Origin of the sequence: Amycolatopsis sp. WAC 04169 (assembly GCF_003947535.1) — a bacterium.
Classification (GTDB): domain Bacteria; phylum Actinomycetota; class Actinomycetes; order Mycobacteriales; family Pseudonocardiaceae; genus Amycolatopsis; species Amycolatopsis keratiniphila.
The window spans coordinates 447,908-559,381 of sequence record NZ_QHJI01000008.1 but is presented as its reverse complement, the minus strand read 5'-3'; the positions used below and the strand labels follow the sequence as shown (position 1 = coordinate 559,381).

Here is a 111,474-nt window from a genome sequence, read left to right as displayed (position 1 = left end):
TCGGCCGCCTTGCGCGAGGTGGTCAGGATGAGCACGCTCTCCGGGTTCGCGCCCTCCGCGATGCGCCGCGACGCCGCCGACGCCAGCAAGGCCGTCTTGCCCGTGCCGGGGCCGCCGAGGACCCTGCGGAACCCGTCCGGGGCGGCCAGCAGGCGGCGGGCGCCGGAATCCCACTGGAAGGACGGCGTGCCGGTGACCGGCGTGCGGACCAGCCGCGCGTCGGTTCCTGCCGCTGTTCGCCGCCCGTTCACGCCCACGATGGAACCACGCCCCGCCGACACAACCTCGCAGCGGCACGGCAAAGTGGTCCCATGGATGACGAACTGCACGAGCGGGTGCGCGAGGTCATCGCGAGCGTGCCCGCCGGCTCGGTCGCGACTTATGGGGATATAGCGTCGGTTTCGGGCGCGCCGTCGCCGCGGCTGGTCGGCCGGATCCTCGGCGAGGACGGCCAGGACCTGCCTTGGCACCGCATTCTGCGGGCCGACGGGACACCGGCTCCGCACCTGGTCGACGAACAACTGCAACGGCTACGGGCTGAGGGCGTCATGTCCGACGGACAGCGCGTCGACCTGCGGAAATACCGGTGGCAACGTGATCCCGCCGACGACGCTGGTTCTGGCGGCCTCTTTTAGGTTAGCCTCGCCTAATGAGTTACATCGAGGCGAAGGTGACCGGCGTCAGGCGGCTCACCCCGCATATGAGCAGGGTGACCTTCTCGGGGGCGTCGCTGGTGGACCAGGCGCCCGACCAGTACCTGAAGGTGTTCTTCCCGCAGCCCGGCCAGGCGGAACCCGTGCTGCCCGCGCCGCTGACCGGCGACGAAGTGCTTTCCTGGTACCGGACCTACCTCGCGATGCCCGACGACGTCCGCCCGCCGATGCGCACGTACACCGTGCGCGCGCTGCGGCCGTCCGTGCAGGAGGTCGACATCGACTTCGTGCTGCACGGCGACGAAGGCCCCGCCTCCGCGTGGGCTTCGCGCGCCTCCGAGGGTGACAGGGTCGCTTTCCTCGGGCCGCACGGGCTCTACGACGTGCCTTCGGAGACGAACTGGCAGCTGCTGATCGGCGACGAGACCGCGATCCCGGCGATCGGCGCGATCGTCGAGGCGCTGCCCGCCGGAACGCGAGCGCTGGTCTACATCGAGATCAGTGATCGCGAAGACCGGCAGGTCTTCGAAACCCAGGGAACCGTGGAGCTGCACTGGGTGGTGCGGGGTTCCGGCGACGTCGGCTCGGCGGTTCTGGAGGCCGTGCGGAAGGCGGAGTTGCCGGGTGGGACGGCCTACGCGTGGATCTCCGGCGAGGCGAACATGGTGAAGCTGGTGCGGCGGCACCTCGTGCGGGAGCGCGGGATCGACAAGCGGGCGATCTGCTTCACGGGGTACTGGCGGCAGGGGGTCAGCGAAGAGGCTGCTGGGCGTGAGGCGATGCGGCAGGCGGAGGCTGGAGAGGCTCCTGCCGAGGAGGACTGAGCGCTTCTCGCGTTGTGTCATGAAAGGGTCGTTCAGGACGTTTTGTGTCCTGAACGACCCTTTCATGACATGGGCATGCCCTGAAGGCCACCTTTGGGACGTTGAACGTCGTGAAGGGCCCCTTTGAGACATCAGCACCCGCGCCAGCAGGGTGCTGACCTGCAAAAAGGGAGCAAGGGACCTTTGCTACCACTTACGTAGCCATGCTAACCAAGCGATAGCAAAGGTCCCTTGCTCCCTCCGCGGAAGTCCGTGAAAGCCTCCTTACCTACCCTCAAGGTAGTGAAGGAGGCCTTCACGGATCTCTGATTCCATCGAGGGCCACCCGACGGGCCGCAAGACCTCAGTGCGGCACCCAAAGCGTCACCCGAGTCCCCCGCCCCGGCTGCGAATCGATCGTCCCCCGCCCGCCGACCTCCGCCAGCCTCGCCATGATCGACTGGCTGATCCCGAAGCCCGGCGGCCGGTCCAGCATGCTGAAACCGGTCCCCTGATCCCGCGCGATGACCGCGACGCCGCCTTCGCACTCCTCGACGCGAAGCACGACCTGTTTCGTCCCGGCGTGCTTCACGGTGTTTCGGAGCGCTTCGCGGACGGCGTCACGGATGGCGGTCCGGCGCGCGTGCGAGAGGCGGTAGTCCTCTTCGGTCTCGGCGGCGACCAGCTGGGTGCGGAGGCCGTCGCGCGCCATTTCGGTGGCGACCTCGGCGAGGTCCGCCGCGAGGCCCCGGGCCGAGGGCGCATCGGGGCCGGTCAGTTCGCGCCGGAGTTCGGCCGCTTGCGCCCGCGCCGTCGCGCGCATCTCCGCGAGCCGTTCCGCGGCCGCGGAATCGTCGTCCGGCGCTTCGAGCCCCATCGCTTCCAGCGTCTGCAACACGGAATCGTGCATCACCCGCTGGGTCCGCAGACGTTCGGCGCGCTGCCCCCGGCGCATCCCGATGCCCAGCGCGAACCGGGTCCCGACACCGAGCAGGATCAGGATCCCGGCCGTGGTCACCATCGCCACGACGAGCGCGACCATGCACCCCACCGACCGGCTCATCGCGAGCGGATGGTCGAGCGGCAGCCCGCCGACCCACGTCAGGAAGGCCCGGAACGGCACGGCCGCGATCAGCAGCAGACAAGCGGCGGGCAAGCCGAACGACAGCGTCCACAACGCCACCGTCCCGACCATCCACGTCCACGCGACATCGATGGCGAACGGCTGGATCTCAGTGGGCGCCGCGGCGGCCACGATCGTCGTGAGCACCACGCCCACGGCGAGATCCGCGTACATCAACCGCCCGGATGTCTTCGCCCGGATCCCGCGGCCGCGCACCACCCACCACACCGCGAAGACGTTGAGCAGCATCCCGATGATCGTCGTGCTCAGCACCGGCACGATCCCCGCCGAGCCGTTCGCGACCAGGAAACCGATGTACACCTTCGGAAACGCGGCCACGCGGTAGAAGATCGGGCCGAGCGCGGAATAGCGGATCGCGCGCGTCAGCAGCGTGTCCGCGGAGTCCTCGCGATAGCGCCAGTCCGGCACCGAATCCGGGTCGGGTGCTTCGTCGGCCGGGCTGGCCGACAGGACCGAAGAGCCCTTTCGCAACATCGCGCGCACGAACGTGACCGATTGAGACTCGGACATCCGCCGCCCTCCCCGCGTCCGATGTGTCGAGCCTGGCAAAGCGGACTTCCCGCGTCAAGACGGCCGAATGCGCAGTTCCGCGACGAGAAGTTTGACCAGCGCGCCGAGCCGCTGACGTTCGGGCTGCACGGTCGGCACCCCGGCGGCTTCCAACGGCGCCGCGGTCACCGGCCCGACGCACGCGCACAGCACCGGACCTCGCAGTGCGGCAAGGAGTTCTTCGCGACGCGGGCCCGCCAGGGTGAGCAGGTTCGCCGCCGCCGGCGCGGAAGTGAAGGCCAGAGCGTGCACACGTCCGGCGATCACGCTTTCGACGAGTTCGTGCACAGGTGCGACGTCCGCGGGCGAAAGCCAGCGATAGGGCTGCGCCTGGACGACGTCCGCGCCCGCGTCCCGCAGCGACGCGGTGAGTTCGGGGAGCAGGGTGCCGTGCAACTGGACCGCGACCCGTTCGCCGTGAACCCCGGCGTCACGCAATCCTTCGAACAGTTCGGCGTTGCTCTCCTCGGGCGCGGAAAACTCCTCCCGGAGGCCGAACCCACGCACCGCGCCCACCGCCTTCGGCCCGCGCGCGAAGACCCGCGACGCCGCCAGCCGTTCCAACAACGGCTCGCGCAGTCCCCAGCCTTCGGCCGCCGAAAGCCAGCCGCGGAATCCGGCGCCGGTGGTGACGGCGGTGAACCCGACCGGCCCGGCCAGCACGGCGTCCGTCGCCGCGCGCAGTTCGGTGTCGTCGGGCAGCGGGACGATCCGGATGGTGGGCGCGTGCAGCACCGTCGCGCCCTGCCGGGTCAGCGCGCCGATGAAGTCGTCGGCCCGCCGCTCCGCGGTGATCCCGATCGTGATGCCGTCCAGGTCAGCCATAAACCGCGCCCATCTTCCTGATCTCCTCCGCCAGCCGCTCGCGCAGCTCCGGCGGTTCGAGCACTTCGAGGTTCCCGCCGAACCGCAGTAGTTCGCCGACGGCCGATTCTCCCGGTTCCACGGGCAGTTCCATCGTCAGCCAGCCGTTTTCGTCGGGCACCGCGGGTGTTTCCCGCAACGCCCGGGAACCGACGGCCCCGAGGTAGAACGGCAGCAGTATGCGGGCGAACTCGTTCAGCCGCACCACCGCCGTCCGTGAGTACATCCGCTTTTCGAACTGCTCCGACCATTCGTGCCAGTAGTGCGCCAGGTCGAAGTCCGACGGCCGCTCGAAGGTCTCGCCCAGATCTTCGAGCTCTTCGATGCGGGAGATCCGGTACGTCCGGTCGGTCCCGTCGCACCGCGCCGCGAGATACCAGTTGCCCGCCTTGAGGATCAGGCCCAGCGGGTCGAGCACGCGATCGACCTTCCGCTGCCCCCAGCGTTCGTACCGGACCTTGATCCGCCGCCCGTGCCAGACGGCGTCGGCCAATTCGGACAGTCGCGGCAGGCTTCGATCCCGCGATGCCAGCCGGGGACGTCCAGGTGGAACCGCTCGGAGATCTTGCCCGCCCCGGCACGCAGCTCCGACGGCATGGCCGCGTGCAGTTTGAGCTGCGCGGCGGCGAGGACCGCGCCGAGCCCGAGTTCGGTGGCCGCGCCGGGCAGCCCCGCCAGCGAAAGCGATTGCGCCTCCTCCTCGGTCAGCCCGGTCAGCCGCGTGCGATAGCCGTCGACCAGCTGATAGCCGCCCGTGCGCCCGCGATCGGCGTACACCGGCACGCCGGCCGCGGACAGCGCCTCGACGTCGCGGTACACCGTCCGGACCGACACCTCCAGCTCGGTCGCCAGCTCCTCGGCCGTCATCCGGCCGCGGTTCTGCAGCAGGAGGAGGACCGACAGGAGTCTGCTCGCGCGCATGAATCCAGTATCCCCGAAAACCTGACACATCCTGACAGGTATGGCTGACAGGGTGAACCCATGAACACGTTCGCCATGAAGAACTGGGAAGAATCCGTCGTCAGCGGCACGGAGGGCGCGCCGCGAGTCGCCTACGCGCACGCAACGCTCACCTACAGCGGGCAGATCGAAGGCGAGTCGGTCCTCGACTACCTGCTGTACTACGCGGGCGAAGGCTACGACGGCGGCGACACGACCTCTCCCGGCCTCGAACGGATCGAAGGCAGCGTGGACGGACGTAAGGGAAGCTTCGTGATCAAGCACGACACCGGGTTCGACGCGCAGGGCATCTCGTCGGCGTTCGAGATCGTCAAGGGCTCCGGAACGGGTGAACTCGCCGGGATCACCGGCAGCGGCACCACGACGGGCGCCCTCGGCGAGCCGACGATGTCGTACACGCTCGAATACGCGCTTTAGGGAGAAAAAGTGCTCGACGTCGATCGCAAACAGGTGCTGGCATACCGGATCGCCGCGCACGGTCTGCACCGCGAGGAGACGGATCCGGCCGCGGCGGCCGTATTCGACCTCGGGCTGCAGGATTCCGTGCGGGACACCGCCCTGCTGGGCCTCGCCGCCCGGATCGACGGAGATATCACGCCCGGCGTCTGGGACGACGACCGTTTCGTGCTCGCGTGGACGCATCGCGGCGCGCCGCACTTCCACCGCCGCGCGGAACTGGACGCGATCCGGGCCGCCCTCGTGCCTCTCGACGAGAAGGACGCGATGGCCCGGATCCTCTGGCAGCGCAAGCAGGTCGACGACGCGGGCATGTCCGCGACGGACGCGTTGTTCACCGCGGCGAAGGCGATCCGCGAGGTCGTCACCGGCGTCCAGACCAAGGGCGCGGTGAGCGGCGCGGTCACGAAACTGATCCCCGAGGGCCTCTCGTACGCCTGCCGCGGCTGCGGTGTCGTGCACGTCTACGAGCAGTTGATGCGGGTCGCGTCGATCCACGCCGGGGTCCGGCTGGAGCCGGGCGCGACCCCGGCGACGTTGGCACCACTGGAAAAGCGAGGCAGGCTCAAGACGTCGCCCGACGCCAAGGCGGCCACCCGCGTCGTCGAGGGTTACCTGCGGATCAACGGTCCCGCCGCTCCCGGGGACGCCGCCGCCTACGTCGGGACCACCCGCACCGGAGTCGACGCGATGTGGCCGGACGGCCTGGCCGAGATCCGCGTCGACGGCAAGAAGGCATTCCTGCCGGAAGACCGGCTGGCACTGCTGGAGAACCCGCCGGAGCCGGACGTGGTGCGCCTGCTGCCGCCGCTCGACCCGTTCGTCCAGGCGCGCGACCGCGCCGTGCTGGTACCGGACAAAGCCCGGCAGAAGGAGGTCTGGAAGATCCTCGGCAGCCCCGGCGCGCTGCTGGCCGACGGCGAGATCTCCGGTGTGTGGCGGGCCAAGGCGAGCGGGAAGAAGCGGCTCGACTTCACCGTCACCGCGTTCGACGCCCTCCGCCCGGCCGTCCGGAAGGCGGCCGAAGAGGAGGCGGCCCGCGTCGCCGCCGCCAGGGAGTTCCCCGGCTTCCGCGTCGCCTGGGCTTGAAGGCGGTCCGATCGGTCCCGTTCCGGGTGCCCAAGAGGTAGGCCATCGCGCAACCGCTTGCCGCGGGAGGACACGGCGGCGACCGTCGAGGACATGAGCACACAGACGGAACCCCGGACGACGGCGAGCGGCTGGGCGGCCACCGGCGACCTGCCCTGGGCACGCCAATGGGACGGCATGAACGAAGGTCCGGTCCTGCTGCCGGACGGCCGTGTCCTCGCCGCGGGCGGTGGCAACAACCGCGGTGCGGTGACATACGCCGACGCCGCGCTCTATGACCCGGGCAGTGGCCAGTGGACGGTCACCGGCTCGCTCGCGACCAGCCGCCGCCTGCATTCGCTGACCGTCCTGCCGGACGGCAAGGTGCTGGCGGCGGGCGGTTTCCACGGTCATCCGTCCACTTCGCCCAACATCCTCACCTCCGCGGAGGTCTTCGACCCGGCGACCGGGACCTGGAGCCCGACCGGCTCGATGCACACCGCCCGCTGCAACCATCACGCGATCGCGCTGGCCGACGGCCGGGTGCTCGTGATGGGCGGCGGGAGCGAACGGCCGCCGATCGACTCTCTGGTGATCGCGGCGGCGGAGATCTACGACCCGGCGACGGGCACCTGGACCGAGACCGCGCCGATGATCCACGCCAGGGCGGCGTTCCCCGCGGTGCTGCTGCCGGACGGCAAGGTGCTCGTCGCGGCGGGCCTCGTCGAAACCGGCGGCGACCTCGTCGGCCTGACCTTCTGCGAGATCTACGATCCGGTCGCGGGAACGTGGAGCCCCACCACGCCGATCGGCACCCCGGTCCCGCTCGAAACGGGACGGCCGCGCGTCGGCGCGCAGATGGTCATGCTCGCCGACGGGACCGTGCTGCTCACCGGCGGTCACACCGGCGGGCCGCAGAACTGGAACTACCCGCCATTCAGCCTCGGCGAATCCGAACGCTACGACCCGGCCACCGGGAAATGGACCGACGCGGCGGCGATGAGGATCCCGCGCGACGAATTCCGCCTGATCCGCTTGGACTCCGGCAAGGTGCTGGCCATCGGCGGCCTCGAATACGGCGGGTACGACGCCGGCTACCAGAACTCCGAGATCTTCGACCCCGCGACCGGGCAATGGGGTCCCCTGCTCGGACTCACCATCGGCAGGGCGAAGTTCGGCGCGGTCAAACTCGCCGACGGCCGCGTCCTCATCGCGGGCGGCGCCGTCGTGCTGGCCAACGCCGGTCCGGACGGCAACCACGTCCTCATCACCAAAACCGACCTCTTCACCCCGTGACCCACCCCCCGCATTTCGTCCTCTGAATGCGGTCTTCGCATTCAGAGGACGAAATGCGGGGGTCAGGGGTCGACGGCCAGCCGGTAGCCGCGTTTCACCACCGTCTGGACCAGTTTCGGCGTGCCCAAAGAGCTCCGCAGGCGGCCGATGGCGGTCTCGACGGCGTGTTCCTCGCCGCCGTCGGGGAGCGCGGAGACCAGTTCCCGCCGCGAGAACACCCGCCCCGGCGATTCCGCCAGCACCCGCAGCATGGCCATCGGCGCGGGCGCGATGTCGCACCACTGCCCGTCGACCAGCGCCGCCTGGCCCCGCAGTTCGATACTCCGCCCGCCCGCGGTCAGCCGCGGAGACCGGGCTTCGAGCGCGTCGGACACCGTCCGCGCCAGCGCCCCGATCCGCGACCGGGTGGGCTGCACCGTCGGGATCCCGAGCGCGGCCAGCGGCGCCGCGGTGATCGGCCCGACGCAGGCCGCCACGACCCGCTTCTCCAGTGCTCCCACCACTCCCGGCAGCCGCCCGGTCCGCTTCGCCACCGCCAGCAGGGACGCCACCGCGGGCGCGCTGGTGAACGGCAATGCGTCCACCGAACCGTCGAGGACACCGTCCAGCAGCCGGTCCAGCGGGCCGGGATCGGACGGCCCGACCCACCGGTACACCGGCACCTCGATCACTTCGGCACCCGCCGCCCGCAGACTGTCCACAAAGTACGGAAGCGGCTCGCCGTGCAGCTGCACCGCGATCCGCTGACCGTCCACACCGGAATCGAGCAGATGTCTCAGTACTTCTGCGTTGCTCTCCGAAGCGGGCGAGTAATCCTCCGAAAGCCCGGCCGCCCGGATCGCGCCCTTGGCCTTCGGGCCGCGTGCGAGCAGCGAAGCCTTCCCCAGTCTGGCCAGCAGCTCCTCCCCCAGGCCCCAGCCTTCGGCCGCCTCGACCCAGCCGCGGAAGCCGATCCCGGTCGTCGCGACGACGGCGTCGACCCGCTCTTCCAGCAGGCGCGTGGTGGCCGACCGCAGTTCGGTGTCGTCGGCGAGCGGCACGATCCGGATCGCCGGGCCGTAGCGCACGGTCGCACCTTTACGCACGAACAGCGCGCCGAGCTCCTCAGCCCGTCGCGCCGCCGTGATCCCGATGACGAATCCCGCCAGGGGAAGGACTTCTGTCACGGCGAGAATTCCACCTCCACCACACCACCGGTGACCCGGACCCGATACGCGGCGACCGAGACCCCTTCCGCGTCGAGACAGGATCCCGTCCGCAGATCGAAGCGTTCCTTGTACACCGGCGAGGCCACCACGGGAACGCCGCCCGCGTCGCCGACGATGCCTCGCGAAAGCACCGCCGCACCGCTGATCGGGTCCAGATTGGACAGCGCGTACCACCGGTCGCCGGGGAGGCGGAAGATGGCCACCTGCGTCCCACCGTCGAGCAGGGCCGCGACACCGGACCATTCGGCGACGGCGCCCGCCGCGCAGACGGCGGTCCAGGTGCGTTCGATCGACGTCGTCACTGTTTCACCTCCGGGATGCCCAGCAGCACGGGCACCTTCTGGTCGCGTTCGGTGCGGAACGAGATCGTCGGGTCCGGGGTGCCCGGCGCGTTGACGAACGAGCTGAACTTCGCCAGCTTCTCCGGGTCCTCCAGCACACCACGCCACTCGTCGGCGTAGTCGCCGACGTGTTTGGCCATCGCCGCGTCGAGGTCCTCGCAGATGCCGAGCTTGTCGTCGACGATCACCGCGCGCAGGTGGTCGAGCCCGCCGTCCATCTCCTCGACCCACGGCGCGGTGCGCTGCAGGCGGTCGGCCGTGCGGACGTAGAACATCAGGAACCGGTCGATCGTGCGGATCAGCGTCTCGGTGTCCACTTCGGACACCAGCAGATCGGCGTGCCGAGGGGTCGCGCCGCCGTTCCCGCCGACGTAGAGGTTCCAGCCCTTGTCGGTGGCGATGATGCCGAAGTCCTTGCTCCGCGCCTCCGCGCATTCCCGCGCACAGCCCGAAACGGCGGACTTCAGCTTGTGCGGCGAGCGCAGGCCGCGATAACGCAGCTCCAGCTCGATCGCGAGCCCGACGCTGTCCTGCACGCCGTAGCGGCACCACGTCGAACCGACGCACGACTTCACAGTGCGCAACGACTTCCCGTACGCGTGGCCTGACTCGAACCCGGCGTCGACGAGCCGCCGCCAGATCAGCGGCAGCTGGTCGACGGTGGCGCCGAAGAGGTCGATCCGCTGCCCGCCGGTGATCTTGGTGTACAGCCCGAAGTCCATCGCGACCTGCGCGATCACCATGAGCTTCTCCGGCGTGACCTCGCCGCCGGGAATCCGCGGCACCACCGAGTAGGTGCCGTTGCGCTGCAGGTTCGCGAGGAACTTGTCGTTGGTGTCCTGCAGGGTCGCCTGCTCGCCGGCGAGGATGTGCCCGTTGCCCAGCGTGGCCAGGATGGACGCGATCGCCGGTTTGCAGATCGCGCAGCCGGTGCCGGTGCCGTAGCGGTCGATCATCTCGCTGAACGTGGTGATCCGGGTGGCCTGCAGGATCTGGAACAGCTCCGCGCGCGACTGCGTGAAGTGCTCGCACAGCGCCTTCGACTGCTCGACACCGCATGCCGTCAGCAGCTTGCCCAGCAGCGGGACACAGGAGCCGCAGGCGGTTCCGGCCCGGGTGCAGCCCTTGATCTTGGCGACCGAATCGCAGCCCTCTTCGGTGATCGCGTGCGTGATCGCGCCCTTGGAGACCGCGTTGCACGAACAGATCTGCGCCGCGTCCGGCAGCGCGTCGACACCGACCGCCGCTCCGCCACCGGCCGGGGCGAGGATCGCGCCCGGTTCGGCGGGCAGCGGCCTGCCGACCATCGCGCGCAGCGTGTTGAACTCGCTCGCGTCGCCGACCAGGACACCGCCGAGCAACGTCTTCGAGTCGTCCGAGACGACGAGCTTCTTGTAGGTCCCGGCGACGGCGTCGTTGAACGCGACCTCCAGCGCGCCCTCGGTCGCCGCGTGCGCGTCACCGAAGCTGGCGACGTCGACGCCCATGAGCTTGAGCTTCGTCGACATGTCCGGCTCGGGGAACGTGCCCTCGCCGCCGGTCAGCCGCGCCGCGACGATCTCCGCCATCGCGTAGCCGGGCGCCACGATGCCGTACACCTTGCCGTCCACGGCCGCGCATTCCCCGATCGCGTACACCGCGGGGTCGGACGTGCGGCAGGTGTCGTCGACCAGGATCCCGCCCCGCGCACCGACTTCCAGGCCGGACGAGCGGGCCAGATCGTCGCGCGGCCGGATACCGGCGGAGAAGACGACCAGATCGACGTCGAGTTCCGTGCCGTTGCCCAGCCGCGCGAGGTAGCGTTCGCCGTCCGGCTCGATGGCGTCGGTCGACGTTCCCGTGTGGACGGTCACGTCGAGGTCGGTGATCAGCCGCCGGAGCAGCCCGCCGCCGCCCTCGTCGACCTGCAGCGGCATCAGGCGCGGCGCCATCTCGACCACGTGCGGCGAGAGACCCATGTCCCGCAAGGCCTTCGCCGCTTCCAGCCCGAGGAGCCCGCCACCGATGACGACCGCCGAACGACGTCCCCGGCCGGGCCGCTGCGCGGCTTCCCGGATGGCGTCGAGATCCTCGATCGTCCGGTAGACGAAGCAGCCGGGAAGGTCGTGACCCGGCACCGGCGGGACGAACGGCCGCGAACCGGTCGCCAGCACGAGCGAGTCGTACGGCTGCTCGTAGCCGGCCTCGGTGACGACGACCTTGCGCTCGCGGTCCACCGTGGCGACGGCGTCACCGAGCCGCAGCTCGACCAGCGGATCGCCCGCGTAGTCCGCACCTTCCAAGGCGAGGGAAGCGGGATCCCAAGTGTCCACATAGGACGTCAGGGCGACCCGGTCGTACGCGGGACGCGCCTCCTCGGCGAGCACCACGACCTGCCACTGGCCTGCCTTGTCCTCCGCGCGCACGGCTTCCACGAGCCGGTGCGCGACCATGCCATGTCCGACGACGACGAGTTTCCGCATCAGACCTCCGCTCCGGCGAGCGCCAGACCCCGGGTGCTCGCCACCTCCGACTGCTGTTTGCGCAGATACACCGCCCACGTGACGGCGAAGCACAGGCCGTAGAAGACCAGGAAGGCGACGAACGCCGGCACCCCGCTCTTCGTGTCCGCGAACGACTGGCGGAAGGCCAGGTTGATGAACAGCCCGCCGAGCGCGCCGATCGCCCCGGCCAGCCCGATCAACGCGCCGGACAGCTTGCGCGCCTTGAGCATCTCCAGCGTCTCGTCCGCGCCCTCGCTGATCGCGACCTTCGCCTTGGCGCGGAAGATCGCCGGGATCATCTTGTACGTCGAGCCGTTGCCGATCCCGGTGAGCACGAACAGCACGATGAACGCGACGGTGAACAGCGCCAGCGAATTCGACGTCGAGGCCAGGATCAGCACCACGGTCGCCGCGGCCATGCCGACGAACGTCACGAAGGTGATCTTGCCGCCGCCGATCCGGTCGGCCAGCCAGCCGCCCGTCGGCCGCGAGAACGAGCCGAGCAGCGGGCCGAGGAACGTCACCGCCGCCGCCTGCAGCGGCGTCCGGCCGAACTGGTTCTGCAGCACCAGGCCGAAGGCGAAGCTGTAGCCGATGAACGAACCGAACGTGCCGACGTAGAGGAACGACATCACCCAGGTGTGCGGGTCCTTGACGACCTCGCGCATCGCCTTGGTGTCACCCTTCATCGAGGAGAGGTTGTCCATGTAGAAGTACGCGCAGACCGCCGCGACGACGATCAGCGGGATGTAGATCGCGAGCACCACCCGCGGCGCCGTGGCGCCGACGGTGCCGATGACCAGCAGGCCGATCAGCTGGATCGCCGCCACGCCGAGGTTCCCGCCGCCCGCGTTGAGCCCGAGCGCCCAGCCCTTGTGCTTCTCGGGGTAGAACGCGTTGATGTTGGTCATCGACGACGCGAAGTTCCCGCCGCCGACCCCGCCGAGCGCGGCGATCAGCAGGAACGTGCCGAGCGAGGTGCCCGGCTCCATCGCGATCGCCGCCAGGATCGTGGGCGCCAGCAACAACAACGCACTGACGATCGTCCAGTTCCGGCCGCCGAACTTCGCCACCGCGAAGGTGTAGAGCGGCCGCATCAGCGCGCCGATCAGCGTCGGGGTGGAGACCAGCAGGAACTTGTCGGCGGCCGAGAAGCCGTACTGCGGGCCCATGAACAGGACCATGACCGACCACAGTGTCCAGACGGAGAAGCCGATGTGCTCGGCGAGGATGGAGAACCAGAGGTTCCGCCGGGCGATCTTCTTCCCGGTCTCCTCCCAGAACTGCTCGTTCTCGGGATCCCAGTGCTCGATCCAGCGCTTTCCACGAGCTGCCATGAGGTCCTCCTTGGTGGATGCGTTCGGGTTCACTGGGCGGCCAGCCATTTCGCGACCCCGCCGACGGCGTCCTTGCAGCCGCCGCAGCCGGTCGTCGCGCGGGTCGCCCCGGCGAGGGCGGCGACGTCGGTGGCGCCGCCGCGCCACGCTTCGACGAGCCGTCCCTTGGTCACCGCGTTGCAGCGGCAGATGACCGCCGACGCGGGCAGATCGGCCGGGCTCGACGCCGACGGCGCGCCCGGCGGCAGCGAGCGTCCTAAAAGGACCGCCAGCCGGTCTTCCGGCACCGGGGTGCCCCGGTCGTAGAGCTGGGTGATCGTCGCGGCCGCGTCGGGCAGGCCGAGCAGGATGGCGCCGGCCACCCGGTTCTCGCGCACGACGAGCTTTCCGTAACGGCAGCCCGCCGGGTCGCTGAAGGTGAGCACTTCGGCGGTCGGGTCGTCCGCGCCGGTCATCGTCTCGCCGAGCGCGGTGAGGTCGATGCCGCGCGCCTTGAGCCGGGTCACCGCCTGGGTGCCGCGGTAGCGCGACGCGGACTTGGTACCGGTGACCAGATCCGCGAGGACGGCGGCCTGTTCCCACGCGGGCTGCACGAGCCCGCCGAACGCGCCGGGATGCTTGGCGCAGTCGCCGATCGCGTGGATCCGGCCGTCGCTGGTGCGCAGCAGATCGTCGACGACGATGCCGCCCTCGACGGTCAGCCCCGCGTCCACGGCCAGTTTCGTCTCGGGCCGGACGCCGGTGGAGACGACGATCAGATCGGCGGGCACGTGCGTGCCGTCGTCGAGTTTGAGCCCGTCGCCGCTGACGTAGCGCGCGGCGCCGACACCGAGCCGGAAGGCGACGCCGAGTTCTTCGAGCTTCCTGGTCAGCACCCGGGCCGATTCCGCGTCCAGCTGACGTTCCATGATGTGCGGCATCGGATGCACGACGGTGACGAGATTCCCGCGTCCGGCGAGGCCTCGCGCGGCTTCCAGCCCGAGCAGCCCGCCGCCGAGGACGGCGACCGGCGCGCCCAGTTTGGCGGCGTCGAGAATGCGCGCGCAGTCGTCGAGGGTGCGGAACGCGACGACGTCCGGACCGGGTTCGAGCCCTTCGACCGGCGGCATCCACGGGTTGGCGCCGGTGGCGAGCACGAGCGCGTCGTAGTCCACAGTGGACCCGTCGTCGAGGTGGACCCGTCGCGCGTCGCGGTCGATCGACGTCGCGGAGACCCCCCGGCGCAGATCCGCGCGGGTGCGGGACGGCCACTCGTCGTCGTGCAGCCGGACGGCCTCGGGCCGCATGGTGCCGGCGACCACCGACGAGAGCAGCACCCGGTTGTACGCGGTGTGTTCCTCCGCGCCGACGACCGTGAGCCGCACGCGCTCGCCCTCGGGATCGCGGCGCTGGATCTCGTCCGCGAGCCGCGCGCCCGCCATCCCGTATCCGGCGATGACCACCGACCGGGGGCTCACGCGACGGCCCAGGCCGGGGTGAGCGCGACCGCGCACACCTTGAACTCGGGCATCCGGCTCGTCGGGTCGAGCGCCGGGTTGGTCAGCAGGTTCGCCCGGCCCTCACCGGGGAAATGGAACGGCAGGAACACCAGATCGGGGCGCAGCGACGCCACACAGCGGACACGTGCGACGGTCTCCCCGCGGCGGGAACGCACGAGCGCGAGGTCGCCCTCGGCCAGCCCCGCGCGGGCAGCGGTGTCGGGATGAACTTCCACGAAGGCCTCCGCCACGACGTCGTTGAGTTCCTTGACCAGCCGGGTCTGCGCGCCGGACTGGTAGTGCTGCAGGACCCGCCCGGTGGTGGCCTGCAAGGGGAATTCGGCGTCCGGCGGCTCGGCCGGGCCGACGTGGTCCACCGGGACGAACCGCGCGCGGCCGTCCGGGTGCGCGAAGGAGTCGAGGAACATCCGCGGCGTGCCGGGATGCGACTCCGCCGGGACCGGCCAGTAAAGGGCTTCGCCGTCACGGAGCCGGTCGTAAGTGATGCCCGAGTAGTCGGCGACGCCGCCTTTGGACGCGCGGCGGAGCTCGGTGAAGACGGTTTCGGCGTCCGTCGGGAAACGTCCTTCGGGCTGACCGAAGCGTCGGGCCAGTTCGGAAAGCACGTAGAGATCGGTCTTCGCGCCGGACGGCGGATCGATCGCCTTGCGCCGCAGGAGGATCCGGCCTTCGAGGTTGGTCATCGTGCCGTCCTCCTCGGCCCACTGGGTGACCGGCAGGACGACGTCGGCCATCGCCGCCGTCTCCGAGAGGACGAGATCCGAGACCACCAGGAAGTCCAAAGAGGACACTTTGTCCTGGATGTTCCCGGCGCGGGGCGCGGAAACGACGAGGTTGCTGCCGAACACCATCAACGCGCTCGGCCCGTCTTCGGTACCGAGCGCTTCCAGCAGCTCGACGGCCGACCGGCCCGGCCCCGGCAGCGATTCCGGCGGCACGCCCCACACCCCGGCGACGTACTCGCGCGCGGCCGGGTCGTCGATCTTGCGGTAGCCGGGCAGCTGATCGGCCTTCTGCCCGTGCTCACGTCCGCCTTGGCCGTTGCCCTGACCGGTCAGGCAGCCGAAGCCGGAACCCTCGCGCCCCGGCAGGCCGAGGGCGAGCGCGAGGTTGATCCAGGCGTTGACCATCGCGGTGCCGTTGGCGTGCTGCTCGGTACCGCGCGCGGTGAGGACGTAGGCGTTGCGGGCCGCGGCGAGCTTGGCGGCGACGCGGCGCTGGTCCGCGGCGGAGACGCCGGTGATCTGCTCGACGCGTTCCGGCCACCAGGCCGCGACCGACCGCCACAGCTCTTCGAAGCCGTTCGTCCTCGAGACCACATAGGACTTGTCGAGCAGGCCGTCGGCCACGACGGCGTGCAGGATGCCTTGCGCGAGCGCGAGGTCGGTACCCGGCGCGGGTTGCAGGTGCAGTCCGGCCAGTTCGGCGGTCGGCGTGCGGCGCGGGTCGACGACGATCAGGTCCGCGCCCCGCAGATGCTGGGTGAACGGCGGCATCGTCTCGGCCGGGTTCGCGCCGATCAGCAAGACCGCGTCGGCGTCGGCGAGATCCGTGACCGGAAACGGCATCCCGCGGTCGGCGCCGAACGCCTTGATCCCGGCGGCGGCCGCCGAAGACATGCAGAACCGGCCGTTGTAGTCGATCTGCGAGGTGCCCAGCGCGATCCGCGCGAACTTCCCCAGCAGATAGGCCTTCTCGTTGGTCAGCCCGCCGCCGCCGAAGACGGCGACCGAGTCAGCCCCCTTGGCCGCGCGGATCTCGGTGAGGCGCTTCGCGACGAGGTCGAGGGCCTGGTCCCAAGTCGCGGGCCGGAGTTCTCCGCCGACCCTGATCAGCGGCGTGGTCAGACGGGACGGCGAGGTGAGCAGTTCCCCCGACGTCCAGCCCTTCTGGCACAGGCCGCCGGCGTTGACCGGGAAGTCGCGCGGGGCGACCCGGGCGCCGTCGAGGCTCATCCCGCACTGCAGGGCGCAGTACGGGCAGTGCGTGTCCACCGCGGTCACGGTGGGGGCGGCGAGCGGCACGGGGCACCTCCTCCAGGCGTCGATAGCGCTTGAAGGTAGGTAGGCCGTGTTACCTGAAAACTCCTGAATGTTTCAGGCGTTTGACATTGCCCGCCGCCGATCGACGTCACACCGTGAGGTCGGGAGGGCGCCCCTCGGAACTATTCACTCGATGTATAGACCGTGCGTATACACACTGTGTATAGTCGCCCGCATGTCCATCGGGAACACCCTGCTCGGCCTGCTCGAAGCCGGTCCGAAGCACGGCTACGACCTCAAACAGCTCTACGACAAGCAGTTCCGCCAAGACCGCCCACTGCACTACGGGCAGGTCTACTCGACACTGAACCGGCTTCTGAAGAACGGTCTCGTCGAGGAGAACGGCGTCGAAGCGGGCGGCGGTCCGGACCGGAAGCGGTACGCGATCACCGACGCCGGCGTCACCAACGTCGAAGAATGGCTGAAGAGCCCGGAAAACCCCTCCGTCTACCTGCAGAACACGCTGTACACCAAGGTCGTGCTCGCGCTCCTGTCCGGCCGCGGCGCCCAGGATCTGCTCGACGCGCAGCGGAGCTCCCACCTGCGCGCCATGCGCGAGCTCACCGCCCGCAAAACCGACGGCGACCTCGCCGACCAGCTGATCTGCGATCACGCGCTGTTCCATCTGGAGGCGGATCTGCGGTGGCTGGAGCTCACCGCCGCCCGCCTCGACGACCTCGCGCGCCAGCTGACGCGCTGATCTGGGGACCACACAGTGGAAACACCGTTGTTACACGGGCTGGGCCTGCACAAGGCCTTCGGCCCGAACCAGGCGCTGGCCGGGGCCGGGTTGACGCTCGAACCCGGCGAGATCGTCGCGGTCATGGGCCCGTCGGGGTCCGGGAAGTCGACCCTGCTGCACTGCCTGTCCGGGATCATCCGGCCCGATGAAGGCCGGGTGCGCTTCCGCGGGCGTGACCTCGCGAGCATGTCCGACGCCGAACGCAGTGCCCTGCGGCGCACCGAATTCGGCTTCGTCTTCCAGTTCGGGCAGCTCGTGCCGGAGCTGACCTGCCTGGAGAACGTCGCGCTGCCGCTGCGGCTGAGCGGGATGAGGCGCCGCCCCGCCGAGCGGATCGCGCGCGGCTGGCTCGACCGGCTGACGGTCGGCGACGTCGGCGACAGCACACCCGGCCAGGTTTCCGGCGGGCAGAGCCAGCGCGTCGCGATGGCCAGGGCACTGGTCACCGAACCGTCGGTGATCTTCGCCGACGAACCGACCGGCGCGCTGGACACGCTCAGCGGAGAACTGGTCATGCGCCTGCTGTCCGAGGCGGCGAAACAGACCGACGCCGCCGTCGTCCTGGTCACCCACGAACCGCGGGTGGCCGCCTACTCCGACCGGGAGGTCATCGTGCGAGACGGCCGGACACGCGAACCGGCGGTGACCCGATGACCGGGCGCGAAGACCTGATGCTCGGGTTCCGGCTGGCCGTCGGGGGCGGCCGGGGCTCGATCGTCAGGCTCGCCCTGAGCACGGCCGGCATCGGCCTCGCGGTGGCGATCCTGCTTCTCGGCGCCTCCGCGGGCACCATCAAGGAGAACCGCGACCAGCGCACGTTCGCCGCTTCCGTGCGGAGCGAACCGGTCCCGGGCGTCGCGCCATTGGACTACAGCGCGACGACGACCGACTTCCGCGGTCAGGCGATCTCGCTCGTCCACTTACGGCCGACGGGCCCGAATCCGCCGATCCCGCCGGGAGTGGACCGACTGCCCGCGCCGGGCGAGGTCTTCCTTTCGCCGAAGCTGGCAGAGCTCGTCGCGTCCGACACCAGCGGCCTGCTGCGGCCTCGTCTGCCAGGCAAGCCGGCGGGGCTCATCGCCGAAGAGACCACGCTCAATCCGAACGATCTGGTCGCCTACGTCGGCACGGACGCGATGCGGGACGCACGCACGATCTACGGCTTCGGCGCCGAGCCCGGTTACCACGACCTGATCGAAAACGGGATCCTGGCCCTCCTGCTGCTCGGGCTCTTCGTCCTGCTCACGCCGGTGTTCATCTTCGTCGGGACGGTCTCCCGGCTCGGCGGTGCCGCTCGGGACCGGCGGCTCGCCGCGTTACGGCTGGCGGGCTCGTCCCTCGCGCAACTACGCCGGATCACCGCGGCGGAATCCCTCACGGGCGCCGCGGCAGGCCTGGTCTTCGGTAGCGCGCTGTTCCTGCTCTTCCGCGGCGCGGCGGCGGGCTTCCAGGTGTTCCGGTTCGGGGTGTATCCCCATGACCTGACGCCGTCGTGGCCGCTGGTGGTGCTGATCGTGCTCGCGGTCCCGGCATTGACCGTGGCGACGGCTTGGGCGTCCCAGCGGCATCTGGTCGTCGAACCGCTCGGTGTCGTCCGCGAGACCGCACCGCCGAAGCGCCGGTTGTGGTGGCGGCTGCTGCCGGTCGTCCTCGGCATCCTGTTGATCGCGCCGGATTTCGGTGTCGCGAGCGAACTCGGCCGCTGGGCGCTGATCGGCGGCGCCGCATTGCTGATGGTCGGGATTCCCGCACTGCTGCCGTGGCTGCTGGAACGTGCCGTTTCCCGGATCAAGGGCGGGCCGCCGTCGTTCCAGCTGGCGATCCGCCGTCTGCAGAGCGACAGCGGGACCCCGTCACGGGTGGTCGCGGGTCTGTGCGTGGTTCTCGCCGGGGCGATCGCGCTGCAGAGCCTCCTGGCGGGACAGGCCGCGATGGAGGCCGATCGTCAAGACAGCACGGGAGGCCGGATCACCGTCTACGCGGACGGTCCGGTGGCCGATCGGGTGATCGCCGCGGTCCGCGCTGTTCCCGGCGCGGCCGATTTCCAGGCGTTGCGCTCGCTGTTCGTCGACGGAAAGCGCCAGGACGGCGCGCTCGTGCTGTTCGCCGTCGCCGACTGCGCCACGATCGAGGTGACGACCACCGCGACCGGTTGCCGCGACGGCGACGTGTTCGCCGACCCCGCCTTCCTCCACAGAGGACAGTCGACGAAGGTCACGGGCAACGACAAACGGGAGCAGCCCTGGACCGTTCCGGTCACACCGCGACCGTTCGAGATGAAGCCGTCGAGCGTCGCCGACTCCCTGGGACCGCAAGTGCTCGCGACGCCCGCCGCGGTGGCGGGTGTCGACCTGGCGGCGGCCTCGGTCACGGCGAGCCTGCGCGGGACGACCGGGAATCCGGATTTCGTCGAGCTGGTGCGGAACTCGGTGGCGCCGTACAGCGGACAGGTCACCGTGGCGGCTTACAACGGGGAGCGGGCCTCCACCGAGGCCCGGATGTTCGACGACGCGCGGGACATCCTGCTCGGCGGCGCGCTGTTCGTCCTGCTGCTGGCCGGGGTCAGCCTGCTGGTGCTCGCCCAGGAGCAGGTCCGGGAACGGCGGCGGGCCCTCGGCGCGCTGTCCGCCACCGGTGTCCCGGTGCGGGTGATCGTCCGGTCCCTGCTGTGGCAGAACGGGATTCCGCTGCTGCTGGGCATCGTGCTCGCGACGGCGACCGGGATCGCCGTCGCCGCGCTGGGCAAGCGGCTGTTCTGGGACGGGCCGTACGTCGACTGGCCCGCGGTCGCGCTGCTGGCCGCGGCGGCCGTCGTGACGGTGCTGCTGGTGACGGCGTCGACGGTGCCGTCCGTGCGCTCGGCGGCGAAGACGGAGAACCTGCGCACCGAGTGACTACAGCACCGCGCTCACGTCCCGGGCGGCGGCACGAAGTCCGTCGTGCGCCGCCCGGGTCGACCGCGGGTCGAGGGCGTTGGCCGCCAGGCGGAAGAGGACGGCCCGCAGGAGAAGCTGCGGCCATTCGGGCAGATGTGCCCAGCGTTCGAGGAGATCGATGGTGGCGCCGCCCCAGGCCAGCGCGTCGACCGCGACGATCGCGGCGCCCCACTCACCGGGCCGGTAGTACGGCACGAAATCGACGATGCCGGGGGCCTCGTCACCGTCGAACAGCACGCCGGCGAGCAGCTCCCCGTGGACGACCTGGTCCGGCAGTTTGACCGGTCTTCGGGATCCCGCCAGTACCTCGAACCAGCGGCCGCCCTTGTTCTCGTCGAGCGGCATGTCCGCCTCGCCCCAGGCGAGTTTGTCGGCCAGCGCCTCGAGATCGGTGCGCCGTCCCAGGAAATCCGGCCGGGGCAGACCGGCCGTCGCGCGATGCAGCTTGACCGCCGCATGCACGACCTCGTCGTAGCGGTGTTCGGCCGTGCCGGACACGAACCGGTTCGCCGACCAGCCACCGACCACCCAACGGCCGTCACTGGACCGGACCGGCTTCGCGACCCGCAGCCCCGGCTCGTCGACGGCTTCCAGCGCCCGTGCCGTCCACAGCGTCCGCGACTTGTCCACGACCGGCTTGAGCACGAGATCGTTGTAACGCCAGGAATCGGTGCCCGGCATCGGTTCCGCGTCACCGGTACGTCCGCCGAACGCCGAACAGACGTGTTCCGGAGGGCTTTCAAGGGTGGCACGCACGGCTCGGGACGTTACCCCGTCTTCCGTGCCACGAACGAGAAGACGCGCTGGTCTTGAGTAGCGATACTCATGACACGATCGCTTCTGACCTGCCATTCTTCGACCGTGATCCCCCGAACGGCGCAGCGGCGCCTCACCGACGGGCAACTCACCGCCCTCGCGCTCGGTTCACTGTGGCTGCTCGGAACGCTGGGCGCGGTCACCGTGGGCCTGTTGCTCCCGCTGGCCGCGTTCCTGCACGTCCCGTGGATCGCGTTGCCGGTCCCGCTCGTGTCGATCGGGGTGGTCTACCTCGTCGGTTTCTTGGCGCCAGAGGCTTTTCCGGCCGTCGCGAAGCCTTGGCGCCGGCTGGCGTGGGCTTTCGTCGCCGGGACTTCCGGCGTCTTCGGTGCGATCTTCGTGCTGGAGGTGGCGGAGGCGTTCGATCCGTGGTTCGCGGTGCCGTTCCTCGGAGTGCCGGTGCTGCTCGTCGCGGGCGTGTTCGCGCGGGGAGTCGGCGTCCAGGTGGGCGCGGGTGTCCTCCTGATGGTGCTCGTGGCGGGCGGGATCGCCGTCCCCGCGTCGCTGCCTTTGGACACCCCCGCGCGACGCCTCGCCGCGACCGGCGTCCCCCGCGACCGCACCCTCGCCGCGGCCCTCGGCCCGCACCGGCTCCCGACCAAGACGACCGAAGACTCCGGGTCGCTGATCGTCGAGTACACGCCCCAGCTGTGGATCTCGCCCGTCTGGACCTTCGCGACCGACGTCGTCGAGAGCTGCGAGACAGCGGTGAAGACCTCTTGGCGCCTCGGAAACACGACTTGCACCCAAGTCGGGGACGGCGAATTCGTGCGGCGCGACGCCGAGCGGATCGAGTTCGTGCAACGGCGTGGCGCGCTGTCGGTGCACGTCGCGGGCAACCACAACTGGAAACCCGAGGAACTGCGGGAACTGGCCGGGAAGACCCACCCGCTGACCGACGCCGAGATCATCGCCGCCGTGCCGAAGTCGCGCGGTGGGAACCGGACCGATGTCGTGGCGGGGTTCACGACGTTCGTGCGGGCGATCTTCACCGGCCGCTCGCTCGGCTACTGACGCGCGAGGGAGCAAGGGACCTTTGCTACCACTTCGGGCACCAAGGCTCCGCGCGTGCAATGAAAGTGTCTTTCCTTGCAAAATTTGCAAGGAAAGACACTTTCATTGCAGCGGCCGCCGGAGGCGCCCACCCGCGCGTGAAGGCCCCCTTCCCTCGACTCAGCCGAGGGAAGGGGGCCTTCACGCGCAAAACGTCAGTAAGTCGGCAGGCTCTGGTCGATCTGCCGCGCCCAGGCCAGCACGCCGCCACCGAGGTGGGTCGCGTCCTTGAAGCCGGCCTTGTGCAGCGCCGCCAGCGCCTCCGCCGACCGCGCACCCGACTTGCAGTGCAGCACGATCGGCTTGTCCTGCGGCAGTTCCGAAAGCGCCTCGCCCGAAAGGATCTTGTCCTTCGGGATGAGCGTCGCGCCCTTGATGTTCACGATCTCGTACTCGTGCGGCTCGCGGACGTCGATGAGGGCGAAGTTGTCGCCGTTGTCGAACTTGGCCTTGAGCTCCGCCGGAGTGATCGTGCTTCCCGAAGCGGCCGAAGCGGCTTCGTCCGACACGACGCCACAGAACGCTTCGTAGTCGATGAGCTCGGTGATCTTCGGGGTCTCCGGATCCTTGCGGATCTTGACCTCGCGGTACTTCATCTCGAGCGCGTCGTAGCTGACGAGCCTGCCCAGCAGCGGCTCACCGATGCCGGTGATCAGCTTGATCGCCTCGTTGACCATGATCGAGCCGATCGACGCGCACAGCACGCCCAGCACACCACCCTCGGCGCACGACGGCACCATGCCGGGCGGCGGCGGCTCGGGGTAGAGGTCGCGGTAGTTGAGGCCCTTGCCGTTCGGCGCGTCCTCCCAGAACACGCTCGCCTGTCCCTCGAACCGGTAGATCGAGCCCCACACGTAGGGCTTGCCGGTGAGCACGGCGGCGTCGTTGACCAGGTACCGCGTCGCGAAGTTGTCGGTGCCGTCGAGGATCAGGTCGTACTGCTCGAACAGTTCGAGCGCGTTCGACGATTCGAGCCGGTCGGTGTGCAGGTGCACCTTCACGAACGGATTGATCTCGGCGATCGTCTCCTGCGCCGACGCGGCCTTGAGCTTGCCGATGTCGGACTGTCCGTGGATGACCTGACGGTGCAGATTCGATTCGTCGACCTCGTCGAAGTCGACGATGCCGAGCGTGCCGACCCCGGCCGCGGCGAGGTACAGCAGCGCCGGGCTGCCGAGGCCACCGGCGCCGATGACCAGCACCTTGGCGTTCTTCAGCCGCTTCTGCCCGGTCACCCCGACGTCCGGGATGATCAGGTGACGGCTGTACCGGGCCACCTCTTCCTTGGTGAGCTCGGCGGCCGGCTCGACGAGCGGCGGCAGCGTGCCTGACATCGGGTCCTCCATCTCGCGTGGATCGCGGGTCGCATCCCAGTATCTACAACACCGACAGGCGGAAACGACTTCCCCTGTTTCATATCCTGGGATGTTCCAGCAGGTGAGACGGCTTGGACTAGGGTGTCTGGTTCGGCCAGGAGCCCGGCTTGCACACCTTGCCGTCCGCGGGCACCTTGCCGCGGTCGCCGCCGGGGAGATTGTTCAGCTGCGCCACGAAGTCGTTCGAGACGCCGAAGGTCTGCTGCATCATGACGGGCGCGACCGCGCCGTTCTCCGGGCAGCCCACGTGCTTTCCGCCCAAGGCGTGCCCGACCTCGTGATTGATGGCGTACTGGCGGTACCCCGTCATGTCGCTCTCGAAGGCCATCGCCCCCCGCACCCAGCGGGCGAGGTTGATCACCACGCGCTTGTCGAAACTCGAGCGGTAGCAAGACGTCTCATAGGTGATCTGGAACATGCAGACGTCCGCGCGATGCGTGGTGTTCGGTGTGGTGAGACTCACCCGGAAGCTCGGATTCGGGAAGCTCGCGTCGACGCGCTGGAGCGCCTTCTTGCCGTCCCACGTCCAGCTCTTGGGATTGGACAGGGTGCCCTCCACCATCGCGGCGAAGCTGTCGTCACCGCCGTAGCTGGCCTGATCGATGCCGTCCTCGACCTCGATGGTGTACGTGAACAGCTGGCCCGTGCCCACCTTTTCGCCCTTGCCCGGCACCACGTGATAGGTGCCCTTGCCGGACTCGGTGAAGGGGCCGCCCTTGGGCAGGTCCGCGGTCGGGATCTTGAGGTCGACCGGTTTGGCGGGGTTCTCCGGGAGGACATCGCCGCCACCGTCGACCCCCGCGCCCGGTTCGCCGCCGTTGCCGGCGGATCCATCGGCCGTGGCCTGGGTCTGGCCGTCGGAGGCGATCGGCTCGGCCGGGCCGGTGGCGGTGTTGAACACGACCAGCGCGGTGATCACCACGAGGATCGGCAGCGCGTACACGCGCCAGCCGTAGGTCTTGGCGAACTGACCGATGCCGCCCTTGCGTTTGGCGGCCTTGGCCTTGGCGGCGCCGGTCTCGTGCGGCTTCCAGGACGCGCTGAGCGGCTGGGCGCTGGTCCGGCGGCCGCCGGGACGGTAACGGTCCTCGTCGAGCCGCTGCGACGGCGGCGGCGTCGGCCGGTACTGGCCGGTGCGCGGGGCGTCGGCGGTCCGGGGCTGGGCGCGCGGCGGACGACGGGTGGAGGCGGAGTACTGAGACCGCCGACCTTCGCCCTGCGCGCCTTGCTTTACCCGATCCACGCGCACCAGGGTGCCATAACCGAACTGTGATGTTGTGAGCGACCGGCGCTTCACCCGGCGTGTCCCGGCCACCCGAATGGGCTACCAGGTGCCCGATTCGACCGATTCCCACATCCCCAAAACGGCCTTCGCTACGACATTCGGGCGTTCCATCTGCGCCACGTGGCCGGTTCGGGGCAGAACGAGCAACCGCGCGTGCGGAAGTAGCCGGGCGGTGCGCTCGGCGCGCCGGACGGAGATCACCCGGTCGTGCTGCCCCCACACGACGAGCGTGGGCGCGTCGACGGCCGGCGCGACCGCCCACAGCGACGCCGGGCCGCGCGCGGACCACGTGCGGAAGATGCCGAACGTGCTGCGGGCCAGCGCGGGGGCGGCCCAGGCGAATCCGGCGCGGGCGCTGTGTTCCTCTTCGAGCTCGTCCAGCCTGCTCTGCGCGAACCGGCTCGGGTCGGCGAAGCACAGCTTGATGACCTGCATGGCGCGTTCACGCGGGCCGAGCGCGGCGAGCCGCCGGCGCACCCCCGGGCCGATCAGCGGCAGGTACGCGAACGCCATCCGCGGGTCGGACAGCCGCTTCATGCTGGGGCGGAGATCCGGCATCGCGGGCGAGATCAGCGTCAGCGTCTTCACCAGTTCCGGGCGGCGGGCCGCGACGAGCAGCGCGACGGCCCCGCCCATCGAGTTGCCGAACAGGTGCACGGGCCCCGCGTCGAGGCTCTCGATGTGGCTCGCCACGACCTCGGCGTGCGCGTCGAGGCTGAAGTCGAAGCCGTCGGGCGGCTCCGAGTAGCCGAAACCCGGCAAATCGACCGACGTGCCCGCGGCCTGGGGCGCCAGGAGGGCGGCGAGGTCGGTCCAGTTCGTGGACGAACCGCCGAGGCCGTGGACGTAGACGGCCGCCTCGGGACCGCCCGGTGTCCGGCGGATGTGCAATTTCACCCCGCCGACACCTATTGTTTCCCCGGGCCAAGGGGGCGGCGCCGGGTCCAGCGAGGGCAATGACCTGCGCGACAACGGCACATGGGTCAGCGGAGGGCGGCCCCTGGCGGCACGGGAAACTGGAGAAGACACAGCATCAAGGATGCCTGACCCTTGGCGGTCCGGCTGTACCGGCGAGTAATCTCGAGCTCACTTCACGCGGCGGTGACCCCGCCCCGCGGAGCCCGCGGCTACTGGAGGAACGATGACAGAAATGGCGCGACTGCAGGCCCGAGGTGTCCGCCTGCCCAGAACGGAACGCCGCGCCCAGCTGCTGGCCGCCGCGCAGCGGGTGTTCGCCGCGAACGGATACCACGCCGCCGCGATGGACGAGATCGCCGAAGAGGCCGGCGTCAGCAAGCCGGTCCTCTACCAGCACTTCCCCGGCAAGCTCGACCTCTACATCGCGCTGCTGGAGAGCCACGTCGACGAACTGGTGCGGCGGGTCAAGGACGCGCTCGACTCCACGTCGGACAACAAGCAACGCGTGCCGGCCACCGTCGGCGCGTTCTTCGACTTCGTGAACAACGACGCCGGTGCCTTCCGCATGGTCTTCGAGTCCGACCTGCGCGGCGAGCCTGCCGTCCAGGAGGCGGTGGACCGGGCGACGTCGGCCAGCGTCGACGCGATCACCGAGACCATCACCGCCGACGCGGGCCTCGACGAGGACAAGGCCCGGCTGCTCGCCGTCGGCCTCGTGGGCCTCTCGCAGGTCAGCGCGCGGTTCTGGCTGGCGCACCACAAGTCGATGAGCCGCGAAGAGGCCGTGGCGCTCACCGCCAACCTCGCCTGGCGAGGCATCGGCGGTGGCTTCCCCCTCCAGCACTGACCCCCGCGTTTCGTCCTCTGAATGCGGTCCTTGCGCGGGCGACTACCGCATTCAGAGGACGAATTGCGTCAGGTCACTGCGGCAGGAGCTTCTTCAGGCGGTCCGCGGCGGCCTGGGCGTCGGCGACCACCTTCGCGGTGTCGATACCGACAACGCGTCCTTCGCGCTTGAGGGCGCGGCCGTCGACGAACACCCACGAGACATTCGCGGGCTGGGTGTTGAAGACCAGCTGATTCACCCAGTCCACCTTCGGCGCGAAGTTGACCGCCTGCGCGTCGACCACCTGGAGATCCGCCCGCTTGCCCGGCGTCAGCGACCCGATCTCCTTGTCCATCCCGAGCGCCTCCGCGCCGCCGAGGGTCGCCATGCGCAGGACGTCCGCCGTGGTCGGGTAGACCGCCGGATCCGTCGTGGTCGCCCGCTGGAGACCGACGGCCGCGCGCATCACGTTGAACATGTCGCTCGTGTCGTTGGTGCCGCCGTCGAGGCCGAGGCCGACCTTCATGTTCCGCTTCTTCATCTCCGGCAGCCGGATGACACCCGACGCGAGCCGCATATTCGAAAGCGGGTTGTGCGCCACACCGACCCCGGCCGCCGCGAGCTCGTCGAGATCGGCGTCGGTGGTCTGGATGACGTGGTTCGTCACCAGCCCGGGGTGCAGCGCGTTCGCGCGCCGGAGCGCGTCCATCTGCCCCGCTGTCAGATCGGCCTTCGATTCGAGCAGGTGCACGTTCAACGAGACGCCGAGTTCGCGCGCGAGCTTCTCCGAGGCTTCGACGCTCGGGAAGTTCCCCGTGGACGGATGCGTGCCGATCTGCAGGCGCGCCAACGGGTTCGGATCGATGACCTCGCGCTTCACGCGGCGGATCTCGTTCTGCAGCGCGGGATCGGTGGTGCCGTTGTAGGAGTAGAGGAACCGCAGCTTCGACTCGCCGAGCGCGCGGAGACCGCCCTTGGCGAAGTCGGTGTTGAACGCGTGCGACCAGTCGGTGACCGTGGTGATCCCGGTCGAGACGACGTCGGCCGCCGCGAGTTTCGTGCCCGCGTACGCGTCCGCGTCGGTCACCGGGGCGCGATACAGCGGGATGACGCATTTGCCGAGCCAGCCGATGAGTTCCTTGTCGGCCGCGCAGCCGCGGATGAGCGACTGCCACAGGTGGTTGTGCAGGTCGACGAAGCCGGGCAGCACGATCTTGCCGCGGCCGTCGACGACTCGCGCGGTGCCCGCGTCGAGGTCCTTGCCGACCTGCTTGATCTTGGCGCCTTCCAGCACGACGTCGGCGTCGGCGAGGGCGCCGAGCGGCCCTTCGCCGAGGCCGGGATCCATGGTGAGCACCATCGAAGCGTCGCGGATGACGACCCGGCCGGTGCCGGTGAATTCCGCGTCACTCCCGGCTTCGGTGGTCCCGCCGCCCAGGTCGGTGAGCAGGACCGCGCCGAGGACGACGGCGATGGTGAGGCTGAAAACGGACAGGATCGATCTGTTTCGTTTCATTCTTCCAACTCCCCAGTCGAAAAGATCACGTTAGCTCACCTGACGCGAACACCCCGGAGAATTACCGCGATGGGATGTTCGAGCCGTTCCAGGTCCTCACGCGGATCTTCCGCGTAGACGACGGCGTCGGCGGGCGCGCCCGGAACCAGCCCGGGCAACCCCAGGTATTCGCGCGCGGCCCACGAGCCCGCGGCGAGGGCGTCGTGGGGTCGCAGCCCCGCCTCCGCGAGGGCGCGGATTTCGGCGCCCACCCGGCCATGCGGCCGGGAGTCGGTCCCGGCGAGGATCTTCACCCCCGCCTCCGCCGCCGCCACGACCAGCGCGGGATGTGCCTCCGCCCCGCCCGCGAACCAGCGTTTTTGAGGATTGTCCTCACGGTTCCGCACCCTCCCCAGCGCCGCCTGGAACACCGAGAGCGTCGGCGTGAGCGCGGTTCCGCGGGCCGCCATGTCCGGCAGGTGAGCGGGATCGAGCCACATCCCGTGTTCGACGGAGTCGACCCCCGCGGCCACCGCCGCTTCGCCTCCGGCGGCGTGTTGCGAGTGCACCGCGACCCGGCCGCCGACCGCGTGCACCGCCTCGACGACCGCGGTCATGACGTCGGACGGCACGGCGTCGTCCCCCACCCGCCAGTCGGCGATGATCTTGGCCCAACCGGTGCGTTTCGCTTGTGCCGCGGCCAATCCCGGGAGCTCCGCGTGCGAGGCGCGGCGGCCCCAGCCGTCGAAGAACTGGCCGTGCTGGGCGATCCACGGCCCGGCGTGCACCGCGCGGGGCAGTCCGGGTTCGGCGCCGAACCACTCGGGCGGCTCACCGGGCAGCCCCGGCGAGCGGATCATCGTGACCCCGGCGTCGACGTGCCGGTGCAGATCGGCGCGCAGGATCTCTTCGTCCATCGGGTCGCCGGGCTCCTCGGCCCCGGGATGGGTGTGGGCGTCGACGAGGCCCGGCAAGAGCCAGCCTTCGGCGACCAGTTCCGCGCCCGGGACCGGGTCTGTGGTCCATCGGTCGCCGTCGGCGTAGAGATCGACGTACTCGCCGTCGGGAAGCGCACGCCCCCGGATTCTGATGATCACACCCGCCCCCTCGTGTCGAGCAATCCAGCGGCATCGCGACGAGCCCGGTTTCGGCTATTAATCGAGTGACCGCGTTGCCGATCCGCGAGGAGTCACCATGCCGCATATCGCGCTCGACGAGAACCTTCCCGGCATCACCGGCTTGTTCGCCTACCGGCCGGAGACGGCGGCGCCGCTCGGGCAGCTCGCCGAGGTCCTGCTTCGCGGCCCGAGCAGCCTCAGCGTGGGCGAACGCGAACTGATCGGCGCGGTCGTCTCGCGCGGCAACGACTGCACGTTCTGCTCACGCAGCCATGCCGCCGTCGCCGCCGAAGCGCTCGAAGGCGGCATGCCGGTCGTGGAGGCGGCGTGGAAGGACGTCGACGGCGCCCCCGTGTCGGCGAAGGTGAGGGCGCTCCTGCACGTCGCGCTCGCCGTGGGCGAAAGCGGGAAGTCGGTGGGCGAGGACCTGATCGAGACCGCCCGCGCGGAGGGCGCGACGGACGTCGAAATCCACGACACGGTCCTGATCGCGGCCGCGTTCTGCATGTTCAACCGCTACGTCGACGGGCTGGCCACGCTCGCCGTCGACGACCAGGACGCCTATCGGGAGGCGGGCGTCCGTCTGCTGGCGAACGGCTACACGTCCCTCTGAAAGTAGGGGACCTTTGCTACCACCCGCGCCGACCGCACGTCGCGAAAACCACTTGGCCCCTGTCTGGGCGTTTATTCGCTGTCGTGCGTGTGCTGAAGGCTCCCTTCACTGCGTCCGATGCGGCGAAAGGAGCCTTCGGCCCCGGCGACACGCGTGTCGTCCACCCAGTCACGCGTGTCGTCCACCTGATCACACGCGCCGTCCTCTCAGACACGCACAACCACCTCGCCGAGACCCTGACCTGCGGAAAGAGAGCAAGGGACCTTTGCTACCACCTGTCTTAATGTCGAGATAAGTGGTAGCAAAGGTCCCTTGCTCCCTTTTCAGACCCTCGCGGCGCGGCGGACGAGTGCCGCGATGCGGTCCGAAACCTCCTGAGCCCGCTCCTGCGGAAGCATGTGCCCCGCCCCCGGATAGCGCACGAATTCGGCTTCCGGCAGCTCGTCGGCGATGACCTTGGCGTGCGGCGGCGGACAGAGCCGATCCCGCTCCCCCGCCAGCACGATCACCGGCTTGCCCTGCAGCGCGGCCAGCGTGACCCGGCAGTCGTGCCGCGAGATCGCGTCCTGGAATCCCGCGACGCTCGCCGGATGCGCGCACAGCAACTGCTCGGCGACCGAGTCCACGTCGGCCCGCTGAGGCCGCCGCCCGAAGACGAGCAGCCGCGCACCGGGCCGCACCACCGACAGCGGCAGCGGCAAGGCGTCCCGGCGGTTCTTCGCGAGCAGCTTCGCGAGCCTCCGTTCGAACCTCGCCGCGCCGCTGCCCGCGATCCCCGGCAGGCCGAGGGTGATCCGGTCCATCTCACCGGACGATGTGGCGACGAACGCGACCCCTGCGACGCGCCGGGCCACGAGATCGGGGTGCCTGCGCGAAAGTTCCATGATCGTCATGCCGCCCATGGAGTGCCCGGCGAGCACGATCGGCCCGTTCGGGACGCGGTCTTCGATCAGCTCGGCGAGGTCGTCGGCGAGGGTCGCGATCGTGGCCGTGCCCGGTTTCGCCGGCGCGGAACCACCGTGGCCGCGCAGGTCGTAGCGCAGGGTCCGGACGGAGTCGCCGAGCCGCGACACCACGCCGTCCCAGGTCCGGTGGTCCTGGGTCCAGCCGTGCACGAGCACCAGCGTGAGCTCGGAGTCGGCGGGCCCGCTCGTCTCGACGTGCAGGGCGGTGCCGTCACCGGTCACGAACCGATGTTGCCGCGACGGGTCCCACGAGACGGCGTCGCGCTGCTTGACGCTCTTCATCGCTTCCCCGGCAGCAGGAAGGACTTGCGCCAGAAGTACATGCCCGGTTTGCCGACCAGCCCGGACTCCTGCAGGAACGGCATGATCTTCTCGCCTGCCCACTGGATGCTTTCGCGCCAGTTCGGGTTGTTCAGCGCGGCCTCGACGCCGTCACGCGGACGGATGCCGACGGCCTTGTAGACGTTCGGGTTGATGAAGGCCCGCGTCACGAAGTACGAGATCAGGGCGATGATGAACTGCTGATAGAGGATTTCCTTCTTCGACAGTTTCGCCATCCCGCGAGTCACCTCTTCGCGGGCGAAGGTGACATGTCGGGCTTCTTCGAGCACGTGGATCCGGTTGACCATGCGCACCAGCGGCTGGATGTCCGGGTCGTTCATCTGCTCGCGCTGAAGCCGGTCGAGGACCTCTTCGGCGACGAGGATCGCGCCGTAGCGCGCGGGGCCGTAGCTGATGGTCGGCATCAGTTTCGCCAGCCGCCGCAACCACGGCACCGGCCCGTAGGACGGGCAGCCGATCCGCGAAGCCATCCGCGCGAACATCGTCGAGTGACGGCATTCGTCCGCGATTTCGGTCAACGCGTACTGGGCGTGCGAACTGGTCGGGTCTTCGTCGTAGACCTCCTTGAGCAGCATCTGCATCAGGAGGATTTCGAACCACAGCCCGGTCGTGGCGACGCTGGCGACCTCGTGCTTGCCGAGTTCGATGCGCTGCTCTTCGGACAGCGAGTCCCACAGTTTCGTGCCGTAGAGCGAAGAACGGTGCGCCGGGATGTACCGCTTCCCGTCGACGAGCGGGGCGGTCCAGTCGATGTCGACGTCGGGATCGTAGAACTTGTTCGCGGAGGACTTGAGCAGCCGCTCGGCCGTCTTCTCCCGGTCTGTTTCCTTCAGCGCCCGCGTCATTGCCGACACACCCCTATCTGTAACTCGTGGTAACAGTTACCTCTGGTAGCATGACTGGGGTGATCGAACGTGTCAAGCGCAACAGCAAGCAGTCGAGCAAGCACCCCACGGCGGGTGAGGCCGACACGGGCGACGCCCGCCGCGACCGCTGGCGCAAGCACCGGATCGCGCGCCGCGCGGAGTTCGTCGAAGCCGCCCTGCGCGCGCTCGATACGCACGGCCCCGACCTCGGCATGGAAGACGTCGCCGCCGAAGCGGGTGTCACGAAACCCGTGCTGTACCGGCACTTCGACGACAAGGCGGATCTGTACGTCGCGCTCGGGCAGCGCGGCACGGAGATCCTCTTCCAGCGGCTGATCCCGGCGATCAACTCCGAGCTCGCCCCGGTCCCCCGGATCCGGATGGCGCTCGACTCCTTCTTCAGCGTCATCGAGGAGCACCCGAACCTGTACCGCCTGCTCGCGCGCGGCGGCCTCCAGGAGAAGGTGGTCGTCAAGTCCGACGTCGTCGCCGAGGACAAGGAACTGATCGCCACCGCGCTGACCGCGCTGCTCGGCGACTACATGCGGATGTTCAACATGGACTCCGGCGCCGCCGAACCGTGGGCGCACGGCATCGTCGGGATGGTGCAGAGCACCGGCGAATGGTGGCTGGACCGACGCTCGATGGGCCGCGACAGCGTCGTCGAGTACCTGACGCAGATCATCTGGGCCGCGATCGACGGCCTCTCCCGGCAGCAGGGCATCGTCATCGACCCGAACCTGCCGCTCGAAGAGAACAAGGTCGTCCAGATGCGGAAGGAATCGGAGGCGCAATGAGCGAGCACGACGAAGACGGTTACGCCGGCGAAGCGGTCCTCGTGATCGACGGGACCGAGATCGCCACCACGGTGGACCTGCGGGGCTACTTCCAGCCCATCGACGGGTACTACCGCTGGTACGGCCGCGTCGCCACCAACGAGCAGGTGTCGGCGGCCGCCGGCGGTAAGAAGACCGCCGTCGAGATCCGCGCGGGCGAGTACAGCGCGAAGGGCGAGCTCTCCGACCCGGACCCGTGGGACCGCTACCGCATCATGGGCACCAGCACGCCGCCCTTCCATGTGCCGACCAGCCTGGAAGAACTGAACGAACTCAACGCCTGACCTCTTAGCGCGTGAAGGCCCCCTTCCCTCGGCTCAGTCGAGGGAAGGGGGCCTTCACGCGCTATCGGGAAATTCAGCCCCGCCGTTGAGCGGGCACCCGAGCACTGGGCAGCAGGTACTTCGGCCAGCTCGACAGCTTGTTCATCGCCCATTCCAGCGGCCCGCGCCCGACGAACTTCCGCCACAGCACCGCCGCGGTCAGCGCCACCACCGAGAACTCGACGAAGTGCAGCACGCTGAAGATCGAGTCGCCGTCGGTCTCGTCCCACAGCAGCGCGATCGCCACGAAATGCAGCACGTACGCGCTCAGCACCCGCCCGCCCAGATCCGAAAGCGGCCGCAGCACGCGCTCGAACTTCGGCATCAGCAGCTGACAGCCGCCGATCACCGCTGCCGCGATCCCGATCGAGATCAGCAGGTCGAACGGTGTGTACGAGGTACCCGTCGGCAGCAGTTCCCAGGCCCAGCTGGTGGTCGGCGGTGTGCCGTGGATCCAGGTCTGGTGCAGCCGCAGGAATTCCGGCGACGTCATCCCCATCTGCGCGGCGGCCGGTTCGAGCGACCGGTAGATCGCCTGCATACCGCCGAGCGGCCCGGTCGCGAGCCAGGAAACGAAATACCCGCCCACCGCGAGCGCCGAGCCGCCGAAGAACAGCCGTCGGCACACGCTGCGCGAGGTCAGGTCCATCCGCCCGATCGCCATTCCGGCGAACACGTACGCCATCAGCGTCAACGCGGGGAACGTGCCGGTCAGCACGAGGACGGTCGCGGCCTTCAGCAGCCCGGTCGACGTGACGTCGTCCGCGGTCAGGTCCGGCGCGAAGAAGAGCAGGTCACGGGGCAGCAGTTGCGCCCTGATCAGATGGGAGAGCAGCGGGCCCGCCACGGCGACGGTGATCGCCGCGATCGCGAGCGTCTTCGCGCCCGCGCGCAGCCACGGGATCGCGAAGAGGAAACAGGCCCCGTAGTAGGCCAGGATCACCATGTAGCCGGTCTCGAGGCTGGTCAGCCACAGCCCCAGCGCCACCAGGAGCGGGGCGCGGGTCGCCAGTTTCAGCGCGACACGGGTCCGGTCGCGGCCCTCTTTGGGACGGCGGCCGCCGGACATCAGCGCGATCGAGACCCCGGCCAGCACCGCGAACAGCGCGGCGGAATGGCCTTCGAACGGTTTGAACAGCACCCCGAAGCCGCCTTTGGCCGGATCGGGGCCGACATGCACTGCGTACATGCCGAGGACGGCCAGGCCGCGGGCGACATCGATGCCGGTCAGCCGCCCTACGGCCCGTTTGCCTTGGTCGGGAACAGTGCGCACGCCGTCGACCAGCGCGCGGTCCATCACAGTGACGCCGTCCACCTCATTTCTCGGCTAGCCCCCTGCCGTCCCCGCCTTAGCGTGACGATCAAATCTGAGAGCTGGCTGAGACGCGGCGGTGACGCCACTGTGACATCCGACTACAACCCGATCGGGTTAGTCACCAACGGCGAAGCCGACCTTGCGAACATCCGACGGCGCGATCTCGACGTAGGCGATCCGGTCGGTGGGCACGATGTACTTGCGGCCCTTTTCGTCGTCGAGGCGGAAGATCCCGTCGCCGGCCCTCAAGGCGTTCGCGACCAGTTCCTCGACCTCGTCGGGTGACTGGCTGCTGGACACCACGAGCTCCCGCGGCGTGTCCTTGATGCCGATCTTGACCTCCACGTGGGACCTCCGCTTGAAAGTTCGAAATTCACTGGTGCGCCAAGGCTAGCCGAAGTGACCTCAGCCGAGCCCCAGCACCTGCATGCGCTTGGTGTGCCCCTGCTGCAACCGGCGGAACAGCGCCGCGATTCCCGACAGGTCGCCCGAGCCTTCGACGATCAGCTCGGCGAGCCCGTCCCGCTCGGCGACGACGTACTGGGCCTGCGTCAACGCCTCGCCCAGCAGGCGGCGGCCCCACAGCGCGAGCTTGTCGCGCGCCTTCGGGTCGGCCTCGATACCGGCCGCGACTTCGCGCTCTGCGAACGCGGAATGCCCCGTGTCGGCGAGCACGGTGAGCACGAGGTCCTTGGTCTCGGGGTCGAGCCAGCTGGCCATCTCGCGGTAGAGGTCCGCAGCGAGCCCGTCGCCGACGTAGGCCTTCACCAGGGACTCGAGCCAGGAGCGCGGCGCCGTGGAGGCGTGCCAGGCGTCGATGTGCCCGACGAAGGGCCGCATCGCGTCCTCGATCGCGACGCCGTGCCCCTTCAGATGCTTGGCGAGCAGGTCGTAGTGCCCGATCTCGGCCGCCGCCATCGACGCCAGCGCGGCCCGGCCGGACAGCGTCGGCGCGGTGCGCGCGTCCTCGGCCATGCGATCGAATGCGGACAATTCCCCATAGGCGAGTACGCCGAGCAAATCGACTACGCCTTCACTGATCTGCTTTGCCTCGGTCACGGCGGAAAGGGTATCGCCGAACACACCCGCCCGGACCGGAAGAGACCGATCCCACGCCGCCGACACGCCGGGGGACTATCGAAAAACCGCAGACCAGGTACACTGGCGGCCGGATACGACGGATCTTCCGTCCCGGATCGGGACGCCGCTGCGGCTGAAGGACAGCCGATGTGGCCCCGGTCAGCACAAGAATGATGTGCGTGCACGCCATCCTGCGGCATTCCCACGAAGGGCCGCTCCAGCGCCAGTAGCGCGGAGCCCGAGCGAAATTTCGTGGTCGAGTGTCGATCTGGTGACCAGGGCAGTGCGCGCTGGTCACGAGAGAGGCGAGCACCCTGACCACGAACGAAACCACAACCGAAGAGAACACCACCACCGGCGTCCCGGCCGCCGTCGCGCTGGAGCACAGCGAGACCGGTCCGGCCGCGCTGGACACGTCGCACCCGCTACAGGCGGGCGCCCCGGTGGAGCCCGAATCGCCCACCTTCGCCTCCTTCGGCGTCAAGCCGGAGATCGTGAAGGCCCTCGGCGAGGCCGGTATCGAGCGCACCTTCGCCATCCAGGCGCTGACGCTGCCGCTGGCCATGGCCGGCGACGACCTGATCGGCCAGGCCCGCACCGGGATGGGCAAGACGCTGGGCTTCGGCGTCCCGCTGCTGCACCGCGTCGAGGTCCCCGGCGACGGCACCCCGCAGGTGCTGGTCGTCGTGCCGACCCGTGAGCTGTGCATCCAGGTCGCGAACGACCTCAAGGGCGCGGGCAAGCACCTCGGCATCCGCACGCTGGCCATCTACGGCGGCCGCCCGTACGAGCCGCAGATCGAGGCGCTCCGCAAGGGCGTCGACGTCGTCATCGGCACGCCCGGCCGCCTGCTGGACCTGGCCGAGCAGCAGCACCTGGTGCTCGGCAAGATCCGCGGCCTGGTGCTGGACGAGGCCGACGAAATGCTCGACCTGGGCTTCCTGCCCGACATCGAGCGCATCCTGCGGATGGTCCCGGACGCCCGGCAGACGATGCTGTTCTCGGCGACCATGCCGGGTCCGATCATCACGCTGGCCCGCACGTTCCTGAACCAGCCGACGCATATCCGCGCCGAGGAGAACGACGCCGGCGCCATCCACGAGCGCACCACCCAGTTCGTCTACCGGGCGCACTCGATGGACAAGCCCGAGCTGATCGCCCGCGCGCTGCAGGCCGAGGGCCGCGGCCTGACGATGATCTTCACCCGCACCAAGCGCACCGCGCAGAAGGTCGCCGACGATCTGGTCGAGCGCGGCTTCGCGGCCGCCGCCGTGCACGGTGACCTGGGCCAGGGCGCCCGCGAGCAGGCGCTGCGCGCGTTCCGTTCCGGCAAGGTCGACGTGCTGGTCGCCACCGATGTCGCCGCCCGCGGGATCGACATCGACGACGTCACGCACGTGATCAACTACCAGACGCCGGAGGACGAGAAGACCTACGTCCACCGCATCGGCCGCACCGGCCGCGCGGGCCGCACCGGTGTCGCGATCACCCTCGTCGACTGGGACGAGGAGCCGCGCTGGAAGATGATCTCCGACATCCTCGGGCTCGACAAGCCCGAGCCGGTCGAGACGTACTCGTCGTCGAAGCACCTGTTCAGCGACCTCGGCATCCCGGAGGGCACCACCGGGCGCCTGCCGCTGTCGAAGCGGACCCGCGCCGGTCTTTCGGCCGAGGCCGAAGAAGACCTGGGCGGCAAGCGCCGTGGCCGTGGCCGCGGGGCGAGCGAAGAAGAGGCTCCCCGCAAGCGCAACCGCGCGCCGCGCAAGCGGACCCGCGGCGGCGCGAACGCGGCCGCCAAGATCGAAGCGGCGGACGCCGCCGCGGCGGCTTCGGCGGAGGGCACCGAGGGCGCGGCCGCCGAGACCGCTTCGGAGGGCCGCACGCGGACCCGCCGCCGCAGCCGCGGTGGCGCGAAGCCGAGTCCCGAGGTCAGTGGCCCCGCGGTCGAGAAGGAGGCAGGCGACAGCGCCGAGCGTCCGGCTCGCCGACGCCGCCGTCGCCGTCCGTCGGCGACTTCTGATACACCTGCGTCGGCAGACTGAGCTTTCTTACTGCGGACATGGGGAGCTAGGGGCACGTGAGCGAACGCTGGGACGCCGCGCCGGACGACGAACCGGCGCGGCCCGTGCCCGCCGATCCCGAGCAGTCGAACGGCAGCACGCCGGAGACGGCCGAAAACGCGATCGGCACCGAGGACGTGCTGGACGCCGAACCCGCTCAGCCGGTGGCCACCGAGCCGCCGCTGGGCGGGAAACGCGCCCGGCCCTCGCCGTGGAACCGCAAACGGGATCGCGTGATCGCCGCCGCGATCGTGGTGGTCGTCGCGGTCACCGGTGTCGTCATCGGCGTGACCAGCGACAACTCGGCCACGGTCGCACAGGTCGCCACCACCCTGCCGCCCGGGCTCCCGCCCGCGCCGGCGCAGGTCCCCGGTTCGCTGAGCGAACTGTGGCAGGCGCCGAGCGCGTCGACCCCCGTCCCGATCGGCGAGGCCAACAGCGTCGTCACCGGCGACAAGGGCGAAGTTCTCGGCCGGGACCCGTACACCGGCGAAGTCCGCTGGCGCTACTCGCGCGATCTCGAACTGTGCACCGTCGCGCTCGCCGGGATCAAGGTGGACGCGGTGTACCGCAAGGACACCGGCTGCAGTGAGGTCACCCAGCTCGACGCGGGCACCGGGCGCCGCACGGCGCAACGCAACGGCGACGCCGAGCTCGGGACGCGGCTGGTCGTCGACGGATCGCACGTCACCACCACCGGCAAGAAACTCCTGAACACCTGGCGCGACGACCTGGTCAAGAGCATGGAGTACGGCCAGGTCCCCGCCATCGTGAACCCGAACAAGCAGCCGAGGACAGGCTGCACCTACGGCACGGTGGCCGCCGCGGCGGGCAAGATCGGCGTGATCGAGCGCTGCCCCGGCGACCCCGCCGACCGCTTCACCGTCTACCGCGCGACCAACGACGAGGCCGACGACCCGAAGGTCGACTACAGCACCGTGCTCGCCGGGAAGAACGCGAAGGTCGTCGCGATGTCCGGCGATCTCGCGCTGATCGTGCTGCCCGAACAGAAACTGCTGGTCATCTACGGTGGCGACGGCCTGCAGAAGTCGGCGTATCCGCTCGACGTGCCCGAGGCCGAGATCACGCAGGATCCGGTGGGCGGCGTCATGACGACCTCGTGGACGGCGCAGGGCGTCTACTGGTTCACCGGGTCGAAGACCATGGCGTTCTCGCGGGACGACCTGACGCCGCGCTGGACGCTGAACAACTCGACCGGCCCGGGCGTGACCTTCGGAGAGCAGCTGGTCGTGCCCATCCAGGGCGGGCTGGCCGTACTCGACGAGACGACCGGCGCCACCATCCGCACCGTCGGCGTCGACAGGCGCGGCTACACCGGCCCGGTGCTGCTTTCCTCGGTCGGGCCGGTGCTGCTGGAGCAACGCGGCCCCACCGTCGTCGCCCTCAAGTGACCGGCGGGTGGTAGCAAAGGTCCCTTGCTACCGGCCCGCGGTCAGCGCGTCGTCGAAGTCCGGGAAGTACGCAGCCGGCTGACTTCCTTCCAGCACCACTTGCCACCTTCGCTGACGAGCGTGCCGGTGGCGGTGCCGGGCCGCCCCGCGACGGTCAGCGTGACGGCGACCGTGGCCTTGGTCTCGGAGACCTTCGTGACCGGGCCGAGCGAGGCGTCCGACGCTTCGCTGACCCGCTCGATGATCTGGTCGATGTCCTTCTCGGCACTCGCGCACTTCAGCTCCGTCAACGCGGCCCTGTCATGGGCGTTGATGCCGTCGATGATCGCCTGCGCGGTTCCTTCCGGGCCGGACGCCTTCTCGGCCTTGTCGTCACCGAGGAAGAACCCGGGAGCGACGAACCCGGTGATGCCCAGCGTGAGCACCACCACGGCCGCGGCGGCGATGCCCACGATCAGGCCGGTCTTGTTGTTCTTCGGCGGCGCGGGCGGCCCGCCGAAGCCCTGTCCGTACTGCTGCTGGCCGTAGCCGGGGTATTGCTGCTGGGGGTACTGCTGCTGCGGGTACGCGCCGCTCTGGTCGTAACCACCCTGCTGGTACTGAGGCTGCCCCGGCTGCTGCTGCTGCCCTGGATACTGCTGCCCGCCATGACCCTGGTCGGGCTGTCCTGGCTGGGGTGGGTAGGTCATTTCAACGGTGCCCTTCGTCCTCGCTGCGGGGCAGCGTGCTCATCTACGACCTGCCCAGTGAGCCATATTTTCGCAGGGGCGGGGCACCTTTTCCGGTCGATGACACCTTCCTGCCGTGTCAGCTCCACCAAAACAGACTCAGCGCGGCCGTCACGCTCACGACGACACCGAGACCCGCGAAGCCCGCGACGCGGCCATGACGTGTGTCGGCGACCCGTTGCGCCAGCAAGGCGACGACCGCCGCGACCGGATGACCGATCAGCATTAACGGCCCCGGCCCGGGCGCACCGGCGAACAGGCAGACCCCGGCGACCACGAGAACGAACACCGCGAGCACGACCATCCCGGCGGCCAGCGATCCGGTCAGCCCTCGCCAGAACCGGCCGCTTCGGGGCGTCTCGGGCTCGCCCGCGGGCGGTGGGGTGGTCGCGAGCTCTTCGGTGTCCGGTGACGACACGTCCTCGCCTGTCCTATCGTCGGGTCTGGAGAATCTAGGGCGCCAGCAACTCCCACGGCTGAGCCGCGGGCCCGGCCTCCTGGCCTGCCGCGCAACTGGGCCGGAAGTCGCACCATGAGCAACGGCGGCCCGGACGCGCCGGGAACAGGACGTCCTCGTCGCCGCCGGCGTCCAGGGTATCCGTTGCCAGCCGCAGATCTCCGGCGGTCTCGTCGGCGCGCTGGAGATGCCGTTTGAGGCTCTGCTCGGTGTGCTCGGCGGCCGCGACGGTCCCGGTGGGCACGTGGTGCAGCTCGACCTGGTAGCACGGCGTCCGCAGGGTCCTGGCGGCCGCGACCGCGTACAGCGCCAAGGCCTGCGACGAGCGCGCCTCGTACTCGTCCGGCTCACGACGGCCGGTCTTGTAGTCGATGATCACCAATTCCCGGCCACGCTGGTCGATGCGGTCGGCGCGGCCCTCGATGATGAGGCTGGGCCCGCTGCCCGGCTCGAGCGTGACCGGCGCCGACACCCAGCGCTCCAGCCCGACCGGATCGACGCTGACGTCGTTGTGCTCGACGTACTCCGCGACCCAGGCCTTCGCCCTGGCGCGATACCGGGCGGCCTGGTCTGCGTCTTCGAACCCGGCGTCCTTCCAGTGTTCGGCGACGAGCGCCATCGCCCGCTGCGGCACGCGCTTGACCACCGGCAGGTCGAACAACGCCCGCAAAGCGTTGTGCACCACCGCACCCAGCGTGCTGTGCGCCCACGCGCCGGTGCGTGCCGGGGACGGACGGTCCAGATACGACATGCGGTAGCGGCGCGGGCAGTCTTCGAACGTCGCGAGGCGGGCAGGCGAGACCTTCGTCAGCTTGCGCGGCGCCTCGACGCCGAAGTCGAAACCAATCTGCTCCATCGGATCACCCCGCCCGCAACGCTACGCACCCCCACCGACACTTTTCGAGGGGATCCCCGCCGAAGGGAGCAAGGGACCTTTGCTACCACTCCCGGCCGGGCGGCGGTCCGTGAAGGTCGCCTTGAGGGACCCAGGGTCCGTGAAGGCCTCCTTCACTACCTTCAGGGTAGGCAAGGAGGCCTTCACGGCACCCGCCAGGCGCCGGTCACGTGCCCGAGATGAAACCCTTCACCGAGTTCGCCACCAGCTCGACCGCGATCGCGGCCAGCAGCAGACCGGCGATCTTCGCCAGCAGCGTGATCCCGCTTTCCTTGATCAGCCGGATGACCACGCCCGAGTACCGCATGCACAGGTACAGCACGAAGTGCACCGTCACGATCGAAAGCGCGAGAGCCACGTACGCGCCGACGTGGCCATCGGCCTGCCGCACGAAGACGATGGTCGCGGCGATCGCACCCGGGCCGGCGAGCAGCGGCGTCCCGAGCGGGACGAGGGCGACGTTGACGTCGTCGCCCGCCGCCTCGGCCTCGCCGCCGGTCTTGCCGGTCAGCAGCTGCAGCGCGATGAGCAGCAGCAACAGCCCGCCCGCGCCCTGCAGCGCCGGGATCCCGATGCCGAGGTAGGACAGGATCGCCTGTCCCGCCACGGCGAACAGCGAGATCACCAGCAACGACACCAGCACCGCCTGCCGCGCGGCCTTGGCGCGGAACGCCACCGACTTGCGGCCGGTCAGGCTCAGGAACACCGGCACCGTACCCGGCGGGTCCATGATGACGATCAGCGTGATCGTCGCACTCATGAACAGGCGCGCGTCGAAGAAGTCCGTGATCGTCACCGGGTCACGACCTGATAGCCGGTGGACCGCGCGACGAGTTCTTCGAGCGCGAGCGGATCGGTGGTCTCGTCGCCGAGGTCGATCGTCTTGTTCGTGCCGTGGTAGTCGCTCGACCCGGTGCGCACGAGCCCCAGCTCCCCCGCCAGCCCGTGCAGCCGGACGCGGGTCTCCTCGTCGTGGTTCGGGTGGTCGACCTCGACCCCGGTGAGCCCGTGCTCGGCCAGCCCGGCGAGCACGTCCACGCTGATGGTCGCCCCGCGCGTGTAGGCGAAGGGATGCGCGATGACGGTGACCCCGCCCGCCGCCGCGATCATGTCGATCGCGTCCTCCACGAGCGTGTCCTGCCGCGCCACGAAATATCCGCTGCCGTTGCCGAGATAGCTGCCGAACGCCTCGTTCACCGAAGCGACGACACCGGCCCGCACCAGAGCCTGCGCGAGATGCGGCCGTCCGGCGGAACCGTCCTCGGGAAGCAGCGACATGACCTCGTCGGGATCCACCGGGAGACCGTCGGCGGCCATCCGTTCGGCCATCACCCGCAGGCGCCAGCGCCGCTCCGACCGCAGCCGGGTCTGCTCGGCGACGACCGCCGTCGACTCCGGGTCGAAGAGGTACGCGAGCAGGTGGACGCTGATGTGCCGCCCGGTCACCGGGTCGACGGAGATCGTGGACAGCTCGGCGCCGGGCACCAGGGTGAGCCCCGGCGGAAGTGCCTCGGCGGCCGGGGCCCAGCCGGCCGTGGTGTCGTGATCGGTGATCGCGACGACGTCGAGGCCCGCCTTCGCGGCGGCGGCGACCAGCCCGGCAGGGCTGTCGGTGCCGTCGGAGGCGGTGGAGTGGGCGTGCAGGTCGATGCGCATCGCCGCTCAGTATCGACGATGCTCCAGGTCACAGCGACTCCGGGACCTGCGCTAACCGACCTTCTTCTTGCCGCGGGCCGCACGCTGCGCCTTGATCATCGAAAAGCGCTCGGCCTGCTTCTGCTTGTCGCCGAAGACGAGCTCGGAAATGGTGTCGTAGAACTCTTCCGGCTTCGGCAGGTAGTCGATGCGGTTCAGCGCCTGGATCTGACCGGCGGACTCGACCACCATGGTCCCGTACCCCATCATCCGGCCCCACGCCGAACGTTCGTAGGTGAGGTCGGTGACCTTGGTGATCGGCATCATCAGCACCTTGGTGGTGTAGACGCCGGTCGTCATCACGAACCGTTTGTCCGTGACGACCAGTCGCTCGACCCACCACTCCATCACCACGTACGCGAAGCGCAGGATGACGAGCAACGCGGCATACCAGAGGATGTTCTGGATGACCCACGCGGCGGGCGGCAGCAGGTAGGACACCAGGACGCAGATGGCCAGCAAGGCCACCGCCTCGAAGGTGTCCCACAGCAGCACCGCCCAGTGACGGCGGATCCTGATGACCCGCCGCTCGGTGTCGAGGAGATACTCGTCTGGATCGCGTGGGGCGAACATACCGATAGAGTATCCGCCGTCCGCTAGCTGAAGACGTTGCTGACGAAGGTGATCACCGATTCGGCCGAGTCACGCAGGAAGCCGATGATGTTTCCCACGAGGCCCGCGGCCTGACCTGGCTGCGCGATCACGAAGAACAGCACCAACGCGATTCCTGCGAAAGTGAGGAGCTTTTTCGCGTTCACAGCGATCAATCCTGTCTCTTACGGTGACTGACTGCGGATACTGACCATTCATTTTGTACCGCACCTTCCACCGGCGCGGGAGAGAAGTCCCGCGCTTGGGTCAGCCGGCAAGGGGAAGTGTACCGCACGGCTACTCTCCGTGTACAGGACAGCCATTGTCAGGAAGCCCGCGTCTACCATTCGGGAATGAACACCGTTTCGGACAGCACCGTCCGCTGTGTCGGCGGCATCGTCCACGACGAACTCGGCCGGATTCTGCTGATCCGGCGCGCGAATGAACCCGGACGTGGACTCTGGTCGGTCCCCGGCGGGCGCGTCGAACCAGGCGAAACGGACGAAGCGGCCGTCATTCGCGAGATGCGCGAAGAGACCGGGCTCGACGTGATACCGGGCACACCTGTCGGCAACGTCCGCCGCGGCCCCTACGACATCCACGACTACGCCTGCACGGTCACCGGCGGCACTCTCCGTGCCGGGGACGACGCCGACGACGCCCGGTGGATCGACGCCGAAACCTTGATCGAACTCGACAAAGGCGGCCGCCTGGCCGAACTCCTGTTCGTCACTCTCCGCGACTGGGGAGTGCTGCCGACCGGGTAGGCCCGAAAGACGCGGGATAAAGCGGCGCGGGAGGTGAAAATTATCCTCGCCGATGCTTTGCCTCGTGAGTGGTAAGGACGGTTAGAACCGGAATCGCCACTCACGACCACCCTGGACCGGCGCCCGCCGTCAGCGACCCGGCGGAAGCGCTAAACCGGCAGCCAGGTCATCCGTTGCCCGTGCGGGGCCGTTCTGGCCAGCGCCCGCACGTCCGGGACGCCGGAATCCCAGCGGACGAGCCCGAGCACGGCCTGGTCCACCGGTTCGGCCAGATCGGTCCTGCCGGGCACCAGGAATTCCAGCGCGGCGGCATAGAACTCCTCGCTGACCCACCACAGCGGCCGGTCCGCGGCGAGCTCGCGGAGCGCCTCGATGAAGTCGGCCCGCCGCTCCCCCAGGTACGCCAGCACGTGACTGGTCAAGACCACGAGCGGGGCGTCGGCGGGCAGGGTGGCGGCCGCCGAGGCGAGATCGTCGACGGCGGCGCCGGCGATCAGCTCGGGCCGCTGCTTGCCCTGCGCCGCCGCGGCCGTGCGCAGCAGCCGGATCCGGTCCGGCTGGTCGGCCCAGACACAGGCTTCGAGCCAGGCCAGTTCGTCTTCGTCGGTCAGGTCCACCGGGGCGCGGTCGAGGCCGGCGCGAGCGGTGATCGTCAGCTTCTTCGGCACCTTCGGCGTGACGGCGCCGGGCGCGAGGTCCAGCGCGCAGTGCAGGCCGACCGCGGTCTTCGCGGGCCCGGCGGTGAGCTGTTCGCCGCCGTCGCACTGGTAGCGGTAGGCGTATTTGTCCAGGCCGAGGAGCAGGCCCGCGCTACAGCCGACTTCGAGCAGCGCGATCTTGCCGCCCGCCTCCTTCGCCGCCGCCGTCATCGCGGGGTAGAGCAGCGCGGCCCGGCGGACCTCGTTGGTCTGCGTGTACCGCGAGGAGATGATCGCGCGCGCCTTGTCCGCCCGCTCCAGCAGGAACGAACGGAACAAGGGCCACGTCTCCGAGTCCACGCCGTCGAAACCGCCGACGGACGGGTAGTACCGCGAGAGCGGGTGGATGGGGTCGGCCTGGATGAGGCGGTGCGCGGTCGCCATGAGCAGCGTTCCGCGTGCTTCACCACCGCGGGCGTCCGTCAGCAGCCCGGCGACGTCGTCGTCCTCGGCCGCCTTCGCCGCCAGGTGCTCGTACAGCGGCGAAACACCGGCCGCCTCGACCGTCGCGAACTTCCGCAGGCGGCTCTTGATCTCATCCAGCCCGATGGGCATCGACGCGCTCCCTCTTCCCGTTCGTGACACCCGTTATTCGTGCGGCACAGGACGGCCGGGCTGTTCACCGCCCCTGGTGTCACCGTAAGACCGCTTCGGCACCATGACCTTGCGACGGAACACACAGACGATCGTGCCGTCCTGCTTGTAGCCGCGGGTCTCGACGTACACGACGCCCCGGTCGTCCTTCGACTTCGACGGCGTCTTGTCCAGCACTTCGGTCTCGCCGTAGATGGTGTCACCGTGGAAGGTCGGCTTCACGTGTTTCAGCGATTCGACCTCGAGATTCGCGATCGCCTTGCCGGACACGTCCGGCACAGACATCCCCAGCAGCAGCGAGTAGATGTAGTTGCCCACCACGACGTTCTTCCCGAAGTCGGTGGTCTCCTCGGCGTAGTGCGCGTCGAGGTGCAGCGGGTGGTGGTTCATCGTGATGAGGCAGAACAGGTGGTCGTCGTACTCGGTGACCGTTTTGCCCGGCCAGTGCTTGTAGACCGCACCGACCTCGAACTCTTCGTAATAGCGACCGAACTGCACCCATTCCTCCTGCACGAGTAACGCGGCGTGAGCCTGGAACGACAGGCCTTCGTGTTGAGGAGTACCCTCGACCATTGGTGTCGGGTCGTCAACGCGACCCACACCACTGCGTAACCGTCCGCCGAGCCGAAGGAGGTGAGGAACCCGATGTCCAGTGGCGATAGTCCGCTTCCTAGTAGTCGCAGCGTTTCCGCCTTCACATCTCGCCGGATCCCCACCTGGCAGGGCTGACGAAACCGGGAACGCTGGCCTAGCCGAGCGGCCCCCCGACCGCTTGGCCCGTCGTCTTCGCGCACCAACGCACGACGTCTGCCCAGGAGATCCCATGCCTGCCATTCCCTCGCTCGGCGGCCTTCGCGGCCGGAGCAACGGCCGCGCCAAGAGCGTCCCCGAACGCCCGCTGCCCGTCCCCCTTTCGGCGTACGTCGTCGATTGCGCGGTGTACGTGGACGGCAAGCGCCTGCCCGGCCGCTGGACGCACGCCGAGGCCATCAAAGAGGTGCGCAAACGGCACACCGGGTTCGTCTGGATCGGCCTGCACGAGCCCGACGCGGTCCAGATCCAGGGCATCGCGGACACCTTCGGCCTGCACGAGCTGGCCGTCGAGGACGCGCTCGAAGCACACCAGCGGCCCAAGCTGGAGCGCTACGACGACACGCTCTTCATGGTGCTGAAGACCGTCCGGTACGTCGAGCACGAGTCGCCCGCGACGGCGAACGAGATCGTCGAGACCGGCGAGCTGATGGCCTTCCTCGGCCGCGACTTCGTGATCACCGTGCGGCACGGGAACCACTCGGGGCTCGCGCGGCTGCGCCGCGAACTCGACCAGGATCCGGAGCGGCTCGCCCTCGGGCCGTCCGCGGTGCTGCACGCGATCGCGGACCACGTCGTCGACCACTACCTCGACGTCACCACCGCCATCGAGTCGGACATCGACGAGATGGAGACGCACGTCTTCGCGCCGCGTTCCAAGGTGAGCGCCGAGCAGATCTACTTCATGAAGCGCGAGGTGCTGGAACTGCGCCGCGCGGTCATGCCGCTCGGCACTCCGCTGCAGCGGCTCGCGGAGGGGTACACGCGGCTGATCCCGGACGAGGTCCGCTCCTACTTCCGCGACGTCTCCGACCACTTGACGACCGTTTCGGAGCGGGTCTCGAACTTCGACGAGCTGCTGACCACCCTGGTGGACGCCACGCTGGCGAAGATCACGCTCCAGCAGAACACCGACATGCGCAAGATCACCGCGTGGGCGGCGATCATCGCGGTCCCGACGGCGCTCGCCGGGATCTACGGGATGAACTTCGACTACATGCCGGAACTGCATTGGCGCTTCGGCTACCCGGTGGCGATGACGGTCATCTTCGGCGTCTGCATCCTGCTCTACCGAATATTCAGGAAGAACCGCTGGCTCTGACCTTCCTTCCCCTTTCGGTAGTTCTGGAGTTCCCTCATGCCAAGGATCCTGACCAACCTCAAGTTCTGGGCGCTGGCCTTCTGCGTCGTCTGGCTCGGCATCGTCGTCGCGATCATCGCCAAGGACCCCGCGTTCGCGCACGGCACGAAGTAGCGCCGCCGGGCTTACCCTGGAGCGCATGAAAGCGCTGGTGGTCGCGGACGAGGTCGAAGAGCGGCTGTGGACGTCCGCCGTCCGCAACCACCGGGCCGACCTCGTGATCGGTGCCGGTGACCTGCCGTACGACTACCTCGAGTTCCTGGCGGGCGCGCTCGACGTGCCGTGCGTGTTCGTCCCGGGTAACCACGACCCCGACCTGTCCGGCTACACCCGCTACGGCGGACTGTCCATGAAGGACGGTTTCCCGACGGTGTGGCCGGGGCCGGCGGGCGGGGTGAACGCGGACGGCCGGGTCGTCGACGTCGGCGGGCTCCGGTTCGCCGGGCTCGGCGGCTCGGTCCGCTACAACGACGGCCCCAACCAATGGACGCAACGCCAGCAGGCGCGGCGCGCCCGGAGGCTGGTGCGCCGGGCCCGGCTCCGCCGCTGGCGGGACGGGCGGGACGTCGACGTCCTGCTCACGCACGCGCCGCCGCGGCACTGCGGTGACCGCGAGGATCCGCCGCACCGCGGGTTCGACTGTCTCCATCGCACGATCGAGTTGCTGCGGCCGAAATGGTTGCTGCACGGGCACATCCACCCGCACGGCGAACCCGTGCCGGACCGGGTGGTCGGCGGGACCACGGTACGCAACGTGGTCGGGCACCGGATCATGGAGTTCGTATGAAGGACACCGGTTTTCCCCGTGCGGACGCGGAACACGACTTCCTCCGCGCGCGACGACGTCAGGTGCTGTCACGGCTGGCGAACTGGCTGCGCGGCGAGCCCGACGACGTCAACATCATGCTGCCGTTCCACGAGGTGGTCGACGCGCTCGGCTATCTCGGCGAGCGGAAGATCGGGGCGCAGGTGATCCGGCTCGACTCGATCGTCGGCAGCGTCGACCGGGGCCGCGATTTCGATCGGCGCTTCCGCCCCACGTCCGGACGGGTGCGCGAACGGTGGGAACGGCTGGCGCTCGCCACCCGGCGCGGTGAGTCGATCCCGCCGATCGAGGTGTACCGCGTCGGCGAACTGCATTTCATCATCGACGGGCACCATCGCGTCTCGGTGGCGCACGCGATGCGACTGTCCACAATAGAGGCGATGGTCACCGAGGTGCGGACCAAACTGGACCCGAGCGGGATCCGGTACCGCGGCGACCTGATCGTCAAGGACTACCGGCGGCTGTTCCTGGAACGCGTCCCGCTTTCGGGGCACGCGCGGGCTTCGGTGGTGTTCACCGATCCGTGGGACTACGCACGGCTCGGCGAGCACGTGGAGGCGTGGGGTTTCCGGCTGATGCAGGACGAAGGCACGTACTCGGACCGGGCGACGCTGGCGCAGCGGTGGTTCGACGAGGAGTTCGTGCCGGTGGTGGCGATGCTGCGGCAGGCGGAGCTGATCGGCGCGCGGACGGACGCCGAGGCGTATCTGTGGGTGGCGTGTGAACGGTACCGGCTGATCCGGACTCACCGGTGGGACGACGAGGTCTTCGAGGCGGTGCGGTCACAGTCCCGCTGACACCCCCTCCCCCGTGCTAGGAAAGGACCGTTCCTTGCAAATTTTGCAAGGAACGGTCCTTTCCTAGCATTCGAGGGACCTACATGTGCACGGCGACCGGCGTAGCGTCCGAAGCGCCTTCAGGAGCCTTCGCCGGAGCACCCGACCGCAGCAGCAGCCCGCAGATCACCGCACCGATGACGAAGATCCACCCGCCCCACACGAAAGCGGTCGTGTAGCTGTGCACTGCCGCTTCGGCCGCCAGCTGCGCCGAAGGCACCTTCCCGGCCGTGAAAGACGTCGCCGCGTTACCGGCCAGCGTGCTCAGCAGCGCGGTCCCGATCGAGCCGCCGACCTGCTGCGCGGTGTTGACCGCCGCCGACGCGACACCGGCGTCGTGCGTGTCGACGCCGAAGGTCGCGACGCTCATCGCGGGCGCCATCGCGAGGCCGATGCCGACGCCCATGACCATCAGCGGGAACAGCACCCCGCCGGCGTACGTGCTGGTGGTGTCGATGGCCGAGAGCCAGAACAACCCCGCCCCCGCGATCAGCATTCCCAGCGACACCAACGGTTTCGCGCCGAATCTAGGCAGCAGCACGGCCGTCGCCGACGTCGCGCTGGCCATCAGGGTGGCCACCATCGGCAGGAACGCGACCCCGCTCTGCACCGGCGTGAACTGCAGGTTCAGCTGGATGTAGAAGGTGAGGAACAGGAAGATCGAGAACATCCCGATGGCAAGCAGGAACATCGCGAGGTACGAGCCGCCGCGGTCGCGGTCGAGCAGCACGCGCAGCGGCAGGAGCGGATGCGAGACCCGCTGCTGGATCGCCACGAAAGCGGCGAGCAGTACGACACCGGCGGCGAGGAAACCCCACACCGACACCGAGGACCACGAGTCGCGCTCGGCGTTCGCGAAGCCGTAGACGAGCGCGAAGAGACCGGCCGACGCGGTGATCGTGCCGGGGATGTCGAGCTTCGGGCGCGGGCCGTCGGTCTCGGAGTTCTTCAGCAGCACGGCCGAACCGGCGAACGCGATCACCGCGAAGATGATGTTGACGTACATCGACCAGCGCCAGTCGAGGTACTCGGTCAGCACGCCGCCGAGCAGCAGGCCGATCGCCGCGCCGCCGCCACCGATGGCGCCGAAGACACCGAACGCCTTGCCGCGCTCCTTCGGATCGGTGAACGTCGTGGTCAGCAGCGAAAGGGCCGCCGGAGCGAGAAGCGCGCCGAAGACACCCTGTGCCGCGCGGGCGACGAGCAGCATTTCGATGCTGGTGGCGGCGCCGCCGATCGCGGACACGATGGCGAAGCCGGCGAGCCCGACGAGGAACGCGCGTTTGCGGCCGAAAAGGTCCGCGAGCCGCCCGCCCAGCAGGAGCAGGCTGCCGAACGCGAGCGCGTAGGCGGTGACGACCCATTGGCGGGCGTCGTTCGAGAATCCGAGGTCCTGCTGCGCCGACGGGAGCGCGATGTTCACGACGGTGGCGTCGAGCACCACCATCAGCTGGGCGAGACCGATCATCACCAGGATCAGCCATCTCCTGGCGTGGTGCGGGTTGGAGTGCTGCGCGGCCGCGTCCCCCGGCGGCGTGGCGACAGCGGTGGATGAGTCAGACATACGGGCGGTTTCCTCACCGATAGTGACGAAGAAGCTACGTGGAGTAGGTATCTCCCCTTTCCGCGCCAAGGTACACAAGAAGTGGAGAAGTGTCCTCTACTTCGTTTGTTAAGCTGGACGAATGGCTCGGGACCTTGCTCCCGCCGCACCGGCGCGGCCGTTGCGGCGCGACGCTGAACTCAATCGGCAACGCATCATCGCGGCGGCACGCGATGTCTTCGGCGAGCGCGGGCTCGAAGCGACGCTCGACGACGTCGCGCATCACGCCGGCGTCGGCGTCGGCACCGTCTATCGCCGCTTTCCCAGCAAGGAACACCTGGTCGAGGCGATGTTCGTCGACCAGTTCGAGACGATCCGCGAGTTCGCCGAAGAAGCGCTTCGCGCCGAAGGCCCGTGGGAGGGCTTCGCGGACTTCACCTGGCGCGCGGCCGAGCTGCACGCCGGTGACCGCGGGTTACGGGAAGTCATGCTGTCGAACGTCTTCGGCCAGGAGCGCGTCGCCGAGGCGAAATCGCGCATGGTGCCGTTGATCACACAGCTCGTCGAACGCGCTCAGGCGGCGGGGGTCCTGCGTGCGGACATCGTGCCGACGGACATGCCGCTGCTGCACCAGATGATCGGCTCCGTCATCGAGTTCACGCACGGTATCCAGCCGGACCTGTGGCGCCGGTGCCTCGCGATGCTGCTGGACGGCCTGCGCGCCGAACCGGGCCGCGCGACCCCGCTGCCGCATCCGCCGCTGGACGTCGAAGCACTGGAAGAAGTCATGTGCTCCTTCCGGCTGCCCAAGCTGCGCTGCTGACCCCGCATTTAGTCCTCTAAATGCGGTAGTTGCGCGTGCAAGGACCGCATCCAGAGGACGAAACGCGTCAGGGGAGCCTCGGGAAGACGGCGGCGGCGACCTCACGTGCCGCGGCGCAGGTGGCGTCCTCCGCCGCCCCGTCGACACCGACCACGGAAAGCGCCGCCTGCTCGACCCGGTCCGGAGTACCCGGGATCGGCCGGTGCGTGGTCACCTGGCAGAACGCGCCGGAAGTGGCGACCTGGGCCTGCCGCCCGCCCAGCGCCTCCGTCGCACCCGGCGTGGTGTCCGCGCCGACGGACAGCGAGAAGCTGACCTTGCCGCGGATGCAGTTGTGCCCGGACAGCGCCGGGGCCGGTTTGGTCTCCGCTCCGGCGGCGGCGTCGAGTTCGTGCTGGTCGAGCAGGGCGCACGGGGCGACGCGGCCCCACGAGCGCTGGTCCAGGTTCAGCCGCCCGACCTTGCGCTCGGTGATCACCGCGGCCGCACTGCCGACGGTCGCGTCGGCGATCCGGCAGCGGTCGGCCTGGTCGGCCGGGGCCTTGTCGTCGGAGGTCACGGCGATGGACAGCCGGATCCCGTCGGCGAAGGTGAGCAGCCGCGTGCAGGTGGTGTCCTCGTTGAACGTCGATCGCTGGACGCTGAGCCCTTCCGGCAGCGGCCCGGCGTATTCGTACGGCTGATTGTTCGGATCCTGACCGGAGGTGATCGGGCCGGTGGTCACGGTGTAGCGATTGGCACCCTCGACGAATTCGAGGCGGCAGAACTCGAAAGAGGTCAACGGCGGTTTGACCGCGTTTCCGCCGCCGATCACCTTCCGCTGGTCGACAAGGCTGCAGTAATCGAGCGACGAGTATTCGCCGAGCGCCTCGGAAGCGGTCAAGGCCTCGTCGCCCGCGGTGGTCGGCGAAGGCGTCACCGCCGGTTCCGGCGTGGCACAGGCCGCGGCGAGGAACAGGCCGCAGAGTACTGCGCTGAGTCTCTTCGGGGGCACCGGAGCAGTATCGTCAAAAGATCCGGGAACACCACCCCCTACGGGCGAAGAACACAGGGTCCGCCTCGTTTTCCCAGGTGGCTCCTTTACCTCGATTTCACGCCCTTAGGGGTGCGTTTCGTTCCGCGGTGGGATGCGGCCGGGCCGCCGCGCGACGAAAATGGGTTTCACACGCAGTGATGACAGAGAGGGAAGACCCGTGACGAACCCCGTAGCCGCCCGCCTGACCCGACCGCGCCAGGGCCGCATGATCGGCGGCGTCTGCGCCGGTCTCGCCAAACGTTTCGGCACCACGCCGGGCAAGGTCCGCCTGCTCGCCGTGCTGTCCTGCCTGCTGCCCGGCCCGCAGTTCATCGTCTACCTCGTGCTGTGGCTCGCCCTGCCCGAGAGCGAGTACTGAGCCTCAGCCGTTGGGGTCGAAGGGGATGCCCGCTGGCTTGGCCTTGCCGAGGTTGTACTCGAACGAGCCGTCCTTGATCGCGAGGCTCGCGCTGCCGAAGTCGGCGCGGACGAGCGTGTCGCGGATACCGGGCGGGAACCGGTCCCAGCTGACGAGATCCGGGTACTGCCAGGCGTTGTAGTGGTTCTCCGGCGGCTCGGTCGCGCTCGCGATGCGGAAGCAGTGGGTGCTCGCGCCGTCCTTGTGATAGACGATCTTCGGGTGGGTTCCCTCCCAGGAGACCTTCGAGCGGTCGTAAGTCGAGTAGTTGCCGTGCGCGGACGTCGAGACGTACCGGGCCTGGCCCTCGTTGACCCAGACGACGACGTGTTCGATGTCGTGCCGGTGCCCGCAGCAGTCGATGCCCGGGACGGCCTGGTCCTTCTCGAAGTACAGGTCGTACAGGTGGGCGCACCAGCCGTTGTTGCACTTCGACCGGGCGTAGGAGTTGGTGTTGTCCAGGTCGGACCGGTCCCGGCACTGACCGTTGAGGGCTCCGGAGTTCTTGAGTCCGGTGGCCACCGCGCCGGTGGGCGAGATCGCGGGGGTCGGGTAGCAGCCGTCGGTGTCGTAGTCGAACGCGGGCTGCCAGGTGCGGTCGGCGTCGGTCGCGTTCGACGGCAGTGCCTGTGGGGGTTCGGCCCAGGCGACGGCCGGGGCGAGCGTGGTGACGAGGACCGCTCCGATCAGGCCCTGCAGGAGACGGCGTGTCAGCTTCTTCGGCAAGGCAGGCGCCCTTCTCTCGGTACCCGGAGGATTCCCGATCACCTCAGGTGACGTAAACCGCCGAAGGTGGGGAAGCGCGTGAAGGCCCCCTTCCCGCGGCTGAGCCGAGGGAAGGGGGCCTTCACGCGCTACAGGACTAGTCGGTGTAGGTCAGGTTCTTGCCGCTGGCCCCGTCGAACAGCTTGATCTTGTCCGCGTCGAACCACAGCTCGACGTTCTGGTTCTCCGCCGCGGAAGACGCCGCCGAGAGGCGGGCGACGATCTGCGACTCGGCGCCCGGAACGTCCGAGGATCCGCTGTCGGCGGCGAGGTCCGCGAGGTCGGACGACGACGCGACCTCACCTTCGACCGAGAAGTGCGCGAACTTCTCCGAACCCATCGACTCGAGGACGTCGACGTGGGCGGTGAACGTCGCCCCCTGACGGGCGTTGGCGTCCACCAGCGCCGCGTCCTCGAAATGCTCCGGCCGGATACCGACGATGACCTCACGCGGCGCGTCGGCGGCTTCGACCAGTTGCCGCACCCGGTCGGTGAGCGGGATGTCGCCCAGCGCGCTGCGCGCCGTCCCGTTCTCCAGTGTGGCGGGCACGAAGTTCATCGACGGGCTGCCGATGAACCCGGCCACGAACAGGTTCGCCGGGTTGTCGTAGAGGAACTGCGGCGACCCGATCTGCTGCACGTGGCCCGCCCGGAGCACGACGACCCGGTCGCCGAGGGTCATCGCCTCGGTCTGGTCGTGCGTGACGTAGAGCGTCGTCGTGCCCAGCTGTTTCTGGATCTTCGACACCGAGGTCCGCATCTGCCCGCGCAGCTTGGCGTCCAAGTTGGACAGTGGCTCGTCCATCAGGAACGCCTTGGGGTTGCGGACGATCGCGCGGCCCATCGCCACGCGCTGCCGCTGCCCGCCGGAGAGGTTCGCCGGCTTGCGGTCGAGATGCCCGGTCAGATCCAGGATCTGCGCCGCCTCTTCGACCTTCGCCCGCACCGTTCGGTCGTCGACCTTGGCCAGCCGCAACGGGAACGCCATGTTCTCCCGCACGCTCATGTGCGGGTACAGCGCGTAGGACTGGAACACCATCGCGATGTCGCGGTCCTTGGGCGCCTTCTCGTTGACGCGCTGGCCGTCGATGCGCAGTTCGCCCGAGGAGATGTCCTCCAGGCCCGCGACCATGTTCAAGGTCGTGGACTTGCCGCAGCCGGACGGGCCGACCAGGATGATGAACTCACCGTCGGCGATCGTGATGTCCACTTCGGACACCGCGAGGGCGCCGTCGGGGTACTTCTTGGACACTTTTTCGAGAACGATTTCAGCCATGGGTCAGCCCTTCACCGCACCGGACGTCAGCCCCGCCACGATGCGACGCTGGAAGAACAACACGAACAGGATGATCGGGACGGTGATCACCACGGCGGCCGCGGAGATCGTCCCGGTCGGGTCTTCGAACTGCGAGGACCCGGTGAAGAACGACAACGCCGCCGGGACCGTGCGCGAGGCCTCGGTCGAGGTCAGCGAGATCGCGAACAGGAAGTCGTTCCAGCAGAAGATGAACACCAGGATCGCGGTGGTGAACACCCCCGGAGCCGCCAGCGGCGCGATCACCTTCCGGAACGCCTGCGCCGGGGTCGCGCCGTCCATCTTCGCCGCCTTTTCCAGCTCCCACGGGATTTCCCGGAAGAACGCGGAAAGCGTGTAGATCGACAGCGGCAGCGCGAACGTGATGTAGGGCAGGATCAGCCCCGGCCAGGTGTCGAACAACCCCAGCTCACGTTCGATGTTGAACAGCGGCGTCACCAGCGAGACCTGCGGGAACATCGCGATCAGCAGCGACATCCCGACCAGCACCTGCTTGCCGGGGAAGTCCAGCCGCGCGATCGCGTACGCCGCCATCGTGCCGAGGACGACCGCGATCACCGTCGCGATGATCGCGATGCCGATCGAGTTCACCAGCGCCCTGATGAACTCCGTGGTCTCGAAGATGTCCGCGTAGTTCTGCCACGTCCATTCCGACGGGATGAAGTTCCCGTCGTCCAAGGTCTCCTTGGTCTTGAACGAAAGCGAGACCACCCAGAGCACCGGGAACAGCGCGAACACCAGGACCAGGATGTCGACGAGGCCCCACTTGAGTTTGCGGCCGGGCGTGGCCGCTCCACCGATGGCCATCAGCGCTTACCCCCATTGTCACTGCCGGGTGCGGCCGTGCCGAACACCTTGATGAAGATGAACGCGATGATCGCCACCGTGATGAAGATCAGCACCGCCATCGTCGACCCGATCCCGAGGTTCAACCCCTTGACCAGGTTGTTGTAGGTCTGCATCGACACCGACGACGTGTCCTGCGCGCCGTTGGTGAGCACGAAGATGTTGTCGAAGATGCGGAACGCGTCCAGGGTGCGGAACAGCAGCGCCACCAGGATCGCCGGCTTCATCACCGGCAGCATCACCTTCGTGAACCGCTGCCACGCCGTCGCACCGTCCATCGACGCGGCCTTCAGCAGGTCGTCCGGCACCAGTGCCAGCCCCGCCATCAGCAGCAGCGCCATGAACGGCGTCGTCTTCCACACCTCGGCCAGCACGATGATCGCCAGCGAAGGCCAGTATTCGGTCAGCGGCGCGCTGTCCGGGAAGAACAGGTTGGCCAGATAGCCCGTGTCCGGCGTCCAGGCGTAGTACCAGGAGAACGCGGCGACCACGGTCACGATGCCGTACGGGATCAGGGCGACCGTCCGCACGAGGCCCCGGCCGACGAGCGTCCGGTGCATGATCAGCGCCAGGCCCATGCCCAGCACGAACTCGATCACCACCGAAACGATGGTCAACCCCATCGTCGTCCCGAACGCCGTCCACCAGTAACCGTTGGACAGCACCGCGATGTAGTTGTCGAGGCCGACGAATTCCTGCTGCGCCGGGAACCTGAGGTCGTAGCGCTGCAGGGAGAGCCAGATCGAGTAGATGATCGGGTACCCGGTGACCGCGATCATCACGATCGCCGCCGGGGCGCACAGCCACAAGCCGAGCCTGCGCTCGGCCTTCTTTCCTTCGCTGAGAACCGGTTTCGCCTTCTTGCCCGGTTTGCTCGCGGTCGCCGAACCGGCGGTCTCCTGCACGGTCACGGGATCACTCCCTTCGACTGGAGCGCGTCGGCGAGCTGTTCCTTCAGCTTCTCCGCCGTCTTCTGCGGATCGATTCCAGAAGGCGGGGAAAGCACCTTCGACAACACCGTCGAAGCGTTCTGGTACGCCGGGGTCAGCGGACGGACCGCCGCGTCCTTGAGCGCGTCCAGGATCGTCTCCCGCATCGGGTACTTCGTTTCCATACTCGGGTTGTCGTCGCTCTGCGGCGCCGTCGCGTCGAGTGGCAGCGTGTCCGTGTAGAGCGATTCGAGCGTCGGCGGGACACCGTCCTTGAGCGCGGAGAACTTCTGGTTCTTCGCGCTGCGCAGGCACAGCGCGACCTCGTAGGCCTCGGCCTTGTGCTTCGAGGTCGAGCTGACCGCCAGGTTGTAGCCACCGATCGTGGTCTTGGCGGGCTTGCCCGCTTCGAACTGCGGATAGGTGGTCCACTTGAAGTGTTTCAGCTCGTCCTTCTTCTCCTTGGCGTAGGAGGCGTAGACGAACGGCCAGTTCAGTTCGAAGGCGGCGTTGCCGCGCTGGAAGGACTGGCGGACCTCGTCCTCCTTCGAGTTGGTCAGCGACGGGTCGGTGATCCCGGCCGTGGTGACCTTCTTGAGCATCTCCAGCGCCTTGACCGCGCCCGCGTCCATCACGACCGACTTACCGTCGTCGGAAAGGATCTTCCCGCCCGCGGACTCGACGAGCGTGTTGTAGATGACGACGAGGCCTTCGTACTGCGCCCCGGTGAACACGACGTTCGCCGGTTTGCCCTGTGCCTTGAGCGCCTGCGCCTGCTGGATCATCTCGTCCCAGGTCTTCGGCGGCGTCGGCGTCAGCCGGTCGTCGTACCAGAGCAACTGGACGTTGGTGTTCTTGGTCGCCGCGTAGAGTTTTCCGTTCCACGTGGCGGTTTCGAGCGGTCCCGGCAGGACGCCCTCGGTCGCCTCGGCCTTCACCTCGCCCGTCCATTCGTCGACCCAGCCCGCCTCAGCGAACTCCGAGACCCACGTGACGTCCAGCCCCAGTACGTCGAGCGAATCGTCACCGGCGGCCAGCCGGCGCACCATCTGTTCCCGCTGGCCGTCGGCCGGTCGCGGGAGCTTGTTGTAGACGACCTCGTACCGCCCGCCCGAGGCCTTCGTGCAATCGTCCACAACGGACTGGAAATTGTCTTCGGGCGCGTAGTAGACGTTGATCTTCAGCCCGGCGTCCGAACCGCAACCCGCCAGCAAGCCGGCCGTCAGCGCCACCGCGCCGAGTAGCGAGCCGGTGCGGCCTGGTGAGCGGCCCCTCCGGCTCGCGCTCATCCTCTTCCCCATGAGGCCTCCTCACCCGCGCACGCCTGGGGAACGGCGGCACTAGGACGCGTTGAAGAAGCCCGCGCGCCAGCACCCCGACGTGCTAGTGCTCGGGCGGACACGCTGGAGTACATGACCGCCCGACTGGTGTTGTGCAACCTATTCCGGGCGATCACCGCCCGCAAGCAGTATCGGTAACGATTCAGCGGACCGCACGACGAACAGGTGAACGAGTACCGCCGAATGTCATCCGGTGGGGCGGCCGCCCAACGCCAGCTGGGCGAGGAGCTCGCGGCCCTGCTCGGCCGAACGCGGCTGGCAGAGCACGTCGTAGCGGCCGGCGACCAGCTGGCTCGCGGAGGAGAAGTCGCGGCGGGACATGCTGTAGCTGATCGCGGCGAAGACCGTCCACGCCAGGATGCCGAGCACGAGCCCGCCGATCATGGGCTGCCAGGCGAAACCCTGGTTGTTGAACATGCCCAGCAACAGCCCGATGATCAGGCCGAACCACGCGCCGGACACCGCGCCGGTGCCCAGCACCCGGCCCCAGCTCAGCCTGCCGACGACGCGCTCGACGAGCATCAGGTCGACACCGACGATGGTCACGTCGGAGACCCCGAACTCCTTCTCCGCGAGGAAGCCGACGGCTTGCTGGGCTTCGCCGTACGTCGCGTAGGAACCGATCGGCCAGCCGGTAGGCGGTGTCGGCAGCCTGGGCAGCCCGCCCGCGGCCCGGCCGCTTCCGCCAAAGGGAGCACTCACGTAATCACCTCTCGCCCGTCCTGGTCCATCTTCTCAAGGACGGGCGAAAGGCGCGAACGTTCAGGAGCGGGACTTGTACTCGCGGAGCAGGCCGCGGCTGATGATGGTCTTCTGGATCTCGCTGGTGCCCTCGCCGATGAGCAGGAACGGCGCCTCGCGCATGAGGCGCTCGATCTCGTACTCCTTGGAGTAGCCGTAGCCGCCGTGGATGCGGAACGAGTCCTGGGTGACCTCGGCGCAGTACTCGCTCGCGATCAGCTTCGCCATGCCGGCCTCGACGTCGTTGCGCGCGCCGGAGTCCTTGAGGCGGGCGGCGTTGACCATCATCAGGTGCGCGGCCTCGACCTTGGTGGCCATCTCGGCGAGCTTGAACGCGATCGCCTGGTGCTCGGCGATCGCCTTGCCGAAGGTCTTGCGCTGCTGGGCGTATTCCACCGCGAGTTCGAACGCGCGGATCGCGATGCCGCAGGCGCGGGCGGCGACGTTGACCCGGCCGACCTCGACACCGTCCATCATGTACGCGAAGCCCTTGCCCGGCGCTTCGCCGAGGACCTTGTCGGCACCGATCTTGTAGCCGTCGAACACGGCTTCGGTGGTGTCGACGCCCTTGTAGCCCATCTTGTCGATCTTGCCGGGGATGGTGAGGCCGGGCGCGACCTCGCCGAAGCCCTCGGGCTTCTCGATCAGGAACGTGGTGAGGTTCTGGTGGGCCTTCTCCGCGCCTTCGTCGGTCTTGACGAGCAGCGCGATCAGGTTGGAGCTGCCGCCGTTGGTCAGCCACATCTTCGATCCGTCGATGACGTAACCGTCGTCGGTCTTGCGGGCGCGGGTCTTGATCGCGGCGACGTCGGAGCCGAGATCCGGCTCGGACATCGAGAACGAGCCGCGAACCTCGCCGGTCGCCATCCGCGGCAGGAAGTGCTGCTTCTGCTCCGGCGTCCCGTGCTGCTTGATCATGTGCGCCACGATGAAATGCGTGTTGATGACCCCGGAGACGCTCATCCAGCCGCGGGCGATCTCCTCGACCACGAGCGCGTAGGTCAGCAGCGATTCGCCGAGGCCGCCGTACTCCTCCGGGATGGTGAGCCCGAACAGGCCCATCTCCTTCATCCCCTCGACGATGTCGGCGGGATAGGTGTCGGCGTGCTCGAGTTCCTGCGCGCGCGGGATGACCTCCTTGTCCACGAACTGGCGGACCGTGGCCAGGATTTCGGACTGCACGTCGGTCAAGCCGGCGGTCTGGGCGAGGCGAGCCATCGCTGCTCCTAAATTCGCGCGCACCGGGCTCCCGGCGCTGGGTTACCGGTGAGTATGACGCCTGACGTGGGACCTCGCTATGAGCGCAGTCACGCGTACGCCATCCGTGGCCGATCCCGGTCCTGCTCAACGTCGCCGCGAAACACGGTGCCTTCCGGTAGCGATACGGTCCTCGTCTACGAGGGGACCCAGCATGACGAATCCGCACGACCCGTACGGGCACCAGCCGTCCGGGCAGTTCGAGCAGCCCTACGGACTCCAGCCGTACCAACCGCCGCCGCAGCAGTACTACGTCCAGCAGACCTATGTGCGGCCGCCGGATCAGGGCATGGCGGTGGCGTCGCTGGTGTGCTTCCCGGCGATCCTGGGGATCATCTTCGGGCACATCGCGCTCTCGAAGGCCAAACGCGGCGAAGCCGGCGGCCAGGGCATGGCGCAGGCGGGCATGATCATCGGCTACGTCGTCACCGCGCTGTGGCTGATCCCGGTCATCCTGTGGTTCGTCTTCGTGGTGCTCGCGATCGGTGCCGCGGGCGTCTCGTGACCCCTTCCCGGATACGGTGGAGTCCCGCACGAACCAGGGGGCCAGCAGGATGAGCAGTTCGGACTCGCAGGACACACCGTCGACGTCGTCCTACACCGACTCGAACACCTTCTCGGATCCGACTTCCGCGTCGTCCGAAACGGTTTCGAGCCCGGCGGAACCGCAGCAGTTCCAGCCGCCCGCGCCGTTCACGCCGCCTCCGCCGTTCGAGCCGCCCGCTCCGTTCGAGGTGCCGTCGGCTTCTGCCCCGGAGCCCGCTCCCGAGCCGGCTTCCGTTCCGGTTCCGGACGAGACGTACGGGCAGGCCATCGACCCGCTGACCGCCGAACCCGTGCCGCCGCCCTACGCGGCCCCGGTTCCGCCGGTGTACACGCCCGTGCCGTTGCCCGCCGCTTATCCGCCGCCGCAGCCCTACAACCCGTACGCGATGGCGGCACCCCCGCGGTCGCAGGACAACGGGATGGCGATCGCCGGGCTGGTGTGCTCGCTCGTCGGGATCTGCTCGTGCGTCACCGTGATCGTCGGGCTGATCCTGGGGCACATCGGGCTGGCGAAGGCGAACCGCGGCGAAGCGGGGGGACGCGGCATCGCGCTCGCGGCGGTGGTCATCGCCTACATCGTCATCGCGCTGTACGTCGGGTTCATCGGGACGATGATCATCCTCGGGGTGAACGGCGAGCTCGACTAACGGCGTCGGCCGGGCTGTCTAGAGGTCGGCCGTCGTCACCGCGTTCTCCAAGGAGTGCAGGGAGACATATCGCTGCCGCTGCACGAAAGCCGAGCCTCGTCCAGCGCCGAGATGCGGCAGTGCCTGCCGTAGCTGCCGGTGGTCGGGATGTCCTGGAGCGGTCAGCAGGAAGACCTGATAGCGGCCATCCGTCCAGGTATCGTCCGACGTCTCGATGACCTTCGCGATCTTGCGGTCGAAGCGATCCTCCGAAGCACCGAGCCGCGATGCCTCTTCCGGAGACCACTCGACGTTGTCCCGGCGGTGAAGCACGGCGGGTACTTCAAGCTTGACCTCACGGTCCGCGTAGAACGCCACACGCTCGATCGGCCGAAACGCCCGCCCGGATTGGCACACGTAAGCGGAGCAAGTCTCGTACAACGGCCAAGCGTGCTTCGCCGAAACGACGACGGTGTCGTCGACCGTGACCGGCCGCTGCGCGTAGACGGTCATCAGTCCGCTGCACCGCTTCAGCCAGCGCGCGGCATCCTTGTCGATGTACGCGGCCAGGTCGAAGATCTGGCGAAGCTCGAAGGGTATGTCGACGTTGATCGTCGAGTCGTGGTGCGCGAGCCGGTTCCGGAACTTGCGGACCCGCTCGACAGCGACGGCGACCTCCCTTTCGCTGGGGGCGCAGCCGCTCCCGCACGGTGGCCACGGCCTCCGCCACATTGTCCCCGCCGGGAGTCGGCAGCAAGAACCACGGGATGCCGCACTGGTCCTCTCGGAAATGCTCGCGAAGACACCGATCCAGAGCGTTACGAAGGAGCACCTCGAGATGGCCGACGACCTCGAAAGCGGCGGAGGATGTTCGCGCGCTCCATTCGTACAGCCGCAGGGCCGCGACCTTGTCCCCCGACGCTGCCTCGAGGTGGGGAGCCATCCGGGGTTCGGACAGCAGATTCCAGACCATAGGCTCTTCGGTCTCGACGGACGGCACCCGAAGATGCTACCGTCAGTGACGAACGCCCCAGTGTCGCCTCTGATGCAAGCGCCTGGGGCTTCTTCCTTCGCTCAGCTGCCTTCCCTGGGCGCCGGCGCCACCTGACCGTTGGCCGCCGTGTCCTCCGAAGGCTCCTCCCGCTTCGGCGTGTTCGCGTCGAGGAAGCGCAGCAGCTCCACCGGGAACGGCAAAACCAGCGTCGAGTTCTTCTCCGCCGAGACCTGCACGACCGTCTCCAGCAGCCGCAACTGCAGCGCCGCCGGGGTGTCGGCCATGGTCGCCGCCGCCTGCGAGAGCTTGTGCGACGCCTGCAGTTCGCCGTCGGCCGAGATGACCCGCGCCCGCCGTTCGCGTTCGGCTTCGGCCTGGCGTGACATCGAGCGCTTCATCGACTCCGGCAGCGCGACGTCCTTGATCTCGACCCGGTCGATATGGATGCCCCAGTCCAGCGCCGGACTGTCGATCATCAGCTCCAGGCCCTCGTTCAGCCGCTCACGATTGGACAGCAGGTCGTCCAGGTCGCTCTTGCCGATGATGGACCGCAGCGAGGTCTGCGCGACCTGGCCGACGGCCGAGCGGTAGTCCTGCACGTTGACCGCGGCCAGCACCGGGTCGATCACCTTGAAGTACACGACCGCGTCCACCCGCACGGTGACGTTGTCGCGGGTGATGCCGTCCTGCGCGGGGATCGGCATCGTGACGATCTGCATGTTGACCTTCTGCAGTCTGTCCGCGATCGGCACCAGCAGCGCGAGCCCCGGCTCCCGGATCGCCGGGCGCACCCGCCCGAACCGGAACACGAGCCCGCGTTCGTACTGTTTCACCACGCGAAGGCTGGTCGCGAGCCACGCTCCGCCCGCGACGGCGACCGCACTGAGAATCTCCACCACCATGGCTGCTCCCGGGGTTGTTCTCGCTGTTCACGGTACGCCCGGCGAGTCACGGGGGAAACACGGTGGACAAGCCTGCCAAGGTGGGTTCGTGACCGGTTTCAAGATCCCGCCCAAATTCCTCGACCGCGCCGCCGACCTCGGCCCCGGAGCCGCCGAGTGGCTCGATTCCCTCCCGTTCCTCGCCGAGAAGTACACCGCCAAGTGGCAGCTCGAATACGACGGCGAGGCCATGCACGGCTTCGTCGGGGTCGCGCAGCCCGTGCGCCGCGCGGACGGCTCCCCCGCGATCCTCAAACTCGGCTGGCCGCACGAGGAATCCGACGACGAACCGCTCGCACTGTCCACTTGGGCCGGTCAGGGCGCGGTCCTGATGTACGACAACGTGCCCGAGGACGGCGTGCTGCTCTTGGAGCGGCTCGACGCCACCAGGTCGCTGGAAACGGAGCCGATCCAGGAGGCCGTCGAGACCGTCGGCGCGCTGGCGCGGCGGCTGGCCGTCCCCGCTCCCGAAGCACTGCGGCGATCCCTGCGCGAAGAGGCCGCGGAGCTGGTCACCGAACTTCCGGAGACCTGGAGCGAACTGGGCGAACCGTTCGATCGCAAGTACGTCGACGCGGCGGTGGAGATCTGCGTGAACCTCGGGCCGGAAGCCGGTGAGCTGATGGTGAACGAGGATCTGCACTTCGAGAACGTCCTCGCCGGGGCGCGCGAACCGTGGCTGGTGATCGACCCGAAGCCGCTTTCGGGTGACCTGGAGTTCGGCGCGATCTCGATCCTCTGGAACCGGGCGAACGAGTCCACAATGGACGAAAAGATCAAGTGGTTCACCGCGGCCGCCGGGGTGGACGCCGAACGCACGCGGGCGTGGACGCTGGTCCGCGCGGTGCAGAACTGGACCTGGCTGTACGAAGACCTCGCCGAGGGCGCCTCGCCCGAGACGATCGCCGAAGACCCGGCCTACACCGCCGTCCCCGGAATCGCCGCCTGGGCATTGCGGTAATCACAGGAATCGTCGCGGGCCCCGGGAGCGGATAACCTTCGGGCATGGCAGCCGTGAACAGGGTATTCGCAGCTCAGCTGGCCGGTTTGCCGGTTTTCGGCCCCGATGGTGAATCGATAGGCAAGGTGCGGGACCTGGTCGCGGGCCTGCGCCTGGACCAGCAACCGCCGCGAATCCTGGGCATCGTGGTCGAGCTGACGACGAGGCGCCGCGTGTTCGTGCCGATGTTGCGCGTGACCTCGATCGAGCCCAGCGCGGTCACGCTCGCCACCGGATCGGTGAACATGCGGCGCTTCCATCAGCGGCCCAACGAGGTGCTGGTGGTCGGGCAGCTCTTCGACGCGTACGCCACGCTCGCGGGCTCCGACACCAGGATCACCGTCGTCGACGCCGCCATGGAACCGACGCGGACACGGGACTGGGTGCTCGCGAAGCTCGCGATCCGCGAACGATCGAGCAGACTCGGCCTCGGCAGGCGGCGTTCGGCGATGCAGGTGCTGCCGTGGTCGGAGGTGTCCGGGCTCGGGCTGACCGATCTGACCGGCCAGACCCAGGGCGCGGCGCAGCTGCTGATGCTGTTCGACACCATGCGCCCGGCCGACGTCGCCGCCACGGTCCGCGATCTGCCGCTCAAGCGACGGCACGAGGTCGCCGACGCGATGGACGACGAGCACCTCGCCGACGTCATCGAGGAGCTTCCCGAAGACGACCAGAAGGAACTGCTGTCCTACCTCGCCGAGGAACGGGCCGCCGACATCCTCGAAGCGATGGACCCCGACGACGCCGCCGACCTGCTGGCCGAACTGGCGCCCGCCGAGCAGAACCGGTTCCTGGAGCTGATGGAGCCCGAGGAGTCGGCGCCGGTGAAGCGGCTGCTGGAGTACTCCTCCGACACCGCGGGCGGTCTGATGACACCCGAGCCGGTGGTGCTGACGCCGGACGCGACGGTCGCCGAGGCGCTCGCGCACATCCGCAACGCGGACCTCCCGGTGGCACTGGCGAGCATGGTGTTCGTCTGCCGTCCGCCGACCGAGACGCCGACCGGGCGGTTCGTCGGCGTCGTCCACTTCCAGCGACTGCTGCGCGAACCACCCGCCGAGATGGTGGCGAGCGCCGTCGACACGCAGCTGCCCGCACTGAAGCCGAACGCTTCGCTGTCCGAGGTCACGCGGTATTTCGCCGCCTACAACCTCACCTGCGGGCCGGTGGTGGACGCCGAAGACCACCTGCTCGGCGCGGTCACCGTCGACGACGTCCTCGACCATCTGCTCCCAGAGGACTGGCGCGAAACCGGGCTGCACGACATCACCGGCGAGATCACCGAGGAGGCCGAACGTGCCTGAACTTCTGCCCGGCCGGCGGCTGGACCAGCCCCGCGGCCAAAGCCGGTTCAGGCTGAACATCGACCCCGACTCGTTCGGCCGGTTCACCGAACGGGTCGCGCGGTTCCTCGGCACCGGCAAGTACCTGTTCTGGCAGACGCTGATCGTCATCGTGTGGATCGTGCTGAACCTGGTCGCGGTCTCGCTGCAATGGGACCCGTACCCGTTCATCCTGCTGAACCTGGCGTTCTCGACGCAGGCCGCGTACGCCGCGCCGCTGATCCTGCTGGCGCAGAACCGGCAGGACGACCGCGACCGCGTCTCGCTGGAGGAGGACCGGAACCGCGCCGCGCAGACCAAGGCCGACACCGAATACCTCGCGCGGGAGCTCGCGTCGCTGCGGATCGCGCTCGGCGAGGTCGCCACCCGGGACTTCCTGCGAGGCGAGCTCGACCGGCTCCGTGAGGATCTCGACGCCAAGCCGCGCAAGGCCAAACCCGACCGCACGCCTACCGGTACTTGATTTTTGCGGATGAGCCCCCGGCCGCGATCCCGTCGCCAGGGCGCACGCTGGCCGAACAGGTCACTTCTTGCTCGTCAGGGCGCCCTGCCGCCGTGATCCCGGAGCCTTCGGCCAGGCGGGTTCGTCCAGCTCCGCCTACCGGTACGTAACATGGAGGGGTGACCAGTACGCAGCAACTCCCCAGCGTCGACGATGTCCGCACCGCGCTGAAGGCCGTGTACGACCCGGAGATCAAGAAACCGATCACCGAACTCGGCATGGTCAAGGACGTGGAGGTCGGCTCGGACGGTGTGGTCACCGTCGGGATCTACCTGACGGTCGCCGGCTGCCCGCTGAAGGCGACGCTGACCAACGACACCACCGAAGCCGTCAAGAAGCTCCCCGGCGTCAGCGACGTCAGGGTCGAGCTCGACGTGATGAGCGACGAGCAACGCACTGAGCTGCGGAAATCGCTGCGCGGCGACGCCGCGGAACCGGTGATCCCGTTCGCGCAGCCGGGCTCGCTGACCCGCGTCTACTGCGTCGCGTCCGGCAAGGGCGGCGTCGGCAAGTCCTCGGTGACGGTGAACCTCGCGGCCGCGATGGCCGAACGCGGGCTGTCCGTCGGCGTGGTGGACGCGGACATCTACGGGCACTCGGTGCCGCGGATGCTCGGCGCGCGGGAGAAGCCGACCAAGGTCGACACCATGATCATGCCGCCGCAGGCGCACGGCGTGAAGGTCATCTCGATCGGTATGTTCACCCCGGGCAACACCCCCGTGGTGTGGCGCGGGCCGATGCTGCACCGCGCGCTGCAGCAGTTCCTCGCCGACGTGTTCTGGGGCGACCTGGACATCCTGCTGCTGGACCTGCCGCCGGGCACCGGCGACATCGCGATCTCGGTGGCGCAGCTCATCCCGAACGCGGAGATCCTGGTCGTCACCACCCCGCAGCAGGCCGCCGCCGAGGTGGCCGAGCGCGCGGGCGCGATCGCGCTCCAGACGCGGCAGCGGGTGGCCGGGGTCATCGAGAACATGTCGTGGCTGGAGACGCCCGACGGCCAGAAGATGGAGATCTTCGGCTCCGGCGGCGGGCAGTCGGTGGCCGACTCGCTGTCGAAGTCGGTCGGGTCGACGGTGCCGCTGCTCGGGCAGGTCCCGATGGACCCGCGCGTGGTCTCCAACGGCGACGCGGGCACGCCGATCGTACTGGCCGAGCCGGAAGCCCCGGCGTCGCTCGTGCTCAAGGAGGCGGCGAAGAAGCTGACCGTCCGGGCACGCGGGCTGGCCGGGATGATGCTGAACGTCACCCCCGCCGGCCGCTGACCGTCCCCTTCTCATGCATTTAGTCCTCTGAATGCGGTACTTGCACACGCAAGGACCGCATTCAGAGGACTAAATGCGTGTTGGGGGGGGGGTTCAGGTGGCGTCGGGGTCGACCGGAGGGCGCTCGCCGGGCTTCAGCGGCTCAGGCTGCGAAGCCGGCGCCGGGTGGCCGTTGGGCTTGGCTGCGCCGTTGGAACCGTTGGTGCCGTTGACGTTGTTGAGCCCCAGCGGATCCGTGTCACCGTCGAACAGGTGCTGGGTGACGACCCGCTTCGGGTCGAAGTTCCGCAGGCCTCGCAGGTCCTCCAGCGGCTTGCGCAGCTGATCGAACTCCGGGCCCATCTCCTCGCGCAGCTGCGTCTTGGCCCCGGTCGCGAAGTCACGGACCTTGCGGACGCTCTTCGCCACCCACGACGCCGCTTCGGGCAGCCGTTCCGGACCGAGGATGAAAAGACCCGCGACGACGATGATGAGGATCTCTCCCCAGCCGACACTCTCGAACACCCGTGTGAACCTCCGCCTCGGCGTCTTCCCCGTTCAGGGTACCCGGCCGAACTCGCTAGTCCGAGGCCAGTTTCACGTCCACGACAAGTGAAGACCCATCCCGGACAAGCCGGACAGGGACCACTTCGCCGACTTCGCGGGCGCGGACCGCGACGAGCAGTTCCGCCGAGTCGCGCACGAGCCGACCGCCGACTTCCGTGATGACGTCGCCTTCTTTGATCCCCGCCGAGGCCGCGGGGCCTCCCGGAGCGACGTTGCGGACCTGTGCGCCCATGGTGCTGGAGCCCGCGACGGTCGACGAAGCGTTGATGCCGATGTCGGGGTGGACGACCTTGCCGTCCTTGATGAGTGTTTTCGCGATCTTCACCGCGTAGTCGCTCGGGATGGCGAATCCGATGCCGATGCTGCCGCCTTCGGCGCTGGACGAGCGGATCGCGGAGTTGATCCCGACCAGCGCGCCGGTCGCGTCGACGAGCGCGCCACCCGAGTTGCCGTGGTTGATCGCGGCGTCGGTCTGGATGGCTTCGTAGATCACCGGCGCGCTGCCGCCGTCGCCGCCCGCGGTCACCGGGCGGTTGAGCGCGCTCACGATGCCGGCGGTGACCGAGTTCTGCAGCGCCAGCGGCGAACCGACGGCGATCACCGAGTCGCCGACCGCCAGCTCGGACGATTTCCCGACCTGCAGCGCGGTGAGGTTCTTGACGTCGACCTTGACCACGGCCAGGTCGGTCTTGGGGTCGGCGCCGACGACCTTCGCCTCGACGCGTTTGCCGTCGAAGAAGACGGCGGTGACCTTGGTGGCCGAATCGGCCGTCGCGGCGGAGATCACGTGCTCGTTGGTGAGCACGTAGCCCTGGTTGTCGATGACGACCCCGGAGCCCTGCTGGCCGGCGTCGGCGCCGGGTTTGAACACCTCGAGCGAGACGACGGCGGGCGCCACCCGGTGGGCGATGTCCGCGATCGAGCCCGCCGGGCGTTCCTTGGCCGCATCGGCCTCGGAAATGCTGGCCTGGCCGGTCAGTTCGGTGCCGGTGTCGGCGAACCACCAGCCGATCAGCCCGCCGACCGCGCCGATGACCAGCGCGACCGCGGCGAGCATCGCCAGCGCCTTCGTCTGCACACGCCGCCCGAAGAGGACCTCAGGAAGGCTCAGCAGCGCACCCTGCGGGCGCTTCGCGTCCTTCTCTTCCTTCGCGTCCTGCTGCACGGCGGGGCCGGCGAGCACCGCGCCGGAACCGGGATCACGCCACGGGTCCGATGTCTGGGTCCAAAGCGGGTCTTCCGGGCCGTCCGTGGACGACCCGGAGCCGTTGCTCCCATGCGGCCGCTCCAGCACGACACCTTCGGCGCCCGGCGGGCGGCGGAAGGCTTCGGCGAGCGATTCCGGCGTCGGCGGCGCCAGGTTCAGGCCCGGTGCGGACTGCCCGTTCCTCCCGGGCTGGTACAGCTTGTCGAAGGCGCCATCGACGCCATGCGGCCTCCCGAACGTGGCCGCCTGCGCCGGATCGACGGCGGGCCGGGCCAGCGGGCGCGGTGCCAGCCGATCCCCCGCCGGGTCACCAGGCTGCTGCGGATTCGCGTTCGGCTGCTCGGTCATCATTCCCCGGGGCTGAGATCAGGTTGGCCGGACGCGAGAGTACGCCAAGCCTCACCGTGGATTCTGCCGTGACCACGGTGAAGTGCGCGTTGATTCGCCGAAGCGGACAGAAATGTGACACTCGCAGCGAACATGTCTCACCTTGTGGCACTCTGACGGCCATGTCGCAGAATCCGGGGGCTCCTTTCCCTCCTCAGAACGTCCCTCCTCAGCAATGGCCTCAGCACCAGCAGCAGTGGCCTCAGCAGCAAGGCTGGCCACAGCAGCCGCCCAAGAAGAAGGGCCTGACCACCAAGGTGAAGGTGCTGCTGCTCGTCGCCGCGCTCGTCGTGGTCGGCGGCGGGATCGGCCTCGTCCTCGTGATGAAGTCGGCCGCCGGACCGGAGAAGCAGGCCACCAAGGTGGAGACCGGCGACTGCGTCCAGCTGACCGGCGCCGGGAAAGAGGCGGACGCGGTGAAGGCCGCCTGCGACAACCCGCAGACGCCGTACGTAGTGAGCGTCAAGGGCACGGTCAAGGGCGACTGCCCGGAGGGCTTCTACAGCTACTCGGTGGCGACCCCGCTGCGCGGTGAAGGCGTCGGACTCTGCCTGGGGATCAACGCCCAGGTCGGCCTGTGTTTCGACGACATCAAGACCAAGACCCCGCCGCCGCTGGTGAACTGCTCGGGAGCGCGGCTGAAGATCAGCGAGGTGTTCGACAAAGCCAGCTACGTGAACAGTCCGTGCAAAGAGGGCACAGAAGAGGTGATCTCCTACACGGCGTACGGCGCGACGCAGAAGTTCAAGAGCGCGACGATCTGCTTCGTCAAACCCTGACGAAGCGGATCAGCGGGCCGAGACGGGCACGGGCACGCTGGACGTGCTCGGGCTCGGCGTGGTGCTGCGCGGCGGTTCCGGCTGGGCGCCGCCGCCCAGCTGCGCGGGCAGCAGACCGGCGTTGACACCTTGTGGCGGGGTGAGGCCGGTGTTCGGCTGCTCTTCGCTGCCGTCACCCGAGGTCGCGACCAGGGCCAGGGCACTCAGGACCAGGCCCGAAACGACGACTCCGGCGCCTTGCGCGTACTTCCGCCGGGCGAGACCGAACCGCCCGCCGCCGAGGACGTTCGGCGACTGGCCCAGCGGCGCCGATGATCCCAACGGCGCGGTACCGCCCAAGACCCCGGTGTCGCGGAGGCCGGCGACCCGGTCGGGCCGCTGGATGGCCACGAGCTGGCCGTCCGCGGTCATCGCCAGGTTGTCCGGCGTGCCGGGGAGTTCGGTGTTCTGCGGGATGGAGCAAAGGCTGGCCAGGAAACCCGCCGACATCGACGGGGCTCCCGCCTGCTTCACGGCCGCGACGGCCTGGCGCTGGGCGGTCACCTCGGCGGCACAGGACTGGCAACGGGCGATATGCGCCGAAGCCCTGTCCTGGGCGCCGAGGGTCAGCTCGCCGTCGACGAAGGCGACGATGGCGTCCGGAAGCAGATGCGACTCGGGGAGTCCCCAACCTCGCGGTGCGGTCATACCCCCACCTTCGCAGACTCCTGCGCCGCGGCGCGACGACGCTCCAAAGAAGCACGAAGCGCCTGGCGGCCGCGGTGGATCCGGCTGCGCACGGTGCCGAGCTTGACACCGAGGGTGGCGCCGATCTCCTCGTACGAGAGGCCTTCGACGTCGCACAGCACGACCGCGGCACGGAACTCGGGCGGCAACTCGTCGAGCGCGGCCTGCAGATCCGGGTCGAGGTGCGTGTCCGAGTAGACCTGCTCGGGGCTCGGGTCGTCACCGACGATGCGGTCGGTGTCCTCGGGGAGGCCTTCCATCCGCACGCGCGAGCGGCGGCGGGCCATGTCGAGGAAGAGGTTCGTGGTGATGCGGTGCAGCCAGCCTTCGAACGTGCCCGGCTTGTAGGACGCGAGCGAGCGGAAGACCCGGATGAAGGTCTCCTGCGTCAGGTCCTCGGCGTCGTGGGCGTTACCGGTCAGGCGGTATGCCAGCCGGTACACGCGGTCGGCGTGCTCACGCACGACCTCGTCCCACGAGGGCGGCGTCCATGCGGCCTCGTCCACCGTCACCGGCGTGACCTGGTCCGCGTGCTGGTCCTGCATCGTCTCCTGCATCGGGGAAGTAGGCACCTCCATCAGCGTCTTCTCCCAACTACTCCACCCAACGCGGGCGATGAGCACGGTGTTCCCGTTGTCGAGGACCAGTCTGTCCGGCCTGCTTATGTTTCTAGTGAGACTGGACTGAGAGGAGGCTGAGAAGTCGTTACCAGGAGTCTTCTGCTCTTTTGGCGATAGGCAGCGCTAACCTCCGCGTGTGAATTCCGGGACGCATGCGGGCTCGCCTGCCGAGGCCGCCGACGCCGATCTCGTCGACGGCTACGTCCCCGACGACGAGGTACTGGCCGCCGCGCGGGCGCGGTCGGCCGATCTGGGCTGCGGTCCGCTGAGCGCGGGCGCGGGTGCGACTCTCCGTTTTCTGGCCACGACGCTGCGGGCGAAGGCCGTCGTCGAGGTCGGGACCGGGGCCGGGGTGAGCGGGTTGTGCCTGCTCGGCGGCATGGTCGACGACGGGATCCTCACCTCGATCGACATCGAGCCGGAGTACCACCGGGCGGCGCGGGCGGCGTTCCGCGAGGCCGGCTACCCGCCGGGGCGGACCCGGCTGATCATGGGGCGCGCGCTCGACGTCCTCCCCCGGCTCACCCCCGGCGGCTACGACCTGGTGTTCGTCGATTCGGCGCCGGTCGAGTACCCGAGTTGCTACGAGAAGGCCGTCGCGCTGCTGCGGCCCGGCGGGATACTGGCGTTCCACAACGTCTCGGGCACCAGGGTGACCGACCCCTCACGGCGTGATCCGGACACCCTCGCGCTCCGGGAGGTCGCGCGGGCCTTCCGGGAGGACGAGCGGCTGGTCCCGGCGCTGTTGCCGGTGGGCGGCGGGCTGCTGGTCGCCGCGATCGCGTAGCAAGGGACCTTTGCTACCACTTCCCGGCGCGTCCCGGACCACCGCGACCACGGCCACCGCGGCGAGGGCCAGCCAGGCGGCGGTGAGCACGATCAGCCACGTCCAGCCCGCGTGCCCGTACACGGTCGCGCCGACGGCGCCGCCGACGCTGCTGCCGAGGTAATACGAGAGCGTGTAGAGCCCGCCCACCTGGCCGCGGGCGTTCTCGGGCGCCTCCGCCGCGGCCCAGCCGTTGGCGACGGCGTGCGCGGCGAAGAACGCGCCGGTCAGCACCACGAACCCGGCGACGACCATGGGCAGCGAGTCGGACAGCGTCAGCGCGGCGCCCGCGATCGTGAGCAGCAGGGCACCGGCGAGCGACCGGCGACGCCCGAACCGGCCGACGAGTTTGCCCGCCGTCGCCGAGGAGACCGAGCCGATCGCGTACGCGAGGAAGACGAGGGACGCGATCGCGGGCGAGAGGTTCAGCGGCTCGCCGGTCAGGCGGAAGCCGGCGGCGTTGTACAACGCGACGAACGAGCCCATCGCCAGCAGCGCGACCGCGTACTGGACCAGCAGGACCGGCTTCCGGACGGCGGCGCCGAGCCCGGCGAGCACCGCCTTGCCCTGCGCGCGGAACCGCTCTGACCTGCGCCGATCCGCGAAAGTGGTAGCAAAGGTCCCTTGCTCCCCCGGCGGCAGGGCCAGCACCGTGACCACCGTGCAGACCAGCCCGACCACCGCGACGACGAGCAGCGCGCCCTGATAGCCGAACGGTCCGGCGGTGAATCCGGCCGCGAGCCGTCCGACCATGCCGCCGACGGTGTTCCCGGCGATCATCGCGCCCACCGCCGCCGCCAGCCCGGCCTTGCCGAGCCGTTCCGCGAGGTAGGCCGCGGCCACGCCGGGGAACCCCGCGATCGCGACCCCCTGCAGCGCCCGCAGCACGAGCAGCGCCGGATAGCTGGGCGCCAGTGGCAGCAGGAAACCGAACACGACCGACGCGACCACCGAAGCGATGATCACCGGACGCCGTCCGACGACCTCCGAGAGCGCCGCGATCGGCAGCACGGCGATGGCGAGCGCGCCGGTCGCGACGCTCACCGCGAGCGAAGCGCCACCGGGATCGAGGTGGTACTGCTCGGCCAGTTGCGGCAGCACCGGCTGGGGCGCGTAGAGCAGCGCGAACGACGAGATCCCGGCCGCGGCGACGGCGATCGTCACGCGGCGGGTGGTTCCGGTGGCAGGCACGATCTCGAAGCTAAGCCTGGCTAAACGATACGTCTAATACGTTCATCTGCCACAATCGATACCGTGCTGAATGAAAGGATGACCGCCCAGCTAGCCCCCCAGCTCGCTCTGCTCACCGCACTCCGCCGCACGACGAACGTCACACGCGCGGCCGAGCTGCTCGGTGTCCCGCAGCCCACGGTAAGCCGCCGGATCGCGGCGCTCGGCGAGGCCCTCGGCGCACCGCTGACCGTCCCCGACGGCCGCGGCATCCGGCTCACCCGGGCCGCCGAACTGCTCGCCGACGCCGCGGAACGCGCTCTCGCCACCGTCCACGCCGGGGTCCGCCAAGCCCGCGAGGAGGTCGACCCCGAATCCGGGCACATCGTCCTCGGTTTCCTGCATCTGCTCGGGCGATCACTGGTCCCCACGCTGCTCCGCGGCTATCGCGCGGACCATCCGGGTGTCCGGTTCACACTGGTCCAGGGCTCGCGCCAGGACATGGTCGACAGGCTGACCAGCGGCGAACTCGACCTCGCGCTGCTCGCGCCCGCCCCCGTCGACGACCCGCTGCTCGACACCGCCGTGCTGTCCGAGCAGGAGATCTTCCTGTCCGTGCCGACGTCGCATCGCCTCGCCGACCGGCCCAGCGCCGCCATCGAGGACCTCAAGGACGAGGAATTCGTACTCCTCGAAACCGGCTACGGCCTCCGCACCATCACCGACGAACTGTGTGCCGCGGCCGGCTTCGAGCCGAAGATCGCCTTCGAGGGGCAGGAGTCCGACACGGTTCGCGGGCTTGTCGCGGCCGGGCTCGGTGTCGCACTCCTCCCCCGCTTCGAGCCGGGAAGTCCGGCAGGTGTCGCCGAAGTCCCGCTGGTGCCGCCGGTCGGGCGGACCATCGGGCTGGCTTGGCGCAAGGACGTCGTCCTGCCGCCCGCCGTCCTGCGGTTCCGGGAGCGGGTCCGCGCGCAACCCCGTTGACGATCGTCAGGGTCGGTTCCTGTCGTTCGTCCACCACGCGGGCACGTCGTTTTCGCTAACTTCGGGTGAATGTACGACGACATCGTGGAGTTGGCGGGCGAGAGCCCGAACTGGCTTCAGGCGACGGCAATCCTGTTCACCGAAGCAGGACTGCTCGCCTTCGCGGCACTCTTCGCCTGGATGATGTGGCGGGCACGCACCTCGCCCGTCCGGATCGCCGTGGCACTGCTGCCGCCCGCCGCGACCGCGATCGCGTACTTGATCAGCGAAGGCCTGAAGAGCGTGATCCAGGAGGACCGGCCGTGCCGGAACCTCGTCACACTCGTCGACTGCCCGCCGATCGGCGACTGGTCCTTCCCGAGCAACCACTCCACCATCGGGGCGGCGGCCGCCGTCGGGCTGGCTCTCGCTTGGCGGCGACTCGCGCCGTGGGTGCTCCCGGGTGCGGTGCTGATGGGCTTCTCGCGGGTCTTCGTCGGCGCGCACTACCCGCACGACGTGCTCGCCGGGCTCGTGCTCGGCTCCGTGACGGCGTGGCTCGTGTTCCGGTACCTGACCGGCCCCGCGACCGGGATCGCCCGGCGGCTCACCGCCCACGCCGGCGACGCGCCGACCCAGCCCATGCCCAGGGTCGACCTGCGGAGTGGTAGCAAAGGTCCCTTGCTCCCACCCCGCAGGTAATCGCAGGTCAGGCGTAGGAAGCGACCAGTTCGACCAGCGTCCGCGCCGCGAACCCGGTGGCCCCGGGCACGACGTCCGCGTAGGTCTTGTCGGCCCGCGCGGGGCCGGCGATGTCGAGGTGCGCCCACGGCACGTCCCCGACGAACTCCCGCAGGAACAGCGCCGCGACGATGCCACCGGGACCGCCCGGCGCCTGCCGGACGTCGCCGAGCGAGCCCTGCACGGTCTCGGCGAGGTCCTCCAGCAGCGGCATCCGCCACCACGCCTCGCCGACCCGCTCGCCCGCCTTCGTGACCCGCTCCGCGAGCGCGTCGTCGGTGGCGAAGACGCCGCCGGTGCGGACGCCGAGCGAGACCTTCATGGCGCCGGTCAGGGTCGCCGCGTCGATCACCGCGTCCGGCTTGTGCTTCTTGATGCCGTAGACGAGGGCGTCGGCCAGGACCATGCGGCCCTCGGCGTCGGTGTTGCCCACCTCGGTGGTCTTGCCGCCGTAGTGCCGGACGATGTCGCCCGGCCGGTACGACGAACCGGACACGTGGTTCTCGGCGGCGGGCACCAGCGCGGTCACCTTGACCGGCAGGCGCAGCGCGGCGATCGCGCGGACCGCGGCGATGATCGCCGCGCCGCCCGCCATGTCGGTGCGCATGAGGTGCATGCCGTCGGCCGGTTTGATCGAAAGGCCGCCGGTGTCGAAGGTGATGCCCTTGCCGACCAGCAGCAGATGCGTTCTCGCCCCGCGCGGCCGGTACTCCAGCTCGATCAGCCGCGGCGGCGCGGCCGACCCGCCACCGACGGCGAGGACGCCGCCGAAGCCCTGCTCGGCCAGCCACTTCTCGTCCCTGGCCGTCACGGTCAGGTTCGGGATGCCGCCGGCGACGCGGACAGCCGTTTCGGCGAGCCAAGCGGGCGTCTTGACGTTCGACGGCGTGTTCGCCAGGTCGCGTGCGAACGCGGCGGCCGCGGCGAGTTCGCGAACCCGCTCCAAGGCGTCCGCGGCGTGCTCGTGCCGTGTGATCAAGCGCACGGTCCGCAGGCTCGGCTTCGGCTCCTCGGCCGTCACCGTGAACCGGTAGCCGCCCAGCAGCAGCCCGAACGCGAGTTCCTCGACGTGCTCGGCGCCCGCGTCCTCGGGCAGCTCGACGGCGAAGGCGCGGAACGCCTTCTGACACGCCTTGACGTCGTCTTCGAGCGCCGACGAAACGGCACGGACCAGCGCGGCACCGGCCTTGCGGTACTGCTTCGGCTCGCCGTCGCCGACGCCCGCCAGCCAGCGGACGGCGCCGGTCGGCACGGTCTGCACGTCACCGGCCTTGCCGGTGGGCCGCACGCCGCCGATCTCCGCGAGCCCGGCGTCACCGTCCTCTTCGGACGGCGCCGCGATCAACGTGGCCAGCGGCGTACCGCGCCTGAGGTCGTCCGAGACTTCGAGTTCGAGCAGCTTCCCCGGAACGGGGGGTAGCGGGTTACGCACAGTGAGCGACCTCCGGGCGCAGATGAACCGCGACCCCGGCCTCCGAAGGGAGACCGGGGTGCGGGTGGTTGAACGTTGGTGCGGTCCGGCTCAGCCGGTGACCTCCTGCAAGGCCGCGCCGAGATCCTTCGCTTCTTCCGCGGAGAGTTCGACGACGAGACGCCCACCACCTTCGAGTGGTACGCGCATCACGAGGCCCCGCCCCTCCTTAGTCACTTCGAGGGGACCATCTCCGGTCCGGGGCTTCATGGCCGCCATAGCGTGCTCCCTCCGTCTCAACCGGCGCGCCCGGGTCGCGCTCGTCAAAGCCAGCCGGGTCTACTGTCCATTGTCCCTCATCAGCGGCCGAGCGCGAACGCGGACCGATCTTTTGCCGCCGTATCGGTGCTGGTATGCGGCTCGCGAGGCTGAAAGACTCGTCTCAGACCGCAGTTTCGCCGACTAGGAGATCCCGTGACCACATCCGACGTTCTGCTGACCGCCGACGCCGATGGCGTGCGCACCTTCACGCTGAACCGGCCGCAGGCGTACAACTCGCTGACCGTCGAACTCAAGGAACTGCTGCTGGCGGGCCTGACCGAAGCCGCGGCCGACGACAGCGTCCGCGCGGTCGTGCTGACCGGTTCGGGCAAGGCCTTCTGCGCCGGGCAGGACCTGAAGGAGCACGTCGGGCTGCTGCAGGCGGGTGACCCCGCGCCGCTACACACGGTCAAGGAGCACTACAACCCGATCGTCAAGACGATCGTCGGGATGCCGAAGCCGGTCATCGCGGCGGTGAACGGCCCGGCGGCCGGCGCGGGCGCGGCCTTCGCGTACGCGAGCGACCTCCGGATCGCGGCGACGTCGGCGAACTTCCTGATGGCGTTCGCGAACGTCGGCCTCGGCCCGGACTCGGGTGCGTCGTGGACCTTGCAGCGGCTGATCGGCCTCGGCCGCGCGGCCGAGCTGATGCTGATGGCGCGCACGGTCGACTCCGCCGAGGCACTGACGCTGGGACTGGTCAGCGAAGTCGTTCCGGACGAGGAACTGGCCAGCCGCGCGCAGAAGGTCGCCGCGAAGCTCGCGTCCGGCCCGACGGTCGCTTACGCGAAGATCAAGAACGTCCTCGCGGTCGCCGCCGAGTCGTCCCTCGAAGAGGCGCTCGACGCCGAAGACGCGGCGCAGTCCGCGCTGGGCGCGACGGCCGACCACACCGAGGCCGTCGAGGCCTTCGTGGGCAAGCGCAAGCCGAACTTCCAGGGCAAGTAGCGCTTTGGGCCTCGTGAGTGGCGTTTCGGGTTCTAACCCGAAACGCCACTCACGACCGCCGGTTTGGGTCCCTGAAGTACGTGAAGGTATGAAGGTCGAGTTTCCTCGGCTGAGCCGAGGGAAGGGGGCCTTCACGCGCCGCCGTGGTGATCGCTGTGGTTGCTGGTGCAGGTGAGCTGCAGGTGGCGATCCCTGAAGGTAGTGAAGGCCTCCTTCACTACCTTCAGGGTAGGCAAGGAGCCCTTCACGGACCCGACCCGCGATCAGCCACGGCCAAAGTCCAGTAGGTACTCAAAGGAACCCTTCGTCCTAACCCGAAACGCCACTCACGAGCCGGCCCGGAAGCAGTCCTTCACGTGGTCGTCGACCATCCCCGTCGCCTGCATCAGCGCGTAACAGGTCGTCGGCCCGAGGAACACGAAGCCGCGCTTCTTGAGTTCCTTCGCCATCGCCTTGGACTCGTCGGTGATCGCCGGGACGTCCGCCATCCGCCGCGGCCGGGCGTGCGAAGCGGGCGCGAACGACCACAGCAGGTCGTCCAGCGAAACGTCCAGCTCCGAGATCGCCCGCGCGTTGTTGATCGCCGCCAGGATCTTCGCCCGGTTCCGCACGATCGACGCGTCCGCCATGAGCCGGGCGACGTCGTCGTCGGTGAACACGGCGACCTTCTCCGGCACGAATCCGGCGAACGCCTTCCGGAACGACTCCCGTTTCCGCAGGATCGTGATCCACGAAAGCCCGGACTGGAACGACTCCAGGCACAGTCGCTCGTACAACTCTTCGTCGCCGTGGAGCGGGACGCCCCATTCGGAGTCGTGGTACTCGGCGTAGTCCGGCGCCGAATTGCCCCACGAGCACCGCTTGATCCCGTCCGCCCCCAGCAGACCCGCCTCAGCCAACCCTGTACCCCTCCGCGTACTTCACGAATCTCTGCAGGCTCAACCGCAGTCCCAGTTCGAAGCCCGGTTTCGCGACCGGCCAGCCGAGCCGTCCGACGACGCCGAACGGCGGCCGCAGATGCTCCGCCCAGACGAACGTCGAGGCATGCGGCCCCTTCTCGATCACCTGGAAGACCCCGGTGCCCTGCACGATCTTGCCGAGATGCCGCACGACGCAGCGCAGCGGCGGCTCCCAGCTGGTGATCTCCATGGTGTCGGTGAAGCCGATCCCGGCGACACCGGTGAACGCCGACAGCTTCGAACCCACGCTGCGCCCGTTGCCCTCGACGACCTTGACCTGGGTGCCGAGCATCCATTCGCCCTGGCGTTCCCAGTCGGTCAGGGCGAGCCAAGCCGTCCCGGCGGGTACCGCGACGTCGACGGAGACGACGACATCGGTCACCTGGCGCCCTCGCGCTCGGCCTCCAGTTCGGCCACCTTGGCCCGCAGGTCCTCGATCTCGACGCCGAGCCGCCGCATCACCCAGTCCACTTCGGACATCTTGTAGCCGCGCAGCACCATCTGATAGCGGACGGCGTGGACGTCCTCGGCGGTGATGTCCTCGGCGGGCAGCCTGGTCGGCGAGCCGCCGGGCGGCAGCGGGGCCAGCTCCTCACCCCGGCCGAACACCACGGCGGCCAGCAAAAACACCACGGCGGCCACCAGCAGCATGACTACGAGATAGATCAGGGCGGTCGTCACGCCACGATCGTGGCACACGAACGCCACGATCGTCGCGCCAGCAACGCGAGTCGCACGCTGATGACCACCCAGAGCACCATGAGGATCCCGCACGGCACCGACAGGAACAGTCTCGACGCGTCGATGAACCCGGTGGCGATCACCAGCAGCGCCACCGAAAGCAGGTTCAGCCCGACGGCCTCGCCGATCAGCACGCCCGCGGTCCTGACCAGCCGGGTGCCGTCCATCCGCCGGGAAAGCCAGCGCATGCTGAGCAACGCGAGCACCCCCAGCATCGGCACGATGAACACCGAGCCGTGGGTGAACTGGGCGACGTACTTGTACCAGCCAGGGGTCGGCGTCGCGAGCTGCGACCAGTCGCCGAAGGTCCATTTGCGGGCGAACTCCCAGGCGAGCTGCATCATCGGCACGCCGAGGATCAGCTTCCACAGGGTGCGGGTGCCGCTGTGCATCCCCAGTTCGGCCTGATAGTCCCGGGCGATCAGATGCACCGGCCCGAAATCGTCGACGGCGCGCCGCTGCGCGTCGTGATCGCTCCAGCCGCCGTCGCGATACGCGTCCGCGGCGTCGTTGAGCCCGTCCCGCGCCTCGCGCAGCAGGTCCCGCTTCGCCGACGCCGGCCCCTCCAACCGGGCGCGCAACTCGCCCAGATAGGCCTCGATCACCGTCATGCCGTGGCTCTCCGACTCCGCGCGGCGACCGCGAGCCGCATGCTGAACAAGATCCAGGCTCCGGACATGACCGCGCACGGCACGCTGACGAGCATGCGGGCGGGCTCCAGCAGCCCGGTCGCGCCGCCGTACGTCATGACCGCGAGCAGGTTCAGTCCCACCGCGCCCGCCAGCGACCACGAGACCGTGCGGGCGACGGGCGGACCGGCGGCCCGCCGGGAAAGGAGCCGGGCCGCGATCAGCCCGGCGACCGCGACGGCCGGCGACAGCGCGGCCAGCGTGTCGGCCGCGCCGATCGCGCGGTGATACCAGGACGGCGCGTCGCCGAACCGCGACCAGTCACCGAAGCCCCGCGCGAGATCCCAGCCGAGGATGAGCAGCGGGACACCGGCGATCAGCTCCCACAGCACGCGGATGTCGCGCCGGAGTCCCAGTTCCGCCTGGTAGTCACGGGCGATCAGCTCCGCCGGGCCGAAGTCGGCGACGGCACGGCGTTCCGCTTCCGCTTCGTCGGCTCCGCCCGCGCGGTAGGCGTCGGCCGCGTCGGTCAGACCGTCCCTGGCCTCGGTCAGCAGATCGGTCTTCGCCGACGCCGGACCGCGCAAGCGGGCGTCCAGCTCGCCGATGTAGGCCTCGATCGCGTTCATGCGGCGAGCGCGGGCCGGGGCCGGAAAGCCGGTGAGAGCAGCCAGAAACTGAAGGCGACCCAGCCGAGCGCCACCAGGTTGCACACGAGGCTCACGTTCATCCTCGACGGATCGAGGACCGTGGTGCTCACGGTGAGCAGCAGCAGCGCCAGCAGGTTCGTGCCCGCCGCGGCACCCACCGTCCACCGCGTCACCTTTCCCAGCCTCACGCTGTCGAGCCTGCGCCCCAGCCGCCGCGCCCCGAAAAGCGAAACCGCTCCGATCACGGCCGGCACGAGGACCAGGACGCCGAAGAGTTCGATGACGGCCATGTACCACTCCGGGTTCGGCTTGCCCGAGCGGCTCCAGTCGCCATAGGTCCAGATCCGCGCCAGCTCCCAGGTCACCTGGATCAGCGGCACACCGACGATGACCTTCCACAGGGTGCCGATGTCGCCGCGTAAGGCCAGCTCGGCCTGATAGTCACGCGCGATCACCGCGACCGGGCCGAAGTCGGCGACGGCACGGCGTTCGGCTTCCGCCTCGTCGACACCGCCCTCGCGGTACGCCTCGGCCGCGTCGACCAGGCCGTCCCTGGCCTCGGTGAGCAGATCGGCCTTCGCCCCCGCCGACCCGCGCAATCTGGCGTCCAGATCACCGATGTAGGCCTCGATCGTGCTCATGCGGTGCTCCCCCCGAGGACACCACCGATCACGGTGGTGAACTCCTGCCACTCCGCCCGTTCCGCCGCCAAGGCCTTCTGCCCGGAGCGGGTGAGCTTGTACGTACGACGTTTGCGGCCGGACACGACGTCCCATTCGCTGGCGAGGTAGCCGGCGCGCTCCAACCGGCGAAGCGCCGGATAGACGGTGCCCGTCGGCAGGTCGAGCGCACCGTCGCTGCGGAGCTGGAGCGCCTCGATGATGGCGTATCCGTGCAGCTTCCGGCCGTCGAGGACGGCGAGGAGCAGCGCGTCGAGGTGCCCGCGCAGGCTGTCGGCCTTCATAAATAGACAGTCTACACATCGCCGCATGCCAGGGTAGCCGGGACTTTCCCGGACCGGCCTCAGGGAATGTCCCCGAGATCACCCCGATTTCATAGATTTAGTGGCTACATGTAGGCAGCCTACGTATACAGTGCTTCGACATGGACGCACTCCCGATCGCGAGACTCCAGTTCGCGACGACGACCTCGTTCCACTTCCTGTTCGTGCTGCTCACGCTGGGGCTCGTGACACTCGTCGCGGTGATGCAGACACGCTCCGCGTTCGGCGGCAAGCCGGAGCTCACGCGGATGACTCGCTTCTGGGGCAAGCTTTATGTGATCAATTACGCGCTGGGAATCGTCACCGGAATCGTGATGGAATTCCAGTTCGGGCTCACCTGGACCGGCCTGTCCGCGGTCGCGGGCGACGTCTTCGGTGCCCCGCTGGCCATCGAGACACTGGTGGCGTTCTTCGCCGAATCGACCTTCCTGGGGCTCTGGATCTTCGGCTGGGGGCGGCTGAACAAATGGGTCCACCTGGCGCTGATCTGGCTGGTCACGCTGACCGCGTACGCCTCGGCGCTGTTCATCATGGTGGCCAACTCGTTCCTGCAGAACCCGGTCGGCACGCACGCCGAGAACGGTGTGCTGAAACTCGACGACTTCGGCGCGCTGTTCACCAACCCGGCACTGACGAGCTCGCTGCCGCACGTGCTGAGCGCGGCGCTCATGACCGGCGGCTTCTTCGTGGTGGGCGTCAGCGCGTACCACTTCATCAAGCGCACCAAGGAGATCGAGTTCTTCCAGCGGTCGATGCGGATCGGCGTGCTCACCTCGCTGATCGGCAGCACGATGGTGATCGGCTTCGGCTTCGCCCAATTCGGCCCGCTCGGGGAGTACCACCCCGGCAAACTGGAAGGAGCGGATCCCGTCGTCGGCGCCTCCCTGGGCTTCATGATCCAGATCGGCTTCATCGCCTTCCTCGCGTCGATCCTCGGCACGCTGCTGCTGTTCCGGAACTGGATCACCAAGGTGCGGCCACTGCTGTACCTGATGGTGCTGGCCATCCCGCTGCCGTTCGTCGCGGCGATCTTCGGCTGGCTCGTGCGGGAGATCGGCCGTCAGCCGTGGCTGATCCGCGGGCAACTGACCACCGCGGACGCCGTCGCGGCGATCCCGGCGGGGCAGATCCTGTTCTCCTTCATCGCTTTCACGCTGTTGTTCCTGGTGCTCGCGATCGCCGACTGGGTGCTGATGTCGCGGGTCGCGAAACGCGGTCCCGACGCGAGCGAAGAGGCGCCCGCGCCCCGTGCCGAACTTCCCGTCCTGAGCGGAGTCTGACCGATGGTGATCCTCTGGTGGTGTGTGCTCGGTTTCCTGACCGCCGGCTATTTCGCGCTGGCGGGCTACGACTACGGCGTCGGGATGCTGCTCGGCAGACTCAGCCGTGACGAGGCCGGGCGGCGGCGCGTGCTCGGCGCCTTCGGCCCGTTCTTCCTGGCCAACGAGGTGTGGCTGGTGGCCGCGGTCGGTGTCCTGTTCGGCGCCTTCCCACATCTGGAAGGGAAAGTGTTCGCCGGGGCGTACCTCCCGGTGGTGACCCTGCTGCTCGGGCTGGTCACGTTCACCGCGGCGGTGCAGTTGCGCAGCAGGCGGCCGGACGCGCGCCGGGGCGCCTGGACGCTGGCGATCACCGTCGGCGCCTGGGTTACGGCGGTGTCCTGGGGTGTGTTCCTCGGCAACCTCGTGCTCGGGCTCCCGCTCGACGCGGCCGGGAAACCGAGCGGCGACGTCCTGGCGGTGTTCAGCCCGTACGCGCTGCTCTGGGGTGCCGGGTTCGTCGCACTGTTCGCCTTGCAGGGCGCGGCCTTCCTCGCCGTCCGGGCACCCGCGGAGTTCACCGCCCGCGCGAACCGGATCGCCAAGGCCCTGCTCGCCCCGGCGCTCGCGTTCCTGGTCGTGGCGGTCGTCTGGGGCGCCGTCGAGACCACCGCGTCGTGGTCGGTGCTGCCCGCGATCGTGCTGGCGTTCGGCGCGCTGGGCGTCGCGGCCGTGGCCTTGCGTGCGGGACGGCACAAGGCGGCACTGGTCGCCACGATGACGTTGTCCGCGTCGCCGGTGCTGGCGATCGGAACCCTGCGCCTGCCGGACGCCCTGGTGTCCTCTGTGGACGGAGGCTTCTCGTTGAGCCTGACCGAAGCGGCCACCAGCACCGAGATGCTCGGCCTGCTCACCTTCGTCCTGCCGCCCGCGCTGGTGGCGATCGCGGCCGTGCAGTGGGTGACCTGGCGCAGGCACGACACCCGCGTCGACCAGCGTTCGCTGCTGCACTTCTAGGAGCCCGAAATGCCTCCCCTTCCCGGATTGCGGCGCCACTTCGGCGTACTGGCCGTGCTCGGCACACTGACCGCCGCGGCGATCCTCGTCCAGGCCGACGGTCTCGCGACGCTGCTCACCGGCGGCGGCGTGACCTGGACACTCGTGGCCGCCATCGCGGTGCGGGCGCTGCTCGCGGGCGTCCAGGGTTCCGTCGGCGGCCGGTTCGCGGCGACGGTCAAGGCCGGGCTGCGCAAACGGCTACTCGGCGCGGACGCGGAAAATCCTGGCCAGGTCGCGACCCTGGTGACCAAGGGGATCGACGCGAGCGACGCCTACCTGACCGGGTATCTGCCGACGGTGGTGCTCTCGGCGATCATCCCGGTCGCGGTGCTCGTCCGGCTGTTCGCCGCGGATCTGTCGTCGGCGCTGATCATCACCGCGACACTGCCGCTGATCCCGGTGTTCGCGATCCTGGTCGGACAGCACACGAAGGCGAAGACCGCCAAGCAGTGGTCGCTGCTTTCCAAGCTGGGCGGGCATTTCCTCGACGTCGTGCGCGGGCTCGGCACACTCAAGGTGTTCGGCCGGGCGGAGGCGCAGGCGAAGACCGTGCGGACGATGGCGGACGCGCACACCGACGCGACCATGCGCACGCTGCGGGTCGCGTTCCTGTCCGCGCTGGTGCTGGAGCTGGTGGCGACGCTTTCGGTGGCGCTCGTGGCGGTGCCGATCGGTTTCCGGCTGATGGAAGGCGGCATGGTCGTGCACACCGCGGTGCTCGTTCTGCTGCTCGCCCCCGAGGCGTACCTGCCGCTGCGGGCCGCGGGGGCGAAGTTCCACGCCAGCGCGGAGGGACTCGCCACACTCCGGGAAGCGCTGGCCGTCCGTTCGGAAGACGTCGCCGAGGGTGCCAGGGTGGCCCGCCACGGTGCGCCGCGGATCGTGCTGGAGAAGGTGAGCGTCGCGTACGGCGAAGAAACCGTGCTGTCCGAAGTGGACATGACGATCGAGGCGGGTGAGCACGTCGCGCTCGTCGGGCCCAGCGGTTCCGGGAAGAGCACGCTTCTGGCGGTCTTGCTGGGGTTCGTGACGCCGACGGCCGGCCGGGTCCTCGTCGACGGCGGCGACCTGCGCGAACTGGATCCGGCCGCATGGCGGGCCGGGACGGCGTGGGTGCCGCAACGGCCGACGTTGTTCACCGGGACCGTCGAGGAGAACATCGCCATGGGCCAGGTGCCGGACGTCCAGGCCGCGGCCCGCGCGGCGGCGTTCGACGAGGTCGTGCGCGGCCTGCCCGACGGCTACCGGACCCGGATCGGTGAACTGGGCGCGCCGCTTTCGGCCGGTCAGCGGCAACGGCTCGGTCTCGCCAGGGCGCTGGCGCGCACGGAGGCGGGCCTGGCACTGCTCGACGAGCCGACCGCCCGGCTCGACGCGGGGACCGAAGCGGCCGTGCTCGGCGCGACCCGTGAACTGCTCACCGGCCGGACCGCGGTGCTCGTCGCCCACCGGCCCGCGATGGCCGCGCTGGCCACTCGCGTCCTCGAAGTCCACGATGGCGCCGTACGAGAACGGGAACTGGTGTGAACGTCTGGGGAGTGTCCACAAAGGACTTTGTACGGCTGGCCCGTGCCGGGCTGATCGCGGCCGGAGCCGAGCTGGCGGGACTGGCGCTGATGGCCACCGCCGCGTGGCTGCTGCTGAAGGCGGCCGAGCAGCCGCCGCTGGCGTCGCTCACCGTGGCGATCGTCGCCGTGCGGACACTGGCGTTGCTGCGCGGCGGGCTGCGGTACGCGGAACGGCTCGCCGGACACGAGGTCGTCCTGCGTTATCTCGGCGCCTTGCGGACCCGTGTGTACACGTCACTGCTGCCGCACCGGGTCTCGCGGCATTCGGGCGGCGATCTCGTCACCCGTCTGGTGTCCGATGTGGACGCCGTGCAGGACGCGATCCTCCGCTGCCTGCTGCCCGCCGGTGTCGCCGCCTTCGTCGGCGCGGTGGCGACGACGGTCGCACTGATCGCCAGCCCGGCCGCCGGGCTCGTGCTGGCACTCGGGCTCGCCATCGCCGGCATCGGCCTGCCGTGGCTGTGCGTGCGGATCACCCGCGCGGCGGCGAACGCGAGTGCTCCGGCCCGCGCCGACCTCGCCGAGCGGACGGTCGAGCTGATCACCGGACGCCGCGAGCTGATCGCCTACGGCGTCCATGAGTCCACTGTGGACGCCGCACATACCGCGGTCGACTCCCTTGCTTCGCGGGATCGGGCGACGGCGAACCGCACGAGCCTGCTGACCGCGGCCGGGATCCTCGTCCAGCTGCTGACCTGCGTCGCGATCGCGCTGACCGCCGGGGTTTCAGCGCCGCTGACCGCGGCACTGGCCTTGGGCGCGCTGGCCGTGTTCGAGCTGGTCCTCCCGCTGACCGCGGCCGCCCAGCGCTGGGTCGAGGTCCGCGCTTCGGCCGAGCGGGTGCGCTCGCTGCTGACCGAACCGCCGCCCGCACGAGGGACCGCGAGGCCCGAACCGGGACATCTGCGGCTCGAAGGCGTCGGCGTCCGGTTCGACGGCAGGGCCCCGGCGCTGGACGGCGTCGACCTCGACCTGCCGCCGGGCAAGCGGATCGGGATCGTGGGGCCGAGCGGGACCGGGAAGACGACGTTGCTGAACGTCCTGCTGGGTTCCGTGGCGCCGACGTCCGGACGCGCCCTGCTGAACGGGAAGCCGTTGGAGACCTACGACCCGGCGCTGCTGCCGTCGGTGATTTCGGGCGCGCTCGCGGACGCGCACGTCTTCCACACGACGGTCCGCGAGAACCTGCTGCTCGCGAAGCCCGGCTCTTCCGACGCCGAACTGCTCGACGCGTGTGCCACGGCCGGTTTCGATCTGCCGCTGGATCGCGAAGTCGGCTCCGACGGCGACGCGCTTTCCGGTGGGCAACGCCAGCGGCTCATCCTGGCGAGAGCGGTGCTCTCGGCGCCGCCGGTCCTCGTCCTGGACGAGCCGGTCGAAGGGTTGGATCCGGAGCACGGCGACGCCGTCCTGGCCGACGTACTCGCCGCCGCGCGCGGCACCGTCGTCCTCGTGACGCATCGCGAGTCGCAGGTGGCCGGGTTCGACGAGGTCCTACGCCTCTAGGCCGCGCACTTCCCGCATCGGCGGCCGGTCGCTGACCGACACCTCGGCCACCTCCGGCAGCCATTCGTCACCCACCTGCGCGAACTGGGTGAGCTGGGCCGGGTCGTCGGATTTGACCCCGCAGCGCGCGAGCGCCGTCCCGAGGATCTGGCGCGCCATCACACCCAGCTGCAGCAGCGAGCGGTTGCGATGCTTGCGTACGCCGAGATTGACCTGAGCGAGCCCTTCGAGCCCGTAGCGCGCTTCGGCGTCGAGGATGAGCCCGATCTCGACGCCGTACCCGGCCGCGAAGGGCACCGACTCGAGGAACTCGCGCGTCGCGGCGTACTCGCCGCCGAGGGGCTGGATGAGCCCCGAGAGTGACGGGCGCAGCGCCGAGAGGACTGGTCGCGCCAGCAGCTCGGTGACCCGGCCGCCGCCGCTGCTCTCCAGCCGCAGCGGCCGCCGGTAGAAGCCCTTGACCAGGTGGACGTCTTCCTCGCAGAGCAGGGGCCCGAGCAGGGTCGGCACGAACGCCGGATCCGGGTCGACGAGGTCGGAATCGAGGAACACGACGACGTCGCCGGTCGTCGCGGCCAGCGACCGCCACAGCACCTCGCCCTTGCCCGGCACCGGCGGCAGGCCGGGGAGCACGTCCTCGCGGTGCACCACACGCGCTCCGGCGCGGGCGGCGAGCTCGGCGGTGGCGTCGGTGGACCCCGAGTCCATCACGATCAGCTCGTCGACGACCGTGCCCAGCAACGGGCGGACCGTGCCGACGACTTCGGCGACGGTGTCCTCTTCGTCGAGCGCCGGTAGCACGACCGAAACCGTCCGGTCACCCTTCGCAGCGACGATGTCCTCGACCGTCCAGCCCGGGTTCTGCCAGGTGCGCCGCTCGAACCAACTCATGAGTAGTGATCGTGCCATGCTGGAGTCCGACACCCTGTCGATGGAGGAACCTTGCTACCGCTGCTCGTCCGCTTCGTGCTCGGCCCGCTGGTCAGAGCGCTGTACCGCCCCGAGATCCGCGGCGTGGAGAACATCCCCGCCACCGGGCCGGTGCTGCTGGCACCCAACCATCGGGCGGCGCTGGACACCGGCGTGATCACTTTCACGGCGATGCGGCAGGTCAAGTTCCTCGGCAAGGCGGAGTACTTCACCGGCCGCGGGCTCAGGGGCAAACTGATGGCCGGTTTCCTGGGCGGCCTCGGCTATGTCCCGGTCGAACGCGGCAACGCGCAGGCCGGTCTCGCCGCGCTCGAAGCGGCGCGGAAGGTGCTCGACGCTGGCGGCGCGTTTGCGATCTACCCCGAAGGCACCCGCTCGCTGGACGGGCGGCTGCACCGCGGGCACACCGGTGTCGCGGCGCTGGCGCTGGCGACCGGGGCGAAGGTGGTGCCCGTCGCGCTGACCGGGACCGAAAACCTGCAGCCCGGCGGTAAGCGGATCCCGCGGCGGGCGAAGATCACCGTCACCTACGGCGCGCCGCTGGACTTCTCGCGGTACGAGGGGCAGGACTCGTCGCCGGCGATCCGGCGTTCGGTGACCGACGAGATCATGTACGCGATCCTGGAGCTTTCGGGGCAGGAGTACGTCGACTCTTATCACAAACGGCCTGATCAGAGCGCTGCCTGACGGTCGCGTGGGGCGCGGGTGGTAGCAAAGGTCCCTTGCTCCCCCGCCGCTTGCGGCTCCGCACTTGCCGCTGCAATGAAAGTGTCTTTCCTTGCAAATTTTGCAAGGAAAGACACTTTCATTTGCACGCGCGAGTTGGACTAAAGGGACATTTGGCGCATTCCGGTGCGGCTGGTGCTGGGTGGAGTGCCGTGAAGGCCTCCTTCCCTACCCTCAAGGTAGTGAAGGAGGCCTTCACGGACTCTGAGTCCCTCAAGGGGGCCTTCATGTACCCGCGGAGCCCGCCAAAGCCCTACTTCGCCCACTTAGGCCGAGGCGGAGGCACGTAGTCCACGAAGCCGTCGAGAAGCACCGAAGCGTCCGAGTCGATCGAGAGCATGTCCCGGTACCCGGCCGACAGAAAACCCTCCGACACCATGTGGTCGGCGAACTTCAGCAGCGGCGCGTAGTACCCGCCGACGTCGACCAGCCCGATCGGCTTCTCGTGCAGCCCGAGCTGGGCCCACGTCCACACCTCGAACAGTTCCTCCAGCGTCCCCGCGCCGCCGGGCAGCGCGAGGAAGCCGTCGGACAGCGCCGCCATCTTCGCCTTCCGCTGGTGCATGTCGGCGACGACGTGCAGTTCGGTCAGGCCGGCGTGCGCGATCTCGACGCTTCCCAGCGCCTCCGGGATCACGCCGATCGCCTCGCCGCCCGCGGCGAGCGCGGCGTCCGCGACGACGCCCATGGTCCCGACCGACGCCCCGCCGTAGACCAGCCCGATCCCCCGCGAGGCCAGCAGCGTGCCCAGGGCACGAGCCTCGTCCGCATATCGCGGGTCGAAGCCCATCGACGAGCCGCAGAAGACGCAGATCCGGCGCGGCGCCGCCATCAGTGGGTGTCCTCCCACGCCTGGTACGACTCCTGCACGACGCGCACGGCGTCGTCGATGTCGTCGGTGACGTGCAGCAGGTCGAGGTCCTTCTCGCCGATCTTGCCCTCGGCGAGCAGCGTCTTGGCGATCCAGTCGTACAGGCCGCCCCAGTAGTCGCTGCCGAACAGCACGACCGGGAACTTCGTGACCTTCTTCGTCTGCACCAGGGTGAGCGCCTCGAACAGCTCGTCGAGCGTGCCGAAGCCGCCGGGCAGGCAGATGAACGCCTGCGAGTACTTGATGAACATGGTCTTGCGGGCGAAGAAGTACCGGAAGTTCACGCCGAGGTCGACCCACGGGTTCAGCCCCTGCTCGAACGGCAGCTCGATGCCGAGGCCGACGGAGAAGCCGCCCGCCTCGTTGGCGCCGCGGTTCACCGCTTCCATCGCGCCGGGGCCGCCGCCGGTCATCACCGCGAAGCCCGCGTTCGCGAGCGCGGCGCCGATCTTGCGGCCGAGTTCGTACTCCGGGTGCTCCCGCTTGGTCCGCGCGGAACCGAATACCGTCACCGCGCGCGGCACCTCGGCCAGCGCGCCGAAGCCCTCGACGAACTCGGCCTGGATCCGCAGCACCCGCCACGGGTCGGTGTGCACCCAGTCGCTCGGCCCCCGCGAGTCCAGCAGGCGCTGGTCGGTGGTGCTGCCCTGGTCACGGCGATCCCGCCGCAGCACGACCGGGCCCTTGTGGCGCTCGATCGGACGTTCCGGGTACTGGCCGTCGGGGAACTCGCTTGTCTCACTCACCCCGCCAAGACTACGACGTCGTCACCGTCCGGAGCGGCGGCATCGCCGCGAACAGGAGTTGTCGGGTACGCGAACGCGGGGCCCGCCGGTGAGCGGGCCCCGCGAGCACGCCTCAGGAACGTCCGGTCAGCGCGAACGCGAGCATGGCCGTCGAGGTGAAGTCGATGGCGGGCTCGTTGCTCGGCCACGACGCGAGGTCGTCGGCGTAGCGGGACTCGGGGGTGTCGAAGGCGTCGAAGGGCTTCTTGCAGTCCTTCGAACCCGGCGGGAGCTCCATGTGCTCGAAGTTCTCCGCCCCGTTGGGGCCGTTCACGACGGCGCCGTAGAGCAGCTTCTCCTCGCCGGCGAGGTTCGCCGCCTGGTGGTGCGGGCATCGCGGGTACGTGGTGCCGACGCCGACGACCAGCGAGATGCCCCACGCGTTCGCGCCGAGGGTGAAGTTCCGCTGCTGCGAGCCGAACGCCGCGTACCGGCGGTCACCGGTCAGGTCGGCGTACAGCCGCTCGGTCGCGGCGAACCCGAAGCTCTTGCTGGCCGCGTCGAATTCCTTCACCGAGACGGCGGTCCGGAAAGGACTCTGAGCGGCGCTCGCGACACCTTCGTCGAGCTGACGGCGAAGGTCACCGATCAGCTCCTTCGGGCCCAGCGCCGCACCCGGGACATCGTGCCGCAGGAGCTTCGCCAGTTCGGCGTGTGCCAGCGCGCTGGTGTCGTACAGGTTGAGCGTGCTCTTCTCTTCGACGTCGATGTAGGCCTTCGCCCAGTGCGCCGCCTGCCGCGTCCATTCGGCCGCCCGCGGGTCCCGCAGGGCCTTGGCCGCCAGGGCGAGCTGCGTCGCGCCGAGTTCCATGTCGTCCCGCCAGGACGATTCCGGGTAGTACGCGTGCGGGAACGCCGTGACCAGTTCGCCGACGTTCTCGGTCTTGGCCTGTGCGAACACCGAGGCAGCCTCGGCGAAGTACTTCTTTGCCAGCGAAGGGTTCCGCTTGGCCTCGACCTGCGCGCCGAGCGCGAACGCGGCGGCCACGCGGCCGGCGAGGTTCGGGCTGAGCGCGGAACCGCCGGGGTTCGCCGGGAAGACCGGCCGGTGCTTCACGAAGTACTTGGGGTCGCCCGGCTTCACGTCGAGCGGGTCGTCGTCGTGCGGGTTCCGCCAGACGTCGTGGTCGCCGAGGAAGCCGAACTTGTCACTGCCGGTCCCGATGCCGACCTGGGCGTAGAGCGTCTTGCTCTTCTCGTCCCACATCTTGTCGAGCCAGTCGAGACCGAGCTTGACCTCCGCGGCCAGCGCCCGGTCGTAGTCCTCGCGGAGGACGTATCCCAGCTCCGCCAGCGAGTACGCGGTGTTCGAGGTGAACTTGACGAAGTCACCCGCGTCGACCCAGCCGCCCTCGACATCGATCGGCCCGCCCGACGGCTTCAGCGGTTCGGTGATCTCGTCGCCGAATTCACCGCCGAACGCGGGCCATTCGTAGACCGTGGCCTGTTTGTCGGCCAGATGCGAGGGTTTGCGATCGAGCCTGCCGGGGATGATGTCGTCCCCGTCGCGCTGCGCCTGGAAGAACTCGTTGGTGGCGCGCACGAGCGGGGTGAAGAGCCGGTCCTTGGTGTCCACCCGGAACGTCGGCGACGTCGCCTTGGTCTCGCCGGTGACCTCGATCCGGTACTTGCCCGGCAGCCAGACCTTCGACAGGTCCAGCTGGTACACCGCCGGGTATTTCGCGTTCCACGCGCCGAGCGACTGCCCGGTCCGTCCACGATGGACGGTCCGGCCGCGTTCGTCGATCACCGAGAACGAACCCGGCGCGCTGGAAAGGAGATAAGCGTGCTTGGTCTCGGTGATGCCGTAGCCGACCTGGTCGACCCGGACCTCACCTTGCACCGCCGCCGCGGCCGAAACCGCCGGAACCGTCAAACCCCCGAGGACCAGTGCCGAAACCGCGGCCACCGTCCGGGACCAGGAACTCACCATCATCGGCGCCCCGCTCACGAATTAGTTAAGAAAGTTTCCTTTTTATGGCGCAAGACGCTAGCGCCCGGAACGCCACCAGTCAATATGTCCGTTTCAGCGGTCGAAAGTCACCGGATCCGGGCGTTGTTGGCGGGTATCTGTCCTGCTCAACCCGGATCCCCGCCGGGAAATCGTCTACCGTGGTCGAGGTGCCGTCCAGCGGGGCAGAACCACTCGGCGCGCGGATCCGGCGGTTGCGCCGGGCACGCGGGCTGACCCAGCGCGAGCTGGCCGAGCCCCGCTACGACCGCGGCTTCCTCGCCAAGGTCGAGTCGGGCGGCCGCCTGCCTTCGGACGACGTGCTCTCCCATCTCGCGCGGCGGCTCGGGCTCACCCCGGACGAGCTCCGCTTCGACCGGCCTCCGGGCGCCGCCGAAGAACTCACCGACGCGCTCGAGACCGCGTACCGCGAGTTGCAGAAGGGCGGACTCGAAGCCGCCGAGCGCGAATTCGCCCGCGTGGAGCGCCGGGCGGCCGGATACCGGCTGCCGGACGTCCAATGCCACGCCCGCTTCTATCTCGGCGAAGTCCAGTGGCAGCGCTACGACATCCCGTTGGCGGACAAGGGTTTCGCGCACGCCATGGAGCTCGCCGACGCCGCTTCGCCCCGGTTGCGCGCGATGATCGTCAACCGGTTGGCCGCCTGCCGTGCGTTGTCGGGTGACCTGGGGGCGTCGGTCGCGCTCGTCGAAGCGGCGCTCGCCGAGCTTCGCGCCACCGGTGCGACCGATCCGGATGCCGAACTGGCACTGCTGACCGCGTTGATCCATCCGCTCATCGAAATGGGCGCGCTGCGCCGAGCGCGCCGCGCCGCCGAGGAAGGCCGCCGCATCCTCTCTTCCGCTCACCGCAAGGACATCTCCGCGCGCTATCACCGGCAGGCGGCGCAACTGTGGCAGGAGATCGGCCTGGTCGACCGCGCGGAGAAGGACCTTTCGCGGGCACTGAGACTGTTCACTTCGATCGGCTACGACCGTGACGCCGCCCGCAGCCGCTGGGCCCGCGGCTTCCTGTGGCGACGGCTGGGAAAACTCGACGAGGCGCACGCCGAACTACGGCTCGCCCGCGATCTCCTCGCCAAGGCCGGATCGCAGGAGGGGGTGCTCGGCGCGACCATCGAGCTCGCCGACGTCCGCCGCCGGCAAGGGGAGCTCGACGAGGCGGCCGAACTCGCCGAGGGGATCCGGCCGCTTCTGGATCGATCCCCCGATATCGAGGCGAGGACCGAGGTTCTCCGGTTGCTGGGACTCATCGCCCGCGCCCGCGGCGATCTGCCCGAAGCGACCGCGTTGCTCGAAGAAGCCGCCACCGCACAGGAAAAGGCCGAGCTGCGCGGCGCGCTCGTCGCCACCGCACTGCATTTGGGCGACACGTTGCGGGCCCGCGGATTAATCGAAAAAGCGACGGAGGCCTATCGGCGCGGTGTGCGCGCGGCCGCTATGTCCGATTCCGGGCCGGCGGTCTGAAAACCATACGAAAGTCGCCATATATCGCACATGGCGGGAAAAACTCTTACTACACAGGGATTTTATTCCTTGCATGTGGATCTTCACCCGGCCCGCTAGGCCATCCGGCCCATTGACGGCCTTGTGAGCGGCTCCTTTACTCGAACGTGTCCATCGGGATAACTCCAGTTATCCGAATGGGCACGCTCCCCGTCCCCCGCCGTGCACCCGCCCCGGTCTGATTCCCCGCCGCGCCACTGGCCGTCCGGGTACGCGGTCCTGCCCATGGAAGGTTCACATGACCGTTCAGCGAGGGCTCAGAACAGGGTTGGCGGCCGTCGCCGGCCTTGCCCTGAGCATGACGTTCCCGGTGACCCCGGCGAACGCGACCACCGCCACCATCCAGCCCGCGAGCCCCGACGCCGGCGCCGGGAGCGCGGCCGACCGGGCCGCCGCGGCCGGGGTGGACCACCTGCGGAAGGGAGCCCAAGAGGACTTCCGCCGCGTCGGGCTGACCCAGGGTGGCGGAGGACTCTTCTACGCCGCTTACGAACGAACCTACCGTGGTCTGCCGGTCGTCGGCGGGGACGCGGTGGTGGTGGCCGACGGCGCCGGGCGCGTCCGCGGCACCAGCGCCGCGGAGACCGCGGCGATCTCGGTGGACACCAAGGCCAGGATCTCCGCGGCGAAGGCGACCGAGGTCGCCCGCGGCCAGCTGTCCAAAGTAGACAGCGTGGTCGCGCCGAAACTCGTCGTGCTGGCGGGGAACTCCCCCAAGCTCGCCTACGAGGTCGTCGTCGCGGGCACCAAGGCGACGGCGCCGAGCAACCTGCACGTCTTCGTGGACGGCGCCACCGGCGCGGTGCTCGAAACCCGTGACGACGTCAAGATGTCCAACTTCCCCGCCGCCGCACCGAAGGCGACGTCGAACGAGGTGGGCACGCTGGGCGCCGGGAACAGCTACTACGCCGGCAACGTCACCATCGACACGACGAACTCCGGCGGCACGTACACGATGCGCGACCCGCAGCGCACCAACATCAGCTGTGCCCGCCAGAACGGCTCGCCCTTCAGCGGCCCGGACGACAACTGGGGCAACGGTTCCGGCACCGACCTGGAAACCGCCTGTGTCGACGCGCTCTTCGGCGTGCAGACCGAGTGGAAGATGCTGGGCGAATGGCTCGGCCGCAACGGTATCAACGGCAACGGCGGCGGCTTCCCCGCCTACGTCGGCCTCAACCAGGCCAACGCCTACTGGAACGGCTCCTCGACCACCTACGGCCGCTCGCAGGACAGCCAGCGTCAGGCCACCCCGATGGACGTCGTCGCCCACGAATACGGCCACGCCATCTTCCAGACCACGCCGGGCGGCGCGGGCAGCGGCAACGAGAACGGCGGGCTCAACGAGTCCACCGGTGACATCTTCGGTGCCGTCACCGAGCACTACGCCAACAACGCCAAGGACGTCCCCGACTACGACGTCGGCGAGGGCGTGAACCTGGTCGGCCGCGGCCCGATCCGCTACATGAACCAGCCGAGCCGGATCTCGGGCAACCCCGACTGCTACTCCTCGTCCATCCCGAACACCGAGGTGCACGCCGCCGCGGGCCCGCAGAACCACTGGTTCTACCTGCTGGCCGAGGGCACCGCGCCGGTCGGCAAGCCGGCCAGCCCGACCTGCAACAACACCTCGATCACCGGGATCGGCATCCAGAAGGCCGCGAAGATCTTCTACAACGGCCTGCTGAAGAAGACCTCCAGCTGGAACCACAAGGCGGCCCGCAAGGCCACCCTGGAGGCGGCGCTCGCGCTGTACCCGGGTTCCTGCACCGAGTTCAACACCACCAAGGCGGCGTGGGACGCGATCAGCGTCACCCCGGCGACCGGTGAGCCCACCTCGTGCACCCCGCAGGGCAACGACTTCTCGGTCGGAGTCACCCCCGCGTCGGGCTCGGTCAAGGCAGGCGAGTCGGCCACCGTCACGGTGAACACCGCGACCGTCAACGGTACGGCGCAGACGGTTTCGCTGAGCGCGAGCGGCCTACCCGCCGGGGCGACCGCGACGTTCAACCCGGCCTCGGTGCAGTCCGGTGCCTCCTCGACGCTCACCATCGCGACGTCGGCGAGCACCCCTGACGGCACCAGCACCATCACGGTGACCGGCACCGCGGCGAGCGGCACGCACACCGCGCAGTACAAGCTCACCGTCGGTACCGGCGGCGACCTGCGGACGTACACCAACGACACCGACTACGCCCTGAACGACTACGGCACGGTGAACAGCCCGATCACCTCCACCGCCACCGGTAACGCGGTGTCCCCGGTGAAGGTGACGGTCACCGGGACGCACACCTGCTCCGAGGACCTCCGCATCAGCCTGAAGGCCCCCGACGGCAGCACGTACTCGGTCAAGCCCACTGGTTCCTTGCCCTGCACCGATCTGGGCACGCGGAACTACTCGGTGAACGTGACCAACGAGGTCGCGGCGGGCACCTGGACCCTCGTGGTCTACGACGCCTACGCGCAGGACACCGGCACGCTCTCCAGCTGGTCGATCACCGTCTGATCCCCGTTCCGTGAAGGCCTCCTTGAGGGACCCAGGGTCCCTCAAGGAGGCCTTCACGGACCATCACCCCAGAAAGGAACACCCCGGCATGAAGTGGGGAAAGCGACTAGGAGCGGCCGTCGTCGGCATGGCCGCCGTACTGGGTGTCGTCACCGCGCCCGCGCAGGCGACCACGGCCGCCGCACCGGACATCTCGCTCGCCAACGTCAAGGCGCATTTGAGCGCGTTGCAGACCATCGCCAACCAGAACGGCGGCAACCGCGCCGCCGGACGGCCGGGCTACCCGGCGTCGGTGTCCTATGTGGCCCAGAAACTGCGCGACGCCGGCTACAACGTCACGTTGCAGTCCTGCACGAGCTGCGCGGGTTCGAACCAGAACGTCATCGCGGAATGGCCGCAGGGTGACGCGAGCCAGGTCATCATGCTCGGCGCGCACCTCGACAGCGTCAGCGCCGGCCCCGGCATCAACGACAACGGCTCGGGTTCGGCCTCGATCCTCGAAGTCGCGCTGACGCTGGCCCGTGAGAACCCGGCGATGGCCAAACGCGTCCGCTTCGGCTGGTGGGCCGACGAGGAGTCCGGCCTGCGCGGCTCCAAGTTCTACGTCAACAGCCTCCCGCAGACCGAGCGCACGAAGATCAAGACGTACCTGAACTTCGACATGATCGGCTCCGACAACTGGGGCTACTTCGTCTACGACGACGTGGCTTCGGTCAAGGCGGTGTTCGACGAGTACTTCCGCACGATCGGTATCCAGACCGAGGGCGACACCGAGGGCGACGGCCGTTCGGACCACGCGTCGTTCAAGAGCGCGGGCATCCCGGTCGGCGGTCTCGCGACCGGTGCCGGCTACACGAAGAGCGCCGCGCAGCAACAGAAATGGGGCGGCACTGCGGGCAGGCCCTTCGACAGCTGCTACCACCGCGCCTGCGACACGCTGTCGAACATCCCGGACACCCCGCTGGAGAAGAACAGCGACGCGATCGCCTACGCGCTCTGGAAGCTCGCCGTCGGCACGTCGACGGGCCCGGACTTCTCGCTCGGCCTCTCGCCGTCCTCCGGCACCGTCCAAGCGGGACAGTCGACGACCGTCACGGTCAACACCGCGACCACTTCCGGTGCGGCGCAAGCGGTCTCGCTGAGCGCGAGCGGCCTTCCCGCCGGGGCGACCGCGACGTTCAACCCCGCTTCCGTGCAGTCGGGCGGTTCTTCGACGCTCACCATCGCGACGTCGGCGAGCACTCCCAACGGCACCAGCACGATCACGGTGACCGGTGACGGGACCTCGGTGGACCGCACGGCGCAGTACACGCTCACCGTCGGCGACGTCAGCGTGCGCACGTTCACCAACGGCACCGACTTCGCGCTCAACGACTACGCGACGGTCAACAGCCCGATCACGTCCACCGCGACGGGCACGGCGACCTCGCCGGTGAAGGTGTCGATCACCGGGACGCACACCTGCTCCGAGGACCTGCGGATCAGCCTGAAGGCGCCTGACGGCAGCACGTACTCGGTCAAGGCCACCGGCTCGCTGCCCTGCACGGATCTCGGCACGCGGACCTACTCGGTCCCCGTGACCAACGAGGCCGCTTCCGGCACTTGGACGCTCGTGCTCTACGACGCCTACGCGCAGGACACCGGCACGCTCGACAGCTGGACGATCACCGTCTGACCATCCGAATGGCGAAGGCCATCTCACAAGGACACCCGGCCTCGTGGGATGGCCTTCGTGCGTGGGGAAGAATTTCGGGCAACTCTTCGATATCTGGTCTAGACCACCCGATCGTCGGTAGCGGGGGCCGGGCACCGCGACCTATGTTGAGCCGAACGGCCGCTTCCTGTTCGTTCAAACCGCTTTCGAGATGGGAGCTGGGTATGTTCGGTCGCGTCTCACGGCTGCTCGCAATCACCGGCGCGGCGGTACTCGCCGTCACCACACTCGCCGTCCTGACCCCGGCGCAGGCCTCGCCCGACGCCGAGGTCTGCGCGGTCAAATCGAAGCCCGCGGGCAAGGTCCTGCAAGGCTATTGGGAGAACTGGGACGGCGCTTCGAACGGCGTCCATCCGCCGCTGGGCTGGATCCCGATCACCGACGCCCGGATCAAGGACAACGGGTACAACGTGATCAACGCGGCCTTTCCGGTCATCCTGTCCGACGGAACGGCCAAATGGGAGGATGGGATGGACGCGACTGTGAAGGTCGCGACCCCGTCCGAAATGTGCGCCGCGAAGGACGCGGGCGCGACGATCCTGATGTCCATCGGCGGCGCCACCGCGGGAATCGATCTGAATTCGGCCACCGTGGCGGACAAATTCGTCGCGACCATCGTGCCGATCCTGAAGAAGTACAACTTCGACGGGATCGACATCGACATCGAAACCGGCCTCACCGGCAGCGGGAACATCAACACGCTCTCCGCGTCGCAGAAGAACCTCATCCGGATCATCGACGGCGTCCTCGCCGCGATGCCGCCGAACTTCGGGCTCACCATGGCGCCCGAGACCGCGTACGTCACCGGCGGCAGCGTCGTCTACGGCTCGATCTGGGGCGCGTACCTGCCGATCATCAAGAAGTACGCGGACAACGGCCGCCTGTGGTGGCTGAACATGCAGTACTACAACGGAAGCATGTACGGCTGCTCCGGCGATTCGTACCAGGCCGGGACGGTTCAGGGCTTCGTCGCGCAGACCAACTGCCTCGACAAGGGACTGGTGATCCAGGGCCAGACGATCCGCGTCCCCTACGACAAGCAGGCCCCCGGCCTGCCGGCGCAGGCGGGCGCGGGTGGCGGGTACATGTCGCCGAGCCTGGTTTCCCAGGCGTACCGCAGCATCCCCGCGCTCAAGGGCCTGATGACCTGGTCGATCAACTGGGACGGTTCGCGGAGCTGGACCTTCGGCCGGAACGTGAAATCCCTGCAGGGCCGCTAAAGCCTCGTGAGTGGTAAGGACGGTTCTAGCCGTCCTTACCACTCACGAGTCGCCACGCGGGATCGGATCGTCGTACTCCCCCGAGGGACCCGTGTACTGCTTCCCGTCGGGATAGGGCCACGGATTCGGGGCGCAGCCGTGCAGGCCGAGCGTCTGCTGCTGCATCACCGGCGCGAGGGCGCCCGGCACCGGGCATCGCTCGTGCCCGCGCCCGAGCCGGTGCCCGACCTCGTGCGTGACCATGTACTGCCGGTAGACCTCCAGCGGGGCACCGTAGCCGGGCACGCCGTGCGCCCAGCGCGCGACGTTGAGCACGACGCTGTTCCCGTTGCGGCACGAGGTGTAGCCGTCCGGCCTGCCGCACAGCACGTCGCGCGTCTTCGGCGTCGCGAGGTAGATCGTGAAATCGGCGGGACCGTCCGGCCCGGCCCGCTGCAGGCGCCACCGTCCACCGCCGGTCCAGCCGCGCGGATCGGCCAAAGTGGACTCGACCGTCTTGACGAAAGCGTCCTGGCTCACCCCCACGATGTCGGCTTCGGCGGCGAGCCGGTACCGGAGCAACCTTCCGGCGAACCCGGCGACCTGGCCTTCGCCGGTCGGGAACACCCACTGGCCGGATCCCGCCTCCGGGAAGGTGATTTCGGCGGACGGTGGCGCCAGCACGGGCTTGGGCGCGGATGACGGCGTCGTCGAGGGGACGGTGACCGGCGCCGGTGTCACCGCGGGAGGGGCGACGGAATGGTCTTCGCAACCGGCCACCATCAAAGCGCAGACGACGAGGGCCAGCGCCCGGCGCGCGGTCATCGGTCCTCCCGGAGGTCTTCGGTCACGTCCGGGGATACGAGCAGGGGCCGGGAGAAGTTGTGGGACCGCGCGCGCAACCTTTCGGCGCGCTCGCCCGTATCGTTCTCGGTCATGGGCGAGGAGGTCGGCGGACGGCTGCGGCGGCTGCGCGCCGAACGCGGCCTCACCCAGCGCGAACTCGCCGAACCGCACTACACCGCCGCGTACGTCTCTTCCGTCGAGACGGGCGCGCGGACACCGTCCGGCGACGCGGTCCGCCATTTCGCCACCCGGCTCGGCGTGGACACCGGCGAGCTGCTCGGCGTGACTTCGCCGCGCGACGACGTCCGGCTCGACCTCGACATCGCGGCGACCGCGGCGGACTTCCTGGCCGGGAGCGGTTCGGCGGCGAAGATGCGACGGCTGGCGCGGCTGGCCGAGAAGAGCGGCCGCGACCGTCAGGCCGGGCTCGCCTGGCTGTGGCTCGCGCGCTTCGCCCGGGACGACACCCTGCCGCGGCTGGTGGCCGCCGCCGAAACCGCGCTCGCCGCCGACATCCCGTCGTACCGGGGACTGGCCGCCGCGCTGCGGGCGAACGTCCTGGTCGGCCGCGGCGAGCCGCACCACGCGATGCACCTGCTCCGGACGGCGCTCGACGCGAGCCTGGAGCGTCACCCCCATCCGGTGCTCCTGCTGACCCTGCACGCGTACCTCGCCGACGGGCAGCTCCGCCTCGGCGAGACCATCCAGGCCGCGCATCACGCGGGAGAAGCACTGCGGCTGGCTCGCGGCGACGAGGCGATCCTGACCGAACTCGCCGAGAACCAGCGTCGGCTGGCCGAGGCGTATCTCGCCGAAGGACGGGTGGCCGACGCCGTCGCCGCCGTGTCGGCGCTGCACGATCTGCTCCACGAACGAGCCCTGCGCCCGGTCCTGGCCCGGTGCCTGGTCGCGCGAGCGCTGGTCCGGCGGGCCGACGACCTCGAAGGCGCTCTCGCGGACCTTCGCGCGTCACGCGCGGCCGCGCCTGATCAGGCCGTCACGCTGGAACTCGCCGACGTCTGCCGCGAATTCGGTCGTCTCGACGACGCCGCCCGTCTACTCTCCGAAGCGGCTGAAGCCATCCCTGCGGACTCGCCGCTCTCCGCGTCCCTTGTGTTCCAGCAAGGATCGCTGGCGCTGGCCCGCGGAGACCTCGAAGCAGCCGAAGCGGGCTTCGCGCACGCCATCGACGTAGCGGCCCTCCGCGACGCTCGCGGCGTCTTGGCCGCTTCGATCGACAAGGCGGGAGAGCTGCTTCGCGATCAGGGGCGCTTTCAAGAGGCCGCGGACCTACTGCGGCGTGGACTGCTCCTTCTCGGAGCCGAGGAGGACGTTTCCCAGTGACCGATGTGGACTTGGACGACATCAGCACTCGTCTGGCCGACCGGTTCGGCGCCGAGGCCGAAGGGTGGCTCGCCGGTGTCCCCGCCCTCGCCGAACGCCTCGCTTCCCGATGGGACTTCGCGCTCGGTGGGTTGTTCGACAGCGGAGCCTCGTCCGTCGTCTTTCGCTGCCGGTGGTCCGACGGGACACCGGCGGTGCTCAAACTCAGCCCGGATGGGCCGCTGCTGACCAAACAGCTCGAAATGCTGCGGGTGTTCGCCCCGTCGGGCCAGGTGCCCGGCGTCCTCGCCGCCGACGCGGACGCCGGCGCGATGGTGCTGGAGGAGATCCAGCCGGGCACCGAAGCCGAGAACCTGCCGCCGTCGACCTTGCCGGGGCGATGGGGAGAGCTGCTCGCCGCCCTGCACGCGGTCGCCCCGCCCGAGGGCTGGCCGTGGACCCTGCGCGGCCGGTTCGAGGAGTCGTTCGACCGGATCGGCCGTCGCGTCACCGAACCGGCCATCGCCGCCCGGATCGGTCCGGCCACCTGGCAGCGCGCGATCGATCGCTGCGAAAGGCTGCTGGACACACAGGCCGGCGTCGTGCTGCTCCACGGCGATCTGCACCTCGGCAACGTCCTGGACGGCGGCCCGCGCGGCCTGATCGCGATCGATCCGAAGGCGTGCGTGGGTGATCCGTGCTTCGACGCCGTCGACTACGTAGTGAGCGGCGCCGGACACGAGGGAGTCGAAGCCCGGTGCCAGGCGGTGGCGACCGCGTGCGGGCTCGACGGCGACCGGCTGTACGCCTGGAGCCGCGTCGTCGCCCCCATGTTCGCCATCTCGCACCTCACCTACGGCGGCGCGGAGCAGGCTATCGACGAATACCTCGCCCTGGCTAGCTGAGGAACGCGCGCAGCACCGAAGCGACCTGCCGGATCTCGCCCGCCCGCACGTTCTCCTGGCGGGTGTGCGCGAGCGTCGGGTCGCCAGGCCCGAAGTTCACCGCAGGAATCCCGAGAGCCGCGAAGCGCGCGACGTCGGTCCAGCCCAGCTTCGCGACCGCCTTGCCACCGGCCGCGGCGACCAGCTCGGCCGCCGCGGGAGCGCTCAGCCCGGGCAACGCACCTGGCGACAAGTCGACAATCTTGACGTCGTAGCCCTCGAAGACCTCGCGAAGGTGCGCCTCGGCCTGCTCGGCGCTCCTGTCCGGAGCGAAGCGGTGGTTGATCGTGAGCACGGCCTCGTCCGGCACGACGTTGCCCGCCACACCGCCGCCGATCTTCGTGGCCTGGAGCCCTTCGCGGTAAGTCAGGCCGTCGATGTCGACCACACGCGGCGTGTACTCGGCCAGCCTGCGCAGAGGTTCGGCGAGACCGTGGATCGCGTTGACGCCCATCCAGCCGCGCGCGGTGTGCGCCCGGGCGCCCTCGACGCGGATCTCGATCCGCATGGTGCCCTGGCAACCGCCCTCGATCCCGCCGTTCGACGGCTCACCGAGGATCGCGAGGTCGGCCTTCAGCCACTCGGGCAGCTCGCGCTCGATGCGGCCGAGACCGTTCTTCGTCGCTTCGATCTCTTCGCAGTCGTAGAACACGAAGGTGACGTCGTGCTTCGGCTCCCGGAGGGCGGCGGCGAGGTGCAGGAAGACGGCGTCGCCGCTCTTCATGTCGACGGTGCCCAGCCCGTGCAGGATCTCGTCGTCACCGGTCCCCTCGCGGCGCACGGGCATGTTCTCGTTGACCGGAACGGTGTCGAGATGCCCGGCCAGCAGCACCCGCGACGGACGGCCGAGGTTCGTACGGGCGAGGACCGCGTCACCGTTGCGGATCACCTCGAGATGCGGTGCCTGCGCCTGGAGCGCGGCCTGCACGGTGTCCGCGATGACCTTCTCCTCTTCGGAGACGCTGAAGATGTCCACCAGCGCGGCGGTGAGGTCGACGGGATCGGCGTGCAGATCGAGCGAAGGCATGCCCGCACCGTACCGCCGGGCGCCCGGGGCTACCGTGAAGGAGTGCGCATGCGAACGATCTTGGTCGCCCTCCTCCTGGTACTCAGCGGCTGCGGATCGGGCGAAGTCCCGGTGAAGGTCCGTCCGACCCAGGGCACCGGGCCGGACGTGCTGCCGATCAAGCTCAAAGCGCTGACGACCGACCAGTGCTACCTGGCGCCGGGGACCGAATCGCCCAAGAGCTGCCAGAAGTACGTCACCGAACTCTCCAGCGCCGCGGGCACCGTCCGCAAGCGCCGCCCGGACCTGTCGTCGCACGCCGACGTCCTCGACCGCCCGATCGCCGCCTTCCGCGCCGCGAACTGCCAGGACATGGCGGCTCCCGGCGGCCCGTGCGGCCAGGCGCTCGGCGACATGGCGACGGCGCTGACCAGTGTGAAGAGCCTCGTCGGCGGCTGAGGAGGGTCACTGGGTTACCGTTCAGGACGTGAGCGAGCAGACCCCTGACCCCGAAACGACCGGCGCCACCGGCGTCGGACTGGCCACCGTCACGACCGACGGCACGGTGCTGGACACCTGGTTCCCGCTGCCCAAGCTGATCGACGGCGCCGAAGGCACCGCCGGCACGGTGCGGCTGACCGCCGAGGAGGCCTCCGAGGCCCTCGGCGAGGCCGCGGCGGCGCAGCTCGGCCCGGACACCGACCGCGGTGTCGAGGTCGTCGCGGTCCGCACGACCATCGCCCGTCTCGCCGACGCGCCCGGCGACACGCACGACGTCTACCTGCGCCTCCACCTGCTGTCGCACCGCCTGGTCCGGCCGCACGGCGCGAACCTCGACGGCGTCTTCGGGCTGCTGGCGAACGTCGTGTGGACCAACCACGGGCCGTGCCCCGTCGAGGGCTTCGAGGCGACCCGGCTACGGCTGCGGGCGCGCGGCAACGTCACCGTCTACGGCGTGGACAAGTTCCCGCGGATGGTGGACTACGTCGTGCCGACCGGCGTCCGCATCGCCGACGCCGACCGCGCCCGACTCGGCGCGCACCTGGCCAACGGCACCACGGTCATGCACGAAGGCTTCGTCAACTTCAACGCCGGCACGCTCGGCGCCTCGATGGTCGAAGGCCGGATCTCGGCGGGCGTCGTGGTCGGCGACGGCTCCGACGTCGGCGGTGGCGCGTCGATCATGGGCACGCTGTCCGGCGGCGGCAAGGAGACCATCTCGATCGGCGAGCGCTGCCTGATCGGCGCGAACGGCGGCGTCGGCATCTCGCTCGGCGACGACTCGGTCGTCGAGGCTGGCCTGTACGTCACGGCCGGCACGAAGGTGACCTTCGAGGGCAAGGTCGTGAAGGCGCTGGAGCTGTCCGGCATCTCGGGCGCGGTGTTCCGGCGGAACTCCGGGACCGGCGCCGTCGAGGTCGTCGCGCGCACCGGGGTCGGCATCGAGCTGAACGCGGCCCTGCACGCCAACTGACCTGCGAAAAGAGAGCAAGGGACCTTTGCTACCACTCTCCCCCGGAGGGTGGTAGCAAAGGTCCCTTGCTGTTCTCACGGCCTGGACCACCTTGCCGGTTCACTTAGAATTCATCTTGTGACAGCCGAGACCCTGCCGCGCAAGCACGTCCCTTCGACCACTCCGGCCGCGCTCGGGCTCGGCGACCGTCCCGCGAAAGCGGGGCCGGACGATCCGGCGGCCACCCACGTCCGGGTCAAACTCGACGTCGAGATCCGCGCCCTCCTCGCGCACGAACCGGGCACCAAATCCGGTGCCGACCCCGAAGACCTCCACCAGATGCGGGTCGCGCTGCGCCGCATGCGGAGCGTCCTCAAGCTCTCGGGCCGCCTCGTCGGCCCGGACGCCGAGCCCGTGCGCGCCGAACTCGGCTGGCTCGGCCAGTCCCTCGGCGACGTCCGCGACTACGACGTCCTGATCGGACACCTCCGCGAGGTCGTCGCCGAATTCGAGGTGCGCGACCAGCCCGCCGCGCGCCGTCTGGTCTCGAAGTTCGTCACCGAACGCGGCGTCGCGAAGCGGCGGCTTACCCGCGCCCTCGCCAGCCCCAGGTACGCCTCGATGCTGCAGGACATCGGCCGCCTCGCCCGGCAGCCCGCCACCGAAGAAGCCGACGAAAGCCCCCAGACCTCGGCCGACCTCGTCGCCGGTCTCGCGAAGCCGCATCGAAAGCTCGCGAAGGCTGTGAAGGCGCTTCCCGCCGATCCTCCGGACGACGACCTTCACGCGCTTCGCATCTACGGCAAGAAACTCCGCTACGCCGCCGAGATGGCCAAGCCCGCGGCGAAGAAGAAGCAAGCGGAACGGATCCAGCGGCTGATCAAGGCCACGAAGAACTTCCAGACCGTCCTCGGAGATCACCAGGACGCCTGCGTCGCCGCCGATCGGATGCGGGGCGTGGTCGCCTCCGTCGACGCCGAAGTCGCGTTCATCGCGGGCCGGATCGCGGAGAAGGAACTCCTGCGCCGCGCCGAGGTCCGTGCCGTCTGGCGCGACGTCTGGGCGGAGGTCGACGCGGCCGCTCAGGCGGTAAGCGCGCGGATATAGCCGTCCGGGCGGATCAGCACCTGCCTTCCGTTGCCGGCTTCGTACGCGGCGAAGGCATGCCCGCCGACGTCCTCGAAGTCCACATCGGACAGTGCGCTGCCCGCGGGCAGGATCCGCCGCGCGCCTTCGGGCGCCGGACCGTCGCCGAACACCAGCACCGTCGCCTGCGGCCCGCGCAGCAGCTCGAACAGCCGGACGGATTTGCCGTTCGCGTCCTTCAGCGGCGCGTCCGGGGCGCGGTCGCCGGGCCGGATCCGGCCGGCCGCCGCGGGCGCGAGCGGGCCACCGCGGTAGCCGATGTCCAGCTGACGCGTGTTCTCGCCGCGTTCGTGCGCGTCTTCCGCGCCCTCCTTGTACTTCTCGAGGATCTGAGTGCTGATCTTCAGCACCCGCGCGGCGACCCCGCGGCGCTCGGGCTCGTAACTGTCGAGCAGTTCCGGTGAGCCGTCGGCGAGTTTCCAGCCCAGGTTGTACGCGTCCTGGACGCCGGTGTTGAGCCCTTGCCCACCGGTCGGCGGGTGGACGTGCGCCGCGTCGCCGGCGAGGAACACACGGCCGTCACGGAACCGCTCGGCGAGCCGGATGTTGGGCCGCCACACCGTCGACCAGGCGAGGTCGTGCAGCCGGACCCCGCCGCCGGACAGCTCGTCGAGCCGGGACTGCAACGTGCCGAGCGACGCCTCGACCTCCTCCTCGCCCAGCGGCGCGCCGAACTGGAAATGCGGCACCCCGGGCAGCGGCGTGAGCACGATCCCCGACATCGGATCCTCGGGCTTCGCGAACCAATGCCCGTACGCGCGATCGAGCCCCTCGGCCTGGACGTCGCCCAGCAGCATGCGGACCGACTCGTCGGTGGTGCCCTCGAACGCGATCCCGAGCGCCTTGCGCACGAAGCTCTTCCCCCCGTCCGCGCCGACGAGGTAATCGACCCGGACGCGCTCGCCCGGCAGCTCGGCGGTCACCCCTTCGGCGTCCTGCTCGAAACCGAGCAGCGGGGTGCCGAGCTCGACCTGGACGCCGAATTCGGCGAGCCGCTCACGAAGGATCCCCTCGGTCCGCGACTGGCCGAGGAAGTGGCCGTTCGGGTACGGGACGTCCGGCGTCGGCTCGGCGAGCTCGGCCATCCACCGCTCGCCGACGACCTCGCCGCCCAAATGGATCTTCACCGCCACGGGCTGCTGCCCGGCGGCCAGCACCGCGTCCAGGACGCCGAGGTCTTCGAAGACCTCCAGCGTGCGCGGTTGCAGACCGTCGCCGCGCGAACCCTCGAAGAACGTCTCGGCCTTCTCCACGATCCGCACCCCGACGCCGCGGCGCGCGAGGTCGATGGCCAGCGTGAGCCCGGTCGGCCCGGCTCCCGCGATCAGCACGTCGGTCATTCCACTCCTCCAGTGAATTGAAATTCAGTGAATCTGAATTCACTATGCTCGTTGCTAGCCTTCCGTGTCAAGGAGGTGCCGATGACGGCGATGAGCCGCAAGGAGAAGGCGGCGGAGACCGAGGCCGCGCTCAAAGAGGCGGCGAAGCGCGTTTTCGCGGCGAAGGGGTACCTGAACACCAAGATCACCGACATCACGGCGGAGGCCGGACGCGCAGCGGGTTCGTTCTACAACCACTTCGCGAGCAAGGAAGAACTGCTCGAAGCGCTTCTCGAAGATCTCGCGGCGGCGAGCGACGTCGACGCGGCCTCGCCGGAGCACATACCCGACTTCACCGACCCGCAGGCCGTGCGCTGGCACGTCTGCGCGTACTGGGATTTCCACCGCGACAACGCCGCGACGATGCTCGCGCTACGCCAAGCCGCGATGGTCAGCGACGAGTTCGCACGCACCTATGCGCGCTTCGGCGCCGCCCAGGCGGCAGATCTCCTGGACCACCTCGGGTACATCACCGCGGCGGGGATGGAACTCCCGGCGTCGGAGCGGGTCACGCTCGCGATGATGGCCGAACTGGTCAACGGTTTCGCGCACACGTGGCTGCTCGACCCGTCGGCGATCTCCGAAGAAGAAGCCGTCGAGGCGCTGACGCGGTTCGTCTACCGGGGTTTCACCGGTCGCGACGTGCGCTGAATCAGGAAGCCAGCCGCTCCACGGCCGCGTCGATCCGCTCGTCGGTCGCCGTCAAGGCGATCCGGACATGGTTCCCGCCGGTCGGCCCGTAGAACGTGCCCGGCGCGGCGAGGATGCCTCGCCCGGCGAGCCAGTCGACCGTGTCGAGCGCGGATTCACCGCGCGTGGACCAGAGATACAGCCCTGCCTCGGAATGCGAGATCTCGAAACCGCTGTCCAGCAACGCCTTCCGCAGCACCAGCCGGCGGCGCGCGTAGCGTTCCCGTTGCACGGCAAGCGCTTCGTCGTCCTTCAGCGCGGCGACCATGGCCTCCTGCACCGGCCTCGGCACGATCAGCCCGGAGTGCTTGCGGATCTCCAGCAGACCGGCGACGAGCTTCGGGTCGCCGGTGACGAAACCGGCGCGGTAGCTCGCGAGGTTCGCGGACTTCGACAGCGAATGGACGGCCAGCAGGCCGTCGAGGGAGCCGCCGTGCACGTCCGGGTGCAGGATCGACACGGGCTCGCTTTCCCAGCCCAGCGCCAGATAACACTCGTCGGAGACCACGACGACGTCGCGCTCCCGCGCCCAGTCGACGACTTTGCGCAGGTGATCGACACCGAGCACGCGCCCGGTCGGGTTGGACGGCGAATTCAGCCACAGCATCGAAGGCCGCTGCGGGCCGAGCGCGAACGTGCTGTCCGCGCGCAGCAGCGAAGCACCCGCCAGCAGCACACCGACCTCGTAGGTCGGGTACGCCACCTCGGGAATGACGACGAGATCACCGGGACCGAAGCCCAGCTGCCGCGGCAGCGAAGCGACCAGCTCCTTCGAGCCGATCGTCGGCAGCACCGCGGCCTCGGGAACACCCTCGATGCCGTGCCGCCGCGAAAGCGCGTCGATCGCGGCGGCCCTGAGCTCCGGGATCCCGTGCGTGGTCGGGTACCCCGGGATCTCCGACACGGACGCGAGTGCCGCGCGGATGCTCTCGGGGACCGGGTCCACCGGCGTGCCGATCGACAGGTCGACGATGCCGCCGGGATGTGCCTGGGCCTTCGCCTTGGCCTCGGCGAGGGAATCCCAGGGAAAATCGGGAAGAGCGACCCGGCTCATTCGCCCTGCGGGGGAAGAGCCTTGATGAAGGCGGGGTCGTGACTGGTCTTGCCGACCTTGGAGGCGCCACCGGGCGAGCCGAGCTCGTCGAAGAAGTCGACGTTGGCCTTGGTGTAGTCGTTCCACTCGTCGGGGACGTCGTCCTCGTAGTAGATCGCCTCGACGGGGCAGACCGGCTCGCAGGCACCGCAGTCGACGCATTCGTCCGGGTGGATGTACAGCATGCGGTCACCCTCGTAGATGCAATCCACGGGGCACTCGTCGATACACGCCTTGTCGAGCACGTCGACGCAGGGCTCGGCGATCACGTAGGTCACTGCGTACTCCTGCTTTATCTCTGCTTCACCAGTCTGCAACGGACATTACGCGCCCACGGGCGCGACCGGCCCGCTTAGGCCACCCTTATCCGTACCTCGGGTATGGGCTTTCAGCGGTCTTTCCGGCGCGGCGGCGGAGTGGCCCTGCTGTCCCCAGTGATGACGAACTGCGGCGCGGCGGGCTTCGCCGCCGCTGCGTCCTTGTCGACGGCCTTTTCCGCGCCCAACGCCCGGTTGAAGCCGTCGGAAATCTCGCGAACCAGGTCTTCGTTGTGCCTGTCGTCCTTGCGCGCGATGCTCATCGGGGTCCCTCCACTGCCTTCCTTGGCACAATCTAACCGTGAACAGTGCGGAAATGCTCGAGCTCACCTGTAGCCGGGCTTGGACGCCCCTGCTGGAGGGCCGGATCGGCGACTGGAGGCTCCGCTGGGCGGACGGGTTCACCGCCCGGGCCAACAGTGCCCTGGCGATCGGTGACCCGGGAAAACCGCTGCCAGACGCCCTGCGGGCGGTCTGTGACTTCGCCCACGATCATGCCATCCCAGCGGTCGTTCAGGTGATCCAGAACACGTCTCTCGAGGACGAACTCGCCGCCTCCGGCTGGGTCCACCATGTGGAACACAAGCCCGCGCACGAGGTTCGCCTGCTCACCGGGCCGCTCTCGCGCGGGACCTCGGCGGGAGCGGTGATCCTCGACGAGCCGACGTCCGGATGGTGGGAGATGACGGCGGGCAGCGCCGACCCGCCGGAGGCGCCGCGCCACGTCCTCGGCACCGGCAAGGTCGGCTTCGGGATCGTGGAGCTGGACGGCGTCACGGCCGGCGCGGTGCGCGGAGCGGTCGTCGGCGAGTGGCTGCACATCGCCCGTTTGGAGGTACGGCCGGAGTTCCGGCGGCGAGGGCTGGCGCGCGGGCTGATGAACGCCGTGGGCGCCTGGGGCGCCGGTCAGGGCGCGAACGGGATGCTCCTGCAGGTCGCGATGGCGAACTCCGGCGCGCTGAAGCTGTACGAGAGCCTGGGCTGTACGGAGCACCACAGGTACCGCTACTGGGCCCCGGGACCCGGCGCGTGCGAGGATCGCCCGTCGTGAAGGTCGTCATTTTGGTCGGCGGAGTGGGCGGGGCCCGCTTCCTGCTGGGGGTCAAGCAAGCACTGGGTCTGCCCGCGACCGGTTCCGCACCGGAATCGCCGCACGAGGTGACCGCGCTGGTGAACACCGGGGACGACGTGTGGATGCACGGTCTGCGCATCTGCCCGGACCTGGACACCTGCATGTACACCCTCGGCGGGGGGATCGACACCGAACGCGGCTGGGGCCACGCCGGCGAGACCTGGACGGTCAAGGAGGAGCTCGCCGCCTATGGCGCCGAGCCGACCTGGTTCGGCTTGGGCGACAAGGACATCGCGACGCATCTCATCCGTTCGCGGATGCTGCGCGCGGGCTATCCGCTGTCCCAGGTCACCGAGGCGCTGTGCGATCGCTGGCAGCCGGGCGTGCGCCTGCTGCCGATGTCGGACGACCGCGTCGAAACGCATGTCGTGATCGACGGCCCCGAAGATCCGGACCAGCGCAAGGCGATCCACTTCCAGGAATGGTGGGTGCGCTACCGCTCCGAGCCGAAGGCGCATTCGATCATCGCCGTCGGCGCCGACGAGGCCAAGCCGGCGCCGGGTGTGCTCGACGCGATCGCGGCCGCCGACGTCGTGCTGTTCGCGCCGTCCAATCCGGTGGTCTCGGTGGGCACGACGCTCGGCGTCCCCG

General features: G+C 69.3%; 112 protein-coding genes and 2 pseudogenes (2 of these 114 only partly in view). 49 read left to right on the top strand and 65 right to left on the bottom strand.

Annotated features, from left to right (window positions below):
- Positions 1–257: the 5' portion of an ATP-dependent DNA helicase gene (locus DMC61_RS25070; RefSeq protein ID WP_199750094.1), read on the bottom strand. 2,968 nt of this gene lie to the left of the window's left edge; only the first 257 of its 3,225 coding nucleotides appear in the window; the start codon lies at positions 255–257; its stop codon lies beyond the left edge, outside the window.
- Between the two features lie 54 nt (positions 258–311).
- On the opposite strand from DMC61_RS25070, the gene DMC61_RS25065 reads away from it, so the two are divergent.
- Entirely contained in the window at positions 312–635 is a 324-nt protein-coding gene (locus DMC61_RS25065) for an MGMT family protein (protein ID WP_072028744.1), read from the top strand.
- A 14-nt stretch (positions 636–649) separates the two neighbouring features.
- On the top strand, positions 650–1,477 hold the full coding sequence (locus DMC61_RS25060; RefSeq protein ID WP_125691650.1) for a siderophore-interacting protein: 828 nt from the start codon (positions 650–652) through the stop codon (positions 1,475–1,477).
- A gap of 343 nt (positions 1,478–1,820) precedes the next feature.
- Here the strand turns inward: DMC61_RS25060 and DMC61_RS25055 are convergent, their stop codons facing one another.
- The 3 genes and pseudogenes from DMC61_RS25055 to DMC61_RS25045 form a co-directional block, all read right to left on the bottom strand.
- Complete coding sequence (locus DMC61_RS25055; RefSeq protein ID WP_125691648.1) at positions 1,821–3,110, bottom strand: sensor histidine kinase; 1,290 nt, start codon at positions 3,108–3,110, stop codon at positions 1,821–1,823.
- Positions 3,111–3,164: 54 nt separating this feature from the next.
- Complete coding sequence (locus DMC61_RS25050; RefSeq protein ID WP_125691646.1) at positions 3,165–3,974, bottom strand: uroporphyrinogen-III synthase; 810 nt, start codon at positions 3,972–3,974, stop codon at positions 3,165–3,167.
- A pseudogene (locus tag DMC61_RS25045) lies at positions 3,967–4,934 on the bottom strand (helix-turn-helix transcriptional regulator). The gene DMC61_RS25050 and the pseudogene DMC61_RS25045 overlap by 8 nt, the downstream one beginning before the upstream one ends.
- Positions 4,935–4,994: 60 nt before the next feature.
- Between DMC61_RS25045 and DMC61_RS25040 the strand changes: the two are divergent.
- From DMC61_RS25040 to DMC61_RS25030, 3 genes are all read left to right on the top strand, one after another.
- Positions 4,995–5,390, top strand: coding sequence for a DUF3224 domain-containing protein (locus DMC61_RS25040; RefSeq protein WP_125691644.1), 396 nt, complete (start codon positions 4,995–4,997; stop codon positions 5,388–5,390).
- Positions 5,391–5,399: 9 nt separating this feature from the next.
- The gene (locus DMC61_RS25035) at positions 5,400–6,518 is read left to right on the top strand and encodes a DNA glycosylase AlkZ-like family protein (protein ID WP_125691642.1); all 1,119 of its coding nucleotides are present in this window, start codon (positions 5,400–5,402) and stop codon (positions 6,516–6,518) included.
- A 93-nt stretch (positions 6,519–6,611) separates the two neighbouring features.
- Positions 6,612–7,793, top strand: coding sequence for a kelch repeat-containing protein (locus DMC61_RS25030; protein WP_233594932.1), 1,182 nt, complete (start codon positions 6,612–6,614; stop codon positions 7,791–7,793).
- A 62-nt stretch (positions 7,794–7,855) separates the two neighbouring features.
- Here the strand turns inward: DMC61_RS25030 and DMC61_RS25025 are convergent, their stop codons facing one another.
- The 6 genes from DMC61_RS25025 to DMC61_RS25000 are packed head-to-tail and all read right to left on the bottom strand — an operon-like array spanning position 7,856 to position 16,685.
- A complete protein-coding gene (locus DMC61_RS25025; protein WP_125691638.1) occupies positions 7,856–8,959 on the bottom strand; it encodes a uroporphyrinogen-III synthase in 1,104 nt (367 codons plus the stop codon).
- On the bottom strand, positions 8,956–9,303 hold the full coding sequence (gene nirD, locus DMC61_RS25020; RefSeq protein ID WP_125691636.1) for a nitrite reductase small subunit NirD: 348 nt from the start codon (positions 9,301–9,303) through the stop codon (positions 8,956–8,958). The genes DMC61_RS25025 and nirD overlap by 4 nt, the downstream gene beginning before the upstream one ends.
- Entirely contained in the window at positions 9,300–11,804 is a 2,505-nt protein-coding gene (gene nirB / locus DMC61_RS25015; protein ID WP_125691634.1) for a nitrite reductase large subunit NirB, read from the bottom strand. Before nirB ends, nirD begins: the two co-directional genes overlap by 4 nt.
- Entirely contained in the window at positions 11,804–13,162 is a 1,359-nt protein-coding gene (locus tag DMC61_RS25010; RefSeq protein WP_125691632.1) for a NarK/NasA family nitrate transporter, read from the bottom strand. The genes nirB and DMC61_RS25010 overlap by 1 nt, the downstream gene beginning before the upstream one ends.
- 29 nt (positions 13,163–13,191) lie before the next feature.
- The gene (locus DMC61_RS25005) at positions 13,192–14,619 is read right to left on the bottom strand and encodes an FAD-dependent oxidoreductase (protein WP_125691629.1); all 1,428 of its coding nucleotides are present in this window, start codon (positions 14,617–14,619) and stop codon (positions 13,192–13,194) included.
- The gene (locus tag DMC61_RS25000; RefSeq protein ID WP_233594931.1) at positions 14,616–16,685 is read right to left on the bottom strand and encodes a molybdopterin oxidoreductase family protein; all 2,070 of its coding nucleotides are present in this window, start codon (positions 16,683–16,685) and stop codon (positions 14,616–14,618) included. The genes DMC61_RS25005 and DMC61_RS25000 overlap by 4 nt, the downstream gene beginning before the upstream one ends.
- A gap of 193 nt (positions 16,686–16,878) precedes the next feature.
- Here DMC61_RS25000 and DMC61_RS24995 point away from each other — a divergent pair, with 193 nt between their 5' ends.
- From DMC61_RS24995 to DMC61_RS24985, 3 genes are read left to right on the top strand one after another with little or no spacing between them, the layout of a single operon-like run.
- The gene (locus DMC61_RS24995; protein ID WP_016331506.1) at positions 16,879–17,403 is read left to right on the top strand and encodes a PadR family transcriptional regulator; all 525 of its coding nucleotides are present in this window, start codon (positions 16,879–16,881) and stop codon (positions 17,401–17,403) included.
- Between the two features lie 15 nt (positions 17,404–17,418).
- Entirely contained in the window at positions 17,419–18,099 is a 681-nt protein-coding gene (locus DMC61_RS24990; protein ID WP_125691627.1) for an ABC transporter ATP-binding protein, read from the top strand.
- Positions 18,096–20,339 carry an FtsX-like permease family protein gene (locus DMC61_RS24985; protein WP_125691625.1) on the top strand — a complete coding sequence of 748 codons (2,244 nt, stop codon included), beginning with the start codon at positions 18,096–18,098 and terminating at the stop codon, positions 20,337–20,339. The genes DMC61_RS24990 and DMC61_RS24985 overlap by 4 nt, the downstream gene beginning before the upstream one ends.
- On the opposite strand, the gene DMC61_RS24980 is transcribed toward DMC61_RS24985, so the two are convergent.
- Positions 20,340–21,137: a TIGR02569 family protein gene (locus tag DMC61_RS24980; RefSeq protein WP_125691623.1), complete on the bottom strand. Its 798-nt coding sequence runs from the start codon at positions 21,135–21,137 to the stop codon at positions 20,340–20,342.
- Positions 21,138–21,242: 105 nt separating this feature from the next.
- Here DMC61_RS24980 and DMC61_RS24975 point away from each other — a divergent pair, with 105 nt between their 5' ends.
- A complete protein-coding gene (locus DMC61_RS24975; RefSeq protein ID WP_233594930.1) occupies positions 21,243–22,211 on the top strand; it encodes a hypothetical protein in 969 nt (322 codons plus the stop codon).
- Between the two features lie 194 nt (positions 22,212–22,405).
- Here DMC61_RS24975 and moeZ read toward each other — a convergent pair whose 3' ends face one another.
- The 3 genes from moeZ to DMC61_RS24960 all read right to left on the bottom strand — a co-directional run bounded on the left by moeZ (position 22,406) and on the right by DMC61_RS24960 (position 25,808).
- Positions 22,406–23,584, bottom strand: coding sequence for an adenylyltransferase/sulfurtransferase MoeZ (gene moeZ, locus DMC61_RS24970; RefSeq protein WP_016331501.1), 1,179 nt, complete (start codon positions 23,582–23,584; stop codon positions 22,406–22,408).
- Positions 23,585–23,702: 118 nt separating this feature from the next.
- A complete protein-coding gene (locus DMC61_RS24965; RefSeq protein ID WP_125691619.1) occupies positions 23,703–24,869 on the bottom strand; it encodes a DUF3152 domain-containing protein in 1,167 nt (388 codons plus the stop codon).
- A gap of 81 nt (positions 24,870–24,950) precedes the next feature.
- Positions 24,951–25,808, bottom strand: coding sequence for an alpha/beta fold hydrolase (locus tag DMC61_RS24960; RefSeq protein WP_199750093.1), 858 nt, complete (start codon positions 25,806–25,808; stop codon positions 24,951–24,953).
- Between the two features lie 244 nt (positions 25,809–26,052).
- Between DMC61_RS24960 and DMC61_RS24955 the strand changes: the two genes are divergently transcribed.
- Positions 26,053–26,676 (top strand): TetR/AcrR family transcriptional regulator, encoded by a 624-nt coding sequence (locus DMC61_RS24955; RefSeq protein ID WP_037332079.1) that lies wholly within the window; start codon positions 26,053–26,055, stop codon positions 26,674–26,676.
- Positions 26,677–26,749: 73 nt separating this feature from the next.
- Here DMC61_RS24955 and DMC61_RS24950 read toward each other — a convergent pair whose 3' ends face one another.
- Both DMC61_RS24950 and DMC61_RS24945 read right to left on the bottom strand, forming a co-directional pair.
- Entirely contained in the window at positions 26,750–28,171 is a 1,422-nt protein-coding gene (locus DMC61_RS24950; protein WP_125691617.1) for an amidohydrolase family protein, read from the bottom strand.
- A 35-nt stretch (positions 28,172–28,206) separates the two neighbouring features.
- Positions 28,207–29,247, bottom strand: coding sequence for an amidohydrolase family protein (locus DMC61_RS24945; RefSeq protein WP_125691615.1), 1,041 nt, complete (start codon positions 29,245–29,247; stop codon positions 28,207–28,209).
- 97 nt (positions 29,248–29,344) lie between these two features.
- Here DMC61_RS24945 and DMC61_RS24940 point away from each other — a divergent pair, with 97 nt between their 5' ends.
- The gene (locus DMC61_RS24940) at positions 29,345–29,881 is read left to right on the top strand and encodes a carboxymuconolactone decarboxylase family protein (protein WP_125691613.1); all 537 of its coding nucleotides are present in this window, start codon (positions 29,345–29,347) and stop codon (positions 29,879–29,881) included.
- 323 nt (positions 29,882–30,204) lie between these two features.
- Here the strand turns inward: DMC61_RS24940 and DMC61_RS24935 are convergent, their stop codons facing one another.
- Together DMC61_RS24935 and DMC61_RS24930 are read right to left on the bottom strand one after the other, a co-directional pair.
- A complete protein-coding gene (locus DMC61_RS24935; RefSeq protein ID WP_125691611.1) occupies positions 30,205–31,128 on the bottom strand; it encodes an alpha/beta fold hydrolase in 924 nt (307 codons plus the stop codon).
- The gene (locus tag DMC61_RS24930) at positions 31,125–32,033 is read right to left on the bottom strand and encodes a diiron oxygenase (protein WP_199750092.1); all 909 of its coding nucleotides are present in this window, start codon (positions 32,031–32,033) and stop codon (positions 31,125–31,127) included. Before DMC61_RS24930 ends, DMC61_RS24935 begins: the two co-directional genes overlap by 4 nt.
- A gap of 50 nt (positions 32,034–32,083) precedes the next feature.
- Here DMC61_RS24930 and DMC61_RS24925 point away from each other — a divergent pair, with 50 nt between their 5' ends.
- Together DMC61_RS24925 and DMC61_RS24920 are read left to right on the top strand one after the other, a co-directional pair.
- Positions 32,084–32,851: a TetR/AcrR family transcriptional regulator gene (locus tag DMC61_RS24925; RefSeq protein WP_038519016.1), complete on the top strand. Its 768-nt coding sequence runs from the start codon at positions 32,084–32,086 to the stop codon at positions 32,849–32,851.
- Positions 32,848–33,174: a DUF4873 domain-containing protein gene (locus DMC61_RS24920; protein ID WP_016331491.1), complete on the top strand. Its 327-nt coding sequence runs from the start codon at positions 32,848–32,850 to the stop codon at positions 33,172–33,174. The genes DMC61_RS24925 and DMC61_RS24920 overlap by 4 nt, the downstream gene beginning before the upstream one ends.
- A 73-nt stretch (positions 33,175–33,247) precedes the next feature.
- Here DMC61_RS24920 and DMC61_RS24915 read toward each other — a convergent pair whose 3' ends face one another.
- The 3 genes from DMC61_RS24915 to DMC61_RS24905 all read right to left on the bottom strand — a co-directional run bounded on the left by DMC61_RS24915 (position 33,248) and on the right by DMC61_RS24905 (position 35,587).
- Complete coding sequence (locus DMC61_RS24915) at positions 33,248–34,528, bottom strand: heparan-alpha-glucosaminide N-acetyltransferase domain-containing protein (protein WP_125691607.1); 1,281 nt, start codon at positions 34,526–34,528, stop codon at positions 33,248–33,250.
- A 114-nt stretch (positions 34,529–34,642) separates the two neighbouring features.
- Positions 34,643–34,873, bottom strand: a complete 231-nt coding sequence (locus DMC61_RS24910) for a DUF3107 domain-containing protein (protein ID WP_016331489.1) — start codon at positions 34,871–34,873, stop codon at positions 34,643–34,645.
- Between the two features lie 60 nt (positions 34,874–34,933).
- Positions 34,934–35,587: a ferritin-like fold-containing protein gene (locus DMC61_RS24905; protein WP_043848581.1), complete on the bottom strand. Its 654-nt coding sequence runs from the start codon at positions 35,585–35,587 to the stop codon at positions 34,934–34,936.
- A gap of 464 nt (positions 35,588–36,051) precedes the next feature.
- On the opposite strand from DMC61_RS24905, the gene DMC61_RS24900 reads away from it, so the two are divergent.
- The gene (locus DMC61_RS24900; protein ID WP_016331486.1) at positions 36,052–37,650 is read left to right on the top strand and encodes a DEAD/DEAH box helicase; all 1,599 of its coding nucleotides are present in this window, start codon (positions 36,052–36,054) and stop codon (positions 37,648–37,650) included.
- Positions 37,651–37,685: 35 nt separating this feature from the next.
- Positions 37,686–39,080: a hypothetical protein gene (locus tag DMC61_RS24895; protein WP_125691605.1), complete on the top strand. Its 1,395-nt coding sequence runs from the start codon at positions 37,686–37,688 to the stop codon at positions 39,078–39,080.
- A gap of 41 nt (positions 39,081–39,121) precedes the next feature.
- On the opposite strand, the gene DMC61_RS24890 is transcribed toward DMC61_RS24895, so the two are convergent.
- The 7 genes from DMC61_RS24890 to DMC61_RS24860 all read right to left on the bottom strand — a co-directional run bounded on the left by DMC61_RS24890 (position 39,122) and on the right by DMC61_RS24860 (position 43,613).
- Positions 39,122–39,769: a hypothetical protein gene (locus tag DMC61_RS24890; RefSeq protein ID WP_125691603.1), complete on the bottom strand. Its 648-nt coding sequence runs from the start codon at positions 39,767–39,769 to the stop codon at positions 39,122–39,124.
- Between the two features lie 118 nt (positions 39,770–39,887).
- On the bottom strand, positions 39,888–40,226 hold the full coding sequence (locus DMC61_RS24885; protein WP_125691602.1) for a hypothetical protein: 339 nt from the start codon (positions 40,224–40,226) through the stop codon (positions 39,888–39,890).
- Positions 40,227–40,260: 34 nt separating this feature from the next.
- Positions 40,261–41,121: a PD-(D/E)XK nuclease family protein gene (locus DMC61_RS24880; protein ID WP_016331482.1), complete on the bottom strand. Its 861-nt coding sequence runs from the start codon at positions 41,119–41,121 to the stop codon at positions 40,261–40,263.
- Positions 41,122–41,326: 205 nt separating this feature from the next.
- Positions 41,327–41,956, bottom strand: coding sequence for a MarC family protein (locus DMC61_RS24875; protein ID WP_016331481.1), 630 nt, complete (start codon positions 41,954–41,956; stop codon positions 41,327–41,329).
- On the bottom strand, positions 41,953–42,816 hold the full coding sequence (locus tag DMC61_RS24870; protein ID WP_016331480.1) for a PHP domain-containing protein: 864 nt from the start codon (positions 42,814–42,816) through the stop codon (positions 41,953–41,955). Before DMC61_RS24870 ends, DMC61_RS24875 begins: the two co-directional genes overlap by 4 nt.
- A 51-nt stretch (positions 42,817–42,867) precedes the next feature.
- Complete coding sequence (locus DMC61_RS24865) at positions 42,868–43,428, bottom strand: PH domain-containing protein (RefSeq protein WP_016331479.1); 561 nt, start codon at positions 43,426–43,428, stop codon at positions 42,868–42,870.
- 23 nt (positions 43,429–43,451) lie between these two features.
- Positions 43,452–43,613, bottom strand: coding sequence for a hypothetical protein (locus tag DMC61_RS24860; protein ID WP_005167589.1), 162 nt, complete (start codon positions 43,611–43,613; stop codon positions 43,452–43,454).
- 186 nt (positions 43,614–43,799) lie between these two features.
- Between DMC61_RS24860 and DMC61_RS24855 the strand changes: the two genes are divergently transcribed.
- Positions 43,800–44,213, top strand: coding sequence for an NUDIX hydrolase (locus DMC61_RS24855; protein ID WP_125691600.1), 414 nt, complete (start codon positions 43,800–43,802; stop codon positions 44,211–44,213).
- A 149-nt stretch (positions 44,214–44,362) separates the two neighbouring features.
- On the opposite strand, the gene DMC61_RS24850 is transcribed toward DMC61_RS24855, so the two are convergent.
- Positions 44,363–45,466, bottom strand: a complete 1,104-nt coding sequence (locus DMC61_RS24850; protein WP_199750091.1) for a DUF2332 domain-containing protein — start codon at positions 45,464–45,466, stop codon at positions 44,363–44,365.
- 33 nt (positions 45,467–45,499) lie between these two features.
- On the bottom strand, positions 45,500–46,078 hold the full coding sequence (locus DMC61_RS24845) for a MaoC family dehydratase (RefSeq protein WP_016331476.1): 579 nt from the start codon (positions 46,076–46,078) through the stop codon (positions 45,500–45,502).
- Between the two features lie 250 nt (positions 46,079–46,328).
- On the opposite strand from DMC61_RS24845, the gene corA reads away from it, so the two are divergent.
- From corA to DMC61_RS24830, 3 genes are all read left to right on the top strand, one after another.
- The gene (gene corA, locus DMC61_RS24840) at positions 46,329–47,417 is read left to right on the top strand and encodes a magnesium/cobalt transporter CorA (protein WP_125691598.1); all 1,089 of its coding nucleotides are present in this window, start codon (positions 46,329–46,331) and stop codon (positions 47,415–47,417) included.
- A 178-nt stretch (positions 47,418–47,595) separates the two neighbouring features.
- Positions 47,596–48,243: a metallophosphoesterase gene (locus DMC61_RS24835; protein ID WP_125691597.1), complete on the top strand. Its 648-nt coding sequence runs from the start codon at positions 47,596–47,598 to the stop codon at positions 48,241–48,243.
- Complete coding sequence (locus DMC61_RS24830; protein WP_125691595.1) at positions 48,240–49,079, top strand: ParB N-terminal domain-containing protein; 840 nt, start codon at positions 48,240–48,242, stop codon at positions 49,077–49,079. Before DMC61_RS24835 ends, DMC61_RS24830 begins: the two co-directional genes overlap by 4 nt.
- 79 nt (positions 49,080–49,158) lie before the next feature.
- On the opposite strand, the gene DMC61_RS24825 is transcribed toward DMC61_RS24830, so the two are convergent.
- Positions 49,159–50,682: an MFS transporter gene (locus DMC61_RS24825; protein ID WP_125691593.1), complete on the bottom strand. Its 1,524-nt coding sequence runs from the start codon at positions 50,680–50,682 to the stop codon at positions 49,159–49,161.
- Between the two features lie 121 nt (positions 50,683–50,803).
- Here DMC61_RS24825 and DMC61_RS24820 point away from each other — a divergent pair, with 121 nt between their 5' ends.
- Positions 50,804–51,484 (top strand): TetR/AcrR family transcriptional regulator, encoded by a 681-nt coding sequence (locus DMC61_RS24820; protein ID WP_125691591.1) that lies wholly within the window; start codon positions 50,804–50,806, stop codon positions 51,482–51,484.
- 67 nt (positions 51,485–51,551) lie between these two features.
- On the opposite strand, the gene DMC61_RS24815 is transcribed toward DMC61_RS24820, so the two are convergent.
- On the bottom strand, positions 51,552–52,478 hold the full coding sequence (locus DMC61_RS24815) for a hypothetical protein (protein WP_125691589.1): 927 nt from the start codon (positions 52,476–52,478) through the stop codon (positions 51,552–51,554).
- Positions 52,479–52,677: 199 nt separating this feature from the next.
- On the opposite strand from DMC61_RS24815, the gene DMC61_RS24810 reads away from it, so the two are divergent.
- Entirely contained in the window at positions 52,678–52,878 is a 201-nt protein-coding gene (locus DMC61_RS24810; protein ID WP_034313416.1) for a PspC domain-containing protein, read from the top strand.
- 3 nt (positions 52,879–52,881) lie between these two features.
- Here the strand turns inward: DMC61_RS24810 and DMC61_RS24805 are convergent, their stop codons facing one another.
- The 7 genes from DMC61_RS24805 to DMC61_RS24775 all read right to left on the bottom strand — a co-directional run bounded on the left by DMC61_RS24805 (position 52,882) and on the right by DMC61_RS24775 (position 60,071).
- Entirely contained in the window at positions 52,882–53,643 is a 762-nt protein-coding gene (locus tag DMC61_RS24805; protein ID WP_125691587.1) for an NPP1 family protein, read from the bottom strand.
- Between the two features lie 136 nt (positions 53,644–53,779).
- Positions 53,780–54,958 carry an ABC transporter ATP-binding protein gene (locus DMC61_RS24800; RefSeq protein ID WP_125691585.1) on the bottom strand — a complete coding sequence of 393 codons (1,179 nt, stop codon included), beginning with the start codon at positions 54,956–54,958 and terminating at the stop codon, positions 53,780–53,782.
- 3 nt (positions 54,959–54,961) lie between these two features.
- Complete coding sequence (locus DMC61_RS24795; protein ID WP_125691583.1) at positions 54,962–55,804, bottom strand: carbohydrate ABC transporter permease; 843 nt, start codon at positions 55,802–55,804, stop codon at positions 54,962–54,964.
- Positions 55,804–56,754 (bottom strand): carbohydrate ABC transporter permease, encoded by a 951-nt coding sequence (locus tag DMC61_RS24790; RefSeq protein WP_038519058.1) that lies wholly within the window; start codon positions 56,752–56,754, stop codon positions 55,804–55,806. Before DMC61_RS24790 ends, DMC61_RS24795 begins: the two co-directional genes overlap by 1 nt.
- Complete coding sequence (locus tag DMC61_RS24785) at positions 56,751–58,073, bottom strand: ABC transporter substrate-binding protein (protein WP_125691581.1); 1,323 nt, start codon at positions 58,071–58,073, stop codon at positions 56,751–56,753. The genes DMC61_RS24790 and DMC61_RS24785 overlap by 4 nt, the downstream gene beginning before the upstream one ends.
- A gap of 225 nt (positions 58,074–58,298) precedes the next feature.
- On the bottom strand, positions 58,299–58,814 hold the full coding sequence (locus tag DMC61_RS24780) for a general stress protein (RefSeq protein WP_016331463.1): 516 nt from the start codon (positions 58,812–58,814) through the stop codon (positions 58,299–58,301).
- A 60-nt stretch (positions 58,815–58,874) separates the two neighbouring features.
- On the bottom strand, positions 58,875–60,071 hold the full coding sequence (locus DMC61_RS24775) for an acyl-CoA dehydrogenase family protein (RefSeq protein ID WP_016331462.1): 1,197 nt from the start codon (positions 60,069–60,071) through the stop codon (positions 58,875–58,877).
- 193 nt (positions 60,072–60,264) lie between these two features.
- Here DMC61_RS24775 and DMC61_RS24770 point away from each other — a divergent pair, with 193 nt between their 5' ends.
- Positions 60,265–60,615 carry a DUF4190 domain-containing protein gene (locus DMC61_RS24770; protein ID WP_125691579.1) on the top strand — a complete coding sequence of 117 codons (351 nt, stop codon included), beginning with the start codon at positions 60,265–60,267 and terminating at the stop codon, positions 60,613–60,615.
- A gap of 49 nt (positions 60,616–60,664) precedes the next feature.
- Positions 60,665–61,303, top strand: coding sequence for a DUF4190 domain-containing protein (locus DMC61_RS24765; protein ID WP_125691577.1), 639 nt, complete (start codon positions 60,665–60,667; stop codon positions 61,301–61,303).
- An 18-nt stretch (positions 61,304–61,321) separates the two neighbouring features.
- Here DMC61_RS24765 and DMC61_RS24760 read toward each other — a convergent pair whose 3' ends face one another.
- Both DMC61_RS24760 and DMC61_RS24755 read right to left on the bottom strand, forming a co-directional pair.
- A complete protein-coding gene (locus DMC61_RS24760; RefSeq protein WP_233594929.1) occupies positions 61,322–62,014 on the bottom strand; it encodes a hypothetical protein in 693 nt (230 codons plus the stop codon).
- Positions 62,015–62,356: 342 nt separating this feature from the next.
- Positions 62,357–63,178 carry a slipin family protein gene (locus DMC61_RS24755; protein ID WP_125691575.1) on the bottom strand — a complete coding sequence of 274 codons (822 nt, stop codon included), beginning with the start codon at positions 63,176–63,178 and terminating at the stop codon, positions 62,357–62,359.
- 88 nt (positions 63,179–63,266) lie between these two features.
- Between DMC61_RS24755 and DMC61_RS24750 the strand changes: the two genes are divergently transcribed.
- From DMC61_RS24750 to DMC61_RS24735, 4 genes are all read left to right on the top strand, one after another.
- Positions 63,267–64,178 carry an aminoglycoside phosphotransferase family protein gene (locus tag DMC61_RS24750; protein WP_125691573.1) on the top strand — a complete coding sequence of 304 codons (912 nt, stop codon included), beginning with the start codon at positions 63,267–63,269 and terminating at the stop codon, positions 64,176–64,178.
- Between the two features lie 44 nt (positions 64,179–64,222).
- On the top strand, positions 64,223–65,521 hold the full coding sequence (locus tag DMC61_RS24745) for a magnesium transporter MgtE N-terminal domain-containing protein (protein ID WP_125691571.1): 1,299 nt from the start codon (positions 64,223–64,225) through the stop codon (positions 65,519–65,521).
- A complete protein-coding gene (locus DMC61_RS24740; protein ID WP_125691569.1) occupies positions 65,514–66,023 on the top strand; it encodes a DUF1003 domain-containing protein in 510 nt (169 codons plus the stop codon). Before DMC61_RS24745 ends, DMC61_RS24740 begins: the two co-directional genes overlap by 8 nt.
- A 158-nt stretch (positions 66,024–66,181) precedes the next feature.
- A complete protein-coding gene (locus DMC61_RS24735) occupies positions 66,182–67,327 on the top strand; it encodes an Mrp/NBP35 family ATP-binding protein (protein ID WP_016331455.1) in 1,146 nt (381 codons plus the stop codon).
- A 93-nt stretch (positions 67,328–67,420) separates the two neighbouring features.
- Here the strand turns inward: DMC61_RS24735 and tatB are convergent, their stop codons facing one another.
- Entirely contained in the window at positions 67,421–67,831 is a 411-nt protein-coding gene (gene tatB / locus DMC61_RS24730) for a Sec-independent protein translocase protein TatB (RefSeq protein WP_063272131.1), read from the bottom strand.
- Between the two features lie 55 nt (positions 67,832–67,886).
- On the bottom strand, positions 67,887–69,428 hold the full coding sequence (locus tag DMC61_RS24725) for a S1C family serine protease (RefSeq protein WP_125691567.1): 1,542 nt from the start codon (positions 69,426–69,428) through the stop codon (positions 67,887–67,889).
- A gap of 161 nt (positions 69,429–69,589) precedes the next feature.
- Between DMC61_RS24725 and DMC61_RS24720 the strand changes: the two genes are divergently transcribed.
- Complete coding sequence (locus tag DMC61_RS24720; RefSeq protein WP_199750090.1) at positions 69,590–70,246, top strand: hypothetical protein; 657 nt, start codon at positions 69,590–69,592, stop codon at positions 70,244–70,246.
- Positions 70,247–70,255: 9 nt separating this feature from the next.
- Here DMC61_RS24720 and DMC61_RS24715 read toward each other — a convergent pair whose 3' ends face one another.
- Both DMC61_RS24715 and sigE read right to left on the bottom strand, forming a co-directional pair.
- Positions 70,256–70,933: an anti-sigma factor gene (locus tag DMC61_RS24715; RefSeq protein WP_125691565.1), complete on the bottom strand. Its 678-nt coding sequence runs from the start codon at positions 70,931–70,933 to the stop codon at positions 70,256–70,258.
- The gene (gene sigE, locus DMC61_RS24710; protein ID WP_034313360.1) at positions 70,930–71,550 is read right to left on the bottom strand and encodes an RNA polymerase sigma factor SigE; all 621 of its coding nucleotides are present in this window, start codon (positions 71,548–71,550) and stop codon (positions 70,930–70,932) included. Before sigE ends, DMC61_RS24715 begins: the two co-directional genes overlap by 4 nt.
- A gap of 178 nt (positions 71,551–71,728) precedes the next feature.
- Between sigE and DMC61_RS24705 the strand changes: the two genes are divergently transcribed.
- The gene (locus tag DMC61_RS24705) at positions 71,729–72,379 is read left to right on the top strand and encodes an O-methyltransferase (RefSeq protein ID WP_038519085.1); all 651 of its coding nucleotides are present in this window, start codon (positions 71,729–71,731) and stop codon (positions 72,377–72,379) included.
- Between the two features lie 33 nt (positions 72,380–72,412).
- Here the strand turns inward: DMC61_RS24705 and DMC61_RS24700 are convergent.
- Positions 72,413–73,582 (bottom strand): annotated as a pseudogene (locus tag DMC61_RS24700) (MFS transporter); the annotation flags it as partial.
- Between the two features lie 105 nt (positions 73,583–73,687).
- Here DMC61_RS24700 and DMC61_RS24695 point away from each other — a divergent pair.
- Positions 73,688–74,572: a LysR family transcriptional regulator gene (locus DMC61_RS24695; RefSeq protein ID WP_199750099.1), complete on the top strand. Its 885-nt coding sequence runs from the start codon at positions 73,688–73,690 to the stop codon at positions 74,570–74,572.
- 69 nt (positions 74,573–74,641) lie between these two features.
- A complete protein-coding gene (locus DMC61_RS24690) occupies positions 74,642–75,253 on the top strand; it encodes a phosphatase PAP2 family protein (protein ID WP_125691561.1) in 612 nt (203 codons plus the stop codon).
- A 7-nt stretch (positions 75,254–75,260) separates the two neighbouring features.
- On the opposite strand, the gene DMC61_RS24685 is transcribed toward DMC61_RS24690, so the two are convergent.
- Both DMC61_RS24685 and DMC61_RS24680 read right to left on the bottom strand, forming a co-directional pair.
- On the bottom strand, positions 75,261–76,724 hold the full coding sequence (locus DMC61_RS24685) for a M17 family metallopeptidase (RefSeq protein ID WP_125691559.1): 1,464 nt from the start codon (positions 76,722–76,724) through the stop codon (positions 75,261–75,263).
- Positions 76,725–76,814: 90 nt separating this feature from the next.
- Complete coding sequence (locus DMC61_RS24680; protein WP_005155393.1) at positions 76,815–76,982, bottom strand: DUF3117 domain-containing protein; 168 nt, start codon at positions 76,980–76,982, stop codon at positions 76,815–76,817.
- A gap of 195 nt (positions 76,983–77,177) precedes the next feature.
- Between DMC61_RS24680 and DMC61_RS24675 the strand changes: the two genes are divergently transcribed.
- On the top strand, positions 77,178–77,972 hold the full coding sequence (locus tag DMC61_RS24675; RefSeq protein WP_125691558.1) for an enoyl-CoA hydratase/isomerase family protein: 795 nt from the start codon (positions 77,178–77,180) through the stop codon (positions 77,970–77,972).
- 326 nt (positions 77,973–78,298) lie between these two features.
- Here the strand turns inward: DMC61_RS24675 and DMC61_RS24670 are convergent, their stop codons facing one another.
- The 7 genes from DMC61_RS24670 to DMC61_RS24640 are packed head-to-tail and all read right to left on the bottom strand — an operon-like array spanning position 78,299 to position 81,915.
- Positions 78,299–78,871, bottom strand: coding sequence for a DNA-3-methyladenine glycosylase I (locus tag DMC61_RS24670; protein ID WP_125691556.1), 573 nt, complete (start codon positions 78,869–78,871; stop codon positions 78,299–78,301).
- A complete protein-coding gene (locus DMC61_RS24665) occupies positions 78,864–79,313 on the bottom strand; it encodes an SRPBCC family protein (RefSeq protein WP_016331442.1) in 450 nt (149 codons plus the stop codon). Before DMC61_RS24665 ends, DMC61_RS24670 begins: the two co-directional genes overlap by 8 nt.
- Positions 79,310–79,612, bottom strand: coding sequence for a DivIVA domain-containing protein (locus DMC61_RS24660; protein WP_037332168.1), 303 nt, complete (start codon positions 79,610–79,612; stop codon positions 79,310–79,312). The genes DMC61_RS24665 and DMC61_RS24660 overlap by 4 nt, the downstream gene beginning before the upstream one ends.
- The gene (locus DMC61_RS24655; RefSeq protein WP_125691554.1) at positions 79,609–80,283 is read right to left on the bottom strand and encodes a permease prefix domain 1-containing protein; all 675 of its coding nucleotides are present in this window, start codon (positions 80,281–80,283) and stop codon (positions 79,609–79,611) included. The genes DMC61_RS24660 and DMC61_RS24655 overlap by 4 nt, the downstream gene beginning before the upstream one ends.
- The gene (locus tag DMC61_RS24650) at positions 80,280–80,930 is read right to left on the bottom strand and encodes a permease prefix domain 1-containing protein (protein ID WP_125691552.1); all 651 of its coding nucleotides are present in this window, start codon (positions 80,928–80,930) and stop codon (positions 80,280–80,282) included. Before DMC61_RS24650 ends, DMC61_RS24655 begins: the two co-directional genes overlap by 4 nt.
- Complete coding sequence (locus DMC61_RS24645) at positions 80,927–81,592, bottom strand: permease prefix domain 1-containing protein (protein WP_125691550.1); 666 nt, start codon at positions 81,590–81,592, stop codon at positions 80,927–80,929. Before DMC61_RS24645 ends, DMC61_RS24650 begins: the two co-directional genes overlap by 4 nt.
- Positions 81,589–81,915, bottom strand: coding sequence for a helix-turn-helix transcriptional regulator (locus DMC61_RS24640; protein ID WP_016331437.1), 327 nt, complete (start codon positions 81,913–81,915; stop codon positions 81,589–81,591). Before DMC61_RS24640 ends, DMC61_RS24645 begins: the two co-directional genes overlap by 4 nt.
- Positions 81,916–82,055: 140 nt before the next feature.
- Here DMC61_RS24640 and DMC61_RS24635 point away from each other — a divergent pair, with 140 nt between their 5' ends.
- Genes DMC61_RS24635 through cydC form a run of 4 tightly spaced genes read left to right on the top strand, consistent with a single transcriptional unit; the run spans position 82,056 to position 87,346 of the window.
- A complete protein-coding gene (locus tag DMC61_RS24635) occupies positions 82,056–83,234 on the top strand; it encodes a cytochrome ubiquinol oxidase subunit I (protein WP_125691548.1) in 1,179 nt (392 codons plus the stop codon).
- A 3-nt stretch (positions 83,235–83,237) separates the two neighbouring features.
- The gene (locus DMC61_RS24630) at positions 83,238–84,230 is read left to right on the top strand and encodes a cytochrome d ubiquinol oxidase subunit II (protein ID WP_125691546.1); all 993 of its coding nucleotides are present in this window, start codon (positions 83,238–83,240) and stop codon (positions 84,228–84,230) included.
- A gap of 9 nt (positions 84,231–84,239) precedes the next feature.
- Positions 84,240–85,799, top strand: a complete 1,560-nt coding sequence (gene cydD / locus DMC61_RS24625) for a thiol reductant ABC exporter subunit CydD (RefSeq protein WP_125691544.1) — start codon at positions 84,240–84,242, stop codon at positions 85,797–85,799.
- Positions 85,796–87,346 (top strand): thiol reductant ABC exporter subunit CydC, encoded by a 1,551-nt coding sequence (cydC, locus tag DMC61_RS24620; RefSeq protein ID WP_125691542.1) that lies wholly within the window; start codon positions 85,796–85,798, stop codon positions 87,344–87,346. The genes cydD and cydC overlap by 4 nt, the downstream gene beginning before the upstream one ends.
- On the opposite strand, the gene DMC61_RS24615 is transcribed toward cydC, so the two are convergent.
- Positions 87,335–88,237 carry a glucosyl-3-phosphoglycerate synthase gene (locus tag DMC61_RS24615; protein ID WP_125691540.1) on the bottom strand — a complete coding sequence of 301 codons (903 nt, stop codon included), beginning with the start codon at positions 88,235–88,237 and terminating at the stop codon, positions 87,335–87,337. The genes cydC and DMC61_RS24615 overlap by 12 nt on opposite strands.
- Before the next feature lie 51 nt (positions 88,238–88,288).
- Here DMC61_RS24615 and DMC61_RS24610 point away from each other — a divergent pair, with 51 nt between their 5' ends.
- Positions 88,289–88,963, top strand: coding sequence for a 1-acyl-sn-glycerol-3-phosphate acyltransferase (locus DMC61_RS24610; RefSeq protein WP_125691538.1), 675 nt, complete (start codon positions 88,289–88,291; stop codon positions 88,961–88,963).
- 292 nt (positions 88,964–89,255) lie between these two features.
- Here DMC61_RS24610 and DMC61_RS24605 read toward each other — a convergent pair whose 3' ends face one another.
- The 3 genes from DMC61_RS24605 to DMC61_RS24595 all read right to left on the bottom strand — a co-directional run bounded on the left by DMC61_RS24605 (position 89,256) and on the right by DMC61_RS24595 (position 92,594).
- Positions 89,256–89,834 carry a TIGR00730 family Rossman fold protein gene (locus DMC61_RS24605; protein ID WP_125691536.1) on the bottom strand — a complete coding sequence of 193 codons (579 nt, stop codon included), beginning with the start codon at positions 89,832–89,834 and terminating at the stop codon, positions 89,256–89,258.
- A complete protein-coding gene (locus tag DMC61_RS24600) occupies positions 89,834–90,619 on the bottom strand; it encodes a TIGR00730 family Rossman fold protein (RefSeq protein ID WP_016331429.1) in 786 nt (261 codons plus the stop codon). The genes DMC61_RS24605 and DMC61_RS24600 overlap by 1 nt, the downstream gene beginning before the upstream one ends.
- Positions 90,620–90,731: 112 nt before the next feature.
- Positions 90,732–92,594, bottom strand: coding sequence for a glycoside hydrolase family 9 protein (locus DMC61_RS24595; protein WP_125691534.1), 1,863 nt, complete (start codon positions 92,592–92,594; stop codon positions 90,732–90,734).
- Positions 92,595–92,770: 176 nt separating this feature from the next.
- Here DMC61_RS24595 and DMC61_RS24590 point away from each other — a divergent pair, with 176 nt between their 5' ends.
- The 4 genes from DMC61_RS24590 to DMC61_RS24575 all read left to right on the top strand — a co-directional run bounded on the left by DMC61_RS24590 (position 92,771) and on the right by DMC61_RS24575 (position 99,575).
- A complete protein-coding gene (locus tag DMC61_RS24590) occupies positions 92,771–94,096 on the top strand; it encodes a helix-turn-helix domain-containing protein (protein WP_125691532.1) in 1,326 nt (441 codons plus the stop codon).
- 277 nt (positions 94,097–94,373) lie between these two features.
- Positions 94,374–96,641 (top strand): M4 family metallopeptidase, encoded by a 2,268-nt coding sequence (locus DMC61_RS24585; protein WP_125691530.1) that lies wholly within the window; start codon positions 94,374–94,376, stop codon positions 96,639–96,641.
- 88 nt (positions 96,642–96,729) lie between these two features.
- Positions 96,730–98,316: a M28 family peptidase gene (locus tag DMC61_RS24580; protein ID WP_125691528.1), complete on the top strand. Its 1,587-nt coding sequence runs from the start codon at positions 96,730–96,732 to the stop codon at positions 98,314–98,316.
- Between the two features lie 203 nt (positions 98,317–98,519).
- Positions 98,520–99,575, top strand: coding sequence for a chitinase (locus DMC61_RS24575; RefSeq protein ID WP_125691526.1), 1,056 nt, complete (start codon positions 98,520–98,522; stop codon positions 99,573–99,575).
- Positions 99,576–99,617: 42 nt separating this feature from the next.
- On the opposite strand, the gene DMC61_RS24570 is transcribed toward DMC61_RS24575, so the two are convergent.
- Complete coding sequence (locus DMC61_RS24570) at positions 99,618–100,379, bottom strand: DUF3152 domain-containing protein (protein WP_125691524.1); 762 nt, start codon at positions 100,377–100,379, stop codon at positions 99,618–99,620.
- A 111-nt stretch (positions 100,380–100,490) separates the two neighbouring features.
- Between DMC61_RS24570 and DMC61_RS24565 the strand changes: the two genes are divergently transcribed.
- The gene (locus DMC61_RS24565) at positions 100,491–101,744 is read left to right on the top strand and encodes a helix-turn-helix transcriptional regulator (RefSeq protein WP_125691522.1); all 1,254 of its coding nucleotides are present in this window, start codon (positions 100,491–100,493) and stop codon (positions 101,742–101,744) included.
- Entirely contained in the window at positions 101,741–102,628 is an 888-nt protein-coding gene (locus tag DMC61_RS24560; protein ID WP_125691521.1) for an aminoglycoside phosphotransferase family protein, read from the top strand. Before DMC61_RS24565 ends, DMC61_RS24560 begins: the two co-directional genes overlap by 4 nt.
- Here the strand turns inward: DMC61_RS24560 and dapE are convergent.
- A complete protein-coding gene (gene dapE, locus DMC61_RS24555; RefSeq protein ID WP_125691519.1) occupies positions 102,621–103,694 on the bottom strand; it encodes a succinyl-diaminopimelate desuccinylase in 1,074 nt (357 codons plus the stop codon). The genes DMC61_RS24560 and dapE overlap by 8 nt on opposite strands.
- 48 nt (positions 103,695–103,742) lie before the next feature.
- Here dapE and DMC61_RS24550 point away from each other — a divergent pair, with 48 nt between their 5' ends.
- From DMC61_RS24550 to DMC61_RS24540, 3 genes are all read left to right on the top strand, one after another.
- Positions 103,743–104,132: a hypothetical protein gene (locus DMC61_RS24550; protein ID WP_233594927.1), complete on the top strand. Its 390-nt coding sequence runs from the start codon at positions 103,743–103,745 to the stop codon at positions 104,130–104,132.
- Positions 104,133–104,160: 28 nt separating this feature from the next.
- Complete coding sequence (dapD, locus tag DMC61_RS24545) at positions 104,161–105,147, top strand: 2,3,4,5-tetrahydropyridine-2,6-dicarboxylate N-succinyltransferase (protein ID WP_125691515.1); 987 nt, start codon at positions 104,161–104,163, stop codon at positions 105,145–105,147.
- Between the two features lie 117 nt (positions 105,148–105,264).
- The gene (locus tag DMC61_RS24540; RefSeq protein ID WP_125691513.1) at positions 105,265–106,233 is read left to right on the top strand and encodes a CHAD domain-containing protein; all 969 of its coding nucleotides are present in this window, start codon (positions 105,265–105,267) and stop codon (positions 106,231–106,233) included.
- Here the strand turns inward: DMC61_RS24540 and DMC61_RS24535 are convergent.
- Complete coding sequence (locus DMC61_RS24535; protein WP_125691511.1) at positions 106,209–107,612, bottom strand: FAD-dependent monooxygenase; 1,404 nt, start codon at positions 107,610–107,612, stop codon at positions 106,209–106,211. The two genes, DMC61_RS24540 and DMC61_RS24535, sit on opposite strands and share 25 nt — an antisense overlap.
- Positions 107,613–107,693: 81 nt before the next feature.
- Between DMC61_RS24535 and DMC61_RS24530 the strand changes: the two genes are divergently transcribed.
- Complete coding sequence (locus DMC61_RS24530; protein WP_125691509.1) at positions 107,694–108,302, top strand: TetR/AcrR family transcriptional regulator; 609 nt, start codon at positions 107,694–107,696, stop codon at positions 108,300–108,302.
- Between the two features lies 1 nt (position 108,303).
- Here the strand turns inward: DMC61_RS24530 and dapC are convergent, their stop codons facing one another.
- The 3 genes from dapC to DMC61_RS24515 form a co-directional block, all read right to left on the bottom strand.
- The gene (gene dapC, locus DMC61_RS24525) at positions 108,304–109,395 is read right to left on the bottom strand and encodes a succinyldiaminopimelate transaminase (RefSeq protein WP_125691507.1); all 1,092 of its coding nucleotides are present in this window, start codon (positions 109,393–109,395) and stop codon (positions 108,304–108,306) included.
- Positions 109,392–109,712, bottom strand: coding sequence for a ferredoxin (fdxA, locus tag DMC61_RS24520; RefSeq protein ID WP_016331413.1), 321 nt, complete (start codon positions 109,710–109,712; stop codon positions 109,392–109,394). Before fdxA ends, dapC begins: the two co-directional genes overlap by 4 nt.
- Positions 109,713–109,822: 110 nt before the next feature.
- Complete coding sequence (locus DMC61_RS24515; protein ID WP_125691505.1) at positions 109,823–110,014, bottom strand: hypothetical protein; 192 nt, start codon at positions 110,012–110,014, stop codon at positions 109,823–109,825.
- 53 nt (positions 110,015–110,067) lie between these two features.
- Between DMC61_RS24515 and DMC61_RS24510 the strand changes: the two genes are divergently transcribed.
- Together DMC61_RS24510 and cofD are read left to right on the top strand one after the other, a co-directional pair.
- Positions 110,068–110,802 carry an N-acetyltransferase gene (locus DMC61_RS24510; RefSeq protein ID WP_125691755.1) on the top strand — a complete coding sequence of 245 codons (735 nt, stop codon included), beginning with the start codon at positions 110,068–110,070 and terminating at the stop codon, positions 110,800–110,802.
- Positions 110,799–111,474 carry the 5' portion of a 2-phospho-L-lactate transferase gene (cofD, locus tag DMC61_RS24505; protein WP_125691503.1) on the top strand. Its footprint extends 323 nt past the window's final position, so the window shows 676 of its 999 coding nt (coding positions 1–676); its start codon is at positions 110,799–110,801; its stop codon lies beyond the right edge, outside the window. The genes DMC61_RS24510 and cofD overlap by 4 nt, the downstream gene beginning before the upstream one ends.

What these genes read in the sequence shown, in the direction of transcription:
- DMC61_RS25065 (WP_072028744.1), top strand. Translation starts at nt 312, where the DNA reads ATGGATGACGAACTGCACGAGCGGGTGCGCGAGGTCATCGCGAGCGTG.
- DMC61_RS25060 (WP_125691650.1), top strand. Translation starts at nt 650, where the DNA reads ATGAGTTACATCGAGGCGAAGGTGACCGGCGTCAGGCGGCTCACCCCG.
- DMC61_RS25055 (WP_125691648.1), bottom strand. Translation starts at nt 3,110, where the DNA reads ATGTCCGAGTCTCAATCGGTCACGTTCGTGCGCGCGATGTTGCGAAAG.
- DMC61_RS25050 (WP_125691646.1), bottom strand. Translation starts at nt 3,974, where the DNA reads ATGGCTGACCTGGACGGCATCACGATCGGGATCACCGCGGAGCGGCGG.
- DMC61_RS25040 (WP_125691644.1), top strand. Translation starts at nt 4,995, where the DNA reads ATGAACACGTTCGCCATGAAGAACTGGGAAGAATCCGTCGTCAGCGGC.
- DMC61_RS25030 (WP_233594932.1), top strand. Translation starts at nt 6,612, where the DNA reads ATGAGCACACAGACGGAACCCCGGACGACGGCGAGCGGCTGGGCGGCC.
- nirB (WP_125691634.1), bottom strand. Translation starts at nt 11,804, where the DNA reads ATGCGGAAACTCGTCGTCGTCGGACATGGCATGGTCGCGCACCGGCTC.
- DMC61_RS25010 (WP_125691632.1), bottom strand. Translation starts at nt 13,162, where the DNA reads ATGGCAGCTCGTGGAAAGCGCTGGATCGAGCACTGGGATCCCGAGAAC.
- DMC61_RS24995 (WP_016331506.1), top strand. Translation starts at nt 16,879, where the DNA reads ATGTCCATCGGGAACACCCTGCTCGGCCTGCTCGAAGCCGGTCCGAAG.
- DMC61_RS24985 (WP_125691625.1), top strand. Translation starts at nt 18,096, where the DNA reads ATGACCGGGCGCGAAGACCTGATGCTCGGGTTCCGGCTGGCCGTCGGG.
- moeZ (WP_016331501.1), bottom strand. Translation starts at nt 23,584, where the DNA reads ATGTCAGGCACGCTGCCGCCGCTCGTCGAGCCGGCCGCCGAGCTCACC.
- DMC61_RS24955 (WP_037332079.1), top strand. Translation starts at nt 26,053, where the DNA reads ATGACAGAAATGGCGCGACTGCAGGCCCGAGGTGTCCGCCTGCCCAGA.
- DMC61_RS24950 (WP_125691617.1), bottom strand. Translation starts at nt 28,171, where the DNA reads ATGAAACGAAACAGATCGATCCTGTCCGTTTTCAGCCTCACCATCGCC.
- DMC61_RS24940 (WP_125691613.1), top strand. Translation starts at nt 29,345, where the DNA reads ATGCCGCATATCGCGCTCGACGAGAACCTTCCCGGCATCACCGGCTTG.
- DMC61_RS24935 (WP_125691611.1), bottom strand. Translation starts at nt 31,128, where the DNA reads ATGAAGAGCGTCAAGCAGCGCGACGCCGTCTCGTGGGACCCGTCGCGG.
- DMC61_RS24930 (WP_199750092.1), bottom strand. Translation starts at nt 32,033, where the DNA reads ATGACGCGGGCGCTGAAGGAAACAGACCGGGAGAAGACGGCCGAGCGG.
- DMC61_RS24925 (WP_038519016.1), top strand. Translation starts at nt 32,084, where the DNA reads ATGACTGGGGTGATCGAACGTGTCAAGCGCAACAGCAAGCAGTCGAGC.
- DMC61_RS24920 (WP_016331491.1), top strand. Translation starts at nt 32,848, where the DNA reads ATGAGCGAGCACGACGAAGACGGTTACGCCGGCGAAGCGGTCCTCGTG.
- DMC61_RS24890 (WP_125691603.1), bottom strand. Translation starts at nt 39,769, where the DNA reads ATGACCTACCCACCCCAGCCAGGACAGCCCGACCAGGGTCATGGCGGG.
- DMC61_RS24880 (WP_016331482.1), bottom strand. Translation starts at nt 41,121, where the DNA reads ATGGAGCAGATTGGTTTCGACTTCGGCGTCGAGGCGCCGCGCAAGCTG.
- DMC61_RS24870 (WP_016331480.1), bottom strand. Translation starts at nt 42,816, where the DNA reads ATGCGCATCGACCTGCACGCCCACTCCACCGCCTCCGACGGCACCGAC.
- DMC61_RS24865 (WP_016331479.1), bottom strand. Translation starts at nt 43,428, where the DNA reads ATGTTCGCCCCACGCGATCCAGACGAGTATCTCCTCGACACCGAGCGG.
- DMC61_RS24855 (WP_125691600.1), top strand. Translation starts at nt 43,800, where the DNA reads ATGAACACCGTTTCGGACAGCACCGTCCGCTGTGTCGGCGGCATCGTC.
- DMC61_RS24850 (WP_199750091.1), bottom strand. Translation starts at nt 45,466, where the DNA reads ATGCCCATCGGGCTGGATGAGATCAAGAGCCGCCTGCGGAAGTTCGCG.
- DMC61_RS24845 (WP_016331476.1), bottom strand. Translation starts at nt 46,078, where the DNA reads ATGGTCGAGGGTACTCCTCAACACGAAGGCCTGTCGTTCCAGGCTCAC.
- corA (WP_125691598.1), top strand. Translation starts at nt 46,329, where the DNA reads ATGCCTGCCATTCCCTCGCTCGGCGGCCTTCGCGGCCGGAGCAACGGC.
- DMC61_RS24835 (WP_125691597.1), top strand. Translation starts at nt 47,596, where the DNA reads ATGAAAGCGCTGGTGGTCGCGGACGAGGTCGAAGAGCGGCTGTGGACG.
- DMC61_RS24830 (WP_125691595.1), top strand. Translation starts at nt 48,240, where the DNA reads ATGAAGGACACCGGTTTTCCCCGTGCGGACGCGGAACACGACTTCCTC.
- DMC61_RS24825 (WP_125691593.1), bottom strand. Translation starts at nt 50,682, where the DNA reads ATGTCTGACTCATCCACCGCTGTCGCCACGCCGCCGGGGGACGCGGCC.
- DMC61_RS24820 (WP_125691591.1), top strand. Translation starts at nt 50,804, where the DNA reads ATGGCTCGGGACCTTGCTCCCGCCGCACCGGCGCGGCCGTTGCGGCGC.
- DMC61_RS24800 (WP_125691585.1), bottom strand. Translation starts at nt 54,958, where the DNA reads ATGGCTGAAATCGTTCTCGAAAAAGTGTCCAAGAAGTACCCCGACGGC.
- DMC61_RS24795 (WP_125691583.1), bottom strand. Translation starts at nt 55,804, where the DNA reads ATGGCCATCGGTGGAGCGGCCACGCCCGGCCGCAAACTCAAGTGGGGC.
- DMC61_RS24785 (WP_125691581.1), bottom strand. Translation starts at nt 58,073, where the DNA reads ATGGGGAAGAGGATGAGCGCGAGCCGGAGGGGCCGCTCACCAGGCCGC.
- DMC61_RS24775 (WP_016331462.1), bottom strand. Translation starts at nt 60,071, where the DNA reads ATGGCTCGCCTCGCCCAGACCGCCGGCTTGACCGACGTGCAGTCCGAA.
- DMC61_RS24770 (WP_125691579.1), top strand. Translation starts at nt 60,265, where the DNA reads ATGACGAATCCGCACGACCCGTACGGGCACCAGCCGTCCGGGCAGTTC.
- DMC61_RS24765 (WP_125691577.1), top strand. Translation starts at nt 60,665, where the DNA reads ATGAGCAGTTCGGACTCGCAGGACACACCGTCGACGTCGTCCTACACC.
- DMC61_RS24760 (WP_233594929.1), bottom strand. Translation starts at nt 62,014, where the DNA reads ATGTGGCGGAGGCCGTGGCCACCGTGCGGGAGCGGCTGCGCCCCCAGC.
- DMC61_RS24755 (WP_125691575.1), bottom strand. Translation starts at nt 63,178, where the DNA reads ATGGTGGTGGAGATTCTCAGTGCGGTCGCCGTCGCGGGCGGAGCGTGG.
- DMC61_RS24745 (WP_125691571.1), top strand. Translation starts at nt 64,223, where the DNA reads ATGGCAGCCGTGAACAGGGTATTCGCAGCTCAGCTGGCCGGTTTGCCG.
- DMC61_RS24725 (WP_125691567.1), bottom strand. Translation starts at nt 69,428, where the DNA reads ATGACCGAGCAGCCGAACGCGAATCCGCAGCAGCCTGGTGACCCGGCG.
- DMC61_RS24720 (WP_199750090.1), top strand. Translation starts at nt 69,590, where the DNA reads ATGTCGCAGAATCCGGGGGCTCCTTTCCCTCCTCAGAACGTCCCTCCT.
- DMC61_RS24715 (WP_125691565.1), bottom strand. Translation starts at nt 70,933, where the DNA reads ATGACCGCACCGCGAGGTTGGGGACTCCCCGAGTCGCATCTGCTTCCG.
- sigE (WP_034313360.1), bottom strand. Translation starts at nt 71,550, where the DNA reads ATGGAGGTGCCTACTTCCCCGATGCAGGAGACGATGCAGGACCAGCAC.
- DMC61_RS24695 (WP_199750099.1), top strand. Translation starts at nt 73,688, where the DNA reads ATGACCGCCCAGCTAGCCCCCCAGCTCGCTCTGCTCACCGCACTCCGC.
- DMC61_RS24690 (WP_125691561.1), top strand. Translation starts at nt 74,642, where the DNA reads ATGTACGACGACATCGTGGAGTTGGCGGGCGAGAGCCCGAACTGGCTT.
- DMC61_RS24680 (WP_005155393.1), bottom strand. Translation starts at nt 76,982, where the DNA reads ATGGCGGCCATGAAGCCCCGGACCGGAGATGGTCCCCTCGAAGTGACT.
- DMC61_RS24655 (WP_125691554.1), bottom strand. Translation starts at nt 80,283, where the DNA reads ATGACGGTGATCGAGGCCTATCTGGGCGAGTTGCGCGCCCGGTTGGAG.
- DMC61_RS24650 (WP_125691552.1), bottom strand. Translation starts at nt 80,930, where the DNA reads ATGAACGCGATCGAGGCCTACATCGGCGAGCTGGACGCCCGCTTGCGC.
- DMC61_RS24645 (WP_125691550.1), bottom strand. Translation starts at nt 81,592, where the DNA reads ATGAGCACGATCGAGGCCTACATCGGTGATCTGGACGCCAGATTGCGC.
- DMC61_RS24640 (WP_016331437.1), bottom strand. Translation starts at nt 81,915, where the DNA reads ATGAAGGCCGACAGCCTGCGCGGGCACCTCGACGCGCTGCTCCTCGCC.
- DMC61_RS24635 (WP_125691548.1), top strand. Translation starts at nt 82,056, where the DNA reads ATGGACGCACTCCCGATCGCGAGACTCCAGTTCGCGACGACGACCTCG.
- DMC61_RS24630 (WP_125691546.1), top strand. Translation starts at nt 83,238, where the DNA reads ATGGTGATCCTCTGGTGGTGTGTGCTCGGTTTCCTGACCGCCGGCTAT.
- cydD (WP_125691544.1), top strand. Translation starts at nt 84,240, where the DNA reads ATGCCTCCCCTTCCCGGATTGCGGCGCCACTTCGGCGTACTGGCCGTG.
- DMC61_RS24615 (WP_125691540.1), bottom strand. Translation starts at nt 88,237, where the DNA reads ATGAGTTGGTTCGAGCGGCGCACCTGGCAGAACCCGGGCTGGACGGTC.
- DMC61_RS24605 (WP_125691536.1), bottom strand. Translation starts at nt 89,834, where the DNA reads ATGGCGGCGCCGCGCCGGATCTGCGTCTTCTGCGGCTCGTCGATGGGC.
- DMC61_RS24595 (WP_125691534.1), bottom strand. Translation starts at nt 92,594, where the DNA reads ATGATGGTGAGTTCCTGGTCCCGGACGGTGGCCGCGGTTTCGGCACTG.
- DMC61_RS24585 (WP_125691530.1), top strand. Translation starts at nt 94,374, where the DNA reads ATGACCGTTCAGCGAGGGCTCAGAACAGGGTTGGCGGCCGTCGCCGGC.
- DMC61_RS24580 (WP_125691528.1), top strand. Translation starts at nt 96,730, where the DNA reads ATGAAGTGGGGAAAGCGACTAGGAGCGGCCGTCGTCGGCATGGCCGCC.
- DMC61_RS24575 (WP_125691526.1), top strand. Translation starts at nt 98,520, where the DNA reads ATGTTCGGTCGCGTCTCACGGCTGCTCGCAATCACCGGCGCGGCGGTA.
- DMC61_RS24570 (WP_125691524.1), bottom strand. Translation starts at nt 100,379, where the DNA reads ATGACCGCGCGCCGGGCGCTGGCCCTCGTCGTCTGCGCTTTGATGGTG.
- DMC61_RS24565 (WP_125691522.1), top strand. Translation starts at nt 100,491, where the DNA reads ATGGGCGAGGAGGTCGGCGGACGGCTGCGGCGGCTGCGCGCCGAACGC.
- dapE (WP_125691519.1), bottom strand. Translation starts at nt 103,694, where the DNA reads ATGCCTTCGCTCGATCTGCACGCCGATCCCGTCGACCTCACCGCCGCG.
- DMC61_RS24550 (WP_233594927.1), top strand. Translation starts at nt 103,743, where the DNA reads ATGCGAACGATCTTGGTCGCCCTCCTCCTGGTACTCAGCGGCTGCGGA.
- DMC61_RS24535 (WP_125691511.1), bottom strand. Translation starts at nt 107,612, where the DNA reads ATGACCGACGTGCTGATCGCGGGAGCCGGGCCGACCGGGCTCACGCTG.
- DMC61_RS24530 (WP_125691509.1), top strand. Translation starts at nt 107,694, where the DNA reads ATGACGGCGATGAGCCGCAAGGAGAAGGCGGCGGAGACCGAGGCCGCG.
- dapC (WP_125691507.1), bottom strand. Translation starts at nt 109,395, where the DNA reads ATGAGCCGGGTCGCTCTTCCCGATTTTCCCTGGGATTCCCTCGCCGAG.
- DMC61_RS24515 (WP_125691505.1), bottom strand. Translation starts at nt 110,014, where the DNA reads ATGAGCATCGCGCGCAAGGACGACAGGCACAACGAAGACCTGGTTCGC.
- DMC61_RS24510 (WP_125691755.1), top strand. Translation starts at nt 110,068, where the DNA reads ATGCTCGAGCTCACCTGTAGCCGGGCTTGGACGCCCCTGCTGGAGGGC.